Annotated in this window: 110 protein-coding genes, 1 tRNA gene and 1 pseudogene (2 of these 112 running past the window's edge); 86 read left to right on the plus strand and 26 right to left on the minus strand. The window is 72.6% G+C overall.

Annotation, left to right across the window (positions count from 1 at the left end; genetic code table 11):
• Window positions 1-1130 carry the 5' portion of a bifunctional o-acetylhomoserine/o-acetylserine sulfhydrylase gene (locus JOE35_RS07555; protein WP_209560576.1) on the minus strand. Its footprint begins 202 nt before the window's first position, so the window shows 1130 of its 1332 coding nt (coding positions 1-1130); the start codon lies at window positions 1128-1130; the stop codon falls past the left edge of the window.
• Between the two features lie 195 nt (window positions 1131-1325).
• Between JOE35_RS07555 and JOE35_RS07560 the strand changes: the two genes are divergently transcribed.
• Window positions 1326-2102 carry an SDR family NAD(P)-dependent oxidoreductase gene (locus JOE35_RS07560; RefSeq protein ID WP_209560577.1) on the plus strand — a complete coding sequence of 259 codons (777 nt, stop codon included), beginning with the start codon at window positions 1326-1328 and terminating at the stop codon, window positions 2100-2102.
• Here the strand turns inward: JOE35_RS07560 and JOE35_RS07565 are convergent.
• The gene (locus JOE35_RS07565; protein ID WP_209560578.1) at window positions 2089-2724 is read right to left on the minus strand and encodes a hypothetical protein; all 636 of its coding nucleotides are present in this window, start codon (window positions 2722-2724) and stop codon (window positions 2089-2091) included. The genes JOE35_RS07560 and JOE35_RS07565 overlap by 14 nt on opposite strands.
• 118 nt (window positions 2725-2842) lie before the next feature.
• On the opposite strand from JOE35_RS07565, the gene JOE35_RS07570 reads away from it, so the two are divergent.
• The 3 genes from JOE35_RS07570 to JOE35_RS07580 all read left to right on the plus strand — a co-directional run bounded on the left by JOE35_RS07570 (window position 2843) and on the right by JOE35_RS07580 (window position 4468).
• Complete coding sequence (locus JOE35_RS07570) at window positions 2843-3607, plus strand: YqjF family protein (RefSeq protein WP_209560579.1); 765 nt, start codon at window positions 2843-2845, stop codon at window positions 3605-3607.
• Window positions 3600-4088 (plus strand): hypothetical protein, encoded by a 489-nt coding sequence (locus JOE35_RS07575; protein ID WP_209560580.1) that lies wholly within the window; start codon window positions 3600-3602, stop codon window positions 4086-4088. The genes JOE35_RS07570 and JOE35_RS07575 overlap by 8 nt, the downstream gene beginning before the upstream one ends.
• A 71-nt stretch (window positions 4089-4159) precedes the next feature.
• On the plus strand, window positions 4160-4468 hold the full coding sequence (locus JOE35_RS07580) for a hypothetical protein (RefSeq protein WP_209560581.1): 309 nt from the start codon (window positions 4160-4162) through the stop codon (window positions 4466-4468).
• Window positions 4469-4734: 266 nt separating this feature from the next.
• Here JOE35_RS07580 and JOE35_RS07585 read toward each other — a convergent pair whose 3' ends face one another.
• On the minus strand, window positions 4735-5022 hold the full coding sequence (locus tag JOE35_RS07585) for a hypothetical protein (RefSeq protein WP_209560582.1): 288 nt from the start codon (window positions 5020-5022) through the stop codon (window positions 4735-4737).
• An 877-nt stretch (window positions 5023-5899) separates the two neighbouring features.
• On the opposite strand from JOE35_RS07585, the gene JOE35_RS16075 reads away from it, so the two are divergent.
• The gene (locus JOE35_RS16075; protein WP_209560583.1) at window positions 5900-6463 is read left to right on the plus strand and encodes a hypothetical protein; all 564 of its coding nucleotides are present in this window, start codon (window positions 5900-5902) and stop codon (window positions 6461-6463) included.
• A 53-nt stretch (window positions 6464-6516) separates the two neighbouring features.
• Complete coding sequence (locus JOE35_RS16080) at window positions 6517-6804, plus strand: 3-keto-5-aminohexanoate cleavage protein (protein ID WP_209560584.1); 288 nt, start codon at window positions 6517-6519, stop codon at window positions 6802-6804.
• 72 nt (window positions 6805-6876) lie between these two features.
• Here JOE35_RS16080 and JOE35_RS07600 read toward each other — a convergent pair whose 3' ends face one another.
• Together JOE35_RS07600 and JOE35_RS07605 are read right to left on the minus strand one after the other, a co-directional pair.
• A complete protein-coding gene (locus JOE35_RS07600; RefSeq protein WP_307802986.1) occupies window positions 6877-7743 on the minus strand; it encodes a MurR/RpiR family transcriptional regulator in 867 nt (288 codons plus the stop codon).
• Complete coding sequence (locus tag JOE35_RS07605; protein WP_209560585.1) at window positions 7740-9341, minus strand: aromatic amino acid ammonia-lyase; 1602 nt, start codon at window positions 9339-9341, stop codon at window positions 7740-7742. Before JOE35_RS07605 ends, JOE35_RS07600 begins: the two co-directional genes overlap by 4 nt.
• 123 nt (window positions 9342-9464) lie before the next feature.
• On the opposite strand from JOE35_RS07605, the gene hutU reads away from it, so the two are divergent.
• The 5 genes and pseudogenes from hutU (at window position 9465) to JOE35_RS15590 (ending at window position 15801) form a co-directional block, all read left to right on the plus strand.
• Window positions 9465-11219 carry a urocanate hydratase gene (hutU, locus tag JOE35_RS07610; RefSeq protein ID WP_209560586.1) on the plus strand — a complete coding sequence of 585 codons (1755 nt, stop codon included), beginning with the start codon at window positions 9465-9467 and terminating at the stop codon, window positions 11217-11219.
• Window positions 11203-12510: an allantoate amidohydrolase gene (locus JOE35_RS07615; protein ID WP_209560587.1), complete on the plus strand. Its 1308-nt coding sequence runs from the start codon at window positions 11203-11205 to the stop codon at window positions 12508-12510. The genes hutU and JOE35_RS07615 overlap by 17 nt, the downstream gene beginning before the upstream one ends.
• Window positions 12507-14042 (plus strand): formimidoylglutamate deiminase, encoded by a 1536-nt coding sequence (locus JOE35_RS07620; RefSeq protein ID WP_209560588.1) that lies wholly within the window; start codon window positions 12507-12509, stop codon window positions 14040-14042. The genes JOE35_RS07615 and JOE35_RS07620 overlap by 4 nt, the downstream gene beginning before the upstream one ends.
• On the plus strand, window positions 14039-15241 hold the full coding sequence (gene hutI / locus JOE35_RS07625; protein WP_209560589.1) for an imidazolonepropionase: 1203 nt from the start codon (window positions 14039-14041) through the stop codon (window positions 15239-15241). The genes JOE35_RS07620 and hutI overlap by 4 nt, the downstream gene beginning before the upstream one ends.
• Window positions 15241-15801: pseudogene (locus tag JOE35_RS15590) on the plus strand (HutD family protein). Before hutI ends, JOE35_RS15590 begins: the two are co-directional and overlap by 1 nt.
• Before the next feature lie 39 nt (window positions 15802-15840).
• On the opposite strand, the gene JOE35_RS07640 reads toward JOE35_RS15590, so the two are convergent.
• Both JOE35_RS07640 and JOE35_RS07645 read right to left on the minus strand, forming a co-directional pair.
• The gene (locus JOE35_RS07640; protein WP_209560592.1) at window positions 15841-16389 is read right to left on the minus strand and encodes a GNAT family N-acetyltransferase; all 549 of its coding nucleotides are present in this window, start codon (window positions 16387-16389) and stop codon (window positions 15841-15843) included.
• Window positions 16390-16412: 23 nt separating this feature from the next.
• Window positions 16413-17126 carry an aldo/keto reductase gene (locus tag JOE35_RS07645; RefSeq protein ID WP_280869760.1) on the minus strand — a complete coding sequence of 238 codons (714 nt, stop codon included), beginning with the start codon at window positions 17124-17126 and terminating at the stop codon, window positions 16413-16415.
• A gap of 17 nt (window positions 17127-17143) precedes the next feature.
• On the opposite strand from JOE35_RS07645, the gene JOE35_RS07650 reads away from it, so the two are divergent.
• From JOE35_RS07650 to JOE35_RS07680, 7 genes are all read left to right on the plus strand, one after another.
• Entirely contained in the window at window positions 17144-17527 is a 384-nt protein-coding gene (locus JOE35_RS07650) for a MerR family transcriptional regulator (RefSeq protein ID WP_209560593.1), read from the plus strand.
• Window positions 17524-17880 (plus strand): ASCH domain-containing protein, encoded by a 357-nt coding sequence (locus tag JOE35_RS07655; RefSeq protein ID WP_209560594.1) that lies wholly within the window; start codon window positions 17524-17526, stop codon window positions 17878-17880. Before JOE35_RS07650 ends, JOE35_RS07655 begins: the two co-directional genes overlap by 4 nt.
• Window positions 17881-17999: 119 nt before the next feature.
• Complete coding sequence (locus JOE35_RS07660; protein WP_209560595.1) at window positions 18000-18602, plus strand: phosphoribosyltransferase; 603 nt, start codon at window positions 18000-18002, stop codon at window positions 18600-18602.
• A complete protein-coding gene (locus tag JOE35_RS07665) occupies window positions 18599-19342 on the plus strand; it encodes a Type 1 glutamine amidotransferase-like domain-containing protein (protein WP_307802987.1) in 744 nt (247 codons plus the stop codon). Before JOE35_RS07660 ends, JOE35_RS07665 begins: the two co-directional genes overlap by 4 nt.
• Complete coding sequence (locus JOE35_RS07670; RefSeq protein ID WP_209560596.1) at window positions 19339-20025, plus strand: uracil-DNA glycosylase; 687 nt, start codon at window positions 19339-19341, stop codon at window positions 20023-20025. Before JOE35_RS07665 ends, JOE35_RS07670 begins: the two co-directional genes overlap by 4 nt.
• Before the next feature lie 357 nt (window positions 20026-20382).
• Window positions 20383-20994, plus strand: coding sequence for a GNAT family N-acetyltransferase (locus JOE35_RS07675; protein ID WP_209560597.1), 612 nt, complete (start codon window positions 20383-20385; stop codon window positions 20992-20994).
• 9 nt (window positions 20995-21003) lie between these two features.
• The gene (locus tag JOE35_RS07680; RefSeq protein ID WP_209560598.1) at window positions 21004-22452 is read left to right on the plus strand and encodes an amidase; all 1449 of its coding nucleotides are present in this window, start codon (window positions 21004-21006) and stop codon (window positions 22450-22452) included.
• A gap of 9 nt (window positions 22453-22461) precedes the next feature.
• On the opposite strand, the gene JOE35_RS07685 is transcribed toward JOE35_RS07680, so the two are convergent.
• Genes JOE35_RS07685 through JOE35_RS07705 form a run of 5 tightly spaced genes read right to left on the minus strand, consistent with a single transcriptional unit; the run spans window position 22462 to window position 27443 of the window.
• Entirely contained in the window at window positions 22462-23292 is an 831-nt protein-coding gene (locus JOE35_RS07685) for an ATP-binding cassette domain-containing protein (RefSeq protein ID WP_307802988.1), read from the minus strand.
• Window positions 23289-24062, minus strand: coding sequence for an ABC transporter ATP-binding protein (locus JOE35_RS07690; protein WP_209560599.1), 774 nt, complete (start codon window positions 24060-24062; stop codon window positions 23289-23291). The genes JOE35_RS07685 and JOE35_RS07690 overlap by 4 nt, the downstream gene beginning before the upstream one ends.
• A complete protein-coding gene (locus JOE35_RS07695; protein ID WP_209560600.1) occupies window positions 24059-24976 on the minus strand; it encodes an ABC transporter permease in 918 nt (305 codons plus the stop codon). Before JOE35_RS07695 ends, JOE35_RS07690 begins: the two co-directional genes overlap by 4 nt.
• Complete coding sequence (locus tag JOE35_RS07700; protein WP_209560601.1) at window positions 24973-25926, minus strand: ABC transporter permease; 954 nt, start codon at window positions 25924-25926, stop codon at window positions 24973-24975. The genes JOE35_RS07695 and JOE35_RS07700 overlap by 4 nt, the downstream gene beginning before the upstream one ends.
• A complete protein-coding gene (locus JOE35_RS07705) occupies window positions 25923-27443 on the minus strand; it encodes an ABC transporter substrate-binding protein (protein ID WP_209560602.1) in 1521 nt (506 codons plus the stop codon). The genes JOE35_RS07700 and JOE35_RS07705 overlap by 4 nt, the downstream gene beginning before the upstream one ends.
• A gap of 318 nt (window positions 27444-27761) precedes the next feature.
• On the opposite strand from JOE35_RS07705, the gene JOE35_RS07710 reads away from it, so the two are divergent.
• The gene (locus JOE35_RS07710) at window positions 27762-28193 is read left to right on the plus strand and encodes an SIP domain-containing protein (protein WP_209560603.1); all 432 of its coding nucleotides are present in this window, start codon (window positions 27762-27764) and stop codon (window positions 28191-28193) included.
• 132 nt (window positions 28194-28325) lie between these two features.
• Window positions 28326-29291, plus strand: a complete 966-nt coding sequence (locus tag JOE35_RS07715; protein ID WP_307802989.1) for a siderophore-interacting protein — start codon at window positions 28326-28328, stop codon at window positions 29289-29291.
• A 72-nt stretch (window positions 29292-29363) separates the two neighbouring features.
• Here JOE35_RS07715 and JOE35_RS07720 read toward each other — a convergent pair whose 3' ends face one another.
• The 3 genes from JOE35_RS07720 to JOE35_RS07730 are packed head-to-tail and all read right to left on the minus strand — an operon-like array spanning window position 29364 to window position 31935.
• Window positions 29364-30185 carry an SDR family NAD(P)-dependent oxidoreductase gene (locus JOE35_RS07720; RefSeq protein WP_209560604.1) on the minus strand — a complete coding sequence of 274 codons (822 nt, stop codon included), beginning with the start codon at window positions 30183-30185 and terminating at the stop codon, window positions 29364-29366.
• On the minus strand, window positions 30182-30538 hold the full coding sequence (locus JOE35_RS07725) for a Fe-S oxidoreductase (RefSeq protein ID WP_209560605.1): 357 nt from the start codon (window positions 30536-30538) through the stop codon (window positions 30182-30184). The genes JOE35_RS07720 and JOE35_RS07725 overlap by 4 nt, the downstream gene beginning before the upstream one ends.
• The gene (locus tag JOE35_RS07730; RefSeq protein WP_209560606.1) at window positions 30535-31935 is read right to left on the minus strand and encodes an NAD(P)/FAD-dependent oxidoreductase; all 1401 of its coding nucleotides are present in this window, start codon (window positions 31933-31935) and stop codon (window positions 30535-30537) included. Before JOE35_RS07730 ends, JOE35_RS07725 begins: the two co-directional genes overlap by 4 nt.
• A gap of 176 nt (window positions 31936-32111) precedes the next feature.
• Between JOE35_RS07730 and JOE35_RS07735 the strand changes: the two genes are divergently transcribed.
• Window positions 32112-32282, plus strand: a complete 171-nt coding sequence (locus JOE35_RS07735; protein WP_123546355.1) for a CsbD family protein — start codon at window positions 32112-32114, stop codon at window positions 32280-32282.
• 108 nt (window positions 32283-32390) lie between these two features.
• Here JOE35_RS07735 and JOE35_RS07740 read toward each other — a convergent pair whose 3' ends face one another.
• From JOE35_RS07740 to JOE35_RS15600, 6 genes are all read right to left on the minus strand, one after another.
• Entirely contained in the window at window positions 32391-33182 is a 792-nt protein-coding gene (locus JOE35_RS07740; protein ID WP_209560607.1) for a crotonase/enoyl-CoA hydratase family protein, read from the minus strand.
• Window positions 33179-34006: an arginase family protein gene (locus JOE35_RS07745; protein WP_209560608.1), complete on the minus strand. Its 828-nt coding sequence runs from the start codon at window positions 34004-34006 to the stop codon at window positions 33179-33181. The genes JOE35_RS07740 and JOE35_RS07745 overlap by 4 nt, the downstream gene beginning before the upstream one ends.
• Window positions 34007-34069: 63 nt before the next feature.
• Window positions 34070-35146, minus strand: coding sequence for a DUF418 domain-containing protein (locus tag JOE35_RS07750; RefSeq protein ID WP_209560609.1), 1077 nt, complete (start codon window positions 35144-35146; stop codon window positions 34070-34072).
• Window positions 35143-35865, minus strand: a complete 723-nt coding sequence (locus tag JOE35_RS07755; protein WP_209560610.1) for a PspA/IM30 family protein — start codon at window positions 35863-35865, stop codon at window positions 35143-35145. Before JOE35_RS07755 ends, JOE35_RS07750 begins: the two co-directional genes overlap by 4 nt.
• A gap of 118 nt (window positions 35866-35983) precedes the next feature.
• Window positions 35984-38008: a YgcG family protein gene (locus JOE35_RS15845; RefSeq protein WP_209560611.1), complete on the minus strand. Its 2025-nt coding sequence runs from the start codon at window positions 38006-38008 to the stop codon at window positions 35984-35986.
• Window positions 38009-38122: 114 nt separating this feature from the next.
• Window positions 38123-38530: a hypothetical protein gene (locus JOE35_RS15600; protein ID WP_245186070.1), complete on the minus strand. Its 408-nt coding sequence runs from the start codon at window positions 38528-38530 to the stop codon at window positions 38123-38125.
• Window positions 38531-38612: 82 nt separating this feature from the next.
• Here JOE35_RS15600 and JOE35_RS15605 point away from each other — a divergent pair, with 82 nt between their 5' ends.
• Together JOE35_RS15605 and JOE35_RS07775 are read left to right on the plus strand one after the other, a co-directional pair.
• Complete coding sequence (locus JOE35_RS15605; protein ID WP_307802990.1) at window positions 38613-39506, plus strand: EamA family transporter; 894 nt, start codon at window positions 38613-38615, stop codon at window positions 39504-39506.
• A 172-nt stretch (window positions 39507-39678) separates the two neighbouring features.
• The gene (locus JOE35_RS07775) at window positions 39679-39894 is read left to right on the plus strand and encodes a hypothetical protein (RefSeq protein WP_192041912.1); all 216 of its coding nucleotides are present in this window, start codon (window positions 39679-39681) and stop codon (window positions 39892-39894) included.
• Between the two features lie 127 nt (window positions 39895-40021).
• Here JOE35_RS07775 and JOE35_RS07780 read toward each other — a convergent pair.
• Window positions 40022-40096: transfer RNA gene (locus JOE35_RS07780), tRNA-Arg, on the minus strand.
• A 75-nt stretch (window positions 40097-40171) separates the two neighbouring features.
• Between JOE35_RS07780 and JOE35_RS07785 the strand changes: the two genes are divergently transcribed.
• The 23 genes from JOE35_RS07785 to JOE35_RS07895 all read left to right on the plus strand — a co-directional run bounded on the left by JOE35_RS07785 (window position 40172) and on the right by JOE35_RS07895 (window position 64059).
• Window positions 40172-40858 carry a pyridoxal 5'-phosphate synthase gene (locus tag JOE35_RS07785; RefSeq protein WP_209560614.1) on the plus strand — a complete coding sequence of 229 codons (687 nt, stop codon included), beginning with the start codon at window positions 40172-40174 and terminating at the stop codon, window positions 40856-40858.
• Between the two features lie 76 nt (window positions 40859-40934).
• Entirely contained in the window at window positions 40935-41720 is a 786-nt protein-coding gene (locus JOE35_RS07790; RefSeq protein WP_209560615.1) for a gamma-glutamyl-gamma-aminobutyrate hydrolase family protein, read from the plus strand.
• A gap of 81 nt (window positions 41721-41801) precedes the next feature.
• Window positions 41802-43466 (plus strand): arginine--tRNA ligase, encoded by a 1665-nt coding sequence (gene argS, locus JOE35_RS07795; RefSeq protein ID WP_209560616.1) that lies wholly within the window; start codon window positions 41802-41804, stop codon window positions 43464-43466.
• 7 nt (window positions 43467-43473) lie between these two features.
• Window positions 43474-44241 (plus strand): DUF2993 domain-containing protein, encoded by a 768-nt coding sequence (locus JOE35_RS07800; RefSeq protein ID WP_209560617.1) that lies wholly within the window; start codon window positions 43474-43476, stop codon window positions 44239-44241.
• Window positions 44242-44336: 95 nt separating this feature from the next.
• Window positions 44337-45740, plus strand: coding sequence for a diaminopimelate decarboxylase (gene lysA, locus JOE35_RS07805; protein WP_209560618.1), 1404 nt, complete (start codon window positions 44337-44339; stop codon window positions 45738-45740).
• A gap of 82 nt (window positions 45741-45822) precedes the next feature.
• Window positions 45823-47157: a homoserine dehydrogenase gene (locus tag JOE35_RS07810; RefSeq protein WP_209560619.1), complete on the plus strand. Its 1335-nt coding sequence runs from the start codon at window positions 45823-45825 to the stop codon at window positions 47155-47157.
• A complete protein-coding gene (gene thrC / locus JOE35_RS07815) occupies window positions 47157-48239 on the plus strand; it encodes a threonine synthase (protein WP_209560620.1) in 1083 nt (360 codons plus the stop codon). The genes JOE35_RS07810 and thrC overlap by 1 nt, the downstream gene beginning before the upstream one ends.
• 13 nt (window positions 48240-48252) lie before the next feature.
• Window positions 48253-49206 (plus strand): homoserine kinase, encoded by a 954-nt coding sequence (gene thrB / locus JOE35_RS07820; protein WP_209560621.1) that lies wholly within the window; start codon window positions 48253-48255, stop codon window positions 49204-49206.
• A 260-nt stretch (window positions 49207-49466) separates the two neighbouring features.
• Window positions 49467-51716, plus strand: coding sequence for a transcription termination factor Rho (gene rho, locus JOE35_RS07825; protein WP_209560622.1), 2250 nt, complete (start codon window positions 49467-49469; stop codon window positions 51714-51716).
• On the plus strand, window positions 51716-52798 hold the full coding sequence (gene prfA, locus JOE35_RS07830) for a peptide chain release factor 1 (RefSeq protein WP_209560623.1): 1083 nt from the start codon (window positions 51716-51718) through the stop codon (window positions 52796-52798). The genes rho and prfA overlap by 1 nt, the downstream gene beginning before the upstream one ends.
• Entirely contained in the window at window positions 52795-53682 is an 888-nt protein-coding gene (gene prmC / locus JOE35_RS07835; protein ID WP_209560624.1) for a peptide chain release factor N(5)-glutamine methyltransferase, read from the plus strand. Before prfA ends, prmC begins: the two co-directional genes overlap by 4 nt.
• A gap of 38 nt (window positions 53683-53720) precedes the next feature.
• Window positions 53721-54398 carry an L-threonylcarbamoyladenylate synthase gene (locus JOE35_RS07840; protein WP_209560625.1) on the plus strand — a complete coding sequence of 226 codons (678 nt, stop codon included), beginning with the start codon at window positions 53721-53723 and terminating at the stop codon, window positions 54396-54398.
• The gene (locus JOE35_RS07845) at window positions 54395-55675 is read left to right on the plus strand and encodes an MraY family glycosyltransferase (protein ID WP_307802991.1); all 1281 of its coding nucleotides are present in this window, start codon (window positions 54395-54397) and stop codon (window positions 55673-55675) included. The genes JOE35_RS07840 and JOE35_RS07845 overlap by 4 nt, the downstream gene beginning before the upstream one ends.
• Entirely contained in the window at window positions 55672-56097 is a 426-nt protein-coding gene (locus tag JOE35_RS07850; protein ID WP_209560626.1) for a hypothetical protein, read from the plus strand. The genes JOE35_RS07845 and JOE35_RS07850 overlap by 4 nt, the downstream gene beginning before the upstream one ends.
• A gap of 239 nt (window positions 56098-56336) precedes the next feature.
• Entirely contained in the window at window positions 56337-57143 is an 807-nt protein-coding gene (gene atpB / locus JOE35_RS07855) for a F0F1 ATP synthase subunit A (RefSeq protein WP_123546319.1), read from the plus strand.
• Window positions 57144-57214: 71 nt separating this feature from the next.
• Entirely contained in the window at window positions 57215-57448 is a 234-nt protein-coding gene (gene atpE, locus JOE35_RS07860; protein WP_043594505.1) for an ATP synthase F0 subunit C, read from the plus strand.
• Window positions 57449-57468: 20 nt separating this feature from the next.
• Window positions 57469-58029, plus strand: coding sequence for a F0F1 ATP synthase subunit B (locus JOE35_RS07865; RefSeq protein ID WP_209560627.1), 561 nt, complete (start codon window positions 57469-57471; stop codon window positions 58027-58029).
• A gap of 2 nt (window positions 58030-58031) precedes the next feature.
• A complete protein-coding gene (locus tag JOE35_RS07870; RefSeq protein WP_209560628.1) occupies window positions 58032-58826 on the plus strand; it encodes a F0F1 ATP synthase subunit delta in 795 nt (264 codons plus the stop codon).
• Window positions 58827-58884: 58 nt separating this feature from the next.
• The gene (gene atpA, locus JOE35_RS07875) at window positions 58885-60522 is read left to right on the plus strand and encodes a F0F1 ATP synthase subunit alpha (protein ID WP_209560629.1); all 1638 of its coding nucleotides are present in this window, start codon (window positions 58885-58887) and stop codon (window positions 60520-60522) included.
• A gap of 44 nt (window positions 60523-60566) precedes the next feature.
• Window positions 60567-61466: a F0F1 ATP synthase subunit gamma gene (locus JOE35_RS07880; protein ID WP_209560630.1), complete on the plus strand. Its 900-nt coding sequence runs from the start codon at window positions 60567-60569 to the stop codon at window positions 61464-61466.
• Window positions 61467-61505: 39 nt separating this feature from the next.
• Window positions 61506-62966 (plus strand): F0F1 ATP synthase subunit beta, encoded by a 1461-nt coding sequence (gene atpD, locus JOE35_RS07885; protein ID WP_209560631.1) that lies wholly within the window; start codon window positions 61506-61508, stop codon window positions 62964-62966.
• Between the two features lie 2 nt (window positions 62967-62968).
• Window positions 62969-63229 (plus strand): F0F1 ATP synthase subunit epsilon, encoded by a 261-nt coding sequence (locus tag JOE35_RS07890; RefSeq protein WP_123546308.1) that lies wholly within the window; start codon window positions 62969-62971, stop codon window positions 63227-63229.
• A 29-nt stretch (window positions 63230-63258) separates the two neighbouring features.
• A complete protein-coding gene (locus tag JOE35_RS07895) occupies window positions 63259-64059 on the plus strand; it encodes a YaaA family protein (protein WP_209560632.1) in 801 nt (266 codons plus the stop codon).
• On the opposite strand, the gene JOE35_RS07900 is transcribed toward JOE35_RS07895, so the two are convergent.
• Window positions 64029-64589 carry a methylated-DNA--[protein]-cysteine S-methyltransferase gene (locus tag JOE35_RS07900; protein WP_245186072.1) on the minus strand — a complete coding sequence of 187 codons (561 nt, stop codon included), beginning with the start codon at window positions 64587-64589 and terminating at the stop codon, window positions 64029-64031. The genes JOE35_RS07895 and JOE35_RS07900 overlap by 31 nt on opposite strands.
• Before the next feature lie 219 nt (window positions 64590-64808).
• On the opposite strand from JOE35_RS07900, the gene JOE35_RS16085 reads away from it, so the two are divergent.
• The 9 genes from JOE35_RS16085 to JOE35_RS07945 all read left to right on the plus strand — a co-directional run bounded on the left by JOE35_RS16085 (window position 64809) and on the right by JOE35_RS07945 (window position 81601).
• The gene (locus JOE35_RS16085; protein ID WP_209560633.1) at window positions 64809-65402 is read left to right on the plus strand and encodes an FHA domain-containing protein; all 594 of its coding nucleotides are present in this window, start codon (window positions 64809-64811) and stop codon (window positions 65400-65402) included.
• Window positions 65399-66199 carry a PP2C family serine/threonine-protein phosphatase gene (locus JOE35_RS16090; RefSeq protein ID WP_209560634.1) on the plus strand — a complete coding sequence of 267 codons (801 nt, stop codon included), beginning with the start codon at window positions 65399-65401 and terminating at the stop codon, window positions 66197-66199. Before JOE35_RS16085 ends, JOE35_RS16090 begins: the two co-directional genes overlap by 4 nt.
• Window positions 66200-66383: 184 nt before the next feature.
• On the plus strand, window positions 66384-67814 hold the full coding sequence (locus tag JOE35_RS07915; RefSeq protein ID WP_209560635.1) for a serine/threonine-protein kinase: 1431 nt from the start codon (window positions 66384-66386) through the stop codon (window positions 67812-67814).
• A gap of 41 nt (window positions 67815-67855) precedes the next feature.
• A complete protein-coding gene (locus JOE35_RS07920) occupies window positions 67856-73645 on the plus strand; it encodes an Ig-like domain-containing protein (RefSeq protein ID WP_209560636.1) in 5790 nt (1929 codons plus the stop codon).
• A 43-nt stretch (window positions 73646-73688) separates the two neighbouring features.
• Window positions 73689-74660 carry a MoxR family ATPase gene (locus JOE35_RS07925; protein WP_209560637.1) on the plus strand — a complete coding sequence of 324 codons (972 nt, stop codon included), beginning with the start codon at window positions 73689-73691 and terminating at the stop codon, window positions 74658-74660.
• Window positions 74657-76108 (plus strand): DUF58 domain-containing protein, encoded by a 1452-nt coding sequence (locus tag JOE35_RS16095; protein WP_307802992.1) that lies wholly within the window; start codon window positions 74657-74659, stop codon window positions 76106-76108. Before JOE35_RS07925 ends, JOE35_RS16095 begins: the two co-directional genes overlap by 4 nt.
• Window positions 76105-78489, plus strand: coding sequence for a transglutaminase-like domain-containing protein (locus JOE35_RS07935; RefSeq protein ID WP_209560638.1), 2385 nt, complete (start codon window positions 76105-76107; stop codon window positions 78487-78489). Before JOE35_RS16095 ends, JOE35_RS07935 begins: the two co-directional genes overlap by 4 nt.
• Before the next feature lie 8 nt (window positions 78490-78497).
• Window positions 78498-80549: a zinc-ribbon domain-containing protein gene (locus JOE35_RS07940; RefSeq protein WP_209560639.1), complete on the plus strand. Its 2052-nt coding sequence runs from the start codon at window positions 78498-78500 to the stop codon at window positions 80547-80549.
• Window positions 80550-80638: 89 nt separating this feature from the next.
• Window positions 80639-81601 (plus strand): hypothetical protein, encoded by a 963-nt coding sequence (locus JOE35_RS07945; RefSeq protein WP_209560640.1) that lies wholly within the window; start codon window positions 80639-80641, stop codon window positions 81599-81601.
• Here the strand turns inward: JOE35_RS07945 and JOE35_RS07950 are convergent.
• The gene (locus tag JOE35_RS07950) at window positions 81582-82610 is read right to left on the minus strand and encodes an asparaginase (RefSeq protein WP_209560641.1); all 1029 of its coding nucleotides are present in this window, start codon (window positions 82608-82610) and stop codon (window positions 81582-81584) included. The two genes, JOE35_RS07945 and JOE35_RS07950, sit on opposite strands and share 20 nt — an antisense overlap.
• 8 nt (window positions 82611-82618) lie before the next feature.
• Between JOE35_RS07950 and JOE35_RS07955 the strand changes: the two genes are divergently transcribed.
• The 20 genes from JOE35_RS07955 (at window position 82619) to rbfA (ending at window position 104122) form a co-directional block, all read left to right on the plus strand.
• Window positions 82619-83128, plus strand: coding sequence for an OsmC family protein (locus JOE35_RS07955; protein ID WP_209560642.1), 510 nt, complete (start codon window positions 82619-82621; stop codon window positions 83126-83128).
• A gap of 141 nt (window positions 83129-83269) precedes the next feature.
• Window positions 83270-83833, plus strand: a complete 564-nt coding sequence (locus JOE35_RS07960) for an FKBP-type peptidyl-prolyl cis-trans isomerase (protein ID WP_209560643.1) — start codon at window positions 83270-83272, stop codon at window positions 83831-83833.
• 2 nt (window positions 83834-83835) lie between these two features.
• A complete protein-coding gene (locus JOE35_RS16100) occupies window positions 83836-84822 on the plus strand; it encodes an FKBP-type peptidyl-prolyl cis-trans isomerase (RefSeq protein ID WP_209560644.1) in 987 nt (328 codons plus the stop codon).
• Between the two features lie 45 nt (window positions 84823-84867).
• A complete protein-coding gene (gene dxr / locus JOE35_RS07970) occupies window positions 84868-85944 on the plus strand; it encodes a 1-deoxy-D-xylulose-5-phosphate reductoisomerase (RefSeq protein ID WP_209560645.1) in 1077 nt (358 codons plus the stop codon).
• 117 nt (window positions 85945-86061) lie between these two features.
• Entirely contained in the window at window positions 86062-87393 is a 1332-nt protein-coding gene (locus tag JOE35_RS07975) for a site-2 protease family protein (RefSeq protein ID WP_307802993.1), read from the plus strand.
• 101 nt (window positions 87394-87494) lie between these two features.
• Window positions 87495-88643 (plus strand): flavodoxin-dependent (E)-4-hydroxy-3-methylbut-2-enyl-diphosphate synthase, encoded by a 1149-nt coding sequence (gene ispG / locus JOE35_RS07980; RefSeq protein ID WP_191330158.1) that lies wholly within the window; start codon window positions 87495-87497, stop codon window positions 88641-88643.
• Window positions 88644-89129: 486 nt separating this feature from the next.
• Window positions 89130-90047, plus strand: a complete 918-nt coding sequence (locus JOE35_RS07985; RefSeq protein WP_209560647.1) for a MetQ/NlpA family ABC transporter substrate-binding protein — start codon at window positions 89130-89132, stop codon at window positions 90045-90047.
• A gap of 81 nt (window positions 90048-90128) precedes the next feature.
• A complete protein-coding gene (locus tag JOE35_RS07990; RefSeq protein ID WP_209560648.1) occupies window positions 90129-91220 on the plus strand; it encodes a methionine ABC transporter ATP-binding protein in 1092 nt (363 codons plus the stop codon).
• Between the two features lie 2 nt (window positions 91221-91222).
• Window positions 91223-91882, plus strand: a complete 660-nt coding sequence (locus JOE35_RS07995) for a methionine ABC transporter permease (protein WP_123546270.1) — start codon at window positions 91223-91225, stop codon at window positions 91880-91882.
• A 29-nt stretch (window positions 91883-91911) separates the two neighbouring features.
• A complete protein-coding gene (locus JOE35_RS08000; protein ID WP_209560649.1) occupies window positions 91912-92946 on the plus strand; it encodes a MoxR family ATPase in 1035 nt (344 codons plus the stop codon).
• Between the two features lie 26 nt (window positions 92947-92972).
• Window positions 92973-93833, plus strand: a complete 861-nt coding sequence (locus tag JOE35_RS08005; RefSeq protein WP_307802994.1) for a DUF58 domain-containing protein — start codon at window positions 92973-92975, stop codon at window positions 93831-93833.
• A complete protein-coding gene (locus JOE35_RS08010) occupies window positions 93826-94305 on the plus strand; it encodes a hypothetical protein (protein ID WP_209560651.1) in 480 nt (159 codons plus the stop codon). Before JOE35_RS08005 ends, JOE35_RS08010 begins: the two co-directional genes overlap by 8 nt.
• Window positions 94296-95297: a VWA domain-containing protein gene (locus JOE35_RS08015; RefSeq protein ID WP_209560652.1), complete on the plus strand. Its 1002-nt coding sequence runs from the start codon at window positions 94296-94298 to the stop codon at window positions 95295-95297. The genes JOE35_RS08010 and JOE35_RS08015 overlap by 10 nt, the downstream gene beginning before the upstream one ends.
• Entirely contained in the window at window positions 95294-96358 is a 1065-nt protein-coding gene (locus JOE35_RS08020) for a VWA domain-containing protein (protein WP_307802995.1), read from the plus strand. The genes JOE35_RS08015 and JOE35_RS08020 overlap by 4 nt, the downstream gene beginning before the upstream one ends.
• Complete coding sequence (locus JOE35_RS08025) at window positions 96355-97197, plus strand: hypothetical protein (protein WP_209560653.1); 843 nt, start codon at window positions 96355-96357, stop codon at window positions 97195-97197. The genes JOE35_RS08020 and JOE35_RS08025 overlap by 4 nt, the downstream gene beginning before the upstream one ends.
• Window positions 97198-97264: 67 nt before the next feature.
• The gene (locus JOE35_RS08030; RefSeq protein WP_209560654.1) at window positions 97265-99028 is read left to right on the plus strand and encodes a proline--tRNA ligase; all 1764 of its coding nucleotides are present in this window, start codon (window positions 97265-97267) and stop codon (window positions 99026-99028) included.
• 152 nt (window positions 99029-99180) lie between these two features.
• Complete coding sequence (nusA, locus tag JOE35_RS08035; protein WP_209560655.1) at window positions 99181-100170, plus strand: transcription termination factor NusA; 990 nt, start codon at window positions 99181-99183, stop codon at window positions 100168-100170.
• A gap of 80 nt (window positions 100171-100250) precedes the next feature.
• Window positions 100251-100556 (plus strand): YlxR family protein, encoded by a 306-nt coding sequence (locus JOE35_RS08040; RefSeq protein WP_209560656.1) that lies wholly within the window; start codon window positions 100251-100253, stop codon window positions 100554-100556.
• Between the two features lie 95 nt (window positions 100557-100651).
• Window positions 100652-103462: a translation initiation factor IF-2 gene (infB, locus tag JOE35_RS08045; RefSeq protein WP_209560657.1), complete on the plus strand. Its 2811-nt coding sequence runs from the start codon at window positions 100652-100654 to the stop codon at window positions 103460-103462.
• Between the two features lie 96 nt (window positions 103463-103558).
• Complete coding sequence (rbfA, locus tag JOE35_RS08050; protein WP_209560658.1) at window positions 103559-104122, plus strand: 30S ribosome-binding factor RbfA; 564 nt, start codon at window positions 103559-103561, stop codon at window positions 104120-104122.
• 22 nt (window positions 104123-104144) lie between these two features.
• Here the strand turns inward: rbfA and JOE35_RS08055 are convergent, their stop codons facing one another.
• Entirely contained in the window at window positions 104145-105014 is an 870-nt protein-coding gene (locus JOE35_RS08055; protein WP_209560659.1) for an A/G-specific adenine glycosylase, read from the minus strand.
• Between the two features lie 56 nt (window positions 105015-105070).
• Between JOE35_RS08055 and JOE35_RS08060 the strand changes: the two genes are divergently transcribed.
• The 10 genes from JOE35_RS08060 (at window position 105071) to JOE35_RS08105 (ending at window position 113719) form a co-directional block, all read left to right on the plus strand.
• Entirely contained in the window at window positions 105071-105634 is a 564-nt protein-coding gene (locus JOE35_RS08060) for a hypothetical protein (protein ID WP_209560660.1), read from the plus strand.
• Between the two features lie 35 nt (window positions 105635-105669).
• Window positions 105670-106572, plus strand: a complete 903-nt coding sequence (gene truB, locus JOE35_RS08065) for a tRNA pseudouridine(55) synthase TruB (RefSeq protein WP_209560661.1) — start codon at window positions 105670-105672, stop codon at window positions 106570-106572.
• Entirely contained in the window at window positions 106569-106937 is a 369-nt protein-coding gene (locus JOE35_RS08070) for a hypothetical protein (RefSeq protein WP_209560662.1), read from the plus strand. Before truB ends, JOE35_RS08070 begins: the two co-directional genes overlap by 4 nt.
• Before the next feature lie 58 nt (window positions 106938-106995).
• Window positions 106996-107433, plus strand: a complete 438-nt coding sequence (locus tag JOE35_RS08075; protein WP_209560663.1) for a hypothetical protein — start codon at window positions 106996-106998, stop codon at window positions 107431-107433.
• Window positions 107434-107438: 5 nt separating this feature from the next.
• Window positions 107439-108374 (plus strand): bifunctional riboflavin kinase/FAD synthetase, encoded by a 936-nt coding sequence (locus tag JOE35_RS08080; RefSeq protein ID WP_209560664.1) that lies wholly within the window; start codon window positions 107439-107441, stop codon window positions 108372-108374.
• A gap of 24 nt (window positions 108375-108398) precedes the next feature.
• The gene (locus JOE35_RS08085) at window positions 108399-110081 is read left to right on the plus strand and encodes an SDR family oxidoreductase (RefSeq protein WP_209560665.1); all 1683 of its coding nucleotides are present in this window, start codon (window positions 108399-108401) and stop codon (window positions 110079-110081) included.
• Window positions 110078-110287 (plus strand): hypothetical protein, encoded by a 210-nt coding sequence (locus tag JOE35_RS08090; protein WP_209560666.1) that lies wholly within the window; start codon window positions 110078-110080, stop codon window positions 110285-110287. Before JOE35_RS08085 ends, JOE35_RS08090 begins: the two co-directional genes overlap by 4 nt.
• A 598-nt stretch (window positions 110288-110885) precedes the next feature.
• Window positions 110886-111470: a GDSL-type esterase/lipase family protein gene (locus JOE35_RS08095; protein WP_209560667.1), complete on the plus strand. Its 585-nt coding sequence runs from the start codon at window positions 110886-110888 to the stop codon at window positions 111468-111470.
• 101 nt (window positions 111471-111571) lie between these two features.
• Complete coding sequence (locus JOE35_RS08100; protein ID WP_209560668.1) at window positions 111572-111952, plus strand: DUF6804 family protein; 381 nt, start codon at window positions 111572-111574, stop codon at window positions 111950-111952.
• Window positions 111953-112087: 135 nt separating this feature from the next.
• Complete coding sequence (locus JOE35_RS08105; protein ID WP_209560669.1) at window positions 112088-113719, plus strand: stealth conserved region 3 domain-containing protein; 1632 nt, start codon at window positions 112088-112090, stop codon at window positions 113717-113719.
• Here the strand turns inward: JOE35_RS08105 and JOE35_RS08110 are convergent.
• Window positions 113716-114261, minus strand: a complete 546-nt coding sequence (locus tag JOE35_RS08110) for an NUDIX domain-containing protein (protein ID WP_209560670.1) — start codon at window positions 114259-114261, stop codon at window positions 113716-113718. The two genes, JOE35_RS08105 and JOE35_RS08110, sit on opposite strands and share 4 nt — an antisense overlap.
• Window positions 114262-114417: 156 nt before the next feature.
• On the opposite strand from JOE35_RS08110, the gene JOE35_RS08115 reads away from it, so the two are divergent.
• Window positions 114418-115004, plus strand: the 5' portion of a protein-coding gene (locus JOE35_RS08115; protein ID WP_307802996.1) for an oxygenase MpaB family protein. It continues 220 nt past the right edge of the window; 587 of the gene's 807 nt are visible here — the first part of the coding sequence; its start codon is at window positions 114418-114420; the stop codon falls past the right edge of the window.

Genomic DNA, 115004 nt, shown 5'->3' on the forward strand with positions numbered 1-115004 from the left:
CCGATGTTGGCGAGGTGGCTGAAGAGGCGGAGCCCGTCGACGAGAGCGCGGCCGGCGTCGACGCCGCCCTTGAGCTCGAACGACAGCACGGCTCCGACGCCGCGCGGGGCGTACTTGTTCGCCGCGGCGTACCAGGGGCTCGTCGGCAGGCCGGCGTACCAGACCGCGGCGACGTCGTCGCGGGCGTCGAGCCACTCGGCGATCTCCTGGGCGTTCTGCACGTGGCGCTCGATGCGGAGGCTGAGCGTCTCGATGCCCTGGATGAGCGAGAACGCGCTGTCGGCGCTGTTCGACGCTCCCAGGTCGCGGAGCAGCTGCACCCGGGCCTTGATGATGTACGCCAGGCTGTCGCCCACCGCCTGCGTGTACACGGCTCCGTGGTACGAGGGGTCGGGCTGGGTCAGCCCGGGGAACCGCTCGGCGTTGTCGCTCCACGAGAACGTGCCGCCGTCGACGATGAAGCCGCCGATCACGGTGCCGTGCCCGCCGAGGAACTTCGTCGCCGAGTGCACGACGATGTCGGCCCCGTGCTCGAGCGGGCGGATCAGGTACGGCGTCGCGATCGTGTTGTCGACGATCAGGGGCACGCCCTCGGCGTGCGCGACGCCGGCGACCTTCTCGATGTCGAGCACGTTGATCTTCGGGTTGCCGATCGTCTCGGCGAAGAAGAGCTTCGTGTTCGGGCGGACGGCGCGGCGCCACTCGTCGGCGTCGTCCTGGTCCTCGACGAAGGTGGTCTCGATGCCGAGCTTCGCGAGCGTGTAGCGGAACAGGTTGTACGTGCCGCCGTAGATGGACGACGACGACACGATGTGGTCGCCCGCCTCGCCGAGGTTGAGCACGGCGAACGTCGACGCCGCCTGGCCCGAGGCGACGAGCAGGGCCCCGACGCCGCCCTCGAGCGCGGCGATGCGCTGCTCGACGACGTCGTGGGTCGGGTTCATGATGCGCGAGTAGATGTTGCCGTTCTCGGCGAGGGCGAAGAGGTCCTGCGCGTGCTGCGAGTCGCGGAACACGTACGAGGTCGTCTTGTAGATCGGCGTCGCCCTGGCGTGGGTCGTCGGGTCGGGGCGGGCCCCGGCGTGGATCTGCTGGGTCTCGAACTTCCAGTCGGGCGTCTCTGCGCTCATGGTGTGCTCCTCGTCCGGGTCGGGGGTGGTGCGGGTGCGAGCCACGGTACGGAGGCGCGGCGCGGGTGTCCACGGCAGGGGACTCGCGGCGTAACGGGCCGGGGACTCGGGGCGTGACGGGCAGCGCTGCCCGGCCGCGCTAGCGTGGACGGCGGCCGCTGGCGGTCACCACCGACGACGGAAGAAGGACGGCACATGGCGAAGCGGGCACTGGTCACGGGAGCGAGCTCGGGCATCGGCGCGGCGACGGTGAGGCTGTTCCGCGCGCGGGGCTGGGACGTGCTCGCGGTCGCCCGGCGTGAGGACCGCCTCCGTGCGCTCGCCGACGAGACCGGGGCGAACTGGTTCCGGGCCGACGTGACGGACGACGACGACGTCGCCGCGCTGCGCGCGCACGTCGACGAGACCGGCCCGCTGCACGTGCTCGTCAACAACGCCGGCGGCGCGTTCGGCCTCGACTCGGTCGAGCACGGCTCGGTCGACGACTGGCGACGCATGTTCGAGGTCAACGTGCTCGGCACGAAGCGCGCCGTGTCGGCGCTGCTGCCCGCGCTGCGACGAGGTGCCGAGGAGGCGGGCGGCGCGGACGTCGTGACGGTCACCTCCATCGCGGGCCACGTCGCTTACGAGGGCGGCGGCGGGTACAACGCGTCGAAGTTCGCCGAGCACGCGCTCGTCGCCGTGCTGCGGCTCGAGCTCGCGGGGGAGCCGATCCGCGTCGTCGAGATCGCGCCGGGGATGGTGCACACCGAGGAGTTCTCGCTCGTCCGCTTCGGCGGCGACAAAGAGCGAGCCGACGCCGTCTACTCGGCGGTGGAGGCGCCCCTCGTCGCGGAGGACGTCGCGGAGTCGATCGTGCACTCGGTCGAGCTGCCGGCGCACGTGAACCTCGACCTGGTGACGATCAAGCCGGTGGCGCAGGCCGCTCCGCACAAGGTCGCGAAGGGGCCGCTGCGCGTCAGCCGCGACTGAGGTCCTGGCCGGCGCCGGCGCCGGTGCCGTCGTCGGTGCCGTCGTCGGTCGTGTCCTGCTCGGCGCGTCTCGTGCGCAGCAGGTCGGCGAGGTCGCCCTCGACGAGCCCCCTGATGCGCTCGTCCCGCCCGTCGTCGTAGCCGGGCTCTGGCGACGCGGCCCAGCCGAGCCGATCGACCACGGTGCTGCCGACGTCGTCCCAGGCGCGCGACCTGGCCGCCTCGACGACGCCGCCGACGAACGCGTCGTCGTCGCGCCTCCTCGTCAGCTCGGCGGCGAGCGCCTTCGCGGTCGCTTCGCGGAGCTTCAGCGCGCCCGCGTCGTCGGTGCGGTAGTCGAACTGGTGCCGGGACTGCCCGTACGCGCGGCCGGTCTGGCGGCGGAGGCGGCGCACCCGGGCGGCCCCGGCGAGCTGCTGCTCGGCGAGGCGGGCCATGTCCTCGCGGACGACCTGGGTCGCCACGTCCTCGTCGAAGGGCAGCGCCTCCTGCAGCGCTCGCCGGATGACGTGGTTGGTCGCCGAGACCACGAGGGCTGAGCGGACGATCAGGAGCCCCTCGTCGACCGACCGCTCTAGGGCGGACCGCTCGGCGCGGCGGCGCTGGCCGGGACCGTGGGGCACAGGCAGCCTCCTGGGGGACGGGCGCCGCAGGGCGACGGGCGGGGGTGGGCGCGCCCCAGGCTAGCGACGTGTCGCCGAGGCTGTGATCCTGCGCCGGGGACCTGTCTACGGTGGCGTCATGACCGCCTCCCCGCTGGACGCCTCCCCGGTGTCCGCCGCCGCGCCTCCTCTGCTCCGTCGCCCGTTCGTGCGCCAGCACTGGGGCGGGCTGGCGTTCGCGCACTGGCGGGTGGAGCCCGAGCGCGTGGCGCCGCTGCTGCCGCCCGGCACCCGTCCCGACGTGCACGACGGGTCGACCTGGGTCGGGCTCATCCCGTTCCGCCTCTCGGGCAGCGCGTTCGGACCGCTGCCCGCCGTGCCGTGGGCAGGCTCCTTCCTGGAGACGAACGTGCGGCTCTACTCGGTCGACGACCTCGGCCGCCGCGGCGTCGTGTTCCGCACCCTCGAGGCACAGAAGCTGCTGCCGGTGCTGGGTGCGCAGGCCGGCCTCGGCCTGCCCTACCGCTGGGCGTCGATGAGCAGGCGAGAACGAGGAGGTGTCGTCGAGTACGCCTCCCGTCGCCACGGCCCCGGAGCGCGACCGTCCAGCCGGCTCGCCGTCCGCCCCCTCGCCGACGAGGTGGTCGGCGACCCCCTCGCGGACTTCCTCACCGCACGCTGGGGCATGCACGTGGCCCGCGGCGGACAGACCCGGTACTGGCCGAACGAGCACGCGTCGTGGTCGCTGCGCCGCGCCGAGCTGGTCGACCTCGACGACGAGCTGGTGGCCGACTCGGGCCTGCCGGGGATCACCGACCGCGAGCCCGACTCGCTGCTCTGGTCGGACGGGGTCGACACGGTGTTCGCGCCGCCCGGGGGCCGGTGGGAGGCGCCCCGTGACTGAGCGAGGAAGCACGACCGCAGAGCCGATCCGCGTCGAGCTGACCGACGATGAGCGGGAGGTCCTTCTTCAGGGCCTCGGGCAGTGGGGCGGTCCGGCCGACCTCTCGGACCCGATGGCCGTGGCCATGGGCTTCGCGAGCCGAGCTGACTTCTCCGTCGCGGCCAGGAGATTGTCGGCGTTGCTGGGTCGGCCGCGCCGTCGATCGGTGCTTCGCGCAGCCGCTCGGCTGCACCCGGACGCGCGGACTGTGGGCGCCACCGTCAGTCCGGACAACGCGGCCTCCCTCGCGTTCGTCGAGAGCTACGGGTTCTTCGAGAACGGCGGGCAATGGGACGACGAAGACTGCCGGGAGATGATCTTCGAGACGTCGGCCTGGGCAATGGCTACGTTTTTTGTCGCGGTGTGCTGCCGCAGTGACCCGGGGAGAGACGAGTTCAGATGCTTGAACGCACGCGGCCGGTGCTCGGCCTGGCGGTGCTGACGGCATGTGTGCTCGTGTCGGGCTGCGCCGTCCAGCGCGAGGGCCCGGGAGACACGAACTGCGTTCCGCGGATGAGCGTCTCGTCTGGTGAGGTCGTCCGAGGCGAGGTGGTGACGCTCGTCACGGCCGATGTCTGCGAGGTGGAGCTCCCGTCGGGCGGGTGGCGAGTGTCTGCGGGGCACGTGGGCGACGGGACGGCGGTCATCGTCGCCGAGACTGATGAGGCACTCGACGGTTCGTTCGAGGTCTCTCTCGAGCTGCCGGCTGACTTCCCGACGGGTGACGCGTGGATCGGCATCGAGAACTGGGACTACTCGACGTGCGCCGATGCCGGCAGCTGCGCTGGCCCCTCGACCGTCTTCACGGTCGTCGCGGCGTAGCTGTCAGGGAGTGGACGGGCGGGCGTTCCCGCTTGCGCTGCTCTTCTCGCAGCCAGACATCTCAGGGCAGAGCGGCGACGGCTCCCGATAGCCGATGGCTCAGTGGTCGTCTCTGCCGGGCCCCCGTGGGTGACGCGTCGTTCGCCGGCCGCATCATCGTCGCGACGGGGCTCGGGACCATCCTCCGTACCCTCGTGCTCCTCCTTCGAGCACGGAGGCAGTCGCGACGACGACGAGGACCCGAGTCCTGGGCCCGCGACCGTCGATCAGGACGGTGGCCCGTTCACGGTCCACTCGACAGCTTCGACGAGCGTGGCGACGACGTACGCCATGGGGACAGTCAACAGCCCGGTGAGGACGGAGACGACAGCCCAGCGGGAGCGGCTGGGTGCCCGCAGCCCGCGGGATCGCCATGCGACGACCGCACCGATCGCCCCCAGTGCTGGTGACCCCACGAGCACCCAGCCGAAGAAAGCGCCGTCGTCCGCCGTGGCGGAGTAGACGAACGGGAGCGCGACGGCGGCGAGCATGAGCGCGATGGTCCACAGGGGCACGCGTCGCCGAGGTCGGTCGCCGGTCGCGGATCCCGCTCCACTCACCTGGAGTCCTCCTCCCGCGGAGCTGTCGCCTCGTGCCCCGTCCTTCCGCGGACAGCCCGGCGATGTCGACCTGCCCACCTCGCTGAGAGAACGGCACCGACGAGGAAGGCGACGACGAAGCCCACGAGCAACGCCCAGCGCCAGGCGGCCGATCCATCCTCTTGGGCAATTGTGAACAGAAGGATGCTCACACTGACCGCGACGACGGCACAGCCCATGCCCGCGAGGCCCTCCCACCAGAGCGGCTTGGCACCCGTGGGCATCCGGTCGTACATACCTGGACCCTAGGCGTAGTCCTGCGACCCCGCTGCTGTCGGTCAGGCAGCCGGCCGGCAAGGCCCTCCGTGATCGCGCGGCCACGTCGACGGCCACGTCGACCGGTAGCTCGCAGCGTCGGTTCGTCCCGCGATCTTCGTCGAGGTGTTCGTCTGCCCACCCTCGCAGCTCGACGGCTGATCGTGGGTCTCGACGGCCGCGTGTTGACCGCGACGCATCTCGCTGAGATCCTTCTCGCAACCGACGGAGGTCGCCATGTTCGAGGAACGCGGGTGGTTCGCCGAGGCTGACGCCAGAGCGCTCAGGCCCGCCGACACTGTCAACGCCGTCGATCATCGGGGCGATGATCCCCAGGCCGAGCGTCGGCCTGGCCCGCTGCCTCTCGGGCTGTTCGACCGCCTCCTGCGGGGCTTCCCCTGGCACGATGGCGTGCAGCGAGCCCGCCGGTAGCCAGCGACTCAGCGTCGGTTCGTCCTTCGCACGCGTCGGTCTCATGACCGGCCGGACGTCCGATCGCCGACCGGCTGTCGAACGAGGTCGCACCTATGCTGACCGCGTGTCTGCTGCCGAGGTCGTCCAGCTCCTGCGAGAACGACGTGTCGCGCTCGAGAGGGGGCTCTCCGAGCGTGAACTGGCTCGGGCCGAACGACGGTACGGCGTCCGCTTCGCCCAGGACCACGGCGAGCTCCTGCGCCTGGCGCTCCCCGTCGGAGACCGCTGGCCGAACTGGCGGGCACGAGCGGACGAGGGCGTCCGCAGTGCGATCCGAGGGCCTCTCGAGGGCATCCTGTTCGATGTCGAGAACAACGTCTTCTGGCCTGCATCCTGGGGCGAGCGTCCAGACTCCCGCGCGGCGCGGTCCGAGATCGTCGAGCACCAGGTCAGCACATGGCCGCAGCTCGTGCCGTTGTACGCCCACCGCTTCGTCCCGGCAGCCCCGTTCGGCCCAGGAGCCCCGGTCTTCTCGGTGCACCAGACCGACGTCGTCGTCTACGGCGCGAACCTGCTGGACTACGCGGCCCGCGAGTTCGGCACGACGCGGTCGCTCCCTGTGCCAGACCTCGTGACGGACGGGTCGTCGCCGTGGTCGCTCCTTGCCGTCGGAGAGGACGTTCCCTGAAGGCGGAGAGGCCCGGCGCGGCGACGCGTGCCGTCGAGGGGCAGACAAGGCGGGTGCCCCATCTCCAGGCCGCTCCGGCCGGCCCCCTCGCGAACCCGGCCGTGCCCCGCACCCCCGACGAGATCGCCCTCGAGGCGGAGACCGGGATCGGTCTCGAGCAACTGCACCACGGCGTCGGCCCCGCCGCGTGGGCGGTGCTCGGCCGGGCTGCGGCGCGGGGCCACGGAGTGCGGATCGGCCTGGAGGACGTCGACACCCTGCCGGACGGCGCGGTCGCGACCTCGACCGCCGCGCTCGTCGCCGCTGCCCGTGCCCTCCTCACGGAGGCGCGCTGCCGCTGACGCCTCCTCGGCTGCGCGGCCAGCCGCCGAGCGTGCCTGCCGTCGCACTCGTCGCGGACTCGTCACGGCTGCCTAGCGGACCTGGTGCTCCCAGGTGGGGACGAGCTCCTCGTGGGCCTCGAGCCGGGCCTGGGTGCGGCGGGGCTCGCGTCGGGCGAGGGCGTCGAGCAGGGCGATCGAGAGCGTGACGACGGCGGCGTGCGAGTCGAAGACGAGGTCCGTCCCGACCGGGGCGACGAGGGCGACGTCGAGCAGGTCGGCGAAGGGCACGAGGGGAGTGTCGACGATCGCGACGGTGGCCAGGCCGAGGGAGCGGGCGTGGGCGACGGCCTGCACCGTGGCTTCCGGGTGGCGGGGCATGACGATGAAGAGCACCGCGCTCGCGCCGTCGAGGTGCAGCTGGGTCACCGCGTCGATCAACGACGCGCCGTCGTCGAGCACGCGGACGTCGGGCAGCACCTTCTGGGCCAGGTGGCCCAGGTAGTGCGCGAGGGACGCGGAGACCCGCAGGCCGACGATCCCGAGGGGCCGGGTCCCTGCGAGCAGGTCGACCGCCCGCACCATCCGGTCGGAGGCGACGGTCTGCTCGACGGCCAGGAGGTTGTCCCGCTCGCGGGCGAGGGCGACCGCGGGGACGCTGTCGGGGCCGGGCGACGGGCTGTCGGTCGGCGACGCGGAGAGCACGCGCTCGCGGGCGGCGGCGCGGAACTCGGCCCAGCCCGAGAACCCGAACGCCGTCGCCATGCGGGTCACCGTGGGCTGGCTGACCCCGGCCGCCTCGGCGACGTCGACGCTCGAGGCGAAGGCCACGTCCGGCAGCGAGTCGAGCATGTGCTGCGCCACCCGGCGCTGGGTGGGCGAGAGCCGGTGGGCGTGCACCAGGTCGAGCAGCCACGACCGGACACGATCCAGCGACTGGGTGCCGGGGGAGTCGGTCACGAGGTCCCTCCCTGCGGGGACGAGGGGGACGCAGGCGGCGGGGCCTGCCGGGCGGGGAAGTCGGCGAGCACGGCGCCGAGGCCGGGCAGCTCGGCCTCCATCCGCTCTATGTCCGGTCCGAGGGGACGGTCGTCGGTCGACGCGTCGATCAGGCCGACGAGGTGCTCGAAGACCGGAAGGAGGCGCGTGCCGGCCACGCGGTCGGGCGCCATCTGGAGGGCGCGGACGGCCGCGAACAGCTCGACGGCCAGCACGGCGCCGGCCGAGCGCACCAGGCTGGTCAGCAGCCTCGTGCTCTGGATGGCGAAGCTCGCGTGGTCCTCGAGGCCCAGCGAGACGCTCACGCTGGCGTTCGTGACGGGTGCCGAGTCGACGCGCATGTGGGCCAGGGCGTCCTGCGCGACGTACTCGACGATCATGAGGCCGCTGCTGGTGGCGTTGCGCCGGGCGTCGGCGAGGAACGGCGGGAGCCCGGTCATGTCGGCCCTCATCAGCAGCCCGAGCCGGCTCGTCGAGAGGCTGAAGACGGGGTGCAGCCCGATCCTGGCCGCGTCGAGCGTCCAGGCGAGCGTGGCGAGGTGGAACTGGCCGTGGTGTCGGACGCCGTCGTCGACCACGAGCGGGTTCTCCGCCGGGCCGCCGAGTTCCCGGTCGAGGGCGCCGAGCAGCACCGAGAGGGCGGTCCGGGCGGGAGCGTGGACCTGCGGGGCGGCCCTCAGCCCGAAGGGGTCCTGCAGGCGGGCCGCGCCGGCGGGCGGACCCGAGACGCGCTCCGTCAGCCAGCGCAGGCGTGCCGCCTCCTGCACCTGGCCGGGATGCGGCCTGGCCGCGTGGACCTGCTCGTCGAAGGCCTCGGCCGAGCCCCGCAGGGCACGGAAGCTCAGCGCGGCGACCACGGTGGCCGCGTCCAGCTGCCGGGCCGCGACGTCGGCGGCGAGAGCCGTCGTCGCGAGCGTGACGGCACTGGAGCTCATGAACGGCAGGGAGTCGCTGGGGGCGAACACGATCGGCTCGGCCGTCCCCGATCGCCAGGGCAGCTCGCCGATGAGCGTCAGGGCGAGCTCGGCCAGGGCCGTCACGTCGCCGGTGCCGACGGAGCCGGTGCGGTGGAACGTCGGGAGGGCGTCGGCGCGGACGGCGGCGAGGAGCCCGCGCACCACGGCGGGGCTGACCCCGGAGCCGCCGGCGAGCAGCTGGTTGAGCCGGACCACCAGGGCGGCCCTGGTGACGCGGTCGTCCTCGACCTCGCCGATCCCGGTGGCGTGGCTGCGGAGGAGGCGGAGCCCGTGCGCGGTCTGCTCGCGGACGACCTCCTCCTCCGAGAGCTCTTCCCCCTCGTCGACGAGCGCCACGGTGCGGTTGGCCCCCACGCCGGTGTTCGCGCCGTAGACGGTGCCGGCGTCCCGGGCGGCGAGGAAGGTCTCGTGCGAGCGGCGGACACGGTCGAGGGCGGCCTCCGGGACGGTGACCTCGGCGTGCCTGTCGGCGATCGCGACGAGGTCGGCGACGCGCAGGGGCGTCCCGTCGAGCTCGATGCGGTCGATGCGGTCCGTTCGGCTCGTGTGGTCCGCGCGGTCCGCGTCGGTCGTCCCGGTCATGGTCGCCACTGTGCCTCCTCGCTGTTTCGGGCTCGTGAACGAACCGTCGGGGCCATTGACGAAGTATTCATGATCAACTCATGATGAATCAACCCATTCACGACCGGAACGGAAGCAGCACTCGTGACACTCGACGCGAACCTCCCCGCCGCAGACGCCGCAGGCACGTCCCCCGACCCGTCGCCCTCCGGGCCCCGCCCGGTCAGGGCCCCTCGGGGCACCGAGCTCAGCTGTCGCGGCTGGCAGCAGGAGGCCGCCCTGCGCATGCTGATGAACAACCTCGACCCCGAGGTCGCCGAGCACCCCGACGACCTCGTCGTCTACGGCGGCACCGGCAAGGCGGCGCGCTCGTGGGAGGCCTTCGACGCGATGGTCGCGACCCTCCGGACCCTCGGCGACGACGAGACGATGCTCGTGCAGTCGGGCAAGCCGGTCGGCGTCTTCCGCACGAACGAGTGGTCGCCCCGGGTGCTCATCGCCAACTCGAACCTGGTCGGCGACTGGGCCAACTGGGAGGAGTTCCGCAGGCTCGACGCGATGGGCCTCATGATGTACGGCCAGATGACGGCCGGGTCGTGGATCTACATCGGCACGCAGGGCATCCTCCAGGGCACCTACGAGACGTTCTCCGCGGTCGCCGACGCTGACTTCGGCGGCACCCTCGCCGGCACGATCACGCTGACCGCTGGCGTCGGGGGCATGGGAGGCGCGCAGCCCCTGGCCGTGACCATGAACGACGGCGTCGCGATCTGCATCGACGTCGACCGCACCCGCATCGACCGGCGGGTCGAGCACCGGTACCTCGACGTCGCCGCCTCCAGCCTCGACGAGGCCCTCGAGCTGGCGGTCGCCGCCCGCGACGAGAGGCGCCCGCTCTCGATCGGCGTCGTCGGCAACGCCGCCGAGCTGGTGCCCGAGCTGCTCGCCCGCAAGGCGCCGATCGACATCGTCACCGACCAGACCTCGGCCCACGACCCGCTGTCGTACCTGCCGATCGGCACCCGTTTCGAGGACATGGCCGCGGAGGCCGCGGCCGACCCCGCCGGGTTCACCCTGCGCTCGCAGGCCGCGATGCGGGCCCACGTGGAGGCGATGATCGGCTTCATGGACGCCGGCGCGGTGGTGTTCGACTACGGCAACAGCATCCGCGGCGAGGCGCGCACCGCGGGCTACGACCGGGCTTTCGACTTCCCCGGGTTCGTGCCCGCCTACATCCGTCCGCTCTTCGCCGAGGGCAAGGGGCCGTTCCGCTGGGCGGCGCTCTCGGGCGACCCGGCCGACATCGCGGCGACCGACAAGGCGATCCTCGAGCTGTTCCCCGAGAACGAGTCGCTGAGGAAGTGGATCACCATGGCGGGCGAGCGCGTCGCGTTCCAGGGGCTCCCGGCCCGCATCTGCTGGCTCGGCTACGGGGAGCGCCACCTGGCCGGGCTGAAGTTCAACGAGATGGTGGCGTCGGGCGAGCTGTCGGCGCCGATCGTCATCGGCCGCGACCACCTCGACTCCGGCTCCGTCGCGTCGCCGTACCGCGAGACCGAGGCCATGCTCGACGGCTCCGACGCCATCGCCGACTGGCCCCTCCTGAACGCCATGGTCAACGTCGCGTCGGGGGCCACCTGGGTGTCGATCCACCAGGGCGGCGGCGTCGGCATGGGCCGCTCGATCCACGCCGGGCAGGTCATCGTCGCCGACGGCACCGACCTCGCCGCCGAGAAGCTCGGACGCGTGCTCGTCGCCGACCCCGGCATGGGCGTCATCCGCCACGCCGACGCCGGGTACGAGCGAGCCGTCGAGGTCGCCGCCGAGCGCGGCGTGCGCATCCCGATGCGCGAGCAGGGCGCCACCGCCGAGGGTACCGTCGATGGCCCTCGCGCGTAGCGGCGCGACCGTCGAGCGCGACCGGCTGCGCGCCTCCTTCGACGGGGTCTGGGGCGACCTGGAGGGCGTGGGCCGCGACCCGCGCTCCGGCGGCTACGACCGGTTCTCGTGGACGGGCGTCGACCTGGGGCTCCGCGAGTGGTTCGTCGCGGAGGCGACCCGGCGCGGGCTCGAGGTTGAGGTCGACCGCAACGGCAACCAGTGGGCCTGGTGGGGCGCGCCGGCCGACGGTGCCGTCGTCACCGGCAGCCACCTCGACAGCGTGCCCGGCGGGGGCGCCTTCGACGGGCCGCTCGGCGTCGTCAGCGCCCTGCTCGCCGTCGACGCGCTCCGGGAGTCGGGCCTCGTGCCAGAGCGACCGCTCGCCGTCGTCAACTTCGTCGAGGAGGAGGGGGCCAGGTTCGGGCTCGCCTGCCTCGGGTCCCGGCTCATGACCGGCGCCGTCGACCCGGGCCACGCGCTCTCGCTGACGGACGACGACGGCACGAGCCTCGCCGACGCGATGTCCGCCGCGGGTCACGCCCCGGAGCACGTCGGCCTCGACGAGGTGGCCCTGGCTCGCATCGGGGCCTTCGTCGAGCTGCACGTCGAGCAGGGCCGCCACCTGGCCCTCGGCGACGAGTCGGTCGGGGTGGCGAGCTCGATCCTGCCGCACGGCCGGTGGCGGTTCTGCTTCGAGGGCGAGGGCAACCACGCCGGGACCACCCGGCTCGTCGACCGGCACGACCCGATGCTGCCCTTCGCCGAGTCCGTCGTCGCCGCGCGTCGGCTCGCCGCAGAGGTGCAGGCCGTCACGACGTTCGGCCGGGTGCGGGTCGACCCGAACGGCACGAACGCGATCCCGTCGCGCGTCGACGCCTGGCTCGACGCGCGAGGAGCTGACGAGGGCGGCGTCACCCGCCTGGTCGACGACCTGCAGCGGATCGCGGAGGAGGCGGCGGCCGGCCACGGCGTCCGCCTCACCGTGACGAACGACAGCTTCACCCCCGTCGTCGACTTCGACGCGTCCCTGAGCGACCGGCTGCGCTCGTCGCTCGGTGCCGCGTCGATCGCGGCGCCGACCCTGCCGACGGCCGCGGGTCACGACGCCGGCATCCTCGCCTCGCGCGTGCCGACCGCGATGCTCTTCGTGCGGAACCCCACCGGGATCAGCCACAGCCCGCACGAGCAGGCCGACGAGTCCGACTGCGTCGACGGGGTGGAGGCGCTGACCGTCGTGCTGCGCGACCTGCTGGTCGGGCCGCTCGCGGTCGTGTCGGACACGGGCGTCCCGGCCGGGGGCTCCCGGTGACCGGGGACGGCGGCGCCGCGGTCGCCGCGGTCCCTGCGGTCCCGTCGGTCTTCTGGGCCGAGCACCTGTGGACCGGCGAGGGTGCGGTGCGGCACGGCGTCGTCGTCGAGGTCGTGGGCGATCGGGTCGTGAGCGTGGCGGACGACGTCGTCGCGCCTCCTGCAGGGTCGACCCTGCTGTGGGGGCTGACGCTGCCGGGGCTAGTGAACGCCCACTCGCACGCGTTCCACCGGGCGCTGCGCGGGCGGACCCAGGTCGGCAGCGGCAGTTTCTGGACCTGGCGCGAGGTCATGTACTCCGCGGCCGCCCGGCTGACGCCCGAGAACTACGAGGCCCTCGCCACGGCCGCCTTCACCGAGATGGTGCTGGCCGGGATCACGACCGTGGGCGAGTTCCACTACGTGCACCACACCCCTGACGGCACGCCGCACGACGACCCGATCGCGATGTCGCGAGCCCTGGTCCGCGCCGCGGCGACCGCGGGCGTCCGCCTGACCCTGCTCGACACCTGCTACCTGGTCGGCGGGTTCGCGCCCGACGCGGCACGCGAGAGCGGGCCCGACGTCGAGGCCGGGCCCGACGTCGAGCAGGTGCACGTCCCCTTGTCGGCCGCGCAGCTCCGCTTCGGCGACGGCACCGCCGCCGACTGGGCCCGGCGTGCGAGCGCCACGCGCGACGAGCTGAGCGGGCCGACGGTCGTGGTCGGCGCGGCCGTGCACTCGGTGCGGGCCGTGCCCGAGCGCGCACTCGGCACCGTCGCCTCCTGGGCGCACGCACACGACGTGCCGTTGCACGTGCACGTCTCCGAGCAGCCGGCCGAGAACGCGGACTGCGTGCGCCTCCTCGGCTCCACGCCCGTCGCCCTGCTCCGCCGGCACGGAGTCCTCGACCACAGGGCGACCGCCGTCCACGCCACCCACCTGACGCCGGGCGACGTCGCCGACCTCGCCGCGGGCGGCACCTGGGCCTGCTTCTGCGTCACGACCGAGCGCGACCTGGCCGACGGCATCGGACCGGCCGCGGAACTGGTCGAGGCAGGCGTGCAGCTCACCGTCGGAAGCGACAGCCACGCCGTCATCGACATCCTCGAGGAGGTGCGGGGCATCGAGTCCGGACAGCGCCTGGTGAGCGGACGGCGCGGCTGGCTCGGAGCCGCGCAGCTGCTGGCCGCGGCGACCGTCCAGGGCGCCAGGTCGCTCGGCTGGGACGACGGCGGCACGATCGCCCCCGGTGCCCTCGCCGACTTCACGACCGTGTCCCTCGACTCGGTGCGCCTGGCGGACGCCCGCGCCGACTCGCTGCTCGAGTCGGTCGTCTTCTCCGCCACGGCGTCCGACGTGACCTGGGTGGTCGTGGGCGGCGAGGTCGTCGTGCGCGACGGGGAACACGCGCGCGTCTCGTCGCCGGGCAGCGCGCTGCGCGACGCGATCGCGGCCGTGCTCCCGCCCGAGTCGTCGAGCGTGCCCTCGCCCTCGCCCTCGCCCGCGCCATCGCCACGCGCCCGCGCTCCCCGAGAGGACCCGCCCGCATGACCGTCACCGCCCTGACCGGCATCTCGCAGCTCGTCACGAACGACCCGACGCACGAGTACGCCGAGGCGGCGAGCGGTCCGCTCGGCGTGGTGCGCGACGCGGCTGTCCTCTGCGACGACGGTCGTGTGCTCTGGACCGGTCCCGCCGCCGCCCTGCCGTCGTCGATGGCCGACGGCGTGACCGACCTGGGCGGGCGTGCGGTCGTCCCCGGCTTCGTCGACAGCCACGCCCACCTGGCGTTCGCGGGCGACCGGTCCGACGAGTTCGCCGCCCGGATGGCCGGCGAGTCGTACTCCGCCGGCGGCATCCGCAGCACCGTGGCGCACACGCGGGCCGCTAGCGACGTCGACCTCGCCGCGTCGGTGCGGCGGCTCGCCGACGAGGCGCTGCGCCAGGGCACGACCACGCTCGAGAGCAAGTCCGGCTACGGGCTGAGCGTGCACGACGAGCGCCGCAGCCTGGAGGCGGTCAGGGCGGTCACGACGGAGGCGACGTTCCTGGGTGCGCACGTCGTGCCTGCCGAGTTCGCCGGGCGGCCCGACGACTACGTCGCGCTCGTCATCGGCGAGATGCTCGACGCCTGTGCCCCTCTCGCGCGGTGGATCGACGTCTTCTGCGACGTCGGGGCGTTCGACGTCGACCAGACGCGGGCGATCCTCACCGCCGGCATGGCCGCGGGGCTGACGCCGCGCCTCCACGCGGGTCAGCTCGCGCCGGGCGGGGGCATCCAGCTCGGCGTCGAGCTCGGGGCGGCCTCGGTCGACCACGTCACCCACGCGAGCGACGACGACGTGGAGGCGCTGGCCGGGTCGACGACGGTCGCGACGCTCCTCCCGGGGGCCGAGTTCTCGACCCGCGCGGCCTACCCCGACGCGCGGCGGCTGCTCGCAGCCGGTGCGACGGTGGCCCTGGCGGCCGACTGCAACCCGGGGTCGAGCTACACGACGAGCATCCCGTTCTGCATCGCGGTGGCCGTGCGCGACATGCACATGGCGCCGGCCGAGGCGCTGTGGTCGGCCACCGCCGGGGGAGCCGCGGCCCTCAGGCGGACGGACGTCGGCCACCTCGGCGTCGGGGCGGCTGCAGATCTCCTGGTGCTCGACGCGCCGTCGTACGTGCACCTGGCCTACCGGCCGGGGGTGCCGCTGGTCGAGTCGGTCTGGCGCGCCGGGCAGCGCGTCGTCGGTCGCGAGCGCTGATGGCGGAGCGCGTCGTGCTGCGGGCGGCCTCGCGCCCGGTGGTGCCGTGGCGGAACGGCGCCGGGACGACGACGGTCGTGGCGGAGGGGTCAGCGTCCTGCTCGTGGCGTGTCAGCGTCGCGACGATCAGCCGGTCGGCGCCCTTCTCGGACTTCGCCGGGGTCGACCGGCTGCTGATGCCGCTCTCGGAGCAGGGCCTCGACCTCGTGGTCGACGGTCGACCGGTGCGCCGAGAGGCCTTCGAGGTGCTGGCGTTCGCCGGCTAGTCGGTGGTCGAGGCCGTCGACGTCGGGTCCACGGGCCTCGACCTGAACCTCATGACGCGTCGAGGCGCGGCCGAGGGACGACTCGGGATCGTCCCCGTCCCTGCGACGCTCGAGATCGCGGTGCGAGAGACCCTCGTGGCCGTGGTCGTGGCGGGCCAGGTGCGCGTCGGTGAGGACGTTCTCGATCGGCTCGACGGCCTGCAGATCGAGGGCCCGGCCACCGTGAGCGTCTCCGGGCGAGGGCTGCTCGCCGTCGTGCGCGTGTCCGCGATCACGGTCGTCCGTCCACCGTGAGCGTCGTCGTCCCCGTCGGCTCAGTCCGTCGGCTCAGGCCTACGAGACGAAGAGGCGAAGTGCGTCCGCACTGAGCGGGCGGTCGGCGAAGAGGAGTCGTACCGCGTCGGGGTCGGGGTTGCCCGCGTCCGGGCCGCGCCAGACGAGCTCCAGGCCTGCGCGCCGGGCCGCGCGACGTGACCCCTCGTTGTGCTCGAGGAGGGACGCGACCAGCGGCAGGTCGCGCCCCGTCGCGGACACCGCGTCGCGGGCCGCGGCGATGATCTCCTGCGCGTAGCCGCGTCCCCACGCCGATGGTGTCAGCCGGTAGTAGATGTTCCACGCGAGGTCGCCGCGAAGGCTGGGGCCGCCCATGCCGACCAGCGCGCCCGTCGACGTGTCACGGACGACCCAGACGTCGACGCCGTTCGCCTCCCACCCCGCCAGGTACCGCTCGACCAGGTGGCGCGTGTCCTCCAGCTCACGGTGGCGCGCGGAGGGGAGGTGCGTCCAGACCTCTGGGTCGGCGTGGAGGTCGTGGAGCTCCGGGAGGTCCCCCTCGGCAGGGCGGGAGAGCGTCAGTCGTTCCGTCAGCGTCGCCTGGATCATGCCCGCCATTCTTCCGTGCACAGTCACTCGTTCAGTGCTGAGGGCCGCTCGCCACGGGTCAGCCGCGGTCGCGAGCCATCCCTGCCTCGGTGTTGCGCGTGCCGACAGCGACGCCGTGCGGTGAGGCTGAGGCTGTACTCGGACTGGATCGCGGCGATCGGGAACGTCGCGTGCGCCCGTCGCAGGGTCTCCGCTGATGTCTCCGAGACACCGACGTAGCGGGCCTTGCCGGCGGTGACGGCCTCGCTCATCGCGCCGACGGTGTCCTCGATCGGCACGGTCGGGTCGGCGCGGTGCAGGTACCAGAGGTCGACGTGGTCGGTGCCGAGGTGCGTGAGGGACCGGTCGATCGCGCGTCGGGCGTGTTCGGGGGAGCCGTCGAGGCCGATCGGGGTGCCGTCGTCGGTGAAGTCGGTGGCGAACTTCGACGCGACGACCACCCGGTCCCGGTCGGCACCGAGGGTGCGGCCGAGCAGCTTCTCGTTCGCGAACGGCCCGTACGCCTCGGCGGTGTCGAACAGGGTGATCCCGAGGTCGAGAGCGCGGCGGATGGTCTCGACGGAGCCAGCCTCGGTGGCGCCTCCGTAGAAGGCGCTCATGCCCATGCAGCCGAGGCCGAGCGTGGACGTGACGAGGCCCTGGGAGCCGAGTGGGATCTGCTGCAGGGAAGTTCTCCGTTCACCGCCGGGTCGATCCGGACGTCCCGACTCTCGACCCCGGTGCGCACACCATGTCAAGTGGGAGACTCAGACCCGTGCTGCTTCCCGAGGTCCATGTCGACGAGCCCGTCACGATCAGCGCCGCGGCCGCCCTCCTCGGCATCACCGTCGACACGATCCGGTACTACGAGAAGGAGGGCATCGCACCGGCACCAGCGCGAGGCCCTGACGGGTGGCGTCGCTACGACACGGCTGCGCTGAGCTGGCTCGCCGGCACGGTGATGCTCCGCGGCTCGGGGATGAGCGTGCACGAGATGCGTGAGTACGCCGCTGCGTACCGGGCGGGTGCTGACGATGCCGAGCGGCTCGCGCTCCTCGAACAGCACCACGCGGCTGTCCTCGAGCGGCAGGCCGAGGTCCAGCGGCACCTCGCTGCGCTGGAACGGAAGATCGCCGCGTACCGCAGGCTGGTCTCGTGACCGGACAAGACCGACAGATCGTCCACTTCCACCAGAAGCACCACGACGCGATCGTCAGCGGCGAGAAGGCGACCACGGTCCGGTGGGGCGAGTCGATCCAGGTCGGCGCGGCGACGTTCGTGTTCGACGACCATCCCACCGCCTCGCCGCTCGCCGGGCACGTCACCGCGGTGCGGAGGCGCCGCCTCGACGAGCTGACCGCCGAACAGGCGCATCAGCCCGCAGGGACGGACATGACGCGCTTCGCCGAGCAGCTCCGGGAGAACTACTACTCGGACATGCCGGGCGAAGCGGTCGTCGACGTCGCCGAGCTGGTCCTCGCCGGGCGGGCCCCCGCAGAGCCGTCCCGGTAGGGGATCCGCTCCTCCCGGGCCAGGCCACCTGCGCACGGGCCCGCGGGCCCCTCCGCCCGAGGAGGTGCCTGCGCGCGACGGGCGTCGCCGAGTGCGCCCCGGCCCGGTACGGTTGCGGGATGGTCTCCTCACCCGACGCCCCGTCCGACCTCGACCCCTCGTCGGCCGGACCGGCCTCTGTCGTGGTGGAGGACGACGTGGCCGGCGACCCCGACGCAGCTGCTGCGCCCGCCGAGCGAGAGGTCCTCGGCTGGCTCGAGTTCGGCGAGGCCGCGCGGCACCTCGCCCGCGACGTCGTCGCCGCCGACTTCACGCCCGACGTGATCGTCGCCGTGGCCCGCGGCGGCCTCGTGCTCGCCGGCGCCGTCGCGTACGCCCTCGACACGAAGATGTGCGGGTCGATCAACGTCGAGTTCTACACCGGCGTCGACGAGCGCCTGCCCGAGCCCGTCCTGCTGCCCCCGACGCTCGACGCCCCGGCCCTGGCAGACAAGCGCGTGCTCGTCGTCGACGACGTCTCCGACTCGGGCCGCACCCTCTCCCTCGTCCGCGACCTGCTCGCCGAGGTCGCCTCCGAGGTGCGCACCGTCTGCCTCTACAGCAAGCCGCAGACCGTCCTCGAGCCCGACTTCACCTGGAAGCGCACCTCCCAGTGGATCACCTTCCCGTGGAGCGCCCTGCCCCCCGTGACCCGCGACGCCGGACAGGGGGACGCCTCGTGAGCATCCACCTGGTGGGCGGCGGCTGGGCGCCCGACGAGCCCGGGCTCTACGACCTCTTCGTCGCCGAGGCGGCGGTCCGCGGCCGGGCCGTCGGTCGCGACGTCCCGCGCGTCGGCGTCCTGATCGTCGTCGCCGACGACTCGCCCTCAGAAGAGTGGCGCACCGGCTTCCCTGCCCTCATCGCGTCCGGGGGCCGCTGCGAGGTCGTCACGACCGTCGTCGAGGCGGGCGAGGTCTTCGACACGCGAGTGCTCAGCGACGTCGACGGCCTGGTCGTCGGCGGTGGTCTGACGCCGGCCTACCTCGAGGCGGTGGCTCCGCTGGTCGACCAGGTGCGCCTCCTCGTCAGCGACGGCCTGCCCTACGTCGGGTTCTCGGCGGGCGCTGCCATCGCGGCCGACCGGGCCCTGCTCGGCGGCTGGCTGATCGGGGACGTGCCAGTCTGCCCGCAGGACGCCTCGGAGGACCTCGACGAGGTCGAGCTCGGCGAGGGCCTCGGCCTCGTCGACCTCGCCGTCGACGTCCACGCCGCGCAGTGGGGCACGCTCACGCGGCTGGTCGCCGCGACGGAGGCCGGGATGGTCCGAGGAGGCGTCGCGATCGACGAGCACACCGCCCTCGTCGTCGGGGAGGGCGCGCTGACCGTGCTCGGCCGCGGCAGCGTCTGGCGCGTCGAGCCGCAGGTCGACGAGCAGGGCGACGTCGTCGGCGTCTCCGTCGGCTCGCTGGGCGCGGAGTGATCGCGCGCCCGCTGTCCGACCTGGTGCACCCGAGCTGGGCAGAGGCCCTCGAGCCCGTCGCCCCGCTCGTCGCCGACATGGGCGAGTACCTGCGTGCCGAGGTGCGCGCCGGCCGCGGCTACCTGCCGGCGGGCGACGCGGTGCTGCGCGTCTTCACGACGCCGCTCGACGAGGTCAAGGTGCTCGTCGTCGGCCAGGACCCCTACCCGACGCCCGGCCACCCGATCGGGCTGTCGTTCGCCACGGCCCCCGACGTCCGGCCCGTGCCGCGCAGCCTCGCGAACATCTACCGCGAGCTGCACGACGACCTCGGCCACGCGCCCGTCGCCCACGGCGACCTCACCTCGTGGCAGCGCAACGGGGTCATGCTGCTCAACCGCGTGCTGACCGTGAGACCCGGCGAGGCCGGCTCGCATCGCGGCAAGGGCTGGGAACCCGTGACCCAGCGCGCCGTCGAGGTGCTCGCCGCGCGCGGCGGACCGCTCGTGGGGCTGCTCTGGGGGCGCGACGCGGCGTCGCTGGTGCCGATGCTCGGCGACGTCCCGACCGTGCAGTCCGCCCACCCGAGCCCGTTGTCGGCGTCGCGCGGGTTCTTCGGGTCGCGGCCGTTCAGCCGGGTCGACGCACTGCTCGTGCAGCAGGGCGGCACCGCCGTCGACTGGCGCCTGCCCGACCTGCCCTGAGCTGCCCGGAGCCTCGTCCGCAATTCAGGAAGTCACGGGCCGCGCCTCCTGATCCGTGCACGGTTCAGGATCCGCACTCCTGCTGTGGCGCAATCCAGGACTGAGAGTCCTGAATGAGGTGGCACCACACAGGGCTGCCGACTCTGATCCGTGCCCATCCGTCCATCTCACCCGCGCCTCCTCGTGTGTGCCCCTTCGTATTCGCAATTCAGGAGTCGGTGCGCCGTAGCTCCTGAATCGTGCACACATCAGGACTCGGACTCCTGCTGTGGCCCAACTCAGGACTCAGACTCCTGAATCAGGAGGCACCGGCGCGCGGCCGAGGAGGCGGGGGCCGCGACGTGCCAGAGTGGGGACGTGCTCGAGGAGGAATACCAGCAGAGGCGGCAGCTGCCGCACCGGCTGCGTCCTGCGCCGGCACCCGAGCCCGCGTTCTCGTTCGAGATCCGGCCGCTCGAGCCCGCCGACCTGCCGTACGTGCGCGAGATCTACGCCCACTACGTCGCGAACTCGAGCGTGACCTTCGACGAGAAGGCGATGACCCTCGCCGAGTGGCGCCGCAAGGCCGCGGTCGGGCAGAAGCTCGGCATGCCCTTCCTGGTCGCGGTCAGCCCGGCCGGCGAGGTGCTCGGCTACGCCCACGCGGCTCCCTGGGGCGGCAAGGCCGCGTACCGGTACACGGTCGAGACGTCGATCTTCCTGCGGGCGGCGACGACGGGCCGGGGGCTCGGCAGGGCCCTGCTGGAGGCGCTGGTCGAGTCCTGCAGGGAGGCCGGCATCCGCGAGATGATCGCCGTCATCGCCGACGCCAAGGCCGACGCGTCGATCGCCCTGCACTCCAGGCTCGGCTTCGTCGAGGTGGGCCGGATGGGCCGGGTCGGCTTCAAGTTCGGCCGCTGGCTCGGCACGGTCACGATGCAGAAGTCGCTGAAGAAGCGCCGTCGTCGCGACGCGGCGCCGCGCGCCTAGGCTCGGTGCGTGTTCGAACTCCACCACCTCAGCGCCCAGGAGCAGTGGGACTGGCTCCGCCGCGGCGAGGTCACGCCCCGTGAGCTGACCGACCACTACCTGGCCCGCATCGAGCGACTCGACTCGGGCGAGGGCGGCGTCGGCGCGTTCGTCACGGTCGGGGCAGACGCCGCCCGCGACCGCGCGGACGAGCTCGGGCGGGCCGGCCGCAGCACGGCCCCGCTCTGGGGCCTGCCCCTGGCCGACAAGGACCTCACCGACCGCGCGGGCCTGCCGACCGGGCTCGGCTCCCGGCTCTCCCGCGGGCGCGTCGCCGAGCAGGACTCGGAGATCTCCGCGGTGCTGAGCGAGGCCGGCGCGGTCAGCCTGGGCAAGACGGCGACGCCCGAGTTCGGCCTCACCGGGTACACGGAGCCCCTCGTCGGGCCCGTGCCGCGCAACCCCTGGCGGCGCGGCCTCGGCGCCGGCGGCTCGAGCGGGGGAGCGGCGGCCGCGGTGGCCGCCGGACTGCTGCCGTTCGCTCCCGGCTCCGACGGCGGCGGCTCGATCCGCATCCCCGCTGCGATGACCGGGCTCGTCGGGCTGAAGCCCTCGCGCGGCCGGGTGCCGGCGCAGTCGGGCATCACGAGCCTGGGCGGGCTCGCCGTCGGCGGCCCGATCGCCCGCACCGTCGCGGACGCCGCCATGCTGCTCGACGCGATGGTCTCGCCCGACGGCCGGGCGCCGCGTGACCACTTCGCGCTGCGTGCGCCCGGCTCGCCCGACGGGGCGTGGCTCGGCACCGCCGTCCGAGGCGAGGGACGGTTCCAGCTCGGGGTGCTGACGGCCAGCCCGTGGGACGACGCGTACGACGTCCGGGTCGACCCGCGCCTCCTCGGCGTGCTGCGGGACACCGCCGACCAGCTCGACGCGCTCGGGCACGGGGTGGACGACGCCTCGCTGCCCGGCTCCGACCCGCGGTCCCCGAACTACGCGGCCCTGTTCCGCACGATCTGGCAGGCGGGCGCCGCGGGCATCCCGGCCGAGACCGACGACGACTTCGCCCTGCTCGAGCCGATGACGGCCTGGCTGGTGCGGCGCGGCCGCGAGCTCGGTGCCCGCGAGCTGGGTGCCGCCCTCGCCGGTCTCAGCGCCTTCGAGCAGAGCGTGATCGCCGCCTTCGACCGCTTCGACGCGGTGCTGACGCCGTCGCTCGCCCTGCTGCCGCCGGCGCTCGGCTGGCACGAAGCCGACGATCCCGAGCGTGCCTTCGAGCAGCAGTGCCTCGTGTCGCCGTTCACCTCGTTCGTCAACGTCGCGGGGCTGCCGGCGATCACGCTGCCCGTGGCCGAGGTCGACGGGCTGCCCGCGGGCGTCCAGCTGATCGGGCGGCCGGGTCGCGAGGACGTGCTGCTCTCGATCGGCGCCCAGCTCGAGCGACGGCTGCGCTGGCAGCGGCGGCACCCCGACTGCTGGTGAGGAGCGCGGTCAGACGCCGTCGAGCGTCGGCACCGACGCGATGAGCCGCTTCGTGTAGTCGTGCCGCGGTCGCCCCAGCACGTCGGCGGTGGCGCCCTGCTCGACGATGCGCCCGCCCTGCAGCACGGCCACCCGGTCGCTCAGGTGCTGCACGAGTCCCACATCGTGCGAGACGATCAGCAGCGAGAGCCCGAGGTCATCGCGCAGCTCGGCCAGCAGCGCGAGGATCTGCGCCCGCACGGTCACGTCGAGGGCGCTCATCGGCTCGTCCCCGACAAGCAGGTCGGGGCCGTGCACGACGGCGCGGGCGAGGGCGATCCGCTGGCGCTGCCCGCCGCTCAGCTCGTGCGGCCAGAGGTCGACGCCCCGGGGATCGAGTCCGACACGGTCGAGCACCTCGGCGACCATGCGCTCGTGGTCGCCCGGCACGTGCAGCAGGCGCAGCGGCTCGGCCACGACGTCGCCGATCCGCATGCGGGGGTCGAGCGAGCTGTACGGGTCCTGCAGCACGACGCCCGTGCGACGACGCAGCCAGCGGAGGCGCGACGCGCGATCGGGCCGCACCTCCCGCCCGTCGAACGTCACGGTGCCGGCCGTGGGTCGGTCGAGGGCCAGCAGGAGGCGCACCAGGGTCGACTTGCCCGAGCCGGACTCGCCGATCAGCGCGACGCTCTCGCCACGACCGACGTCGAGGTCGGCGTCGACCAGGGCGTGCCGCACCGGCCCTGGCTGGAACGGCGAGTGACGGGGGAGCGTGAAGGTGCGCGAGAGACCGCGGCCGCTGAGCAGCGGCCCGGTGCGAGCGACGTCGTCGCCGTGCTGTGCGTCCGAGTCGGTCACGGTGCCCTCCAGGTCGTCGCGCGGGTCGCCTCCACGAGGCCGCGCGTCACGGGGTGGGCAGGCGAGCCGAGGAGGCGGGCGACCGGCCCGCTCTCGACCACGCGTCCCCGGGACAGCACCGCCGCCTCCTCGGCCACCTGCGCCAGCACCGCGAGGTCGTGGGTCACGAAGAGGAGCGAGGCGCCGCGCTCGTCGACCAGGCGGCGGAACAGCGCCAGCACCTCGGCCTGCGTGGTCACGTCGAGCGCGGTCGTCGGCTCGTCGGCGAGCAGCACGGCCGGGCGGGCGATCAGCGCCGTCGCGATGACGGCGCGTTGCCGCTGGCCGCCCGACAGCTGGTGCGGCCAGGAGTCGGCGACCGACTCGTCGAGCCCGACCTCGGCCAGGGCCTCGACCGCGCGGCGACGCGCCTCGGCCCGCGAGACGCGGCCGTGCAGGCGCAGCGGCTCGGCCACCTGGCGGCCGATGGTCATCACGGGGTCGAGGGCGGTGCGCGGGTCCTGGAACACGGCCGCGATCGTCGCTCCCCGCAGCGGGGCGAGCTCCCGGTCGGAGAGGCCGACGAGCTCTTGGCCGTCGAGGCGGATGCTGCCGGTGACGACGGCCTGGGGCGGCAGCAGCCCGAGCACGGCGAGCGTCGTCATCGACTTGCCCGAGCCGGACTCGCCGATCAGGCCGAGACGGGCGCCGTCGGCGAGGTGCAGCGAGACGCCGTCGACCACGCGGCGGCCGTCGATCGTCACGGTCAGGTCGTGGACGTCGAGGGTCACGAGGTCACTCCGGGGGAGTCGGCGGCGGAGGTGGTCGCGGGCGCGGCGGCGGGTCCGGGCAGGGCGGCAGGTCGCCCGCCGGCGCGGAGCCGCGGGTCGGCCGCGTCGCGCACCGCGTCGCCCAGCAGGTTCAGCGCGAGCACGGTGAGCGTGATCGCGAGCCCCGGCCAGACGATCGTCCACGGGTGCACGCCGAGGAACTTCTGCAGGTCCGCGAGGAGGCGCCCCCACGAGGCCGTCTCGGCCGACGCCCCGTAGCCGAGGAACGACAGCCCCGCCTCCGCGAGGATCGACGTCGCCATCGCGAGCGACAGCTGCACCACGAACACGGGGGCGATGTTCGGCAGCACGTGCCGCAGCAGCACCGTCGCCGTGCCGGCGCCGGACGCGCGGGCGGCGGTGACGTAGTCCTCCCGAGCGACGCGGCGGATCTCGCTCCGCGAGACGCGGGCGATGGTCACGCCGTAGCCGAGACCGGAGGCGACCACGACGACCCCGAGCGACCCGCCGAACGCGGCGGCCAGGGCCATCGCGACGAGGATGGTGGGGAACGCGACGAGCACGTCGATGAGCACGGCGACCGACTCGCGCACGATCCGGGCGGTCAGCGAGCCGAGGGCGGCGAGGCCGAGCCCGACGACGAGGGCGAGCAGGCCGGCGGAGACGGCGACGACCACCGTGGTGCCGCTCGCGGCCATCACGTAGCTGGCGATGTCCCGGCCGACGGCGTCGGTGCCGAACAGGTGCGCGGCCGACGGGGGCAGCCAGGCCGAGTAGGGGTCCGTGCGGAACGGGTCGGACGGGGTCCAGAATCGGCTGACCGCCGCGGCGAGGGCGACGAGGGCCAGCCACGCGACCGCGCCCGCGCCCTGGGGTCGGCGCAGCAGGGCGCGCACGAACGAGCCGCGCCTCATCGCTCGACCTCGCGCAGCCGGGGGTCGAGCCGTCGGTGGGCGACGTCGACCAGCAGCCCGACGAAGAGGACGATCGCCGTGAGCGTCATCAGCTCGCCCTGCACCTTGGTGAGGTCGCGGCGGCCGACGTCGGTGACGAGCATCCGGCCGAGGCCGGGCAGCGTGAAGAGCTGCTCGACGACGACGGCGCCGACGACGAGCCCGACGACCTGCAGCCCGAGCACGCTGACGACGCTGAGCATCACGTTCGGCAGGCCGTGCCGCAGCAGCGCGCGGTCGAGCGTCATGCCCTTGGCGGCGGCGGCGCGGACGTAGTCCTGGTCGAGCGCGCCGATCGCCGCCGACCGGGTGAAGCGCAGCAGCACCGCGCCCTCGATGATGCCGATCGTGAGCGCCGGCAGCACCAGCGAGCGGAGCGCCCGCCCGGGCTCCTGCCAGCCGTCGAGGGGCCAGCCCTGGGTGGGCAGCAAGCCGAGGGTCACCGCGAAGAGGGCGATGAGGAGCATGCCGAGCCAGACGGCGGGCACCGCGGCGAGCACCTGTGAGCCCACGCCGACGACGACGCCGAGGGGGCGGCGGTGCCGGGCCGCGGCCCAGACGCCCGCGGGCACGCCGATCAGCAGGCCGAAGACTAGCGACAGGCCAGCGAGGGGCAGGGTGACGCCGAGCTTCTCGGCGATCTCGCCGGCGACGGGGCTGCCCGTCACGAGCGACTTGCCGAGGTCGAGGCGCAGCAGCCCGCCCGCCCAGTCGAGGTACTGCGCCACGATCGGCCGGTCGAGGCCGAGCTGCTCGCGCAGCGCCGCGACCTGGGCCGGCGAGCCCGTCGTGCCCGCGATCGCCTGCGCCACGTCGCCCGGCAGGAGGCGCAGCGTCGCGAAGATCAGCACGCTCGCGACCACGAGCCCCAGGGCGAAGAGGGCCGTGCGTCCGAGCAGGAAGCGGGTCACTCCGAGACGGCCAGCGCGGACAGGTCGAGGCGGGTGCTGGTGGACGAGGTCGGGAAGCCCGTGACGCCGTCGCGCACAGCCGTCAGCGTCGTCGCGGTGTAGAGCCACTCGGCGGGGGCGTCCTCCGACACGATCCGGGCGGCCTCGGCGAGCTTCGACGCGGCGACGTCGGGGTCGGTCGCGGCCAGCGACTCGGCGTAGAGCTGCTGGACCGGGGCCGAGTCGTAGCCCCAGTAGTAGGTCGGGTCGGCCCAGTTCGAGAAGTCGTGGGTCTCGGCGTGGTTCACCATGCTCAGCTGGAAGTCGCGTGTGCCGCCGTCGGCGGGAGGCGAGAGCACGTCGTTGAGCCAGGTCGTGAAATCGACCTGCTGCACCGTCAGCGTGACGCCGACGTCGGCGAGCTGGGTGGTGAGCACGTCGCCGATCGCGGCGGGGTAGAAGTTCGCGTACTCGAGGGTGAGCTCGAGGTCGTCGGCGTGGCCCGCCTCCGCCAGCAGCTGCTTCGCCTGGTCGGGGTCGTAGGCGTCGACGTCGGTCAGGTCTTCGTAGCCGGGGTCGAGCTCGGGGATCGGACCGCCCTGGTCGACGGCCGAGCCGCCCACGGCCGCGATCAGCGCGTCGTTGTCGACGGCCATCCGGACCGCCTGGCGCACGCGCGGGTCGGTGAACGGGGCGACCGCGTTGTTGAAGGCGAGGGTGTACTTGTCGGTCGTCTGGCCCTTCTCGACCGTGATCCCGTCCACGCCGTCGAACTGCGAGGCGAGGGTCGCGTCGACCGCCGTCTGCACGTCGAGGTCGCCAGAGAGGGTCGCGTTGATCGCGGCCGAGCCGTCCGTCACGTAGCGGAACACGACCCCGGCGACGCCGGCGGCCTCTCCCCAGTAGTCGTCGAAGCGCTCGAGGCGCAGGTTGTCGCCCTGCGTCCACGAGGCGAGCGTGAAGGGGCCCGTGCCGTTGGCCGTGGTCGAGAGGTCGTTCGTCGCCGCCTCCTCGAGCACGAGCCCGGCACGGCCGGTCAGCGCGAAGAGCAGAGCCGAGTCGGGCTGCGACAGCGTGAGGACGACGGTGTCGTCGGCGGGGGAGCTGATGTCGGCGACCGAGGCGAGGTCGGCGTGGCCGGCGAGCGACTCGTCGCCCGCGACCTGCTGCAGCGACCACACGACGTCGGCCGCGGTCATCGCGGCGCCGTCGTGGAACGTCACGCCGTCGTGCAGCGTGAACGTGTAGGTGAGGCCGTCCGCGCTGATCGTGTGCTCGGATGCGAGCACGTCGACGATCTCGTTGTCCTGCGTGCGGCCGACGAGGCCCTGGTAGACGTTGTCGATCAGCACCTGGTCGAGGGCGATGCCGGAGGTGGTGCGGACGTCGAGGTCGGAGGGCTCGAGCACGAGGCCCACCGTCACGGTCGCGTCGGCACCGCCGCGCGGGGCGTCGGAGCCGCCCGCGGTGCACCCGGCGAGCAGGGCGAGGGAGGCGGCGGCGGCGACCACGGGGACGAGGAGGCGGGAGGGGCGCATGGCGGTGGAGGTGCCTTTCGGGAGCGGTTCGGGTCGGCGTGCACCGTCGCTCGTGGCGACCTGCACGCTCCGGTCGAAGGAGGACCGTCGTCGCTTGTGGACGCCGGACCACGGCTGGCACGTCGTCGCTGCCGGACTGACGCGCCGCCCCTCGCCCCCAGGTCGCTGCCGGACCCGTGGACGTCAGAGAATCTACTACACGGGGGTCGACCCGGCACCGGGCCGCGCGTGCGCCCGCGGGGCGGCGCCTGTGCACCTGCCGCGAGGGCAGGCCGCCGAGTGGCGGATGAGGCAAGGCTCACCTACATTGAGCAGGACATGTTCCTCGACTTCGCCGACCCGCCCCTCCCGTACGACGCGATCCGCGTCCTCTTCGCGGGCGACGCCTCCTCGGTCCCCACCCTCCGCGCGATGCTCGCCGCCCTGCCGATCTGTGCGCGGGGCCAGGTGTTCGTCGAGGTCGACACCGCCGCCGAGATCGAGACGCTCCCGTCGCCCGGCCGCGTCACCGTCACCTGGCTGGCCCGCGACCGCCGCTCGGGTGCCCCCGGCAGCGGGCTGTCGTGTGCGCCGGGCGAGGCGGTCGAGCGCGCGGTGCGCGCGTGGCTGGCCGAGATGTACGTCGACGCCGAGGCGCTGGCCGAGGCCGAGCACCTGATCTGGCTCGGCGGCCCCGAGGGTTTCGCGTGGGACCTGCGCCGCGACCTGCACGACGTCTTCACCTCGGACCGCGGCGCGACCGCGGTCTGAGCGCGCGCCTCCTGCGCCCGTGCTCCAGTACCTGTGCTCCTGCGCGCGTCACCGACCCAGCAGACGACACCCGTCGCTCGACGTCGAGACGGCCCCTGTCGACTTAGGTAAGGCATGCCTTAGGCTCGTCCTGTGACGATCACCACTGAGGCCCCGCCCGAGGCCCGCCCGAAGCCCGCCCACCGCCCGTACCGGGTGCGCGTCGCGGCCCTACGGGCCCTGAGCCCGCACTTCGTCCGCGTCACCTTCACGGGCGACGACCTCGGCGACTTCGGGGTCGACGGCCTCGACCAGCGGATCAAGCTCGTGCTGCCCCTCGAGGCGACCGGCTACGACACGTTCCCGACCGACGACTGGTGGCCCTCCTGGCGGGCGCTGCCCGCCCACGAGCAGAACGCCTTCCGCACCTACACCGCGAAGGCCGTCCGACCGCACGCCCGCGAGGTCGACGTCGACTTCGTCAGCCACGGTGATCACGGAGCGGCTGCCTCCTGGCTCGCGCGCACGCGCGTCGGCGACGAGGCCATGCTGATCGGCCCTGACGCGACCAGCGGGGTCACCGGCAGCGGCGTCGAGTGGGCGCCGGGCGGCGCCTCGACCGTGATGATCGCCGGGGACGAGACCGCGGTGCCGGCCATCACCTCCATCGTCGAGTCGCTGCCGGCCGACGCCAGGGGCTGCGTGTTCCTCGAGGTGCCGACCGCCGACGACGTGCTGCCGCTGGTCGCGCCGCCCGGCGTGACCGTGCACTGGCTGCCGCGCTCCGGGGGCGACACCGGGCAGCAGCCGGCCGCCGCCGCCGCCGCCTACGGTGCGCCCCTCCAGGCCGCCGTCCGCGGCTGGACCGCTCGCTACGTGACCGCGTGGCACCGCGGCGTCGACCTCGACGAGGTCGACATCGAGCACGACATCCTGTGGGACGTCCCCCAGGGCGAGGCACAGCACGGCGCGGCCCTGCAGGGCGAGCTCTACGCCTGGCTCGCGGGCGAGGCCGGCGCCATCAAGGCGCTCCGGCGGTTCCTCGTGAGCGAGGTCGGCGTCGACCGCCGCCAGGTCGCCTTCATGGGCTACTGGCGGCTCGGCCGCGCAGAGATGTAGCGCCGCGCCGGCCCCGTCGAGCTGAAGAGCACGCGCAGGCCCTCAGATGGGCAGGCCCGCAGGCCCGCGGGCTCACACCTGCGGATCGACCCCGACGATCTCGCTGGTCCTGTCCCACAGCGCCTCGGCCAGCAGGTCGTCCTTCGCCTGCCGGTGCAGGCGTCCGTACGGCTTCAGCTGCTCGAAGTAGGTGCCGTTCTCGACGCTCACCGAGCTCGGGCCCGACAGCTGGATCAGCGGCACGGCTCCGGCGTGCGCCGAGATGCCGTAGTTGCCGTTCGAGAGCACGTTCGCCATCCGCCACATCGGCGACGACGAGCCGAACGACGTCTTGACGATGCCGGGGTGGAACGAGAACGCCTCGAGGCCGGTGCGGCGGGCGAGCTCGCGGACGAACAGGATCGTCTCGATCTTGCTCGTGCCGTACTGCCGCCAGCCGCCGAGCCAGGGGCGCTTCGCCCAGTTCAGGTCGTCGAGCCGGACGCTGCCGAACAGGTTCGCCACGCTGGCCGTCGAGACGACCCGGCCAGAGCTCTCGAGCAGGCGGGGCAGCAGGAGGCGCGTCAACAGGAAAGGCGCGAGGTGGTTCGACTGCAGGATGCGCTCGTGCCCGTCGTGGCTGAGACCACGCTCGCTCACGAGGCCGCCCGCGTTGTTGGCGAGCACGTCGATGCGCGGGTACTCCTCGAGCAGCTCGTCGGCGAGGCGACGCACGTCGTCGAGCCGGTCGTAGTCCGCCAGGAACGCGCGGCCGCCGACCTGGTCGGCGACGGCGCGGGTGCGCTCGGCGTTGCGGCCGACCACGGCCACCTGCGCGCCTCCGGCCGCGAGCTCGATCGCCGCCTCCCTGCCGATGCCGCTGCTGGCTCCGGTGATGATCACGGTGCGGGTCATCGATAGCCGCCTTCCTCGAGGCCTGCCTCGATCTCGAACCTGTTCGTCAGCGGGTCGCTGCCGGCCAGGAAGTACAGGAACGGCATCAGCATGCCGTACTTCTGCCACTGCCTCACGTGGACGGCCTCGTGCTGCAGCACGCGCGGGCCGTCGTTGTCGCGGGTCAGGTAGACCCGCCCGACGCAGGTGCCGCCGCGCTTGAACGCCCATCGGGGGAGGCCCCGGCAGACGATCAGGTCGCCGACCACGCGCACCCGGCCGACGCTGAGCGGCACCCCGACGGCGAGGCCGACGGCGGTCGCCCACGCACAGCCGAGGCGCGAGACCAGGGAGTCGAGGAGGGGGTTCCTCACGGGCGCCCGTAGGCGTCGAGCAGGCGCAGCCAGATCTCGCTCACCGTCGGGTACGCGGGGACGGCGTGCCACAGGCGCTCGATCGGCACCTCGCCGACCACGGCGATCGTCGCGGCCTGGAGCAGCTCGGCGACGTCGGGCCCGACGAACGTCGCGCCGACGATGACCTTGCGGCCCTCGTCCACGACGATGCGGGCGTGCCCCTCGTAGTCGTCCGAGTGCAGGGCCGAGCCCGCGACGCCGGCGAGGTCGTAGTCGACGACCTTCACGTCGATGCCGCGCTTCTCGGCGGCGTCCGCGGTGAGGCCGACGCTCGCCACCTCGGGGTCGGTGAACGTCACCTGGGGCACGGCCGCGTCGTCGGCGGTGGCGACGTGGGCGCCCCACGGCTCGGTCTTGAGCTCACGGCCGAGCGCGCGGGCCGCGATGACCTCGCCGGCGGCACGGGCCTGGTACTTGCCCTGGTGCGTGAGCAGCGCGCGGTGGTTGACGTCCCCGACGCCGTAGAGCCAGTCGGTGCCGTGCACCAGCAGCGTGTCGTCGACCTGCAGCCAGTCGCCGGGCTCGATGCCGACGTTCTCGAGGCCGAGGTCGGAGGTGCGCGGCACGCGACCCGTCGCGACGAGGATCTCGTCGGCGATGACGACGCTGCCGTCGTCGAGGGTGACCTCGACCGTGTCGTGCTCGGTGCGGAGAACGGAGGCGGGGGACGAGCCGACGCGCACGTCGACGCCGCGCTCGCTCAGGGTCTTGCCGACCAGCTCGCCGGCGAAGGGCTCCTGGCCGCCCAGCAGGCCGCTGCGGGCGATGACCGTCACGGTCGAGCCGAGGCCCTGGTAGGCGGTGGCCATCTCGAGGGCGACGACACCACCTCCGACGATGACGAGGCTCTGGGGCACGGTCTGCGCGCTGGTCGCCTCGCGGCTCGTCCACGGACGCGCCTCGGCCAGGCCGGGGACGTCGGGCAGCAGCGCGGTGGAGCCGGTGGCCGCGACCACGGCGTGACGGGCGGTGTGCACGGTGCCGTCGACCGTCACCTCCTTGACGCCGGTGATGGTCGCGTGGCCGCGGAGCAGGGCGATGCCCGCGCCCTCGACCCAGTCGGCCTGGCCAGAGTCGTCCCAGCCGCTCGTGAACGAGTCGCGGCGACGCAGCACCGCGGCGACGTCGACGTCGCCGGTCACGGCCTGGGCCGCGCCGCCCACGGACTTCGCGGCCCGGATCACCGAGGTCGAGCGCAGCAGGGCCTTGGACGGCATGCAGGCCCAGTACGAGCACTCGCCGCCGATCAGCTCGGCCTCCACCAGGGCCACCTCCAGCCCGCTGCGGGTGGCGTAGTCCGCCACGTTCTCGCCGACCGCGCCGGCTCCGATCACGATGAGGTCAAAAGTCGTCATGGGTCAGACGCTAGTCCCGGGGGCCTGTCGAGCGCCGGAGGGGAGGGTCGCCCTGCGGTCGCATGAACGATCGCTGTACGAATTCTGAGTTCTCCGTGACAGGCGGTGACGCGAGGGGCCCCGGGGCGTACGGTGCTGGAAAAGGCGCAGACAGCGCCACTAGCGAGGAGGTCACCATGGGACTCGACGACAAGATCAAGAACGCCGCTCAGGACATCGCCGGCAAGGCGAAGGAGGCCATCGGAGACCGCAAGGGCGACGACAGCCTCAAGGCCGAAGGTCAGAAGGACCAGGCTGGCGCGTCCGCCAAGAAGGTCGGCGAGGACGTCAAGGACGTCTTCAAGTAGGTCGATCCGCCTCGTTCTCGAGCCCGTCTCCCCTCAGGGGGAGGCGGGCTCCTGCGTGTCAGGGGCGCATCACAGGACGACGCTGACGACAACGACACGAGGAGGCGGTCAGTCGCCCTCGTAGTCCGCCGTCGTCCTCGAGAGGAACGCCTCCATGCCCCGGCGCGCGTCGCCGGTCCGCATGAGCCGCACGAGCTCCGGCTGCAGCTGCGCCTCCGCCGCGGCGTTGCCCTCGCGGACGGCCAGCCGCGCGTTCGCCAGCGTCGCCTGCACGGCCAAGGGGGCCTGCGCGGCGATGCGGCGGGCGAGCTCGAGGCCGCGGGTGCGTGCCTCGCCCTCGGGGACGACTTCCTGCACGAGCCCGATGCGCCGCGCCTCCTCGGCGTCGAGGAGGTCGCCGGTCAGCATCCAGCGCATGGCGTCGCCCCAGCCGACCCGGCGGGGGAGCCGGATCGTGGCCCCGCCGAACGGGAGGATCGCGCGGCTGACCTCGATCTGGCCGAAGCGGGCGCCGACCTCGGCCACCACGACGTCGCTCGCGAGCGCGAGCTCGACCCCGAGCGTCAGGCAGGTGCCCTGCACGGCCGCGACGACGGGCTTCGTGAGCTGTCGCCCCTCGACCTGCCACGGGTGCAGCCCGCCCTCGGGCACGACGTCGAGCCCGTCGTGGCCCACGGCCGGCGCCACGTCGCCGAGGTCGAGTCCCGCCGTGAAGTGGTCGCCGTGGCCGATCAGCAGGCCGACGCGCAGGTCGGGGTCGCGGTCGAGCAGCCCGTAGGCGAGCGACAGCTCGCGGAGCATCCGCAGGTCGGCCGCGTTCCGCTTCTCCGGGCGGTCGAGACCGATGACGAGCACGTGCCCGTCTCGCTCGACCGAGACGCGGGGCCGCTCGTCGCTCATCGGGCGAGGGCCCCGACGACCCGGAGGATGGTGCCCATGTCGTCCGCCGCGGCTGCCGCGTCGACGGGGGCGAACGAGCAGAGGCCGGCCCCCACGAGAGTGAAGCGCTCCTTGAGGGCCGTGATCGTCGTGATCAGGACGGCCGGGTCGAGGCCGAAGGGCACCGGCTCGAGCAGCCCGTCGAGGGTGCCGGGGTCGAGCACGTCGAGGTCGACGTGGACGTACACCTCGGTGGCGCCCGTCGCGGCGACGGCCTCGACCACCTCCTCCGGGGTCAGGTCGAGCGACGAGACGGTGCGGACCCGACGGCTCTCGACCCAGGTGTCCTCGGGGTCGTCGTAGGTGCGGCTGCCGGCCAGGACGATGCGGCCCGGCTCGAGGCGCCTCGCGCCCGGGCCGGCCTCCAGGGCGCCGAGCTCGTCCGTGCCGTCGCCGGTCAGGGCGCGGAGCACCATCCCGCTGAACGCCCCGCTCTCGCTGGTGCGCGGACTGTGCAGGTCGGGGTGCGCGTCGAACCACACCACGGCGGTGTCCGGGCCGAGCGCGTGCTGCACCGCGGCGTACTCGACGCCGCAGTCGCCGCCCACGACGAGCGCGGGGGTCGTGTCTGCCTCGAGCTCACGTCGGAGCGAGGAGGCGACGGCCACGACCGACGAGAACCTGTGCACCCGGGTGCCCAGCGAGTCTCCGGCCCCGACCGGCACCTCCACCACGGTGGTCGACTTCGCGGGGAGGTCGCCCAGGACGGCGTACGCCCCCTCGGCGAGCCGCATCGCCCTCGACGACGGAGAACCCTGCCACTGCGGAACAACGACGAACCTCATGCGCGTGAGTCTGGCACAGCGCTGTCCGTCGAGCGCCAGGCGGTGTCCAGCGCCGGGGCCGGCTCAGCTCCAGGGGGTGCTCACGCGGGCGACCAGGCGCTCGAGCGGGCCGCGCCCGACGAACCGGCGCCAGAGGGCGGCCCAGACGATCGTCAGGACGATCGCCGCCACGAGCCAGCCGAGCGGCAGCCCGTAGCGACCGCCCTCGAGCCTGTAGAGCGTGAAGAGAGGAGCTGTGAGCAGCAGGTGCGCCGTGTAGATGGTCAGCGGCTGGCTGCCGACGGCGGCGAGCGGGGAGAGGCCCGTCGCCAGGGCGCGACCGACCGGCCATTCCGGCCGGGTGGCGAGCAGCAGCAGGCCCACGACGGCCAGGGCGGTGCCGCCGGAGCCGACGATCTCGGCTGGTGCGCCCTCGTGTGCGGCCGGGTCGAGGGCAGGCCACGAGGAGGCGCCCGGCAGCCAGCGGGCACCGTAGCCGACGACCGCCGCCAGCGTCCCCCCGACGAGCAGGACGACGGCCGTGCGCAGGCGGCGCAGGTCGCTCCTGGCGGCCACGAGGCCGACGAGCAGGAACGGCAGCCAGACGAGAGCCGGGTACGAGCCGACCAGCAGGGCGTCCTGGGCGAGGCCGACGATCCCGCCCGCGAGGGGGCTGCCGAGGTTCGTCACGGGCACCTGGTCGGCGAGCCACGGCGCGCCGACGGTCACGACCGCGGCCAGCCCCAGCAGCACGGGACGCGGTGCGAACAAGACGACCGCGAGCAGCGCGAACATCACGCCGTAGTACGGCAGGATCACCAGCACGTACTCGTTCCAGGCCTGCAGGACCAGGCCGAGGAGCACGAGGACGGCGGCCCGGATCAGCACGGAGCCGACGACGCGGGCGCGTCGTCCTCGTGACACGGGCCTCGACCCGCCTGACGACAGCCCCAGCGAGATGCCCGCGAGGGTGGCGAAGAGGATCGCCGACCGGCCGTCGAAGACCCGCTCGTCGAGCTCGACCCGCGGCCACATGTGCGCGGCGAACATGCCGAGCACCGCCAGCCCCCGCGCGACGTCGACGGCGACGACGCGCGACGCCCCGCCACCCGGCCGGCGGACGGCAGGAGGCGGGGCGACGGAGCCGGAGGTCGTGGTCACGCGTCGAGCGCACCCAGCTTCAGGGCGGCGAGTCGTGCATCGACCTCGGTCTGCTGGTCCAGGTCCTCGAGGCCCTCGAACTGGGCGTCGAGGCTCGAGGCGGCGAGCTCCTGCTGGCCGAGGACCTTCGCCTCCTCGCGACGGACCTTGTCCTCGAAGCGGCCGATCTCGCTGGTCGGGTCGAGCACGTCCATGCTGCCGAGGGCGTCCGCGACCTGCGACTGGGCCGCCGCGGTCTTCGAGCGGGCGACGAGCTCGTTCCGCTTCGAGTCGAGCTGGTCGAGCTTCGACCGCATCCCGGTCAGGCCCGACTTCAGCTTGTCGACGACGACGGTCTGGGAGGCGATGGTCGGCTCGGCGTCCTTGGCCTCCTTCTCGGACGAGATCTGCTTGCCCAGGGCGACCTTGGCGAGCGCGTCGAACTTGTCGGCGTCGGCGGCGTTGCCGGAGGTGCGCAGCTGGTCGGCCTTGTTGCTCGCCGCGAGGGCCTTCCGCTCCCAGTCGGCGGCAGCCGCGACGTCCTCGGCGTGGTCCTGCTCGAGCAGTCGCAGGTTGCCGATCGTCTGCGCCACGGCGGACTCGGCCTCGGCGATGCTGTTCGTGTAGTCGCGCACCATCTGGTCGAGCATCAGGGCAGGATCCTCCGCCTGGTCGAGCAGGGCGTTGATGTTGGCGCGGGTCAGCTGTGCGATCCGGCCGAAGATGGACTGCTTCGCCATGGTGGTGTCCTCTCGTGGGTGGTGCGTCGATCCCGCCGGGCGGCGCCCGCCGGGGAGTCTGGTCGTGCTCGTCCTGCTGTTCGTCCTGTGCGTGTGGGCTGCGGGCCTCGGGCCTCGGTCAGAACCGGCCGCCGCCGGAGCGACGTCCGCCGCCGCCCCCGCCGCCGCCTCCGCCGAAGCCGCCGCCGCCGCTGCGCCCGCCGAAGCCGCCGAGGCCGCCGAGGCCGCCGCTGCCGAAGCCCCCGCCTCGCCCGCCGCCGCCGCCGAGCAGCCCGCCGAGGACGATGCCCGTCACGATCCCGCTCAGGTCGGCCCCGCCGCCGCGTCCGCCGCCCCCGCCGAACGGCACGCCCTGCTGGTACGACGAGACCTCGGCCTGTGCCTCCGACGCGGCCGTGCCTGCCAGCTGCACCGCGAGGTGCGCCTCGCCCAGGGCGCGGTCGCGGTCGGACGTCGCGAGCGAGACGGAGGTGGCGAGGTGGCGCTCGGCCTCGGACAGCCGGGTGCGCGGCTGGGGGCCGACCGCACCTCGTCGTGTCTCGATGAAGTCGCGGGCGGCGCTGATCTGGCTGCGCGCCGTGAGGAGCGCCTGGTCGAGTGCGGCCTGGGCCCGACGGTCCTTCTCCGCGGCGTCGCGGAGGGCCACCAGGGCTGCGTCGATGCGCGCGTCGGCGGCGTCGAGACCGGCCAGCACGGCGAGCGGGTCGTCGGTCTGCGTCTCGCCGAGGGCGACCGCGGCACGTGCCGCGGCCACCGAGCCGGCGACGTCGACTCCCTCGGGGACGCGGTCGGCGGGCAGGCCCTCCGCGGCGGTGATGTCGCGCCGCAGGTCGGCCGAGAGCGCGGCGATCGTCGTGCCCGCGGTGCGCAGGGCCTCCGCGGCCTTGTCGACCGAGTCCACGAGCTGGTCGACCTGGCCGAGCGACTGCCGCGCAGCTCTGACGGCGCCGACGGCCTCGCCGGTGTCGCCGCGACCGATCGCCGCGGTCGCGGTGGCGGCGGACTCGTCCGCGAAGTCGAGGAGGCGGTCGGCCTGGTCGGGTGCGTCGGCGACCGTGGCCACTGCCCTGGCCGAGTACGTCTGCTGCAGCTGCGTCACGAGCGACCGGGCTCGCTGTACCTTCTCGCGTCGGCCCGAGACCTCGCCCGGCAGCGCGGCGGCGTCGCGCGGGGCCCGCTCCTCGTCGGCGCGGAGGGCGTCGAACGCCGCCGACTGCTCGTCGAGAGACCGGCCGGCCTCGTCGCAGAGCTGGACGATGCGCTCGGTCCACTCGCGACGCTGCTCCGGCGAGTCGGGCACGGAGTCGTCCAGCCGCTGCTGCAGCTCGAACGCCTCCCGGGCCTGTTTCCTCGCCTCGGTCAGCGCGGCGGCGAACGGCGCGACGGCGTCGTCGCCGAACTGCGCGGCGGCGAAGCCGACCTCCTGTGCCCCGGCGGTCAGCTCGTCGTCGAGCGCGACGAGCAGGGCGGCCGCACGGCGGTCCAGCTGGGCCTGCGCCTCCTCGGCAGACCGGAAGGCCCGGCGGCGGGCACGGGAGCGGACCACGCCGAACACGACGGCGCCGGCGGCCGCCAGCACGACGAGCGCCACGAGCACCCAGAGCAGCCAGGAGAGGTCGGGGCCGGCCGCGTCGTCACGGATGCCGTCGGCGAGGGCCACCGCGGCGCCCGCCCAGTCGGAGTCACGGAGGCGGGGCTCCAGCACGTCCGACTGCAGAGCCTCCTGCTGGGCTGCCGTCACGGTCGAGCTGGACGAGACCGACAGGTCGTAGACCCGGTCGTCGACCGCCACGCTCAGCAGCACGTCGTCGGTGCCGAGCTGGTTGCGCTCGGCCGTCGCGAGGCCCCAGGCCGCGCTGTCGGCGGGGGAGTCGAAGGCGTCGACGTAGACGACGAAGAGGTCGATCCCGGCGTCGGCGGAGAGCTGGTCGAGGCTGTCCGTGACCTGCGACTCCTGAGCGGGAGAGAGGACGCCGGCGTCGTCGAGGACGTAGGCACCCGACAGGTCGACGGGCGCCGTCGCGAGTGCGGGAGACGCCCCCAGTCCGACCGCCGCGGCGACCGCGACCAGGCCGGTGACGCCTGTCGTGAGGGCCCGGCGCGTGCCCTGGCCTCGTCGTCGACCCTTCGCGCTGACGGTCACGGTGCTCCCCTCGGTGTGATGGCTGGAGTCTAGCCACGGGGCCCCTGCCGGAGCCCGGCCCGCAGGCCTCGTCGTGGAGGACCACGTCTGCGCCGTGCCGGGGGAGGGGCCAGCTCAGCCGACGAAGAGGAGGACGACCGAGGCGACGGCGCAGATCGCCCCGACGCCGATCAGGATCCAGCCCACGGTGCGGAGGGCCCTGCCGTCCTCGTGCGGCGGGTCGAGCCGGGGCCTCGACGGCCGCGACGGGTCGTAGTGCACCGCGAGCTCCGTCTCGACCGGGGTGTCGACGGGGTGGTCGTCGAACTCCGTCTCGTGCAGCTCGCCGGAGGAGTCCATCCAGCGCGCGGTCGCGGCGTGGGCCCAGTCGGGCGCGGGGATGACGACGGCGACCGTCTGCTCCCACCGGCGCGACCGTGAGCGCATCACGGTGCCCGCGAGCAGGAACGGGGTGCCGACGACGAAGCCGAACCAGCCGAAGAGCTCCACGACGGGGGAGATCACGGTGAGGGCGTCAGACACTCGTCGATCGTACTGTGGCCGGGACACGCCGTCCTGCCGCCCTAGACTCGTCCCGCCCCGACGACCCCGGAGACCGCCGCCCGTGACACGCCCCGCCGCTCTCGAGCGAGTGCCCGCGCCCCTCCTCGCCGTGGCGGCGATCGTGTCGGTGCAGTTCGGCGCGGCCCTCGCCCGTACCCACTTCGACGCGCTCGGCCCGCTCGGCGCCGCCGCGCTCCGCCTCGGCTTCGGCGCCCTCGTGCTGCTGCTCGTGTTCCGGCCCCGGGTGCGCGGCTGGTCGGGCCGCACCTGGCTCGGCGTCGTCCTGCTCGGCCTCGCCCTCGCGGGGATGAACCTGCTGATCTACCTGGCCATCGACGTCGTCCCCCTCGGAGTCGCGGTCACGCTCGAGTTCCTGGGCCCGCTCACGGTCGCCCTCGTCCAGACCCGCCGGTTCGTCGACGCTGCCTGGGCCCTGCTCGCGTTGACGGGCGTCGTCGTGCTCGGCCTCGACTCGAGCGGGGCCACCCCCCTCCTCGGCGTCCTGCTGGCCCTCGGGGCAGGGGCCTTCTGGGCCGGCTACATCGTCGCCAACGCGAGCCTCGGCCGCGGAGACGACTCGCTCGGCGGCCTCGCCGTGGCGATGACGGTCGCCGCCGTGGTCGTGGTGCCGCTCGGCGCCGGGGACGCGGCCTCGGCCGTCTCGGCCGAACCGAGCCTCCTGCTCGTGTTCCTCGTCGTCGCGGTGCTCACGAGCGCCCTGCCGTACTCGCTCGAGATGGTGGCGCTCCGGCGGCTGCCGACGCGGGTGTTCGGCGTCCTGTCGAGCCTCGGCCCTGCGGTGGCGGCCCTCGCGGGGCTCGTCGTGCTGGGGCAGGCGCTCGGGGTGCGCGAGCTCGTGGCCCTGGCGCTCGTCACGGCGGCGAGCGTCGGCGTCACGGCCACCGCGCGGCGGCCGCGTCGCGACGGGCTGCTCGTCGAGCCGCCGCCCACCTGATGCTGTACCCCTGCGGCACGCGTCCGGCCGACGGGTGGTGCGCGGGCGGTCCTGCGCCCTCGCGGACGTGATCGCGACCGGGTGTACCCCGTTCACGGGGCTGCGGGCGGGTTCGCGGGGTAGTCTCCGGAGACCGGCCTGACCCGAGGCCGGCTGACCCTAGGAGGACATCATGGGTGCTGTTCTTGAGAGGACGTCGCGAGCGGAGGTCGTCCCCCTGGGCGACGGCTTCCACCGGGTGTCCACCCCCACCGCCGGCGTGATCGGCTTCGTCCACGAGACCGAGGGGCGCTTCGAGGTCCTCCGTGGCCGCGTCCGCTCCGCCACCCGCGCCGAGGGCGCCTACCGCACGCTCGACGTCGCCGTCATCGCGCTGACGTACAGCTGAGCTCAGCGGGAGGTCCGGCTGTCGACGACGGAGTCGGCGACCGGCCGCCAGACCGGAACGACGAAGGCCCCGCATCAGCGGGGCCTTCGTCGTTGCCGCCCTCGACGGAGAGGACGTCGGTGCTTCGTGGTGCCCCCAGAAGGATTCGAACCTTCGCCCCTGCCTCCGGAGGGCAGTGCTCTATCCCCTGAGCTATGGGGGCCAGGGTCGTCGACAAGGCTAGCAGCGATTGCACGTGGTCACGGACGTGGCGGCAGGACGGGAGCAGGCTGGGGCGGTGACCCCTCCCGACTCCGCGCCCGCCGCCTCCTCGCCCCCGTCGTTCCGTGATCGTGTGCGGGGGGCGGCGTCGCCGAGCCCCGCCGTCGCCGAGCTCGACCTCGCATCGGCGCCCTCGCATCCGGTCGCGTTGTTCCTGGGGTGGCTCGACGGGGCGGTCGCCGCCGGTGTCGTCCAGCCGCACGCGTTCACGTTGTCGACGAGCTCGACCGCATCGGGCCCGTCGGCGCGCACGCTCCTCCTGAAGGACGTCGACGACGCCTTCTGGTTCACCTCGTCGTCGCTGAGCCCGAAGGGCCGGCAGATCGCCGAGGACGACCGGGTGGCGCTCACCTTCTTCTGGGCGGCGCAGGGGCAGCAGGTCCGCGTCACCGGCTCGGCGGTGCCTGGTCCGCGCGACGTCGCGGAGCAGGACTTCCGCCACCGGCACCCCGACTCACGTGCCGTCGCCGTGGCCGTGCCGCAGAGCACCGAGGTCGACGACGAGGAGGCGGCGGACGAGGCGCTCGATCGCGCCCGTGCCGAGGTGGAGGCCGACGACGACCTCGTGCCCGACGACTGGACCGCGTACCGGGTGCTGCCGGTGTCGGTCGAGTTCTGGCAGGCCACGACGGGCCGCGACCAGGTGCGCGTGCGGTACGACCGTGTGGGCGACGACTGGCGCCGCGCCTCCCTCTGGCCCTGACGCCGCGACCGGACTCTGGCCGTAACGCCGCGACACACAGCTGGCGAGGGCACCGGCCGCCGACGAGCATGGAGCCATGACCTCCTCACACGTCCGCCCCGGGTCCGCTGCCGACGTCGTCGCGGCCCCGATGCTGGCCGTGGTCGAGGTGACGGCGCACCGTCCGCACGCCGCGAGCTACCACGCGTACGTCCAGACCCTCAACGAGCGGATCGTCGAGGCTGCGACCGACTTCGGCTGGGACGCTCGTCGGTTCGCGGCGGGCGACCTCGGCGTCGCCGAGCTGCTGCGCGTCACCGAGGGCGCGTCCGCCGTCGTGATCGCCGGGGGAGAGGACCTCGACCCCACGGTCTGGGGCGGCCGTCGCGGCTACGAGGGCGAGGGCCGTCACGACGAGGAGGCGGACGCCGGCCAGGTGGCCCTCGTGCGTCGTGCCCTCGTCCGGTCCACCCCGCTGCTCGGCATCTGCCGCGGGCACCAGGTGATCGACGTCGCGCTCGGCGGCACACTCGTGCCGCACCTCGACGACGACCACGGCACGCACCGCGGCTCGGGGCCCGTCGAGAGCCTGATGGTCGACCACGACGTCGAGCTCGTCCCCGGCAGCCGTGTCGCGCTGGCACTCGGCGACACGACGGCGCGGGTGCGCAGCGCCCATCACCAGGCGGTCGGCCGGGTCGGCGAGGGCCTGCGCGTCGTCGCCCGCACGGCTGACGGCGGGATCGAGGCCGTGGAGCACGAGACCGCCCCGATCACCGGCGTCCAGTGGCACCCGGAGGACCGCGGCGCCGACCGGACGCAGCTGCCGCTCCTCCTCTCCTTCCTCGCGGAGCAGGCAGCGGCCCTGTCCCGCGTCGCCTGACCACCGCCTCCCTGTCGTCGTGTCGTCCTCCCCGGCACTGCTCTCCGGTCGCCGCCCGCCCAGCCGGTAAGCTCGACGACCGTGACTCCCGCCGAACTCTCCACGTCCCTGCTCGCCGTCGTCGACGGGGTGCTCCAGCGTCGAGGCGTTCCCGCCGACGTCGTCGTGTCGCCCTCCGACGTCGTGCTCGAGCGGCCCCGCAACCGCGACCACGGCGACTGGACGACGAACGTGGCGATGAAGTTCGCCAAGCGCGTCGGCGCCTCGCCCCGCGACCTCGCCGCCGAGATCGCGGCCGAGCTGGCCGAGGTCGACGGCGTGGCCGAGGTCGACGTCGCGGGGCCGGGCTTCGTCAACGTGCGGCTCGACGCCGCCGCAGCGGGCCTGCTCGCGCGGACGATCGTCGAGCAGGGGGCCGAGTTCGGCCGCGGCACGTACTACGACGGCGTCACGATCGACCTCGAGTTCGTCTCGGCGAACCCCACCGGGCCGATCCACCTCGGCGGCGTCCGCTGGGCGGCCGTGGGCGACAGCCTGGCCCGCGTCTTCGAGGCGCAGGGCGCGCTCGTCACCCGCGAGTACTACTTCAACGACCACGGCGGGCAGATCGACCGCTTCGCGCGCAGCCTCGTGGCCCGGGCGCTCGGCGAGCCGACCCCTGAGGACGGCTACGGCGGGCAGTACATCGCCGACATCGCCGACCGTGTCCTCGCGGCGACCGACGTCGACGTGCTCGCGCTGCCCCGCGACGAGGCACAGGAGGCGTTCCGGGCCGCCGGTGTCGACTTCATGTTCGCCGACATCAAGCAGTCGCTGCACGACTTCGGAGTCGACTTCGACGTCTACTTCCACGAGAACGAGCTGCACGAGTCGAAGGCCGTCGAGCGTGCCGTCGCGCGGCTCCGCGAGCTCGGCCACATCTACGAGGCCGACGGCGCGACCTGGCTGCGCACGACGGAGTTCGGCGACGACCGCGACCGCGTCGTCGTCAAGACGGACGGCGAGGCGGCCTACATCGCCGGCGACCTCGCCTACTACCTCGACAAGCGCGAGCGCGGCTTCGAGCGCAACCTGATCATGCTGGGCGCCGACCACCACGGCTACGTCGGCCGCATGATGGCGATGTGCGCCGCGTTCGGCGACGAGCCGGGGGTGAACCTCGAGATCCTCATCGGCCAGATGGTCAACCTGCTGCGCGACGGCGAGCCGATGCGCATGTCGAAGCGTGCCGGCACCGTGGTCACGATGGAGGACCTGGTCGACGCGGTCGGCATCGACGCCGGCCGCTACTCGCTCGTGCGCAGCCCCGTGAACAGCTCGATCGACATCGACCTCGACCTGTGGACCAGGCGCACCAACGACAACCCGGTCTTCTACGTCCAGTACGCACACGCCCGCACCCGGTCCGTGGCGCGCAACGCCGAGGCCGCCGGCGTGACGCGCGACGCGTTCGACGCCTCCCTGCTCGTGCACGAGACCGAGAGCGCCCTGCTCGGCGCCCTGGCCGAGCTGCCGCGCGTCGTCGTCCAGGCCGCCGAGCTCCGCGAGCCGCACCGGGTCGCGCGCTACGTCGAAGAACTCGCCGGTACCTACCACCGCTGGTACGACAGCTGCCGGGTCACCCCGCTCGGCGACGAGGAGGTGACCGACCTGCACCGCACGCGCCTCTGGCTGAACGACGCGGCCGGGCAGGTCATCCGCAACGGCCTCGGCCTGCTGGGCGTCTCCGCCCCCGACCGGATGTGACGAGGGCATGAGCGACGTCGACGACTTCTTCGCCGAGCGGGCCGTCCCGCGCCGTCGAGCGCGGGGCGCGGCCGCGGGGCTCTTCGTCCTGGTCGGCGTCCTCGTCGTGCTCGCGATCCTCGCGGTCGTCGCCGACGTGGTCACCCGCACCCTGGTCGAGCAGCGGGCCGCAGCCGAGATATCGACCGCCACAGGGCTCGACGACCTCTCCGTCGACGTCCACGGCACCTCCGTGCTCTGGCAGATCGCGCACGGCTCGCTCGACGACGTGACGCTGTCGTCTGGCTCAGGGGGCGACCCCCTCTCGTTCCGCGTCGACGTCAGCGACGTGCCCACGGACCTCGAGGGCACCTCCGGCCCGGTCACGGGCACGCTGACCGCCGACTCGGCGACGGTGAGCTCCCTCGACGGCATCTCGTCCGCCGGGGCGACCGTGACCCTCGACCCCGGCGAGGTGACCTACGCCCGCGCCTTCGACGTGCCCCTGCTCGGTCCGGTGCCCGTCGACGTGACCGCCACCCCCTCGATCGCCGACGACGGCCGTGCCCTGGACTTCGCGCCGACGAGGGCGTCGTTCCCCGACACCTCCCTCTCGCTCGACCTCAGCCCGTTCCTCGGCGACTTCGCCCAGCGCGTCTGCGTCGCCGAGCAGCTGCCCCCTGGCGTCGTCCTCACGTCGGTCGACGTCGAGGCAGGCAGGGTGCAGCTCGGCCTCCGGTCGGACGGCTTGCCGCTGACCTCCTCCGGCCTGGCCGCCAAGGGCAGCTGCAGCTGACCCGGCGCCGTCGGCCTCCGCGGCAGGCCGTCACCGACGGTCGCTGTCGCTAGGCTCGTGCTCGTCCCGCCCCTCCCGATCCCCCCGAGGTCTCCGTGTCGCCCAACCCCCTCGCTCCCGACTGGCTGCTCGAGCCCGACGACGTCGACGCGCTCGACCGGTCGGTCTGGTCGCACGGCGCCCTCCGCGGCGACGACGGCGTCGTCTCCGTCGCCGGCGTCCCTGCGACCGAGCTCGTGGCCCGCCACGGCAGCCCGCTCTACGTCGTCGACGAGGACGACTTCCGCGGGCGGGCCCTCGGCGCGAAGGAGGCGTTCGACCGAGAGCTCGGACGCATCGGCACCAGCGCGGTCGTCTACTACGCCGCCAAGGCGTTCCTCTCCGTCGAGGTGGCCCGCTGGGTCGCCGAGGCCGGCCTGCGGGTCGACATCTGCACCGGCGGCGAGTTCGCCGTCGCGGCGGCGGCCGGAGTCGAGCCCTCACGGATGGCGTTCCACGGCAACAACAAGTCGCTCGCCGAGATCGACCGCACCGTCGCTGCGGGCATCGGCAACATCGTCGTCGACAACGCGGAGGAGGTGGTGAGGGTCGCCGAGGCCGCGTCCCGTCACGGCGTGGTCCAGTCCGTCCGCGTGCGCGTCAACAGCGGCGTGCACGCCTCGACCCACGACTACCTCGCCACGGCTCGGGAAGACCAGAAGTTCGGCATCACCCTCGCGGACGCGCCCGGCGTGGTCGCCGAGATCCGCCGTCGTCCCTCCTTGCGGTTCCTCGGCCTGCACTCCCACATCGGCTCCCAGATCTTCGGCTCGGACGGGTTCGGCGAGGCCGCACGCCGCCTCCTCGCCCTGCACGCCGAGCTGCTCGCCGACGGTCCCGTCCCCGAGCTCAACCTCGGCGGCGGCTTCGGCATCGCCTACACGTCGGTCGACGACGCGCGTCCCCTCGACGAGCTGGCCGCGGCGCTGGCCGACATCGTGGCGTCGGAGTGCGCCGACCTGGGCATCCCGCTGCCCGTGGTGGCCGTCGAGCCGGGCCGAGTGATCGCGGGGCCCTCCGGCACGACCCTCTACACGGTGGGCACCGTCAAGGACGTCGCGGTCACGGTCGACGAGCAGACCGGCGAGACCGCCGTCCGTCGCTACGTCAGCGTCGACGGCGGCATGAGCGACAACGCCCGGCCGGCCCTCTACGAGGCCGACTACTCGGCGCGGGTCGTCAGCCGCGCCTCCTCGGCGGGCCCTGCCCTCGTCAGGGTCGCGGGCAAGCACTGCGAGAGCGGCGACCTCGTGGTGCTGGCGGAGTACCTGCCCGCCGACGTCGCACCGGGCGACCTGCTCGGCGTGCCCGCGACGGGCGCGTACTGCTGGAGCCTCGCGAGCAACTACAACCACGTCGGACGGCCACCGGTCGTCGCCGTCCGCGACGGCGCCTCGCGGGTCATCGTCCGCGGCGAGACCGAGGCCGACCTGCTGGCCCGCGACGCCGGCCTCGACTGACCGTCGTCCTGGCCGTCCCCGACCACTCCTGCCCCACAGCTCACGGCGCCCCGACCGGGTCGCCTCCACAGAACGGAACACCATGGACGAATACCGCGACGTGAGGGTCGCCCTGCTGGGCGCCGGATCGGTCGGGTCGCAGGTGGCACGCCTGCTGCTCGAGCACGGCGACGAGCTGGCGGGCCGGGCCGGCGCCGGCCTGCAGCTCGTCGGCATCGGCGTGCGCGACGTCGACGCGCCCCGCGACGTCGACCTGCCGCGCGAGCTGTTCACCACCGACCTCGAGTCGCTGATCCTCGGGGCCGACATCGTCGTCGAGCTCATGGGCGGCCTCGAGCCGGCTCGGCACCACGTGCTGCAGGCGCTCCTCTCGGGGGCCGACGTGGTCACGGGCAACAAGGCGCTGCTGGCCCACCACGGGCCCGAGCTGTTCGCCGCGGCGGAGCAGGTCGGCGCACAGCTCTACTACGAGGCGGCCGTCGCGGGCGCCATCCCGATCATCCGCCCGCTCCGCGACAGCCTCGCCGGTGACCGGATCCGACGCATCATGGGCATCGTCAACGGCACGACGAACTACATCCTCGACCGGATGGACACCGACGGCGACACCCTCGAGGACGCCCTCGCCGCCGCGACCGAGCTGGGCTACGCCGAGGCCGACCCGACGGCCGACATCGAGGGCTTCGACGCCGCCCAGAAGGCGGCCATCCTCGCGAGCCTCGCGTTCCACACGACGGTGCCGCTGTCGGCGGTGCACCGCGAGGGCATCACGTCCGTGACGCACGAGCAGGTGCAGGCCGCCCGCAAGGCCGGCTACGTCGTCAAGATCCTGGCGATCTGCGAGCGGCTCACCGACTCGGACGGCGTCGACGGCGTGAGCGCGCGCGTCTACCCTGCCCTCGTCCCGCTCGACCACCCCCTCGCGGCCGTGCACGGAGCCAAGAACGCGGTCTTCGTCGAGGCAGAGGCGGCGGGAGACCTGATGTTCTACGGCGCCGGCGCCGGGGGAGTGGAGACCGCCTCGGCGGTGCTCGGCGACCTCGTCTCGGCCGCGCGTCGTCACGTGATCGGCGGCCCCGGCGTCGCCGAGTCGACGCAGGCCGACCTGGCCGTGCTGCCCATCGGGCACGTGGTCACGCGCTACCAGATCACCCTCGACGTCGCCGACCAGCCCGGCGTGCTCGCCGAGGTCGCGACGGTGCTCAGCCAGCACGGCGTCAGCGTGCACAGCGTCGAGCAGACCGGGGGCCTCGAGCCCGGCGCGTCACGCGACGAGGAGGCGGCCCCCGCGACCGCTACCCTGATCATCGGCACGCACCGTGCCCGCGAGTCCGACCTCGCCGCCACGGTCGTCGCCCTCCGCAACACCACGGTCGTGAACACCGTCACGAGCGTTCTGAGAGTCGAAGGAGCCTGATGGCCCACCAGTGGCAGGGTGTCCTGCGCGAGTACGCCGATCGTCTCGACGTGACGGAGGCGACCCCGGTCGTCACCCTCGGCGAGGGCGGCACGCCCCTCATCCCGGCGCCGGCGCTGTCCGCCCGCACCGGGGCGAAGGTGTTCGTCAAGTACGAGGGCATGAACCCGACCGGCTCCTTCAAGGACCGCGGCATGACGATGGCCATCTCGAAGGCCGTCGAGCACGGCGCGAAGGCCGTCATCTGCGCGTCGACCGGCAACACCTCCGCCTCGGCAGCCGCCTACGCCGCGCACGCGGGCATCACCGCGGCCGTGCTCGTGCCGGAGGGCAAGATCGCGATGGGCAAGCTCAGCCAGGCCGTCGCGCACGACGGCCAGCTGATCCAGATCCAGGGCAACTTCGACGACTGCCTCGACATCGCGCGCGACCTCGCCGCGAACTACCCGGTGCACCTCGTCAACTCGGTCAACAACGACCGCATCGAGGGCCAGAAGACGGCTGCCTTCGAGGTCGTCGACGTGCTCGGCGACGCCCCCGACTTCCACTTCCTCCCCGTGGGCAACGCCGGCAACTACACGGCCTACACCCGCGGCTACCGCGAGGACGTCGAGGCCGGCCGGTCAACTCGTCTGCCCCGCATGTTCGGCTTCCAGGCCTCCGGCTCGGCACCGATCGTGGCGGGCGAGGTCGTCAAGCACCCCGAGACCATCGCGAGTGCGATCCGCATCGGGAACCCCGCCTCCTGGCAGCTGGCCCTCGAGGCCCGCGACCTCACGAACGGCTGGTTCGGGGCCATCACCGACGAGGCGATCCTCGCCGCCCAGAAGATCCTGGCGGCCGAGGTCGGCGTCTTCGTCGAGCCTGCCTCCGCGATCAGCGTGGCCGGCCTGCTCGAGCGCTCCGACGCGGGCGTCGTCCCGGCGGGCGCGACGGTCGTCCTCACGGTCACGGGCCACGGCCTGAAGGACCCGCAGTGGGCGCTCCGCCGCGCCGACGGCTCCGAGGTCACGCCCACGGTCGTCGAGAGCGACACGTCGCGCGTCGCCGAGGTGCTCGGGCTCGTCCCGGCCTCTGCGTGACCGAGGCTCGGCGATGACCACAGGGCACGACGTCAGGTCGGTGCTCGTCCGGGTGCCCGCGACGTCGGCGAACCTCGGCCCCGGCTTCGACACGCTGGGCCTGGCCGTCTCCCTCTACGACGAGCTCGTGGTCACCGCGACCACGGGCTCGGGCGTCGAGGTGCACGTCGAGGGCGTCGGCGCGGGCGAGGTGCCCACCGACGAGGGCAACCTCGTGGTGCAGGCGATCGCCGCCGCCTACGCGTCGGTGGGGCAGCCGCTGCCGGGCCTCCGGCTCGAGGCGCGCAACGTCATCCCGCACGGGCGCGGCCTCGGCTCGTCGGCCGCCGCCATCGTCTCCGGCGTCGTGGCGGCCAAGGGCCTCCTCGAGGGCGTCGTCGAGTTCTCGTCGGCCGACCTGCTGCGCGTGGCGACCGAGATGGAGGGCCACCCCGACAACGTCGCCCCGGCGCTCTTCGGCGGGCTGACCATCGCGTGGACGACCTCGTCAGGCCCGGCCCACAAGCGCCTCCTCGTGCACCGTGGCGTGTCGCCCGTCGTCTTCGTGCCGGAGTCCACCCTCTCGACGAAGCTCGCCAGGAGCCTCCAGCCCGCGTCGGTGCCGCACGAGGACGCGACGTTCAACGTGTCCCGCTCGGCGCTGCTCGTCGCGGCGTTGATCCAGAGCCCCGAGCTGCTGCTCGCCGCCACGGAGGACAGGCTGCACCAGAGCTACCGCGCCAGCGCGATGCCCGAGACCGACGCGCTGATCACCATGCTGCGCGAAGCAGGCCTGGCCGCCGTCGTGTCCGGTGCGGGGCCCTCTCTCCTGGTGCTCGGGAGCGACCCGGCACAGCGCCTCTTCGCCGCCGATCTGGTGGCCGAGCACTCCGTGTCCGACTGGCGCGCCGTCATGCTCGCCGTCGACCTGCGGGGTGCTACAGTGAAGCCGCACCCGGTAGAGAATTCAGATCCCCTGGGCATCTAGCAGCACCTCCTCGGTTCTCGAGAAGGCGCGTCGAGTCCCCAGGCTCCCCGATTTCCCCGGGCCGCACATCCCGTAGTGCACATCTCGCAGCGTCCGTCCGCCTGTCTGGCGTACGTGCGCCGCACCTCCGTGAGCTCCTCTGCGCATCCCGCGCAGCGCGCATCCGCGCAGGGCCTGCCGACAGGGCAGACCCCAGGCCACGAGGTGTGACCAGCTCAGCCTCGCGGCTCTCGCGGGGGAGCGGAAGGAACCCAACACCAGTGTCAGACGTCGACATCCGCAACTCTGCGGACACCACCGCCGAACTCAGCGCCATGCGCCTCCCGCAGCTCCAGGCTCTCGCCTCCTCGCTCGGCATCAGCGGTCTCTCCAAGCTCCGCAAGGGCGACCTCGTCGCCGCGATCGCCGCCGTCCAGGCTCAGACGGCCCAGGGCGGCGTGGCCCCGGCTGCGGACGCCGAGCCCGTCGTCGCGCAGCCCGTGCTCGACGTGCCCGCCGAGGCGCCCGCGGAGCCTTCCTCCGAGCCGGCAGCCCCCGCGTCGACCGACGCCTCGGGCATCGTCGCCGACGAGGCGCCGGCCGCTCCGACCCGCGCTCGTCGTGGTTCGCGGCGCGCCACCTCCGCCGCCGGGGCTCCGGCCCAGCGCGGTGCGGGCGACCACGTCAACGGCGGCGAGTCGGGCGTCGAGCCCGTCGTCGAGGCACCCGCCACGACTCCGGTCGAGGCCCCTGCCGCCGAGTCGGCCGAGCAGGCCGCTCCCGCCGAGGCCGGTCAGGAGGCACCGGTCGCCCCCGAGCGCACGACGCGCAGCCGCCGTGGCTCGCGCCGCGCCTCCGACGCGACCGTCGCCGAGGCGCAGGCCGCGGCACAGGGCGAGCAGGCGGCCGCTCCGGTCGCCGACGCCGAGACGGTCGCCGACCCCGACGGGTCCGAGCGAGCTCAGGACGACCAGGCGCAGAACGACCAGGGCCAGGGCGACCAGAACGGCCAGCAGGGCGGCGGACGTCGCAGCCGCAGCCGTGGTCGAGGCGACCGCAAGAACGGCCAGGCCGCTCAGCAGGGCGCCGGCGGCGACCAGCAGCAGGGCCAGAAGCCCGACCAGCAGCAGGGTGGCCAGCAGCAGGACCGCCAGCAGCAGGGTGGCCAGCAGCAGGACCGCCAGAAGGCCGACCAGCAGAGCGACCGCCAGCAGCAGGGCGACCGCCAGCAGCAGGACCGCCAGCAGGGCACCGGACCCCAGCAGCAGCAGGACGAGAACGGCCGTCAGGGTCGTGGCCGTCAGCGTGACCGCAAGCGCGGCCGCGGCGTCCAGACCGACGAGTTCGAGCCCGAGATCTCCGAGGACGACGTCCTCATCCCCGTGGCGGGCATCCTCGACGTGCTCGAGAACTACGCCTTCGTCCGCACCACGGGCTACCTGCCCGGTGCCAGCGACGTCTACGTGTCGCTCGGCCAGGTCAAGAAGTACCACCTCCGCAAGGGCGACGCCGTGGTCGGCGCCATCCGCCAGCCGCGCGAGGGCGACCAGGGCCAGGGCCGCCAGAAGTACAACGCGATCGTCCGCGTCGACTCGATCAACGGCCAGCCCGTCGACGAGGCCGCCAAGCGCGTCGAGTTCGGCAAGCTGACTCCTCTCTACCCGCAGGAGCGACTGCGCCTCGAGACCGAGCAGCAGAAGCTCTCGACCCGGATCATCGACCTCGTGTCGCCCATCGGCAAGGGCCAGCGCGGTCTGATCGTCTCGCCCCCCAAGGCAGGCAAGACGCTCGTGCTGCAGGCGATCGCCAACGCCATCGCGGTGAACAACCCCGAGGTGCACCTCATGGTCGTCCTGGTGGACGAGCGTCCCGAAGAGGTCACCGACATGCAGCGCACGGTCAAGGGCGAGGTCATCGCCTCGACCTTCGACCGTCCCGCAGAAGACCACACGACGGTCGCCGAGCTCGCCATCGAGCGGGCGAAGCGCCTCGTCGAGCTGGGCCACGACGTGGTCGTGCTGCTCGACTCGATCACCCGTCTCGGCCGCGCCTACAACCTGTCCGCGCCGGCCTCTGGCCGCGTGCTGTCCGGCGGCGTCGACTCGTCGGCCCTGTACCCGCCGAAGCGCTTCTTCGGCGCGGCGCGCAACATCGAGAACGGCGGCTCGCTGACCATCCTGGCGACCGCCCTGGTCGAGACCGGCTCGAAGATGGACGAGGTGATCTTCGAGGAGTTCAAGGGCACCGGCAACATGGAGCTCCGTCTCTCGCGCCACCTCGCCGACAAGCGCATCTTCCCGGCTGTCGACGTCAACGCGTCCGGCACGCGCCGTGAAGAGATGCTGCTGAGCCCTGACGAGGTCAAGATCACCTGGCGCCTGCGCCGTGCCCTCGCCGGCCTCGAGCAGCAGAAGGCGCTCGAGATCGTCCTCGGCAACCTCAAGGAGACGCAGTCGAACGTCGAGTTCCTCGTGCAGATCCAGAAGTCGATGCCCGCGAACGGCCACGACGCCGGCCACAAAGACCACTGATGTTCGAGTCGGTGTCCGTGCTCCTCGCGGAGCACGACGACCTCCAGACGCAGCTCAGCGACCCCGCGGTCCACGCGGACGCCGCGCGCGCCAAGAAGATCAACCGCCGCTACGCCGAGCTCAGCCGCATCGTGGCTGCGCACTCGGCGTGGCAGCAGGCGGGTGACGATCTCGAGGCCGCACGAGAGCTTGCGAAAGAGGACGAGGCGTTCGCCGACGAGGTGCCCGCGCTCGAGCAGGGCCTCGACGAGTCCCAGGAGAAGCTGCGGCGCCTCCTGATCCCTCGTGACCCCGACGACGGCCGCGACGTGATCATGGAGATCAAGGGAGGCGAAGGAGGCGCGGAGAGCGCCCTCTTCGCCGCCGACCTCCTGCGCATGTACCTGCACTACGCCGAGGGCATGGGCTGGAAGTCCGAGATGATCCAGAGCGACGACAGCGACCTCGGCGGCTACAAGAACGTCCAGGTGGCCATCAAGTCGAACGCCACGGACCCGTCGCAGGGCGTCTGGGCCCACCTGAAGTACGAAGGAGGCGTGCACCGCGTCCAGCGCGTGCCCGCCACCGAGTCCCAGGGCCGGATCCACACCTCCACGACCGGAGTCCTCGTGTTCCCCGAGGTCGACGAGCCGGAAGAGGTCGAGATCAACCAGAACGACCTCAAGATCGACGTCTACCGCTCGTCCGGCCCCGGTGGTCAGTCGGTCAACACGACCGACTCCGCCGTCCGCATCACCCACCTGCCCACGGGCATCGTGGTGGCGATGCAGAACGAGAAGAGCCAGCTGCAGAACCGCGAGGCCGGCATGCGCGTCCTGCGTGCGCGCATCCTCGCGCGTCAGCAGGAGGAGCAGGCGGCGATCGCGTCGGACGCGCGCAAGAGCCAGATCCGGGGGATGGACAGGTCGGAGCGCATCCGCACCTACAACTTCCCCGAGAACCGGATCGCCGACCACCGCACCGGCTACAAGGCCTACAACCTCGACGCCGTGATGGACGGGGCCCTGCAGCCCGTCGTCGAGTCGTGCATCCAGGCCGACGAAGAGGCCCGGCTCGCCGAGATCGGCGACACCGCGTCGTGACCGATGCCGTCGACGCGCTCCGAGGCGCCCGCACGGTCGACTCCGCCCTCGCGGCGGGGTCGGCCGTGCTCTCGTCGTCCGGGGTGCCGACGCCCGACGTCGACGCCGAGCTGCTGCTGGCGCACGTGCTCGACCTCGGGCGCGGCGTCCTCCGCGCCCGAGCCGTGACGCGGTCGGCCCTCGCCGACGACGCCGTCGCCGCGTTCGCGGCCGCGATCGCACGGCGAGCGGCGCGTGAGCCCCTGCAGCACATCACCGGCACGGCGGCTTTCCGGTCGATGCAGCTGCACGTCGGTCCGGGCGTCTTCGTTCCCCGTCCCGAGACGGAGGGCGTCGCCCAGCTGGCGATCGACGCGCTCCGCGCGGCGCCCGGCGAGCGACCCGTCGCGGTCGACCTCGGCACCGGCAGCGGCGCGATCGCCCTCGCCATGGCCACGGAGGTGCCCCGCTCGTCCGTCGTCGCGGTAGAGCTCTCGCCGGACGCCGCCGTCTGGACGCGCCGCAACGTCGACGCGGTCGGCGCCGGGAACGTCAGGCTCGTCGAGGGCGGCCTGGCCGACGCGCTGCCCGAGCTGGACGGGACCGTCTCGGTCGTCGCGTCGAACCCTCCCTACATCCCCGTCGGCATGGTCCCGCGCGATCCCGAGGTGCGCCTGCACGACCCTGCGCTCGCTCTCTACGGGGGAGCCGACGGCCTCGACGTCGTGCGCGACCTCTCGATGACGGCCCTCCGCCTCCTGCGTCCCGGCGGTGTGCTGGTCATCGAGCACGGCGAGGAACAGGGAGGCGCGATCCGCGACCTCCTGGACGCCGACGGCTGGCGGTCGACGGCCACGCACCCCGACCTCACCGGTCGCGATCGCGCGACGACGGCGGTGCGCTGACGCCCCCTCCAGGTCGTCCGCACTATCATCGTCAGGTCATGGCCTCCCTCTACGACCTCTCCGTCGACTCCGAGCTCCTCGCCGGCATGCGACGAGCGCGCGGCGCGATCGGACGCGGCGAACTCGTCGTGCTCCCGACCGACACGGTGTACGGCGTCGCCGCCGACGCCTTCGATCCCGGTGCCGTGCAGAAGCTCCTCGACGCGAAGGGGAGGGGCCGGCAGTCTCCGCCGCCCGTCCTCATCAAGGGCCAGGACACCCTCGCGGCGCTGACCTCCACGGTCCCCGAGGTCGTCAGGCCGCTGCTGGACGAGTTCTGGCCCGGCCCCCTGACGGTCATCTTCCGGGCGCAGGCGTCGCTCAGCTGGGACCTCGGCGAGACCAGGGGCACCGTCGCCCTGCGCGTGCCGAGCCACCCGCTCACCCTCGAGCTGCTCGAGGAGACGGGGCCGCTCGCCGTCTCGAGCGCCAACCTCACCGGCCAGGCCGCGGCCGAGACGGCGCAGGCTGCGCTCGACATGCTCGGCGACTCGGTGTCGGTGTACCTCGACGCCGGCCCGGTGGGCGAAGGGTACGAACGACGCCCCGGCGCCAACACCGGCTCGACGATCGTCGACGCGACGGGTGCGGCCGACGGCGTGCTCCGCATCGTCCGGCACGGGGTCCTGCCTGCCTCCGAGATCACACGCGTCGTCGGGGCCGACGCCGTCGCGTGAGGTACTACCTGCTCGCGATGGTCATCGCGGCAGTCGTCAGCTTCGTGCTGTCCGTCGTCGTCTGGCGCCTCGGCCTGCGGTTCAAGCTCTACCCGGTCATCCGTGAGCGCGACGTCCACCAGACCCCGACGCCGCGGCTCGGGGGAGTGGCCATGTGGGCGGGCGTCGTCGCCGCCCTGCTCGCGGCGTGGTTCGTCTTCCCCCTGATCTCCGGCGTCGACTACTTCCGCCTCGTGTTCGCCGATCCCGGCCCGCCCCTGGCGATCCTCGGCGCGGCGACGATCATCGTCGTGATCGGCGTGGTGGACGACCTCTACGACCTCGACTGGATGACCAAGCTGGCCGGCCAGATCATCGCGGCGGGGGTGCTCGCCTGGCAGGGCGTGCAGCTCGTGTCGCTCCCGATCGGGGGCAGCCTCGCGATCGGCTCCCCGTACATGTCGCTCATCCTCACGATCCTCGCGATCGTGCTGGTGATGAACGCGGTCAACTTCATCGACGGGCTCGACGGACTGGTCGCCGGCGTGACGATCATCGCGAACAGCGTGTTCTTCATCTACAGCTTCGTCATCTCGATCACGATCGGCCAGACCGAGTACTTCAACCTCGCCGCCCTGCTCACCGCGGTGCTCATCGGGGCCTGCCTCGGGTTCCTCCCGCTCAACTGGCACCCCGCCCGGCTCTTCATGGGCGATGCGGGGGCGCTGTTGACGGGCCTGATCATGGCCACGAGCGCGATCTCGGTCACGGGTCAGATCGACCCGGCCACGATCTCCCGTTCCGCCCTGCTGCCGGCCTTCATCCCGATCCTGCTGCCTTTCGCCGTGCTCGTCGTCCCGCTGCTCGACTTCGGCCTCGCCGTGCTGCGCCGGGTGAGCGCCGGCAAGTCGCCGTTCACGGCGGACAGGAAGCACCTGCACCACCGCCTCCTCGACATGGGCCACTCGCACTTCCAGGCCGTCCTGATCTTCTACTCGTGGACGCTCGTCGTCTCCGTCGGCTGCCTGATGTTCCTCTTCGTCAAGCCCTCGTGGCTCGTCGGCCTGTTCCTCGGCGGCGGGCTCGTCGTCTGCGCGGCCCTCACCCTGGCGCCGCTCAGTCGTCGCAAGCGCGTCGAGGTGGCCGTGCAGACCACGCGCAGCGCCGACCTCGCGGCGAGCGAGTCGGGTCGGTTCGACCCCCTCGACGAGGCTGCGGGCGCGCTCGACCCGTCCGACACCGACACGGCCCAGAACGCCGTGGTGCCCGAACTGACACACCCGGAGGAACGCCCATGAACGCCCGCTCGATCTTCACCAAGATCCTCACCTACACGGGCCTCCTGGCCCTCGTCATCGCCGTCGTCGGGGGCGGTCTCGGCTATGCCCTCGCAGGGACTGACGGACTGTGGAGCGCCCTGGTCGGCGTGGCCCTGGCGGTCGTGTTCGCCGGCATCACGGCAGCGAGCATGCTCATCGCGATCCGGTTCCGCCTGGCGGCGTTCTTCGGCATCGTGATGGGCGCCTGGCTGCTCAAGCTCGTCATCTTCGTCGTGCTGCTCGTGCTCGTGAAGGACCAGCCCTTCGTGAACGACGTGGTGCTCTTCCTGGCCCTGGTCGTCTCGATCATCGGCACCCTCGCCATCGACGCGCTGGTCGTCGTCCGCGGTCGACTGGGCAACGTCAGCGACGCCGTCCTCCCTCCGGCGCCCCAGGACTGACGGCCCTCGGCACGCGGTGCGGCGCCCGTCCACGGCCCGCGTGACAGGGCCCGCGGGTCATGTTCCTTGCAGGGCATGAAAAGACCGCCGTCGATTCGTGCCAGCAGCGAATACCTTGATAGAGTCATGACCGTTCCCCGGCCGCGATTCTCTGCGGGTTCGGATGACAACCCCACCAATCGTCGCGACACTTCAGGGTGCTCGCCCCGACACAGGAGATAGCGCTGATAGCGAACGCTGTGAACCTGCTCTCCGCTGCCGAGACCGGCCACGGAGACGGGGGATTCCACGCCCCGACTCTTGACGAGTTCTTCCCGTCCGCGATCTTCTTCGAAGGCACTCCCTTCGAGCTGAACCGCATCATGCTGGTCCGCCTCTTCGCGATCGCCGTCATGTTGCTGCTCTTCTGGCTCGCCCTCCGCAAGGGGCGGCTCGTGCCGTCCCGCGGCCAGAGCATCGCCGAGCTCGGCCTCGACTTCGTCCGCGTCCAGATCGTCGAAGAGATCTTGGGCGAGAAGCTCGGCCGCAAGTACCTGCCCCTGCTGGCCGCGATGTTCTTCGGCATCTTCGCGATGAACATCACCGGCATCGTGCCCGGTCTGAACATCGCGGGCACGTCCGTCGTCGCCATGCCGCTGCTGCTCGGCGTCGTGGCCTACGTCATGTTCATCTACGCGGGCTTCCGCGAGGTGGGCGGAGCGACCTTCTTCCGGAACGCGCTGTTCCCGGCCGGTGTGCCGTGGTACATGTACATCCTGTTGACGCCGATCGAGTTCATCAACATCTTCATCGTGCGGCCGATCTCCCTGGCCCTTCGACTGCTGCTGAACATGATGGTCGGCCACCTCCTCCTCGTGCTCTGCTTCGCCGCGACGCACTTCTTCTTCTTCAGCATGAGCGGTGGGTTCATGGCGTTCGGCGCCTTGACCCTCATCGGCGGGTTCGTCATGACCATCGTCGAGATGGCCGTCGCCGTGCTGCAGGCCTACGTCTTCACGCTCCTCGCCTCGGTCTACATCCAACAGGCCGCGTCGAACGAACACTGAGCGTCGAACGAACACTAAGAACGACGGGGCCCGTCGCCTGACGAGCCCCGCCCAACCGGAAGGAAACACAAGTGGACACCACCACGATCCTCGCTGAGATCAACGGCAACATCGCGACCGTCGGCTACGGCCTCGCAGCGATCGGCCCCGGCATCGGCATCGGCATCGTCGCGGGCAAGACCGTCGAGGCCATGGCACGTCAGCCCGAGCTGGCCGGCCGCCTCCAGGTCACGATGTTCCTCGGCATCGCGTTCACCGAGCTGCTGGGCTTCATCGGCCTCGCTGCCGGCTTCATCTTCTCCTGATCAGTTAGGACGACACACCGATGATCGAGACGATCCTCGCGGCCGAGGGCGGTGCTCCCGAAGGGGCGGCCGTCTTCTTCCCCGCCGGTTACGACATCCTCTGGTCTCTCGTCGTCTTCGTGGTCATCGCCGCGTTCTTCGGGATCTTCGCGATCCCGAGGTTCCGCAAGATCCTCGACGAGCGTGCCGAGCGCATCGAAGGCGGCATCGCCCACGCCGAGGCCGCTCAGGCCGAGGCGGCGAAGGCCCTCGACGAGTACAAGAAGCAGCTGGCCGACGCCCGCGCCGAGGCGGCTCGCATCCGTGAGGCCGCTCGCGCCGAGGGCGCCGAGATCCTCGCGGATCTCAAGCAGCAGGCCCAGGCCGAGGCCGATCGCGTCACCGCGAACGCCCACGTCCAGATCGAGGCCGAGCGTGCAGCTGCCGTCGCGTCGCTCCGTGCCGAGGTGGGCTCGCTGGCCATCGACCTCGCGTCGGGCGTCATCGGCGAGTCGCTGACGGACGACGCCAAGGCGTCCGCCGTCGTCGACCGGTTCCTGGCCGACCTCGAGGCGGACCAGAACTCGAAGGCGGGCCGCTGACGATGGGCTCCATGTCCCGCGAGGCGCTCGGGTCGGCGAGGTCCACCCTCGCCGACCTCGGCGCTGCTGCAGACCTGACCACGGGCCAGCAGGTGCTCGACGCAGGTCGTGTCATCGGCGGCAACGTCCAGCTGCAGGCCTACTTCGCAGACCCCGCCGTCGACGCTGCCACGAAGAAGCAGCTCGTCGACCGCGTCTTCGGCGCGTTCACCGGATCGGCGCGGGCCCTGGTCCTCTCCGTGGTCGGTCGACGCTGGTCCTCGAAGCGCGACCTCCTCGCGGGCATGGAAGAGATCGGCATCCGTGCCGTGGCCTCCACCATGGTCGACGGCACCTCGATCGCGAACGAGCTGTTCGCGTTCGACGCAGCCGTCCGCTCCGACTCGTCCCTCGAGCTCGCCATCGGCACCAAGTTGAGCGACCCCGAGGCCAAGGCCGGACTCGTGCTGCGCCTCCTCTCCGGCCGCGCGAGCGAGCAGACGATCACCATCGTCAGCCACCTCGTCCGTCAGCCGCGCGGCCGACGGATCGGTGAACTCCTGCGCACCGCAGCCGAGATCGTGTCCGACCAGTCGGACCAGCTCGTCGCCACGGTCACTACCGCCCGCGTCCTCGACGACGCCCACGCGGCCCGTCTCGAGCAGGGTCTGTCCCGGCAGTTCGGGCGTAGCCTCCGCATCAACCAGGTCGTCGACCCTGCCGTCATCGGCGGGCTCCGCGTCCAGGTCGGCGACGAGGTCATCGACGGGACCGTCGCCACCAAGCTCAGCGCGCTCCGCCTCCAGCTCGCCGGCTAGGCACGCACCCCACACAGACTCGAGGCATCCTGAAGCCTCGCTACGAATAGGAATCACAATGGCAGACATCAAGATCAGCCCCGATGAGATCCGCGATGCGCTGAAGGACTTCGTGTCGTCGTACGACCCGTCCAAGGCCTCGACGACCGAGGTCGGCTACGTCACGGACGCCGCCGACGGCATCGCGCACGTCCAGGGTCTCCCCGGCGTCATGGCCAACGAGCTCATCCGCTTCGCTGACGGCACACAGGGTCTCGCCCAGAACCTCGACGAGGACGAGATCGGCACGATCGTGCTCGGTGAGTTCTCCGGCATCGAGGAGGGCATGGAGGTGACCCGCACCGGCGAGGTCCTCTCCGTCCCCGTCGGCGACGGCTTCCTCGGCCGTGTCGTCGACCCGCTGGGCGCGCCCATCGACGGTCTCGGCGAGATCGCGAACGAGGGTCGTCGTGCTCTCGAGCTCCAGGCCCCTGGCGTCATGCAGCGCAAGTCGGTGCACGAGCCCATGCAGACCGGCATCAAGGCCATCGACGCCATGATCCCGGTCGGCCGTGGCCAGCGTCAGCTGATCATCGGCGACCGCCAGACCGGCAAGACGGCCATCGCCATCGACACGATCATCAACCAGAAGGCCAACTGGGAGTCGGGCGACGTCGACAAGCAGGTCCGCTGCATCTACGTGGCCATCGGGCAGAAGGGCTCGACGATCGCGTCCGTGAAGGGCGCCCTCGAAGAGTCCGGCGCCATGGAGTACACGACGATCGTCGCTGCTCCGGCCTCCGACCCCGCCGGCTTCAAGTACCTCGCCCCCTACACCGGCTCGGCCATCGGCCAGCACTGGATGTACGGCGGCAAGCACGTCCTCATCATCTTCGACGACCTGTCGAAGCAGGCCGAGGCCTACCGTGCCGTGTCGCTCCTCCTGCGTCGCCCGCCGGGCCGCGAGGCGTACCCCGGCGACGTGTTCTACCTGCACTCGCGTCTGCTCGAGCGCTGCGCGAAGCTGTCCGACGAGCTCGGCGCCGGCTCGATGACCGGTCTGCCGATCATCGAGACCAAGGCGAACGACGTGTCGGCCTACATCCCGACGAACGTGATCTCGATCACCGACGGGCAGATCTTCCTGCAGTCCGACCTCTTCAACGCGAACCAGCGTCCTGCGGTCGACGTCGGCATCTCGGTCTCACGAGTCGGCGGCGACGCACAGCTGAAGTCGATCAAGAAGGTCTCCGGCACGCTCAAGCTCGAGCTGGCCCAGTACCGCTCGCTCGAGGCGTTCGCGATGTTCGCGTCCGACCTCGACGCGGCCAGCCGTCGTCAGCTCGCCCGTGGTGCGCGCCTCACTGAGCTGCTCAAGCAGCCCCAGTACTCGCCGTATCCCGTCGAGGACCAGGTCGTCTCGATCTGGGCCGGCACGAACGGCAAGCTCGACGAGGTCCCCGTGCCCGACGTGCTCCGTTTCGAGCGCGAGCTGCTCGACTACCTCGGCCGCAACACCTCGGTGCTGTCGGACCTCCGTGAGAAGAACGTCCTCTCCGACGACATCGTCTCGGCGCTCGACGCCGGCGTCGACGCCTTCAAGCAGGAGTTCCAGACGGGCGAGGGCAAGCCGCTCGCCTCGGTCGGCACCGAGAAGTTCGAGGCCACCGACGCCGCCGACGTCAACCAGGAGAAGATCGTCAAGGCCAAGCGCTGACGCGCTCGACCGACGATCACGACTGACGAGACAACAGGAGAGTCATGGGAGCCCAACTACGGGTCTACCGCCAGAGGATCCGCTCCGCGCAGACCACGAAGAAGGTCACGCGGGCGATGGAGCTCATCTCCGCCTCGCGCATCCAGAAGGCGCAGGCGAGGATGAAGGCGTCCGGGCCGTACTCGCGAGCCATCACGCGTGCGGTCTCGGCCGTGGCCACGTTCTCGGACGTCGACCACATCCTCACCACCGAGCCGGCCATGGTCGAGCGCGCGGCGGTCGTGGTGTTCACGTCCGACCGGGGCCTGAACGGCGCCTTCAGCTCCAACACGCTGAAGGAGGCCGAGCAGCTCGCGACGCTCCTGCGCGGCCAGGGCAAGGACGTCGTGTTCTACCTCGTCGGTCGCAAGGCGCAGAACTACTTCGCGTTCCGAAAGCGCGACTCGGAGCAGATCTGGACGGGCAACACCGACCAGCCAGAGTTCGCCACGGCGAAGGAGATCGGCGACGCGGTCGTGGCGAAGTTCCTCACGGATGCGTCCGAGGGGGGCGTCGACGAGATCCACATCGTCTACAACCGCTTCGTCAACATGGTCAGCCAGGTGCCCGAGGTCGTCCGGTTGCTGCCTCTCGAGGTCGTGGAGGGCGTCGAGGCACCCGCTGACGACGAGATCCTTCCGCTCTACGACTTCGAGCCCGACGCCACCGAGGTGCTGGACTCGCTCCTGCCGGTCTACATCGAGAGCCGCATCTTCAACGCGATGCTGCAGTCGGCTGCGTCCGAGCACGCTGCTCGCCAGAAGGCCATGAAGGCCGCCAGCGACAACGCGGACACCCTCATCCGGGACTTCACCCGCCTGGCGAACAACGCTCGCCAGGCCGAGATCACGCAGCAGATCTCCGAGATCGTGGGCGGCGCAGACGCCCTCAGCTCGGCCAAGTAGATCTGCCCTCCAGCATCACCATCCGAAGAGAGAGAAGCCATGACTGACACCGCAACCGCGCCGGTCGCGACCGAGTCGGCTCCCGGCGTCGGGCGAGTCGCCCGGGTCACGGGCCCCGTCGTCGACATCGAGTTCCCGCACGACGCCATCCCCGGCGTGTACAACGCCCTCCACACGACGATCACCATCGGCGAGACGACGAGCGAGCTGACCCTCGAGGTCGCGCAGCACCTCGGCGACGACCTGGTCCGTGCCATCGCCCTCAAGCCCACCGACGGTCTCGTCCGTGGCCAGGAGGTCACCGACACCGGTGCGCCGATCTCGGTGCCCGTCGGCGACGTCACCAAGGGCAAGGTCTTCAGCGTCACCGGCGAGATCCTGAACCTCGAGGGCAACGAGCAGGTGGAGATCACCGAGCGCTGGCCGATCCACCGCAAGCCCCCGGCGTTCGACCAGCTCGAGTCGAAGACGCAGCTCTTCGAGACGGGCATCAAGTCGATCGACCTCCTCACGCCCTACGTGCAGGGCGGCAAGATCGGTCTCTTCGGCGGTGCGGGCGTCGGCAAGACGGTCCTCATCCAGGAGATGATCCAGCGCGTCGCGCAGGACCACGGCGGAGTGTCCGTGTTCGCCGGCGTCGGTGAGCGCACCCGTGAGGGCAACGACCTCATCGCCGAGATGGACGAGGCCGGGGTGTTCGACAAGACCGCCCTCGTGTTCGGCCAGATGGACGAGCCGCCGGGGACGCGCCTCCGCGTGGCACTGTCGGCGCTGACGATGGCGGAGTACTTCCGCGACGTGCAGAAGCAGGACGTCCTGCTCTTCATCGACAACATCTTCCGCTTCACGCAGGCCGGTTCCGAGGTCTCGACCCTGCTCGGCCGCATGCCGTCCGCCGTGGGGTACCAGCCGAACCTCGCCGACGAGATGGGCGTGCTCCAGGAGCGCATCACCTCGACGCGTGGCCACTCGATCACCTCGCTGCAGGCGATCTACGTGCCGGCCGACGACTACACCGACCCGGCGCCCGCCACGACGTTCGCGCACCTCGACGCCACCACGGAGCTGTCGCGCGAGATCGCGTCGCAGGGCCTGTACCCGGCGATCGACCCGCTGACCTCGACCAGCCGCATCCTCGACCCCCGTTACCTGGGCGAGGCGCACTACAACACGGCCATCCGGGTCAAGGCGATCCTGCAGAAGAACAAGGAACTGCAGGAGATCATCGCCATCCTCGGTGTCGACGAACTCTCCGAGGAGGACAAGATCACGGTCGCGCGTGCGCGCCGGATCCAGCAGTTCCTGTCGCAGAACACCTACATGGCCAAGAAGTTCACGGGTGTCGAAGGCTCCACGGTCCCCCTCAAGGAGACCATCGAGTCCTTCACGGCCATCGCGGACGGCGAGTTCGACCACGTCGCCACGCAGGCCTTCTTCAACGTCGGCTCGATCTCCGACGTCGAAGAGAAGTGGGCTCAGATCCAGAAGGAGAACGGCTGATCGTGGCTGCTCTCACCGTGAGCGTCGTCTCGGCCGACCACGAGGTGTGGTCGGGCGAGGCGTCGTCCATCGTCGCCCGCACCGCCGAGGGTGAGATCGGGATCCTGCCGGGTCACGAGCCTCTCCTGGCGATCCTGGCCACGGGCAAGGTCCGCGTCCGCCTGACCGACGGCTCGACCGTCGAGGCGACCGCCGACGACGGGTTCCTCTCCGTCGAGAACGACACGGTCACGGTCGTCGCGCGCAACGCGCAGCTGGCCTGATCCTCGTTCGTTCCTCCGCCTGATCCACCGTGCTGTTCCTGCTGCCCCCGTCCGAGACGAAACTCGACGGGGGCAGCGGCACGTCCGGGCTCGATCTGACTGCCCTGTCGTTCTCCCAGCTGGGCGACGTGCGCCGTGACGTGACATCCCGCCTCCTCGCGTTGTCGTCCGACCGGGAGGCGGCCATGTCGGCGCTCAAGCTCGGGCCGCGTCTCGCCGGGGAGGTCGATCGCAACCTGGCCGTCGAGTCGTCACCGACGCTGCCTGCCCTCGCCCGCTACACCGGCGTCCTGTTCGACCCCGTGGGGGTCGCCGAGCTCGACGAGTCGGGCTGGCGTTGGGCCCACCGGCACATCGCCGTCCACTCGGCGTTGTTCGGCCTGGTCCGTGCCGGGGATCCCATCCCGGCGTATCGGCTGTCACACGATTCCCGGCTGCCGGAGGCGTCCCTCAAGTCGACCTGGTCGGCGCCCGTCGCGTCCCTCCTGGCCGAGGTCGTCGACGAGGGGGAGTTCGTCGTCGACCTCCGATCGGAGGGCTACGTCGCGCTCGGTCCGGCGCCGCGTCCCGGATCGGCGTTCGTCCGCGTCGTGTCCGACGCCGCCGGGCGGCGGCGTGCCCTGAACCACTTCAACAAGAAGTCGAAGGGGCTGCTGGTCCGTCGCCTCCTCGAAGATCGCCCTGAGCTCGTCGACCTGGACGACCTGCTCGAATGGGCCAGGTGGGCAGGGATCCTCCTCGAGCCGTCCGTCGGGGGCGAGCTCGCGCTCGTCTCCGAGTCGTTGCTCGGCGTCGCCCGTCAGGTGACCGGTACCGGCCCGACCCTGTAGACGATCCCCTCGTGGCGGAGCAGCCACTGCTTGGTGGGCACGCCACGACCGACCGTGTAGCCCGTCACGCCGCCGGTGCGGCCCAGCACACGATGGCACGGGACCAGCAACGGCAGGGGGTTGGACGCGACCGCGCCGCCCACGGCCCGCCCGGCCTGCGGACTCCCCACGACGCCTCCGAGTCGTCCGTACGTGGTCGTGAGCCCCCAGGGGACCGCCGCCAACGCGGACCAGACGGAGAGCTGGAAGGGCGTGCCGATCGGCCTGATCGGCAGATCGAACTGGCGGCGACGCCCGTCGAAGTAGTCGTGCACCTGGCGTCGGGCAGCCTCGAGCAGGTCGTCCGGGTGCTCGACCCGGCCGTCGTGCGGCAGGCCCTGGCCGTCGTCGACGACGACGCGCTCGACAGCGTCGAGCCTGCTGTGGATCTCGATCCGGCCGACGGGGGAGTGGAGGCGCACGAACCGCACGTCGTCCGGGTCGTCGCGCAGCCCCGGCGGCAACGGGGGAACGAGGGCGAGGTCGGGCATGGGGCCACGGTACGGAGGCCCTTCCTGGACGGGCCCCGCTGCTGGTCGCGCCTGTGGACGGCGACGGAAGCTCTGTGCCGGGGGAGGGAGCACGTCGCGGAACTCCGGGAGTCGAGACGAGACGAGACGACTGGGGGACGGGTGCCGGGGTGCAGGCGACCGGTAGCGTTGCGGTGAGGCGTGCCGCGCCTCCTCGACCACCGCCCCCGGGAGGACCCTGTGACCCGACCCGAGATGGACGACCGGCGGGACGAGCCCGACGGACTGGACGAGCCCGACGGACTGGACGAGACCGACGGACTGGACGAGACCGTCCTGGTGGTGCCCAGGGCCGGGTCGAGGGTCCCGGACGACGACACGATCGTCCGGCCCCGCGCCGTCTCCCGCGTCCCGGCCGCCGGAGCGGCACCCGCGCCGGTGGTGCCTCACGCAGTCGCGTCGCGTCGCGTGCACTCCGTCCGCCTCGGCGTCGGCACCCACCGCCTCGACGCTCCCCTAGTGATCGGCCGGCGTCCGAGTGCCCCGCGCGTCGTCTCGGGGCCCGCCGTCGTCCTCGTCGCCGTGCTCTCGCCGACGGGCGAGGTGTCGGGCAGCCACGTCCGGGTCGAGCAGGTGGGCGCGACCGTCGTGGTCACCGACCTGCGCTCGACGAACGGCACGGTCGTGACGATGCCCGGCCGCCTTCCCGTGACTCTCCGGCAGGGCGAGTCGTCCGTGGCGCTGGCAGGGACCATAGTGGACGTCGGCGACGGCAACCTCATCGAGATCCTCCCGCCTCCCCGACCCGCAGCCCAGGAAGAACCTCGCCCGTGACAGAGCTCGGCCGCCCCACGACAGCCCATCCCCTCGCCTCCGGCACGACCGGCCTCACCATCGACTGGGCCGGCGTCACCGACGTGGGCCTCCGCCGCGCGCACAACGAGGACAGCTACGTCGCCGACGCCCCGGTCTTCGTCGTCGCCGACGGCATGGGCGGGCACAGCGCCGGCGACGTCGCCAGCGACGCGGTCGTCCGGCGGGTCGCGGAGGCGGCGGTCGGGGACCGCCTGAGCACGGACGAGCTCGAGGAGGCGCTGCGACGGGCCACCGCGGACATCGCCGTGGCCGCGGCGGAGACCGAGCTCGGCGTCGGGACGACCGCGACCGGCGTGTTCCTCTCCGTCGGCGAGGCCGAGGGCGAGACCGAGTTCACCGTCTTCAACGTCGGCGACTCGCGCGTGTACCTCGTGGCGGACGGCGCCCTGCGGCAGGTCACCGTCGACCACTCCGTCGTCCAGGAGATGGTCGACGCGGGCCTGCTCCGCGCGGAGGACGCCGAGTCGCACCCTGACAGCAACGTGATCACGAGGGCGGTCGGGTTCGACGTCGACCAGCGTCCCGACTACTGGCGGGTCCCTGCCCGTGCCGGCCTGCGCCTCCTCGTGTGCTCCGACGGGCTGACGAAGGAGCTGTCCGGCGGCGACATCGAGCGGGTGCTCGCCGCTCAGCCGGAGTCGCACGCTGCCGCGTCGGCTCTCGTACGGGCGGCAGTCGAGGCCGGCGGGCGCGACAACGTGACGGCCGTCGTGGTCGACGTCCGGGGTACAGAGGGCGAGCCGGCCGAGGCGTAGCAGGGGCCCTCGTCCACAGGCGTCGGGGCCTGCTTCCTCCCCCGAAGTGGGGGAGTGTCGGACGTCCCCCGTCCGTGCCGAACGGGGCACGGGCCCCGAGGGCCCGACCTACAATGGCCCAAGGCCGACAAGGCGTCGGCGCGCCCTTCGTGGGCGCTTGCCGACGACTGCCGAGGAGGGTGACGTGGCTCGACGACTGCCGTCGCCGCCGCCGGTGCTGCCCGGCTTCTCGCACGTCCACGTGCTCGGGTCCGGCGGGTTCGCCGACGTGTTCCTCTACGAGCAGAACATGCCGAGGCGACAGGTCGCGGTCAAGGTCATGCTGAGCGAGGTCGTCAACGACCAGGTCCGTCAGATGTTCCAGGCCGAGGCCAACCTCATGGCCCAGCTCAGCGCGCATCCCTCGATCCTCACCGTCTACCAGGCGAGCGTCTCCGCCGACGGTCGTCCGTACCTCGTCATGGAGCTCTGCTCGTCGTCCCTCAGCGAGCGCTACCGGCGCGACCGCATCCCCGTCGCGGACGTGCTGCGCATCGGCGTCAAGATCGGCAGCGCCGTCGAGACAGCCCATCGTCAGGGCGTGCTCCACCGGGACGTCAAGCCCTCCAACATCCTCATGACCGCCTACGGGCATCCCGTCCTGTCCGACTTCGGCATCGCCGCCTCCCTCAGCGAGAGCGAGCCGCAGGAGGCCGTGGGCATGTCGATCCCGTGGTCGGCGCCCGAGGTGCTCCTCGACGAGACGAACGGGACGATCGAGTCCGAGGTCTGGTCCCTGGGCGCGACCGTCTACTCGCTCCTCGCCGGCCGCAGTCCGTTCGAGATCCTCGGCAGCGACAAGAACGGCGCCTCCGACCTGATCGGCCGCATCGACAAGGCCAAGCTCGTGCCGACCGGCCGCACCGACGTCCCCGCGAGCCTCGAGCGCATCCTGGCGCGGGCGATGTCACGTCGACCGGAACAGCGGCAGGCGAGCGTCCTCGAGCTCCTCCGGGAGCTCCAGCAGGTCGAGTCCGAGCTCGGCGTGGGGCAGACGCCCATCGAGGTCGCGGTCGACGACTGGGCCCTCGCGACGGTGGCCGACCTCGAGGACAGGACGCGACTGCGCGGCGCCGCGCCTGTGCAGTCGACCCGCCGACGCCGCCGTCGGCGTCGCGTGACGGAGGCCCAGGCCGCCGCCGTCCACGGCTCGGGACTCGGCCACAGCAGGGCTGTTCCCCGCAGCACGGGCACCCGGCCTGCACCCCGCAGCCGCGGGGCCCTCGTGCTCGTGTGGTCCCTGGTCGCCGCGGCCGTCGTCGCCATCGGCCTCGGCGCGACAGCCACCCTCGTCCTCGTCCGGGCCACGTCGACCGAGATCCCGCGTGTCACCGAGATCACGGCCGCGGCCGAGGGGTCGTCGGTCGTGTTCACGTGGAGCGATCCCGGCCTGCGCTCCGGCGACGCGTACATCATCTCGACCGGCTCCGACACGAGCCAGCAGACCTCGAACCGGTTCGTCGCCAGCGCCTCCGAGACGGGCGAGCAGCTCTGCATCACGGTGAGCGTCAACCGTGCCGGCCAGAGCGGCGAGCCCAGCAGAGAGCAGTGCGTCGTGGCCGGGGGCGACGAGTGACGCGCCTCGGCGCCTGGGCTCGGTCTCGACGGTCCGCCGTCGTGACCGGCGTGAGCGCGGTCGTCGTCACGGCGCTCGTCGTCACCGTGGCCGTGGCCAGCTCGGGATACGAGGCACAGCGACTCGATCTCGACGACGGCACGGTCTGGGTCGCGAACGGGTCTCGCACGGCCATCGGACGTGCCAACACCGACGTCGCCGAGCTCAACTCCGCAGTGCGGAGCACCGGGGGCGACCTGTCGGTCGCCCAGTCGCCCGACGCCGTCCTCATGGTCGACCGGAGCAGCGCGACGGTCGGCATCGTCGATCCCGCGACGTCCACCGTCGGCGACAGCGTCCCGCTGCCGCCCGAGTCGCCCGACGTGCTCCTGTCGGGCGACCGCGCCGTCGTCGTGTCGGGCGGCACGGGCGAGCTCTGGAGCCTGCCCGCCTCCGAGCTGTCGTCGTTCAGCGCGGAGGACGACGCCGACCTCAGCCTCGGCGAGGACGCTGTGACGAGCGTCGCGCCCGACGGCACGATCACCGTCTTCTCCGCTTCCAGCGGCGACGTCTCGCGAGTCGAGCCCGGGGACGCCTTCGACGTCGACTCGACCCGCTCCACCTCGCTGACGGGGTCAGGGGAGCACCAGGTCACGAGCGTCGGCACGCACTGGGCCGTGCTCGACGTGGCTGCAGGGCGACTCGTCGTCGACGGCGACGAGGTCGACCTCTCTGGCTCCGCCGCCGGTGGCCTCGCGCTGCAAGAGGCGTCAGATGACGGCGACGGCGTCCTGGTGGCGACGAGCGGTGCGCTCCTGCGGGTCCCTTTCGACGGAGGCGAGCCGAGCGAGGTCGTGACCGGCCAGACGGGGCTGCCTGCGCGGCCGGCGGTCGTCGGCTCGTGCACGTACGCGGCCTGGTCGGGCGGCACGGCGTGGAGCGACTGCTCCCGGGCTCGAGGCGGCGTGATGCAGCTCGACGGCGTCCCGGGGGCGGCTCAGCTCGTCTTCGACGTCAACGGCCGTCGGGCCGTGCTCAGCGACCCCGCCGGAGGCGGCAGCTGGGCCGTGCAGAGCCGTGGCCAGCTCATCGACAACTGGGACGAGCTGCTCGACCGCGACGACGAGCAGCAAGAAGAGGAGAACGACACCACCGACGAGCCGCCGGAGCTGGACCCTGACCAGAAGCCGCCGGTGGCGATCGACGACGACCTCGGCGCGCGCCCAGGCCGGGCCAGCACCCTCTCGGTGCTGCTGAACGACTACGACCCCAACGGCGATCCCCTCGTCGTCGACCAGGTGTCGGACCTCGACCCGGCGACGGGCCGCCTCGACGTCGTGAACGACCGTCAGCAGGTGCTGCTCACGCTCACGGACGAGGCCACCGGGTCGTTCGCGTTCGACTACACGATCAGCGACGGGCGTGGGGGGACGGCGACGGCGACCGTGGCCGTGACCGTGCGTGCGGCCGGCGAGAACAGCCCGCCGGTGCAGGTGCGGCGGACCTCGGCCGACGTGTCGTCGTCCGGGCGCGTCACGACCTCCGTGCTGGGCGACTGGGTGGATCCCGACGGCGACGCGTTCTACCTGACCAGCGCCGTCGGGGGCGACGGCGTCTCGTACAAGCCGTCCGGCGACGTCGTCTACCAGGACGCCGGCGCCGGCGCGACCACGCTCGACGTCGGCCTCGTCGTCTCGGACGGGCAGGCCGAGGGGCGCGGCAGCATGACGATCCGCGTCGCGGGGTCGTCGCCGCTCACCGCCGACTCGTTCTCCGTGCAGGCCTACGCCGGCCAGCAGCTCACCGTGAGGCCGCTGCCCTACTCCAGCGGGGGCTCGGGCTCCATCCGGCTGAACAGCGTGCCGGCCAAGAACGGCTCGACCGTCACGCCGAGCTACGAGGCAGGCACGTTCCGCTTCGTCAGCGACGAGGTGAGGACCCACAACCTCGAGTACTCGGTGACCGACGGCGACCAGACCGCGACCGGCACCATCCGGGTCGACGTCCAGTCGCCGCCCGATCCGTCGAGCCCCCCGATCACCACGCCCAAGACGGTGTTCGTCGAGACCCTGAGCAGCCAGACCCTCGACGTGGTGGCGACCGACCACGATCCCGCAGGCAACGTGCTGATGGTGACGTCCACCTCCGACGTGCCCCTCTCGTCCGGCGTCCGCGTCGAGACGCTCGACCAGCGCTACCTGCGACTCACGCTCGCCGCACCGTTGGACGACGGGCCGGTGACCTTCACCTACACCGTCACGAACGGCCTGGCGTCGGCCGAGGGGACGGTCACGGTCATCGAGACGCCGCGCCGTGCGCAGACGCAGCCACCCGTCGCGACCGACGACCAGGTCACCGTCCGCGTCGGCGACGCGATCGACATCGACGCCCTGGCCAACGACGAGCAGCCCGACGGCGACGAGATCACGCTCGTGCCCGATCTCGTCCAGGACGTCCCGGCCGACGGGGGGCTGCTCTTCGCGTCCGGCTCGATCCTGCGGTACCTCGCTCCGACCACCCCGGGCAACGTCACCGCCGTCTACGCGGTGGAGGGGCGCGACGGACAGCGCGACACCGCTCAGGTCACCATCGCGGTGCGCGAGGCGGACGCGGCGACGAACAACCCGCCCGTGCCCCAGACCGTCACCGCTCGTGTCGTCGCGGGCGAGTCGGTCCGCGTGACCGTGCCCCTGGACGGCATCGACCCCGACGGCGACAGCGTCGCGCTGCTCGGCGTGGGGACCAACCCGGAGAAGGGCAGCGTCACCAGCGTCGGCGCGGACTCGATCGAGTACCAGGCCAACGGGACGAGCGCGGGCACCGACACCTTCACGTACACCGTGGTCGACGGGCTCGGGGCCAGGGCCAGCGGCAAGGTGCGGATCGGCATCTCGGCACGCGCCGACGGCTCGCGCAACCCCATAGCCGTGGCCGACGACGTCACCATGCGTCCCGGCGGCACGATCACCGTGCGGGTGCTCGACAACGACAGCGACCCCGACGGGGGTTCCCTGTCGGTGACCGGCGTCGAGGCCAACGACGAGGGCACGACGGCGGAGGTGGTCGACGGCACCATGATCGCGGTGCGGCCGCCCGCGGCCGAGGGGCAGTACGGCCTCGTCTACACGGTCGAGAACGAGCAGGGCGGCTCGAGCTCGAGCTTCGTCACGGTCGACGTCGACGCCGACGCCCCGCTGAACCACCCCGTCGTCGACGACACCGTGCTCGACCTCAGCGACATCGCGGGGCGGCAGTCGGTCGACGTCAACGTCCTCACGAACGTCTTCTTCGCCGACGGTCCCGTCTCCTCGCTCGGCCTCCAGATCGAGCCGGGCTACGACGGCACGTCACAGGTCACTGCCGATCGCCGGATCCGGGTCACGATCACCGACTCCAGCCAGATCATCCCGTTCTCCGTGTCGCATCCCGACGACCCCGCCGTCCGCACCTACGCGTTCGTGCGCGTCCCCGGCTTCGACGACGCGCTTCCCCAGCTGGACAAGACCGCGCGCCCGCTCACGGTGGTCAGCGGAGACCGGCTGACGATCGACCTCACCCGGTACGTCATCGCCGCCGGCGGCAAGAGCATCAGGCTCACCGGCGAGGGCTCCGTGCGGGCGACCCACGCCGACGGCAGCGATCTCGTGGTCGGCCCGACGACTCTCGCGTACACCTCAGAAGAGCTCTACTTCGGCACGGCATCCGTCTCGTTCGAGGTGACCGACGGCTCGTCGGCCGACGACCCGGCGGGCCGCACCGCGACGTTGGTGCTGCCCATCACGGTGACCCCGCGCGAGAACCAGCCGCCGACGTTCACCGGGACCTCGATCGACCTCGAGCCGGGGGAGTCGCGGACCCTCGACCTGCAGCGGCTCACGTCGTACCCGTACCCGGACGACGTGTCGGAACTCCGCTGGAGCGCCGACGCCCAGTCCGTGCCCGGCTTCGCCGTGGACGTCTCAGGTCGTGAGATCACGATCACGGCCGACTCGGCCACGCCGAGGGGCACGTCCCGCGCTCTGCCCGTGACGGTGGCCGACGCCGTCACGACGGGCCAGGCAGGAGCCATCCGCCTGGCGGTGGTCGGGTCGACCAGGCCCCTGGCCCAGCCCGCGGCCGACACCCAGGCCGTGCGACGCGGCACCTCGGCGACGATCGACGTGCTCGCGAACGACCAGGCGACGAACCCGTTCCCGGGCCAGCCCCTGCAGGTCGTCGACATCCGCGGGCTCTCAGGAGGCGGGCTGCCGGCAGGAGTCAGCGTCACCCCGAGCGCGGACAAGCGCACCCTCGCCGTCTCCGTCGGGCAGTCCGCGCAGCCCGGCGACACCAACCTGCAGTACCGCGTGGCCGACGTCACGGGCGACCCCGAGCGCTACGTCTACGGCAACGTGACGATATCCGTGCAGGACGTCCCCGACGCGCCGGCCGCCCCGGTCCGCACGGGCACGTTCACAGGAGGCCAGCTGACGCTGAGCTACGCGGCGCCCCAGGCCAACAACTCGCCCCTGACGCGCTTCCGCCTGACGGGCACGGGCAGCGCGGGCGGTTCGTACTCGAAGGACTGCGGGCTCTCGACGGTCTGCACGCTCACCGACCTCGACCCGGAGCAGACGTTCCGGTTCACGGTCGTCGCCACGAACGGCCTCGGCGACTCGGCACCCAGCGCCGCGAGCCCGGCCTACAGCGCCGACTTCGTCCCGGCCGCGCCGACCGGCGTCACGGTGACGCCGTCCTCCACGACGCCGGGCGAGCTCGTCGTGTCGTGGCCCGCGGTCCCGAAGCCCGCCCGGGGCACGGCAGTGACGGGCTACACCGTCGATGTGAGCGGCACGAACGCCCCCGCGGCCCAGAACACCTCGGCGACTTCGCTCACGATCTCTGGTCTCGTGCCCAAGGAGTCGTACACGGTCAGCGTGTTCGCGCGGAACAGGGCTCAGGTGAGCAGCGACGCGGACTGGGCCCGGCGCTCGGCGGCACCCGTGGCCGCGGTCGGCGGCCTGCAGGCCCCGTCGGTCACGGCGCTCACGACGGAGCGTCAGGTCGCGGTCTCCTGGACCGCCGTCGACCCGAACGGTGCAGCCGGGGTCAGCTATCGCGTGTACCGCAACGCGACGCCGGCCGGGTGCTCGACGACCGGCACGGAGATCACGCCCCGCGGGGGGACGACGACGCTGAGCGTCGCGGACGTCGTCCCCACCGACGCGCGCTGGACGTACGTGGTGGTCGCCGACAACGGGCTCTTCTGTGCTGCCGGAGCCGGCAGCACGGAGGCCGTGTCCACCCCGCCGATCCCGGCAGACGCGTCCGTGGCCCTGGCACAGTTCGGCGACGACGGCCTCTACAAGGCGAGGGTCACCGGCGCCGGCTCGAACGGCCGCGTCGTCGTGCAGTACTCGACCGGCGGCACGTGGACCGACTCTCCCTCGGGGGACTTCTTCATCGAGACGGACAACGGGAACGGCGTCCCGCTCGACGTCCGGTTCCGCGCGTGCCGACAGGGCGACACGAAGACGGTGTGCAGCGCGGCGGGCCAGGTCTCCAGGGTCACCCCGGTCTCGGCCAAGGCCGACGTGACCAGCTGCGCCGTCGACCAGGTGCTGGGGCTCGCGATCCCCTCGAACGCCGGGACGAGACTCGAGTCGGTCGACATCCAGTTCCGCACGCTCACCGGCTGGGAGCCCGTGCGGGCCAAGGTGAGCGCCTACGACGACGTGGTGGTGCCCTCCGACACACTCGGAGTCCGGGTCCACGGCTACGCGACGTCCGGCGGCCAGACTGTCGAGGACGCGGCGGAGTGGCGCCCGCGTGCACTCCTGGACCTGGGATTCTCCTGCGACCCGGCGGCGTGACGCCCGCGTGCCCGACCACCACCACGAGAGAGACGAACACCGCATGAGCATGACCCCCGAGCAGGCGACCTGGTTCTCCGAGATCTTCGGGCGCCTCGTCGCGAACGTCGACCAGGTGCTCCTGGGCAAGACGTTCGTCGTGCGCCTGTCGTTCACAGCGCTGCTCAGCGAGGGCCACCTCCTGCTCGAGGACTTCCCGGGCACCGGCAAGACGTCGCTCGCCCGCGCCATCGCGCAGAGCGTGCAGGGCACGAGCAACCGCGTCCAGTTCACCCCCGACCTGCTCCCGGGCGACATCACCGGCGTCAGCATCTACGACCAGAAGGCGGGGGAGTTCGAGTTCCACCGCGGGCCGATCTTCTCCAACATCGTCCTGGCCGACGAGATCAACCGGGCGAGCCCGAAGACCCAGTCGGCGCTGCTCGAGGTCATGGAGGAGAACCGGGTCACGGTCGACGGCGTAAGCCACGACGTGGGGACCCCGTTCATGGTGATCGCCACGCAGAACCCCGTCGAGCAGGCCGGCACGTACCGACTGCCCGAGGCCCAGCTCGACCGTTTCATCATGAAGACGTCGATCGGCTACCCGGACCACGCCGCGACCGTCCGCATCCTCGAGGGCTCGGCCACGCGCGTCCACGAGGGCAGCCTCAGCCCCATCGTCCAGGCCGGCGTCGTCACCGAGATGGCGCAGCTCGCCCGCACGGTGCACGTCGAGTCGACCATCAGCGACTACGTCGCCCGGCTCGTCGAGGCGACCCGGACCGCCGAGGAGGTGCGGCTGGGAGTGAGCGTGCGCGGCGCCCTCGCGCTCGTCCGCACCGCCAAGACCTACGCCGCCTCCCAGGGGCGCCACTACGTGGTGCCGGACGACGTCAAGGCCCTCGCCGAGCCCGTGCTCGCGCACCGCCTGGTGCTCGACCCCGAGGCGGAGTTCGACGGCGTGACGCCCTCGAGCATCGTGAGCCAGCTGCTGATCGAGACGCCGCCGCCCTCCGAGCGGATCGCCGTGTGAGCGACGCCGGACCAGGCAGCACCGACAGCCGAGCCCGTCGCGACCGTGACTCGTCGCGGGGCCGGACGAACACCCGCGGCGGACGCACGCAGTCCCGTACGGGCTTCGACGGCGGGTTCGCGACGGGGACCCAGGGACTCACGAACGCGCGCACGCGCATCGTGGGCGACCGCTCAGGGCCCGTCGCCGACGCGCTCGTCCTCGCCGTGCGCCTCCTCCGCTCCGCCAGGACGTGGCTCGGCCGTGCGTTCCGGACGGTGTCGGGCGTCGTCACCCCCGTGGGCTGGGCCGTGCTAGTCGTGGTCCCCGTCGGCTTCGTCGTGGGCTACCTGCTGGGCTGGCTCGAGCTCGTCGTGGTGGCCTGGGCCGCGCTCGTCGTGCTCGTCGTGGCCGGGCTGAGCCTGATCGGCCGCAACGCGTTCCGGGTGGCACTCGACATCCCGCACGAGCGCGTCACCGTCGGGGAGCCCGCCTCGGGCAGCGTCGTCGTCGAGAACCCGACCCGTCGGCGCATCCTCGGCGTCTCCGTCGAGATCCCGGTCGGCGCCGGGCTCGCGGAGATCAGCCTGCCGGGCCTCCGCGGGGGCGACACCGTCACGGAGTCCTTCTCCGTGTCCACTGCGCGACGCGGCGTCATCCGGGTCGGGCCCGTGCGCACGGTCCGCGGCGACGCGGTCGGGCTGGTCCGACGCGAGCTCGAGTGGACCGGCGTCACGGAGATGTTCGTGCACCCCCGCACCATCGGGATCCCGAGCACCAGCACCGGCCTCATCCGCGACCTCGAGGGCAACCCGACCCGGGACCTCTCGCCGAGCGACATCTCGTTCCACGCGCTCCGCGAGTACCAGCCGGGCGACGAACGGCGGAACATCCACTGGAAGTCGACCGCGAAGACCGGCACGTACATGGTCCGTCAGTTCGAGGAGAGCCGTCGGAGCCACATCGTCATCGCGCTCAGCCTCGCCACCGCGGACTTCGCCACCGACGACGAGTTCGAGCTGGCCGTCAGCGTCGCCGGATCGCTCGGCGCCCGCGCCGTGCGCGACGCCCGCGAGGTGAGCGTCGTCGTGAGCGAGCGCACGCCCGAGTTCGCCAAGCGCAAGACCCTCGAGATCAGGTCGCTCAGCACCCTGACCCGCACGCGCCTCCTCGACGACCTCGCGGTCGTGGAGCACGCGGAGTCCGCCCTCGGGATCGTCGACGTCGCCCGCGTGGCCGGCGACCGCGTCGCCGGCGTCTCGGTCGCGTTCCTCGTGGTGGGCAGCACCGCCACGCTCACGCAGCTGCGCTCGGCCGGGCTGCACTTCCCGGTCGGCGTCGAGGCCGTCGCCATCGTCTGCGACCCCGAGGCCGTCCCGGGCATGACGCGCATCAGCGACCTGACCGTCCTGACCATCGGATACCTCGAGGACCTCCAGAAGTCGCTCGCACGGGCGGCCGCGACATGAGCGGCGCACAGGCTCCCGTCGCGGCGCGACCTGGCGACCTGCGGAAGCGGGTCCGTCGCCCTCGCCTCCGCGCCTCCTTCGTCCTGCTCGCGAGCGGGCTGCACGTCGTCTCGCTGCTCGCGGCGGCGGCGGTCTTCTGGCCCGTCTACCAGAGCGCGGAGTTCGTCGTGCTCGCCCTGGTCACGGTCGCGGCAGGCAGCGTGATCGCCGTCGCGGGGGCCGTGCTGCGGCTCTCGAGCTCCTGGGTGATGCTGCTCACCGTCGCCGCGTACCTGCTGCTCGGCGTGCCGCTCGCCGTCCCGTCGCAGGCCCTGTGGGGCGTGGTGCCCACGCTCGGCGGCCTCGGCCAGCTCGTCGGCGGCACGGCCCTCGCGTGGAAGCAGCTCGTCACGATCACCCTCCCGGTCGGCAGCTACGAGTCCCTGCTCGTTCCGGTGTTCGTCCTCCTGCTGCTCGCGTCGGTCGTGGGGCTGACGACGGCGCTGCGGTCGCGTCGGGCTGAGCTCGCGGCCCTCGGCCCGGTCGTCGTCTGGCTGGTCGGCATCGTCCTCGGCCCCGCCCAGGCTTTCCTGCCCGTCGTCTCGGGGCTCACGATCTCGGTCGTCTCGGTGGCGTGGGTGGTCTGGTGGCGTCTGCGCCGCCGTCGGCTCGCCGTGGATGCTCTGGGCGGCAGCGTCAGCGGCAGCGGCAGCACCGGCGGCGCCGCGCGCGCGCACGGTCACGGGTCCGTCGCCGGCCGGGCCGTCGCGGGGACCGTGGTCACCCTCGTCGTCGCCGGCGTCGCCGCCGCAGGTGCCGCCGCGGTCCTGCCGCCCTCGGCGGAGCGCACGGTCGCGCGGACCGTGGTCGCGCAGCCGTTCGACCCGCGGGACGTGGTCAGCCCGTTGACCCGGTTCCGCGTCTACGAGCAGGACCCGACGGTGGACGAGGCTCTCTTCGAGGTCCAGGGCCTCGCGCCCGGACGGCTCCTCCGCCTCGCGACGCTCGACACCTACGACGGCGTCGCCTACACGGTGGGCAGCGACCAGGTGACGAGCGAGTCCGGCTCGTTCGACCGGGTCCCGTCGGACTTCGACCAGTCGGCGGTGCCCGGCCGTCAGACCACGATCGCCGTCACCGTCGACGGGTACCGCGGGGTCTGGCTGCCGACCGTCGGCAAGTTCGAGTCGATCGACTTCGGCGGCGCGACGGCCACCGATCGGCGCGACTCCTTCTTCTACAACGACACGAGCGGGACCGCCGCCGTCGTCGGCGGGCTCGAGGCGGGCGACAGCTACCGGCTGGAGGCCGTGTTGCCCGACCAGCCCGCAGAGGGCGCGCTCGAGCGCCTCACGCCCGGCTCGGCCCGGGTCCCCACGCCGCGCGCGGTCCCCGACGAGCTGACCAACGCCGTGCAGGAGGCGGCGGAGGGCGTGCAGGGACCGGGCGCCCGCCTGCAGGCTGCCTTGGACATGCTCGCCGAGGACGGCTACATCAGCCACGGTGTCGGGCCGGACGAGCCCGTCAGCTTGTCGGGCCACGGCTCGGCGCGCATCGCCCAGCTCTTCACCGATCCCGTGATGGTGGGCGACGCAGAGCAGTACGCGACGGCTGCGGCCCTCATGGCCGACGAGCTCGGCTTCCCCTCACGAGTGGTCATGGGCTTCGTTCCCGACGCGGACGAGCTCGCGGACGCGACGGGTCCCGTGCCGGTGCGCGGGGGAGACGTCACGGCGTGGATCGAGGTCGACACCGCCCAGGCGGGCTGGGTCGCCCTGGATCCCGTCCCGGTCGAGCGTCCCATCCCCGAGGACGTCGTGCAGGACCCGAGCCAGGTGTCGCGCCCCGAGTCGGTGGTGCAGCCGCCGCCCCAGGAGCCGCAGGTGCGGGACGACCAGACGCCGCCGCAGTCCGAGCAGGAGGACCCCGACACGTCGCCCGCGTGGTTGGCGGTGTTGCTCGTCGTCGCGCGGGTGGCCGGCTGGACGGCGCTCGTCGCGGGCCTGGTCGCGGCGCCGTTCCTCGCCGTCGTGGCGCTCAAGGTGCGGCGACGTCGTGCGCGTCGTCGCGCGCCCGACGCCGCCTCGCGCATCACGGGCGGCTGGCGCGAGTTCGAGGACGCCGTCGTCGACCACGGCATCGAGACCCCGCGGTCGGGCACGCGGAGCGAGGTCGCGCAGGCGGTCGGCGGAGCACGGCCGGCCGTGCTGGCACGCGTCGCCGACCGGGCCGTCTTCGCCCCGACGCCGCCCCCCGTCGAGGACGCCGACCGCGTCTGGGCGGCCGTGGCGGAGATGCGCCGGTCGCTCGACGCCGACCTGACACGGTGGCAGCGAGCCAGGGCCGCGGTCTCGCTGCGCTCGCTCCGTGGATACCATGGCGGGACACGTCCCGAGCGTTAGAGGTCCCGATGCACTGCCCCACCTGCGACAGTCCGCTGCCCGTCGGCGCCATGTTCTGCGGAGAGTGCGGCCGCGCCGTCACGAGCGCGGACGTCGCCGCGGCGGCCGCCCGTCGGGACGAGGGCGTGGGCACGGGCGTCGACACGAGCACGTCGGCAGAGCCGCCGGCGTGGCGACTGCGCCAGCCGCCTCGGCCCACGACCTCGGGCGACGCGCCCTGGTGGGTCCGCGACCGCCGCGTCGAGCAGGAGCCGGTCGAGCAGCGCCCGGTCGAGCAGCGCCCGGTCGAGGCGAACCCGGCCGAGCAGCATCCGGTCGAGCAGCGTCCGGCCGAGCAGCGTCCAGCTGAGCAGAGTCCGGTCGAGCAGGTGGCCGAGGACACGCCTCCTGCGTGGGTCGTCCCCGCCCGGCCGGTCGACGCGACCGGCCCTGACGAGCTGGTGCACGATCGCGAGGCCGCGGCTCGGGAGCACCAGGACCAGTCGCCCTCCGCCGAGGTCGCGGGCGAGCCTGAGCTGCCGTCGACGGCCGTGGGGGCCGGCGACACGGCGGCTGCGTCGGCGACTCCGCCCGCCCGGGTGGCTCCGGCCGCCTCCGCGCCCGCCCCGGTGCCGCTGCGCGCACCGGCGCCGCATCCCGACAACGGACCGCGTCCGACGTCGGCCCCGTTGTGGACGGCGTCGCTCACGCCGCGGCCGTCCGAGGACGAGGCCCCGGCAGCGCACGACGAGACGGTCGCCGAGGTCCGGGCTCCCGAGGTCGTCGACGCGGGTGCGTCCGTCGACGAGCCGAACGCCCCCCGGGGCGACACCGCGCGTCCAGAAGGCGAACAGGGCGGCGCGTCCCGGGGAACGACCGAGGGCGACGCCGCCGGGGACGAGCCGGATCGATCTGCGGAGGGCCCGGCTGAGTCTTCTTCGCCGGAGGACGAGACGGCCGCACGGATCGATCGCGTGGAGTCCGCACCGACGCCAGACGACGAGGGCGTCCCGGACCTCGAGCCCGCGTCTGCATCTGCGTCTGCGTCTGAGCCTGCGCCTGCCGCGGTGGAGCCGCCTGGAGGGACGGCGGCCGGTCCTTCGTCGCCGGTGCGCCTCCGAGTGCCTGCTCCCGACAGCACGGTCGGCGACACGGCCCCGGTGGTCCCTGTGCCCCGGGCCGTCCCCGGCGTGTCCCCGGCGGTCGCTCCGGTGTCGGACGACGGCCCGGTGCCGCTGGTCGAGCCAGGTCAGCAGAAGGTCGTCGAGCACTGCACTCACTGCGGCGCGCTCCTCGACGAGGACGACATCTTCTGCCCCGAGTGCGGTGCGGTCGTGCAGTCGGTGGCGCTGTCGTTCACCGGACCGGTTGCGCCGCTCCCGCCGGGGTGGCGCCCCGGTGCGACGGCCCCGGCCCCGGCCCCGGCTGCGGCGCCCGAGTCCGAGCCCGAGTCCGCACCTGCACCCACGCCCGAGCGCGTCGTCGACGAGCGAGCGTCGTGGGCACGTCCCGTCGACGAGCAGTCCGTCGAGCCCCCGGCCGCGGCGCCGGTCGAGCCGGTCCGTCGAGGTGCGGTCCCGGGACGCCCCGCGGACACGACCGGCCGCGACGACTCCGCCGGACTGCCCGAGCTGCCACCCATGCCGGCCGCTCCGGCGACCTCGGCGCTGTCGGGCCTCCTCGACGACACGCGCTCCCGGCTGGTCTCGGACGACGACGTCGACGAGACCCGTCTCGTCAGGAGGGGCCCGGTCGGCACCGAGTACCTCCTGCAGTTCAGCACGGGCGAGAGCGTCACGGTCGACGGCTCCGGCCTGCTCGGGCGTGCACCGTCGCCGCAGCCGGGGGAGCGGTTCGACCACCTCGTGCGCATCGCCGACCCGGGCAAGTCGGTCTCGAAGACCCATCTCGAGTTCGGGCAGGAGCTCGGCGCCCTCTGGGTCAGCGACCGCTGGTCCGGCAACGGCACCGTGGTGCGTCCTCACGAGCAACCCGCCCGACGCGTCGAGCCCGGCACGCGCGTGCGCGTCGCCCGTGGCACGAGGGTCGAGATCGGCGAGCAGTTCTTCATCGTGAGCTGATCCCTCCCCAGGGGGCTCGACCGTTCGCGGCCGGGCTCCGGCCTGTGCACGGGTGCCTCGCCCGTCCCTCGTCGTGGTGGGCTGGCCCCGTGACCCCACTCGTCCCCGACAGCACCGCCTCCGTGAGCGGGCCGATCGTGGTCCCTGCCCCGTCGCCGGCACGATCGCCGTGGGTCCTGTCCGTCGTCGCCGCGGCGGGGGCCGGCGCGGCGGTCGCCGCGGCCGGAGCGGCGCGGGGCCAGCTCGACCCGGTCGCCGTCCTCCTGTCAGCAGCTGCGGTCCTGCTCGGCCAGGCTCTCGCAGGCCTCGTGGCGCGGCATGCCGACCGGGCCGCCCGTGACCGGTGGCTCGCGGCCCTCGACGAGATCGGGACGGTCTGCGACGCCCGGCTCGAGTCTCGTCGCCGGTCCCTGCGCCGGCTCTGGCCGACGTCGGCCGATCTCGTCGAGCAGCTGCGTCGAGGTGAGCCCCCGCCCGTCGTCGGCCTCTCCTCACTCGTCGTGCTCGGCACCGGACCTGTCGACAGCGGCATCGTCCTCGTGGGCGACGGTGCCTCCTCCGTCGCCCCGCACGTCCGGGCCCAGGCGCTCCGAGACCGCGTCGCCGACGTGCCCGACGGGCCGCTGTGCGTCGACGCGGCCGGGGGAGTGCACGTGCGCGGCCCGGCCCTGCTGGCCCGTTCGCTGGCGGGCGGCTACCGAGCCCAGCTGCGGCACCGCGGGGCTCCCGAGGGCCTCGTGACCTGGCAGCAGGCCTGGCCCGCCGAGCCCTCGGCCGACCCGACCTCGGGCGACGGGACCAGGTCGAGCGCCGTCGCAGGAGGCGGGGCCCCCGACGTCGCTGTGGCCTGTGTCGTCGAGATCTCGAGCCACGGCGTCGCCACCGTCGTCCGTCGCGACGGCTCGGCCTGCTCTGTGCCGGTCGTCCCGGCCTGGACGTCGCTCGTGGACGCGCCCGAGGCTCCCGGGGCACACGGCGCCCCCGACGCTCCCTGCGGCAGCGACGCCCCCGACGTCCTCCGTCGTCAGCCGGTCAGGCCCGAGCGCCCGTGAGCTCGTCGCTGAGGCGCAGCGAACCGACCGGGACGCCGCCGCCGAGCACCTTCTCGAGCGTGGCCGAGGTCACGCGGTCGGCAGCCGCCTGCTCCACGACGCCCTGCTCGACCAGCAGGTGCAGGGCGACCAGGGTGCCGGCCCGGACGTTGCCGTCGAGGATCTTGACGGCGACGCCGACGCCGCTGGTGGTGCCCATCACCATGACGCCCTCGGCCCCGAGCTTGGCGAAGACGCCGAGCTCGTCGATCGTGACCGTGTTGTCCCGTCCAGGGCCGTCGATCGCCCACGCGTCGGCGAGCACCGAGCGGACGAGGTGCGCCGCGTCGGGGTCACGGTCGTCGCGGACGTCGCCGGCGGACCCGGCCACCCGTGCGACGGCCCGTGCGAGCCCCGTGACGGTCGTGGCGAACACGGGCGCGCCGCAGCCGTCGGTGCCGGCATGGTCGACGACCTCGCCGGTGAACTCGGCGACGGTCTCGCGCACGGCGGCCTGGAGCGGGTGGTCGATCGCGGTGTAGGTCGCCGTGTCCCAGCCCTGCTGGTCGCACGCGAGGAGGAAGGCGGCGTGCTTGCCCGAGCAGTTCATCGCTGCGCGACGGGGCTCGTCCAGCGACCGGGCGCTGCGGCGGTCGCCGGGCCAGTCGACGGGGCAGAGCAGGTCGTGCTCGTGGTGGTCGCCGCGGGCGAGCAGCGCCTCGACGACCTCGAGGTGTGCAGGCGTGCCCGCGTGGCTGGCGGTGGACAGCACCGCCTGGGGCCCCTGCAGGTCGACCCCGGCGCGCAGCACCGTGAGCGCCTGCAGCGGCTTGAGGCACGACCGGGGGTAGATGGAGGCGCCGACGTCGCCGACCGAGCGCAGCACGGCGCCGTCGGGCCCGACGACGACCCCGGCGCCGAGGTGCCGGCTCTCCTCCAGGCCCGAGCGGACGAGGACGGCCAGCTCGACGCTGCCGTCGGCGGTGAGGGGACGGCGCGTGCCGGCCGCGGAGCTGCTCAGGTGGGTCATGATGGGGAGTGTATCGACGCCCCGCCGAGGAGGATCCCGTACTCGACCACCACTACGCAGTCGACCTCGCCTGGACCGGCGACCGAGGCGTCGGCACGACGTCGTACCGCAGCTACGGGCGCGACGCGACCGTGTCCGCAGCCGGCAAGCTGCACGACATCCAGGGGTCCGCCGACCGCACGTTCCACGGCGACGCCGACCGCTGGAACCCGGAAGAGCTGCTGCTGGCCGCCCTGGCCGAGTGCCACCTCCTCAGCTACCTGCACGTCGCCGCGTCCGCGGGCGTGGTCGTGGTCGCCTACCGCGACTCGGCCGAGGGCTCGATGACGCAGACCGCCGACGGGGGAGGCCGCTTCACGTCGGCCACGCTGCGGCCGGTCGTCACGGTCGCGGACGCGTCCATGGTCGAGCTCGCGGGGACGCTGCACGCCGAGGCCGCCCGCAAGTGCTTCATCGCGGCGTCCGTCGCGTTCCCGGTCGGCCACGAGCCCACGACGCTGGTGGCCGCCACGTCCTGACGCGGTGACGCGGCTGCGCGGTGACGCGTGCCGTCGTCGTTCAGCGGCCCCTCCGACGGCGTGGGGCAGAATGGCCGGACCCGGTGCCCAGTGCGCCGCCCCGGCCTCGTGCCCTCCCTGCCCCTCGATCGAGAGACCCCCATGCGCCGCTCCCTCTCCCTGCTCGCCGTCCCCGTCCTCGTGCTGGGGCTCGCCTCCTGCGCCTCCGAGGCCAGCACCGGCGACACCGCGACCACCGCGCCGTCCTCGTCGTCGAGCGCCCCCTCCGACGTGCCCACGCGCGCCAGCGGCGAGGCACAGGAGCCGCAGGCGGGCTTCCCGACCGTCGAGCTCGACTCCGACGGCCGCCCCACCGTCACACTGCCCGGCACCGAGGCGCCGACCGAGCTCCAGGTCGAGACGCTCATCAAGGGCGACGGTCCCGTCGTCGAGGACGGCGCCCAGGTCACCGTCCAGTACCAGGGGTCGCTCTGGAAGGACGGCACGGTCTTCGACGAGAGCTGGAAGCGCGGCGAGCCGACCACCTTCGGCACCGGCCAGGTCATCCCCGGCTTCGCCGCCGGCATCGTCGGCCAGACCGTCGGCTCCCAGACGCTGGTCGTCATCCCGCCGGCTGAGGGCTACGGCGAGGCGGGCGCGCCCCAGGCCGGCATCGCGGGCGACGACACGCTCGTCTTCGTGATCGACATCCTGGCCGCGAACTGACCGTGGCGACTGCCGGTCGCCGCGCGCGCCTCCTCTGCCTGGTCGGGGTGCCGCTGCTCGCGGCGGCCCTCGTCGGCTGCACGGACGACGCGGCGCCCGGGCCGTCGGCCACCACCCCCGGCGCGAGCCCGGCCGCGACCGCCTGCCTCGGCGGAGGCGCCGAGGCGGACTCGGTCGAGGTGTCGGGCGAGGTGGGGCAGGAGCCGACCGTCACGCTGCCCGGCCCCCTCGGCGCGGCGACGAGCCAGCGGGCCGTGGTCTCTCAGGGCACCGGGCCCGAGACGAAGTCCGGCGACGTCGTCCAGGTGGCCGTGACGGTCTTCGACGCGACGACCGGCGCCGAGCTGAGCTCCGCCGGCTACGAGCGGGGCAGCGGCGAGCAGCTCACCATCAGCGCCGACTACTACGTGCCCGGCCTCGAGGCCGCCCTGCTCTGCAACCAGGCGGGCTCCCGCTCCGTCACGGTGGCCAGCGCCGCCGACATGCAGCCGGCCCAGACGGGCACCGCGCCGCCCAACGCGGCCGCCGTGATCGTCGTCGACACGTTCTCGATCGTGCCGACGCGCGCCACCGGCGTGGACCAGCCCGCGCAGCCAGGACTCCCCGAGGTGACGCTCGCCGACGACGGCCGTCCGACCGTGACGATCCCCGACGCCGACCCGCCCTCCGAGCTGCAGATCGCGGTGCTCAAGAAGGGCGACGGCGAGGTCGTCCCCGACCCCGCGAACGTGACCGTCCAGTACCAGGGCGTCAACTGGCGCGACGGGAAGGTCTTCGACGAGAGCTGGGGCAAGGGGACTCCCACCCCGTTCTCGACCGCGCAGGTCGTCCCGGGCTTCGCCGCGGCGATGATCGGGCAGACCGTCGGCTCGCAGGTGCTCGTCGTCGTGCCGCCCGCCGAGGGCTACGGCGACGGCGGGCAGCCGAGCGCCGGCATCGAGGGCGGCGACACCCTCGTGTTCGTCATCGACGTCCTCGCCGTGGCCTGAGCGGCACCTCCGTGCCGTGTCGGCGGCCGCCCCTAGGCTGACCGCATGCGTCGCGTCATCCTCCTCGGCTCCACCGGCTCCATCGGCGTGCAGGCGCTCGACGTCGTCGCCGCCAATCCCGACCTGTTCACCGTCGTCGGGCTGTCGGCCGGCACGAACGCCGCCCTGCTGGCCGAGCAGGCCGCCCGTTTCGGGGTCGAGCACACCGCACTCGGCACCGACGAGTCTGTCGCGCTCGTCCGCGACGTCGAGGCCGACGTCGTCGTCAACGGCATCACCGGCAGCGTCGGCCTGGCCCCGACGCTCGCGGTGCTCGACTCGGGCGCCACGCTGGCCCTGGCCAACAAGGAGAGCCTGATCGTCGGCGGCGACCTCGTGCGCGAGCGCGCCGCCCCGGGGCAGATCGTGCCCGTCGACTCCGAGCACTCGGCCATCGCGCAGGCGCTCCGGTCCGGCGACCGGGGCGAGGTCCGTCGTCTCGTGCTCACCGCCTCCGGCGGGCCGTTCCGAGGTCGGACGCGCGCCTCCCTCGCCGACGTGACCCCCGCCGAGGCCCTCGCGCACCCCACGTGGGACATGGGCCGCGTCGTCACGACGAACTCGTCGACCCTCGTGAACAAGGGGCTCGAGGTCATCGAGGCGCACCTGCTGTTCGACGTCGACTACGACCACATCGACGTCACCGTGCACCCGCAGTCGATCGTGCACTCCATGGTCGAGTTCGTCGACGGCTCGACGATCGCGCAGGCGTCACCGCCCGACATGCGGCTGCCGATCTCGCTCGGCATGGCGTGGCCCGACCGCGTGCCCGGCGTGGGCGTGCCCCTCGACTGGACGACAGCCTCCACCTGGACCTTCGAGCCGCTCGACGACGAGGCGTTCCCGTCGGTGCTGCTGGCGAAGCAGGTCGGCCGGGCGGGCGCCACCTGGCCGGCCGTCTTCAACGCGGCGAACGAGCAGGCGGTCCACGCGTTCCACGACGGCCGGGTCGGCTACCTCGGCATCCTCGACACCGTGCGCGAGGTCGTCGACCGGCACACGGCCGGGCCGAGCACCCTCGAGGGCGTGCTCGAGGCCGAGCGCTGGGCCCGCGAGGCGGCCGACGCGCTGCTCGCCCGGTAGGGACCGGCCCGCGGCTCCTGGGCACGGCGAGCCGAGGAGGCGCGAGCCCGTATGCTCACAGCGCCGTCATGGCCGGTGCGGGGCCGGCTCCCCGTCTCGGACGGCTACCCTTGCCCGGTGGAAACCGTCCTGCTCTACCTGCTCGGCATCGTCGTGATCGTCATCGGGCTCGCCGTGTCGATCGCCCTGCACGAGATCGGGCACCTCGTGCCGGCCAAGAAGTTCGGCGTGAAGGTCGGGCAGTACATGATCGGCTTCGGGCCGACGATCTTCTCCCGCCGCCGGGGCGAGACCGAGTACGGCGTCAAGGCGCTGCCGCTCGGCGGATACATCTCGATGTCGGGCATGTACCCGCCTGCCCGCGACGGCCAGGAGGGGCGGACGGCGAGCACGGGCTTCTTCCAGACCCTCGTGCAGGACGCCCGCACCGCCAGCGCCGACACGGTCGACCAGGGCGACGAGCACCGCACCTTCTACCGTCTGCCCGTCTACAAGCGGATCATCATCATGCTCGGCGGCCCGACGATGAACCTGCTGATCGCGATCGTGCTCTTCACGATCCTGCTGTGCGGCTTCGGCACGGCCCAGTCGAGCACGACCGTGGGCCTCGTCAACCAGTGCGTGCTGCCCGCCGGGTCGACCGAGACCGAGTGCCCGGCCGACGCCACCGCTGCGCCCGCCTTCGCCGCCGGCATGCAGAACGGCGACCGCATCGTGTCGATCGACGGCGTCGCCATGAACGACGGCGACCAGGTGACGAGCGCGTTCCGTGCTGCTCCCGACCAGGCGCTGAGCGTGGTCGTCGAGCGCGACGGCAGCGAGCAGACGCTCGAGGTCACGCCGGCTCTCTCGGCTCGTCAGGTGCTCGACTCGGCAGGAGTGCCCGTCGTCGGCGACGACGGCGCACCCGTGACGCAGGAGGTCGGCTTCGTCGGCATCGGCTTCGCCACGGTGACTGTGCAGCAGCCGATCACTGCCGTGCTGCCGACCGTCGGCACGAACATCGGACACGTCGCCAACGTCATCGTGCACCTGCCGCAGCGCATGGTCGCCGTCGCCCAGGCCGCCTTCGGCGGAGGAGAACGCGACGCGAACGGCCCCGTCAGCGTCGTCGGCGTCGGACGGATGGCGGGCGAGGTGGTCAGCCTCGACACCGTGCCGATCGTCGACCGGGCCGCGTTCCTCGTGAGCCTGCTCGCCAGCCTCAACGTCGCCCTCTTCGTCTTCAACCTCGTGCCGCTGATGCCCCTCGACGGCGGCCACGTGGCCGGCGCGCTGATCGAGGCTGTCCGCCGCGGCTTCGCGAAGTTGTTCCGCCGCCCCGACCCCGGGCCCGTCGACACGGCGAAGGTCATCCCGTTGACCTTCGCGGTCGTGATCGTCCTCGGCGGGATGGGGCTGCTGCTCGCCTACGCCGACATCGTCAACCCGATCTCGCTGATCCGCTGATCCGCCGATCTGGTCGCCGGCTGGCCGGCTCGTCCGCTGATCTGCTGGGCGTCCTCGCCACCGACATCGCGCGTCCAGCGCACGGGGCTACGATCGGGTACGTGCCTGCAGTCAATCTCGGAATGCCGAAGGTCCCCGAAACCCTTGCCCCGCGACGCAAGTCGCGGCAGATCAAGGTCGGCAAGGTCCTCGTCGGAGGCGACGCTCCCGTCAGCGTCCAGTCGATGACCACCACGCCCACCACGAACATCAACGCGACCCTCCAGCAGATCGCCGAGCTCACCGCCTCGGGCTGCGACATCGTGCGCGTCGCCGTGCCCAGTCGCGACGATGCGGAGACGCTGCCGATCATCGCCAAGAAGAGCCAGATCCCGGTGATCGCCGACATCCACTTCCAGCCGAACTACGTGTTCCAGGCGATCGACGCCGGCTGCGCCGCGGTGCGCGTCAACCCCGGCAACATCCGCAAGTTCGACGACCAGGTCGGCAAGATCGCCGCCGCGGCCAAGGCCGCCGGCGTCTCGATCCGCATCGGCGTCAACGCCGGGTCGCTCGAGCCCAGCCTGCTGCAGAAGTACGGCAAGGCGACTCCCGAGGCGCTCGTCGAGTCCGCGGTCTGGGAGGCGTCGCTCTTCGAGGAGCACGACTTCCACGACTTCAAGATCTCGGTCAAGCACAACGACCCGGTCATCATGGTCAAGGCCTACCGTCAGCTCGCCGAGCGCGGCGACTGGCCGCTGCACCTCGGCGTCACCGAGGCGGGCCCCGAGTTCCAGGGAACGATCAAGTCGGCCACGGCCTTCGGCATCCTGCTCGGCGAGGGCATCGGCGACACCATCCGCGTGAGCCTCAGCGCGCCTCCTGCCCAGGAGGTCAAGGTGGGCCTGCAGATCCTCCAGTCGCTCAACCTGCGCGAGCGCAAGCTCGAGATCGTCAGCTGCCCCAGCTGCGGCCGTGCCCAGGTCGACGTCTACAAGCTCGCGAACGACGTCACCGACGGCCTCGAGGGCATGACCGTCCCGCTGCGCGTCGCGGTCATGGGCTGCGTCGTGAACGGCCCGGGCGAGGCCCGCGAGGCCGACCTCGGCGTCGCCTCCGGCAACGGCAAGGGCCAGATCTTCGTCAAGGGAGAGGTCATCAAGACCGTGCCCGAGTCCGAGATCGTCCAGACCCTGATCGACGAGGCCAACCGCCTCGCGGCAGAGATGCCCCCTGGCGAGGTCGGCTCACCCCAGGTCCTGACGGTCTAGTCGCCTCCGCCTGGCCCGCGGCTCACTGCACCGGGTCCCGTGCACTGCACCCCGTCCCGCGCACTGCACCGCGTCTGGACCCGATGCAGTGCACGAGACGCGGTGCGTTGCGGCGTCGTCGGTCGGTCGGTCGGTGACGGCGAGTCGGCGTCGGCGAGGTGTCGCGAGTCGGCGGCCAGGGCCACGAGGGCTGCCGACGGTCTGCGCCACGTCGCGTGCACCCCAGGCCCGCAACGCACCTCCTCGAATTCAGGAGGTGCGGGTCGAGTACTCCTGATCCGTGCACGACTCAGGAGCCCGAGTCCTGCACAACCGCAACTCAGGACTCGGAGTCCTGAACACGGCGGTCGGACCACGCCGGTGTGTCGCCGTGTGACGCGCCGATTGTGACCTCGCCCGCCCCTCCGGTCACGATGGAGGGACGCACGGTCGTGGTGCCGGCAGCAGCAGCCGGCGACGTGCGTCGCACCGTCTGAGAGGAACGTCATGTCCGAGGCAACACCCCTGATCGAGGCCCCGAAGAAGAAGCGCGGTCGCCTGATCGCGATCGTCGTGGCGGTCGTCGTCGTGCTCGCCGCCGTCGGCGTCGGCATCGCCGTCGCGAACCGCGGCGGAGACGCCGTGCGCATCGGGGTCGTCGGCGCCAGCGACCCGTACTGGGCCACCTTCACTCAGGCCGCCGCGGACGAGGGCATCGACGTCGAGATCGTCGACTTCGCGAACTACGAGCAGCCGAACCCGGCGCTGACCGAGGACGAGCTCGACCTGAACCAGTTCCAGCACATCGTCTACCTGGCGCAGTACGACGTCTCGGCCGACGCCGACCTCGTGCCGATCGGCTCGACGGCGATCTACCCGCTTCCCCTGTACTCGCAGGAGCACACCTCGCTCGACCAGTTCAGCAAGGGCGACACCGTCGCCGTGCCCGACGACGCGAGCAACCTCGCCCGCTCGCTCCTCGTGCTGCAGTCGAACGGCCTGATCGAGCTGAAGGACGGCGGGAACATCTTCTCCGGCCTCGACGACATCGACACCGACGCCTCGACGGTCACGGTCTCGCCCGTCGCCGCCGACCTCGCCGCGACCTCGCTGCCCGACTTCGACGGCGCGATCATCAACAACGAGTACGCCACCAAGGCGGGCCTCTCGCCCGACTCGATCATCGCCCAGGACGACCCGGCCGACCCGGCCTCGCTGCCCTACGTCAACGTGTTCGCGGCTCGCGAGGGCGACGCGGACGACGAGACCTACAAGAAGCTCGTCGAGATCTACCAGGACACGAAGGCCGTCACCGACGGCGTCGTCGAGAACTCGGGCGGCACGGCACTCACCACGAAGGTGCCCGTCGCCGACCTGCGCGAGTCGCTCGAGCAGACGAAGGAGCTCGTGGAGCAGAACGGCTGACGCCGCCTGCCCCCGCCCGGGCCCGCCCCGCCCGCCACGACGGCGCGCGGGTCGGGCCCTTCCGACCGTGACGAGGAGACCATGCCCGCCATCACCCTGACCGACGTCGTCAAGACCTATCCGCCCCGCGAGAAGGGCGCCGCCCCGCTGACGGCCGTCGACGGCGTCAGCCTCGAGATCGCCGACGGCGAGATCTTCGGGATCATCGGCTACTCCGGCGCCGGCAAGAGCACGCTGGTCCGACTGATCAACGCCCTCGAGCCGACCACGAGCGGCCGGATCGAGATCGACGGCCGACCCGTGACCGGGCTGCGCGAACGCGAGCTGCGGGGCGTGCGGGCCGGCATCGGCATGATCTTCCAGCAGTTCAACCTGTTCTCGTCGAAGACGGTCTGGGGCAACGTCGAGTTCCCGCTCAAGGCCGCCGGCGTGCCGAAGGCCGACCACCAGCGGCGGATCAGCGAGCTGCTGCACTTCGTCGGGCTGGCCGACAAGGCGCACGCCCGCCCCGACCAGCTGTCGGGCGGCCAGAAGCAGCGCGTCGGCATCGCCCGCGCCCTCGCGACGTCCCCGGGCGTGCTGCTCGCCGACGAGGCGACGAGCGCGCTCGATCCCGAGACCACGCAGGAGGTGCTGGCCCTGCTCCGGCGGGTCAACGCCGAGCTGGGCATCACCATCGTCGTCATCACGCACGAGATGGACGTCATCAAGTCGATCGCCGACCGCGTGGCCGTGATGGACCGGGGACGGGTCGTCGAGATCGGGCGCACCTTCGAGGTGTTCTCGGCCCCGCGCGAAGCGTCGACACGGCGCTTCGTCTCCACCGTCGTCGCCGGCTCGCCGGCTGGCGACGACCTCGCCGCGCTCCGTCGACGCCACGAGGGCCGTCTCGTGACGGTCCGCGTGTCCGAGGGCGGCGTCGACCAGCAACAGGTCTTCGGCGTGCTCGCCCGCCACGGAGTCCGCTTCGAGATCGTCTTCGGCGGCATCGACGAGATCGGCGGCCGCACCTTCGGGACCCTGACGCTCGCCCTCACGGGCGCCGACGGCGACGTCTCCGCCGCCGTCGCCGAGCTCGGGGCCGCCGCGACCGAGCTCCCGGCCTCGCTCGCGACCGAGGCCACGACCGAGGCCGCGCCCGACCGGCCGACCCACGACGAGGAGGCACGCTGACCATGGACTCCCTGATCGACCTGCAGCCCCAGCTCTGGAAGGCGGCCTACGAGACCGTCTACATCGTCGCGCTGACCTTGCTCTTCGGCGGGCTCGGCGGACTCCTCCTCGGGCTGGCGCTCTACCTCACCCGCGAGGGCGCGCTCTTCGCGAACCGCGTCGTCTTCGGCGTGCTCAACGTGGTCGTCAACGTGTTCCGGCCGATCCCGTTCATCATCTTCCTCGCGGCGGCGCAGCCCCTGGCCCGGGCGGTCGTGGGCACCGGGGTCGGCAACACCGCGATCATCTTCACGCTCTCCCTGGCGGCCTCGTTCGCGATCTCGCGCATCGTCGAGCAGAACCTGCTCACCGTCCAGCCGGGAGTCGTCGAGGCGGCCAGGGCGGCGGGGGCAGGGCCGTTCCGGATCATCGGCAGCATCGTGCTGCCCGAGGCGCTCGGACCGCTGATCCTCGGCTACACGTTCATCTTCGTGGCGCTCGTGGACATGTCGGCGGTCGCCGGCTACGTCGGCGGCGGGGGACTCGGCGCGTTCGCCCTGCTCTACGGCTACCGGCAGTTCGACCCCGTGGTCACGTGGGGCGCGGTGCTGCTCATCATCGTGCTGGTGCAGCTGGTCCAGTTCCTGGGCAACCACCTCGCGAGGAGGGCGCTCCGGCGGTGACGTCGGAGGCCTCGGTTACAGTGGGCCGGGTGACCGACACCTCGACGACGCCCCCGCCTCCCGCCGCGGTCGGCACCCCCATCAGCCCTGCGGACCTCGAGCGCGCGGCCCGTGTCGTCGGTGCCGTGTCCCACGCGTTCTCCCGCAAGGTGGTGGGCCAGACGGGCCTGCGCGACACCCTGCTGATCGCGCTCATCACCGGCGGGCACGTGCTGCTCGAGAGCGTCCCCGGGCTGGCCAAGACGACCGCGGCGGCGACGCTCGCGCAGTCCGTCGAGGCGAGCTTCACCCGCATCCAGTGCACCCCCGACCTGCTGCCGAGCGACATCACGGGCACGCAGATCTACGACGCCCAGAAGTCGACCTTCGTGACACAGCTCGGTCCCGTGCACTCGAACTTCGTTCTGCTCGACGAGATCAACCGCTCGAGCGCGAAGACCCAGAGCGCCATGCTCGAGGCGATGCAGGAGCGGCAGACGAGCATCGGCGGCACTGTGTACCCGCTGCCCCGGCCGTTCCTCGTGCTGGCCACGCAGAACCCCATCGAGCAGGAGGGCACCTACCAGCTGCCCGAGGCGCAGCTCGACAGGTTCCTCCTCAAAGAGGTGCTCGACTACCCGTCGCCCGCAGAAGAGGCCGAGGTCATCCGGCGCATCGAGGCCGGCGTCTACGACGAGCAGCAGGTCGACGCGCCGACCGGCGTCTCGCTCGAGGACGTCGTGTGGCTGCAAGACCTGGCCAAGCGCGTCTACGTCGACGCGTCGATCGTCAACTACATCGTGCAGCTGATCTACGTGACGCGGCACCCGCAGCAGTACATCCCCGGCAGCCTCGCCGACTACGTCCAGTTCGGCGCGAGCCCGCGCGCGAGCATCGCCTTCATGCAGGCCGCTCGCGCCCTGGCTCTGCTGCACGGCCGCGACTACGTCATCCCCGAAGACGTGAAGCACCTGCGGCACGGCGTCCTGCGGCACCGCGTCATCCTCGGCTACGAGGCCACGGCCGACGACGTGGCGCCCGAGACGATCATCGACGCTGTCTTCGCCTCCGTGCAGACGCCCTGACGACCGTGGCGAGCCTCCTCCTCCGGGTGCGCACGAAGATGTCCCTGTTCGCGCACCGTCGCACCCTCGACCTGCTCGAGGGCGGCTGGGCGTCGGTCCACCACGGCCGCAGCCACGACTTCGACGACCTCAGGGCCTACGTGCCGGGCGACGAGGTGAAGGACATCGACTGGAAGGCCACCGCGCGTCACGGTGAGCCGCTGGTCAAGCGCTACGTCGCCAGCAGGAGGCGCTCGCTGGTCCTCGTCGTCGACACCGGTCGCAACATGGCCGCGACCGCCGCCAGCGGCGAGACGAAGAAGGAGATCGCGATCATGGCGGCCGGCGCCCTGGGCTACATCGCGTCACGGCACGGCGACGTCGTCTCGCTGGTCGCCGGCGACGAGGGCGGCACCGTCGCCCTGCCTGCCGGTGCGACCGAGGCCCATCTCGAGCGCCTCCTCCGCCAGGTCGACGGCCGTGTGTCGCTGGACGCGCCCAGGAGCGACCTCCGGGGCGTGCTCGACTGGGTCGCCAGGGGCGTCCGCCGCCGATCGATCCTCGTGGTGGTGACCGACGACGTCGTCGTCGACGCTGAGCTGGTGCGGCTCCTCAGACGGCTGCGCGCGCAGCACGAGATCGTCTGGGTCACGGTCGGCGACGCCGACCTGATGACGCGGTCGGGCCACGCGAGAGACGTCTACGACGTGCAGGAGGTGACGGCCCTGCCGGCCTACCTGCGCGAGAACGCCGCGCTGCGGCAGGCCTTCGACGAGTCGTCGGAGCGCCGTGCCGACGACGCGGGCCGGCAGCTGCAGGCCCTGGGCATCAGCAGCCAGAGGCTGTCGAGCCAGGCGGCGGTCGTGCCGGGGCTCTTCACCCTGATGGAGAAGCACCGCCGTGCTTGACGACAAGGGCTTCTTCGGCCCGTACCAGTACCAGCACTGGGTGCTGTGGCTGGTGCTCGGGCTGCTCCTCCTCGCCCTCGTCGCGGCGTGGATCGTCTTCGTCCTGCGCTTCTCCGCCCGGCGCTTGCCGCCGTCCGAGCGTCGTGCCGCCGAGGCGGCCGTCGTCGACCTGCCGTCCGTCCGGCTCCGCTACCTGGGCCTGATCGACGAGGTGCAGGCGGCCTCGCGCGACGGCCGCCTCGGCGAGCGGGCCGTGCACAGCCGGCTCAGCCTCCTCCTCCGTTTCTTCGTCCACGAGACCGCGGGTGCCGACACGCACGTGATGACCCTGGCCGACCTGCGCGAGGCCGACCTGCCCCGCGTGGCCGACGCGGTCGAGCAGTGGTACCCGCCGGCCTTCGCCCAGCAGCACCCCGGCGACCCGGAGCAGGCCGCCGAGACTGCTCGCGAGGTGGTGCGCTCGTGGTCCTGATCTGGTGGTGGGCGCTCCTGGCCGCACTCGTCGTGGTCGGCCTCGGCGCGTGGCTCTGGCTCGTGCTGCGCCGCCGTGAGCGCGCCCGGCTGCGACGGGCCGGCACGCCCGTCGCCCACAGCGAGCGCCTGACCGAGCTGCCCGTGTACCGCCGGCTCGTCGCGCGCTACCGCACGGCGCTCGTGGGCGCGCTCGTCCTCGTGATCGCCCTGGCCGGGCTCGGGGCCCTGCTGATCGCGCGGCCGGGCACGGTCCAGGTCGTCGAGCCGCCCTCCTACAAGCGCGACATCGTGCTGTGCCTCGACGTCTCGGGGTCGATGACCGAGGTCGACTCCCAGATCGTCGCGACCTTCGCCGAGCTCGCCTCCGGCCTCGACGGCGAGCGGATCGGGCTGACCCTGTTCGACAGCTCGTCCGTCCAGGCGTTCCCCCTGACCGACGACTACGACTTCGTGGCCGAGCAGCTGAGCCAGTACCGGGACTCGTTCGACAGCGCGGGAGAAGACGGCAGGCGCTACTGGACGGGCACGGACCTCGGACAGGGCGCCTCCCTGATCGGGGACGGCCTGGCCTCCTGCGCCCTCAGCTTCGACGGGGGCAGCGAGAGCACGCGGCCGAAGTCGATCGTGCTCGCCACCGACAACTACGTCAACGGCGCGGCCCTGCTGACGCTCGACGAGGCGGGGCAGCTGGCGACCGACCGCGGCATCAGGGTCTACGCGCTGAACCCCGCGGACTACTCGGACGACGCGGTCGCGGACCAGGTGGCCGGCGAGCTGCGCACCGTCGCCGAGTCGACCGGTGGCGCCTACTACGCGCTCGACGGCGCGACGACCGTGGGCGAGATCATCCAGCGGATCGACGACCAGGAGGCGGGCCTCTTCACCGGGACGCGCCGCCTCGTCACGACGGACGCACCGCAGGCCGCCGTGATCGTCGCGCTCCTGCTGGCCGCGGCCTCGTTCGTCCTGCTCTGGCGGGTGCGGCTGTGACGGCCGCCACGGCGCCGCTGCCCGCCGCGATCGTGCTGCAGCCCGTGCTCCCGTGGTGGCTGCTCGCCGTCGTCGGCGTCGCCCTGCTCGGCTTCGTCGGGTGGCGGGTCGTCGCCGAGCGGGGCGACCGCCGCCTCCTCCGCAGCTGGGCACGCCGGCTCGTGATCGTGGTGCTGCTGCTCGTCGTGGCCGTGCGTCCGGGCGTGCCGGGCGGCAGCGCGCAGGCGTCCACGGCGGCGCTCAACGTGTTCTTCGTCGTCGACACCACTTCCAGCATCGCGGCGGAGGACTGGGACGGCGACCGCCCGCGGCTCGAGGGCGTCCGGGCCGACGTCGACGCGATCGCGAGCGAGCTGGCGGGCGCACGCTTCTCGCTCATCTCGTTCGACAGCACCGCAGTGCTCCGCACGCCGCTCACGGACGACGCCGCGGCCGTCGTGACGGCCGCCTCCGTCATGAACCAGGAGATCACCTACTACTCGAGCGGCAGCAGCATCAGCGAGGCCTCGGACCTGTTGGCCGAACGGCTGCAGGAGGCGCGTGACGCGGACCCCGAGAGGGCGAACGTCGTCTACTACCTCGGCGACGGAGAACAGACGGCCGACGAGCCGCCTGGCTCGTTCGCGGCCGCCGCGGGCGACGTCGACGGGGGAGCGGTGCTCGGCTACGGCACCGCTGCGGGCGGGCGCATGAAGGTCTTCGACGGCTACGGCGACGCCTACAGCAGCACCGAGTACATCAAGGACCGCAGCCAGCCGGGCGAGCCGGACGCGCTGTCCGTCGTCGACGAGGACGCGCTCCGCGCGATCGCCTCGCAGCTGGGGGTCGACTACGTGCACCGGGACGCCGGCACCGGGGTCGACGCGGTCGTGGCCGATGCGCGCGACGGCGCTGTCGCCTCCGACGAGGGACGCGCCGAGGCCGTCGTCGACCTCTACTGGATCGCGGCCGTGCCGTTGTTCCTGCTCGCCCTCGTCGAGGTGTCCGTCGTCGCGCGGGCCCTCGCCGAGATCCGCGTGCGGCCACGGCCCGACCGGTCGTCAGGAAGGACGTCGTCGTGACCGACACCCTCGCCCCCGCACCCGTCGACCCGCCGCCCGTCGACGGTCGTGCCCGAGACGCGGCCCCCGCCGAGCTGACCGTCGACCAGTACCGCCGGCGCCTCCGCCGCCGCCTGTTCCTCTGGTCGGCACCGGTCGTGCTCGTCGTGCTCGTCGTGGCGCTGAAGCTGCTCAGCCTCCCGCTCTTCGCGGCCCTCGCCCAGCAGGCCTACGACGGTCGTGCCTTCGAGCGCGCCGCCTCCCTGACCGCCCCCCTCGGCGTCGCGAACGTCGTCGAGCCGTGGGTGCACCACTTCGACCGGGGCACCGCCTGGGCGCAGGTCGGCGTGCTCGACGTCGCGCGCGACGAGTTCGTCACCGCGCTCGACCTCGCTCCCGAGGGCGACGAGACCGTCTCGTGCGTCATCCGCACCGACCTCGTGCTCGTCATCGAGGCGCAGGGCGACGCGGCGCTGCTCGAGCTCCGGTACGCCGACGCCGAGCAGCTGTACGAGCTCGGGCAGTCGACGATCGCCGAGGCGCCGGAGGGCTGCTTCCAGCCCCCGGAGGACCCGCAGCAGCCCGACACGTCGCAGCCGCTCGACGACGCCCAGGGGAGACTCGGCGACAAGCAGCAGCAGGCCGAGGGCGGCGACCAGGGCGACCCCTCGGGAGGCGACGGCTCGGATCCCGGGCAGGGCGGCGGCCAGGACGAGGGCGAGTCCGGCCAGGGCGGATCCGACCCGCTCGACCAGCTGCAGCAGCAGGGCGACCGGAGCCAGCAGGAACGCCAGCAGGACACCGACCGCGAGCGGTACTACGAGCAGGCCCCTGGGGAGTACGACGGCAAGCCCTGGTGACCGTGACCGACGGGGTCCTCCGGCCCCGGGGCCTCGGCCCGTCCGGGCACGCCCCTATGCTGGGCGGGTGTCCACGCGCCTCTCCCAGCTCTTCGTCCGCACCCTCCGTGAAGATCCCTCCGACGCGGAGGTGACCAGCCACCGCCTCCTCGTGCGGGCCGGCTACATCCGTCGCCAGGCACCGGGCGTGTTCGCCTGGCTGCCCCTCGGCCTGCGGGTCAAGGCCAAGATCGAGGCCGTCGTCCGCGAGGAGATGACCGCCGCGGGCGCCCAGGAGGTGCACTTCCCGGCCCTGCTGCCGCGTGAGCCCTACGAGGCGACCGGCCGCTGGACCGAGTACGGCGAGGGCATGTTCCGCCTGAAGGACCGCAAGGACGCCGACTACCTGCTCGCGCCCACGCACGAGGAGGCCTTCACCCTCCTGGTGAAGGACCTGTACTCGTCCTACAAGGACCTGCCGCTGACGCTGTTCCAGATCCAGGACAAGTACCGCGACGAGGCACGGCCCCGCGCGGGCCTGCTGCGCGGCCGCGAGTTCACCATGAAGGACGCCTACTCGTTCGACGCCACCGACGCCGGCCTCGAGGCGAGCTACCAGCTGCAGCGCGACGCCTACGAGCGCATCTTCACGCGCCTGGGCCTCGAGTACGTCATCGTCCAGGCCGACGCCGGCGCCATGGGCGGCTCGCGCTCCGAGGAGTTCCTGCACCCCACCGAGGTGGGCGAGGACACCTTCGTCCGCACGGCCGGCGGCTACGCCGCGAACGTCGAGGCCTTCACGACGATCGTGCCCGAGTCGATCCCGCTCGAGGGCCTCGCCGACGCCGTCGCCCTCGAGCCCGCGGACACCCCGACGATCGCCACGCTCGTCGACCAGCTCAACGAGTCGCACCCGCGGGCCGACGGTCGTCCGTGGACCGCCGCCGACACGCTCAAGAACGTCGTCGTCGCGCTCACCCACCTCGACGGCACCCGCGAGGTCGTCGTCGTGGGGCTGCCCGGCGACCGCGACGTCGACATGAAGCGCCTCGAGGTCGCCTTCGCGCCGGCCGAGGTCGAGGCCGCGGGCGACGCCGACTTCGCGGGGCACCCCGCGCTCGTCAAGGGGTACCTCGGGCCGCAGGTGCTCGGCAGCGAGTCGGACTCGGGCATCCGGTACGTCGTCGACCCGCGGGTCGTCGAGGGCTCGGCGTGGGTCACCGGCGCGAACGCGCCCCGCCTGCACGTGTCGGGCCTCGTCGCCGGCCGCGACTTCACCGCCGACGCCGTCATCGAGGCGGCCCAGGTCCGCGAGGGCGACCCGGCCCCCGACGGCTCCGGCCCGATCGAGACCGCCCGCGGCATGGAGATCGGCCACGTGTTCCAGCTCGGCCGCAAGTACGCCGAGGCCCTGGGCCTCAAGGTCCTCGACGAGAACGGCAAGCAGGTCACCGTCACGATGGGCTCGTACGGCATCGGCGTGACCCGCATCCTCGCCGTGATCGCCGAGGCGAACAACGACGCCAAGGGCCTCGTCTGGCCTGCGGACGTCGCGCCGTTCGACGTGCACGTCGTCGCGACGGGCAAGGACCCCGTCGTCTTCGAGGTCGCCGAGGCGCTGACGGCCGAGCTCGAGGCGCACCGCCTCGACGTGCTCTACGACGACCGCCCGAAGGTCTCTCCCGGGGTCAAGTTCGGCGATGCCGAGCTGCTCGGCGTCCCGCAGATCGTCGTCGTCGGGCGCTCCGCCGGCGAGGGGATCGTCGAGCTGTGGGACCGCCGCACGGGCGTGCGCACGCCCGTCCCGGTCGCCGAGGCCGTCGCGGCCCTGTCGGCTCCGCGCGCCTCCTGACGTCGTCGGCCCGCGCCTCCTCGTGTCCCCACGGACGCAGGAGGCGCGGGCCGCGTCCGGTGCTCCGCCCCCGCCGCACTCGGGTACCGTAGGGGGATGCTGTGCGCGCCACCGTGTGCGCAGCCTGAAGATCTGAACAGTGGAGGCCCTCAGTGGACATCGACCTGAGCGTGCTGCGTCTCATGGAACGCGAGCGCGAGATCCCCTTCGAGGAACTCGTGGGCATCATCGAGCAGGCCATCCTCACGGCCTACCTCAAGCACACCGACCAGCCAGAGAGCCGCGTGCCGACGGCACGGGTCGAGCTCGACCGCAAGACCGGGCACGTGTCCGTGTTCGCCATCGAACGCGACGAAGAAGGCGAGGTCGTCGGCGAGTCCGTCGACAGCCCCAGCGACTTCGGCCGCATCGCCGCCTTCGCGGCGAAGCAGGTGATCAACCAGCGCCTGCGCGACATCGGCGACGACAAGGTGCTCGGCCAGTTCAAGGGCCGCGAGGGCGACATCGTCGCCGGCGTCATCCAGCAAGGGCCGAACCCCCGCATGGTGCACGTCGATCTGGGCACGATCGAGGCCATCCTGCCTCCCGAAGAACAGGTGCCCGGCGAGAAGTACGACCACGGCACGCGCATCCGCGTCTACGTGACCGGCGTCAGCAAGGGCACGAAGGGGCCGCAGATCACCGTCTCGCGGACGCACCCCTCGCTCGTCCGCAAGCTCTTCGCGCTCGAGGTCCCCGAGATCGCCAGCGGCGTCGTCGAGATCGTCTCCCTGGCCCGCGAGGCCGGGCACCGCACCAAGATCGCGGTGCGCGCGACCGAGCCCGGCGTCAACGCCAAGGGCGCGTGCATCGGCGAGATGGGCGCGCGCGTCCGCGCCGTCCAGACCGAGCTGGGCGACGAGAAGATCGACATCGTCGACTACTCGAGCGACCTGCCCGTATTCGTGGCCAGTGCGCTGTCGCCGGCCAAGGTGTCGTCGGCCTTCGTCATCGACCAGGCGACCAAGGCCGTCCGTGCCCTGGTGCCCGACTACCAGCTGTCGCTCGCGATCGGCAAGGAGGGGCAGAACGCCCGTCTCGCCGCCAAGCTCACGGGCGCGCGCATCGACATCCAGCCGGACTCGATCCTCGAGGACGACTGACCGACCCCGACGCCGGGGACAGGCGGCGCACCACGCCGTTCGCCCCCGGCGTCTCCCGTCCGCCGACCCGAGGGGGTAGAGTGGTCCCCGTAAGAACGTGCATCGGTACTCGAGCGCGCGCTCCGCGGTCCTCACTCGTGAGGGTCGTCGCCCGTGACGGACGCCTGGTGGTCGACGAGACCGCCACGCTGCCCGGGCGAGGCGCGTGGTTGACGCCTTCGATGGACGCGTTCGAGTCGGCAGTGAAACGCAGGGCATTCCGCCGTGCGCTCCGCCTCGACTCCGAGCCCGACCCCGAGCAGCTCCGCGACCACCTGATGCGGCTGCAGACCGATGTGCACACCCCGAGTCCCACCACGACCACTGGCCACGACAGAACAGGCTGACAGGCACATGGACAACTAATGAGCGGCTCGAAATGAGACCCGTCCAGAACTGACGGCTCCCTCCTGACCGGGAAGGGGCCCGAGACAGGAGAACTGTGGCTAAACCACGCGTACACGAGATCGCCAGCGAGCTGGGGATCGACAGCAAGACAGCACTAGAGAAGCTCAAGGAGATGGGCGAGTTCGTCAAGGGACCGTCCTCCAGCGTCGAGCCCCCCGTGGCCCGCAAGCTGCGCCAGGCGTTCGCCGGCGCTGCAGCGGCTGCTCCCAAGGCAGGCACCGCACCTGCCGCGAGCCCGAAGGCGTCGCCTCCCGCCGCCTCCTCGGCCCCCAAGCCCGGCGGACCCCGTCCTGCCGCGCCCAAGCCCCCCGTCGCCGAGCAGCCCGCTGCTCCCGTCGAGGCCCCGGCCGCCGCTGACGACACGGAGGCGGCACCCGCTCCCGTGGCGCCGCTGACGGTCGCCGAGCGCCAGGCCAAGGCCGAGGCCGAGCGCGCCGCTGCCGCGGCCGCCAAGGAGTCGGGCACGGCACCCGCCGAGTCCGACGCTCCCGCCGAGGCCGGCGCCTCCGCGCCGAAGCCCGGCGGCCCCCGTCCCGGTGCCCCGCGCCCCGGCAACAACCCCTTCGCCAGCAACCAGGGCATGGGTCGCCCGAGCGCGCCCCGTCCCGGCGGCTCCGGCGCCGCGACCAGCATGCCCCGCCCCGGCGGAGCGGCAGGACCGCGCCCGATGGCTCCGCGTCCCGGTGCTCCTCGTCCGGGCGCTCCGCGTCCCGGCGTCGGCGCCAGCCCCCGCCCCAACGGCTTCGGCCAGCGCCCCGCGGGTGCCGGCGGTCGTCCCGGCGGTGCCGGCGGCGGCTTCCAGCGTCCCGGCGGCGGCGCTCCCGGCGCGGCCGGCGGCTTCCGTCCCGGCTTCGGCGCTCCTCGTCCTGCGGGCGGCGGCGGCGGTGGCCGTGGTCGTGGCCCCGGCGGCGGCACGGCCGGCGCGTTCGGTCGCGGCGGCGGCAAGAGCAAGGCACGCAAGTCGAAGCGGACCAAGAGGGCCGAGTTCGAGATGCGCTCCGCCCCGTCGCTGGGCGGCGTCAGCGTCCCCCGCGGCGACGGCAGCACGATCGTCCGTCTGCGTCGCGGCGCGTCCATCAGCGACTTCGCCGACAAGATCGACGCCAGCCCCGGCAACCTGGTGACCGTCCTCTTCCACCTGGGAGAGATGGCGACCGCCACGGAGTCGCTCGACGACGCCACGTTCCAGGTGCTCGGCGAAGAGCTCGGCTACCGCATCCTCGTCGTCTCTCCCGAGGACGAGGACAAGGAGCTCCTCGAGGGCTTCGACATCGACCTCGAACAGGAGCTCGAGGACGAGGACGAGGACGTGCTGCAGGTCCGCCCGCCCGTCGTCACGGTCATGGGCCACGTCGACCACGGAAAGACCCGTCTGCTCGACGCGATCCGCAACGCCAACGTCGTCGCCGGCGAGGCAGGCGGCATCACGCAGCACATCGGTGCCTACCAGGTCTGGGCGCCTCACGAGGGCGTCGAGCGTGCCATCACCTTCATCGACACCCCTGGCCACGAGGCGTTCACCGCCATGCGTGCCCGTGGTGCGCAGGTGACCGACATCGCGATCCTCGTGGTCGCGGCGGACGACGGCATCATGCCGCAGACCGTCGAGGCGCTGAACCACGCCCAGGCGGCCAACGTGCCGATCGTGGTCGCGGTCAACAAGATCGACAAGGAGGGTGCGAACCCGGCCAAGGTGCGTCAGCAGCTGACCGAGTACGGCCTCGTCGCCGAGGAGTACGGCGGAGACGTGATGTTCGTAGACGTGTCCGCACGCGACAACAAGAACATCGACGCGCTGCTCGAGGCGGTCCTGCTCACCGCGGACGCCGGTCTCGACCTGCGGGCGAACCCCGACAAGGACGCTCGTGGTGTCGCCATCGAGGCACGCCTCGACAAGGGCCGCGGCGCCGTCGCGACCGTGCTCATCCAGTCGGGCACCCTGCGGGTGGGCGACGCGATCGTGGCGGGAACGGCCTACGGCCGGGTCCGCGCGATGATGGACGAGAACGGCGACACCGTCGACGAGGCCTTCCCGAGCCGTCCCGTGCTCGTGCAGGGTCTCTCGAGCGTGCCCCGTGCCGGCGACACCTTCCTCGTCACCGAGGAGGACCGCACGGCTCGTCAGATCGCCGAGAAGCGCGAGGCCGTCGAGCGCAACGCGTCGCTGGCCAAGGCCCGCAAGCGCATCTCGCTCGAGGACTTCACCCGTGCTCTCGAAGAGGGCAAGGTCGAGGCGCTCAACATCATCATCAAGGGCGACGTGTCGGGTGCCGTCGAGGCGCTCGAGGAATCGCTGCTCAAGATCGAGGTGGACGACAGCGTGCAGCTGCGCATCATCCACCGCGGCGTGGGCGCCGTCACCGAGAGCGACGTCAACCTCGCCACGGTCGACAACGCTGTCATCATCGGGTTCAACGTCCGACCGGACACGAAGGCACGCGAACGTGCTGCCCGAGAGGGCGTCGACGTGCGCTTCTACTCGGTCATCTACGCCGCCCTCGAGGACATCGAGAACTCGCTCACGGGCATGCTCAAGCCCGAGTTCGAGGAGAAGCAGTCCGGTGTCGCCGAGATCCGCGAGATCTTCCGCTCGTCGAAGGTCGGCAACATCGCCGGTGTCATCGTGCGATCGGGAACGATCACGCGGAACGCCCGTGCCCGTGTCATCCGCGAAGGCGTGGTGGTCGGCGACAACCTCGCCATCGACTCGCTGCGTCGCTTCAAGGACGACGTCACCGAGGTCCGTACGGACTTCGAGGCCGGCATCGGCCTCGGCAAGTTCAACGACATCCAGATCGGCGACGAGATCGAGACCATCGAGATGGTCGAGAAGCCGCGGGGCTGACGCCCGGCGACGCATCGTCAGAGGCCCCGCCACGACTACGGTCGGGGCGGGGCCTCACCCCTCTCGCCCCCGGGCGAACAGCAGAAGGAGCAACGAATGGTCGACGCACAGCGCGCCCGCAAGATGGCCGACCGCATCCACGAGATCGTGGCGCGGCGACTGGAGCGCGGCATCAAGGACCCGCGCCTCGGGTTCGTCACCATCACCGACGTCAAGGTGACCGGCGACCTGCAGCACGCGTCCGTGTTCTACACGGTCTACGGCACCGACGAGGAGCGCGCCGACACCGGCGCCGCCCTCAAGTCCGCCACGGGCATGCTGCGGAGCGAGGTCGGCAAGAACATCACGGCACGGCTGACCCCGAGCCTCGAGTTCATCCTCGACGCCCTGCCCGAGAACGCGGCGTCCATCGACCGCCTCCTGCAGGAGGCGCGTCAGCGCGACCAGGACAGCCAGACCGTCGCTGCCACGGCCGAGTACGCAGGCGACGCCGATCCCTACGTCAAGCCGCGCGACGAGGACGACTACGACGACGACGATCTCGGTGAGGACGAGGACGACGACGCGTCGGACGAGGTCGTGCCCGTGGTCGACGAGGCCGACGTCGAGTCGGGCGCCGTCGACGACGGCATGGTGGAGCCGGACGGCTCCACGCGCTGACCCAGCTCGGCTGCCCGGGCGCCTAGCTCGGCAGCGACCAGCCCTCGTCGGCCGATCCCGTGACCAGCCCGTCACGGAGGAGGCCGGCGAGGGCTCTGTCGCGCTGCTCGGCGTCGGGCCACACGCGGGCGACCTCGTCGCTCGTGACGGGCACGTCACTGGCCCGCAGCTCGGCCATGACCAGGCCGCGCACCTGACGGTCCGAGCCGGCGAAGGCGGCCTGACGACGCAGGGGAGGCCCCGCGTGCTCGGGGCGCCCGGCCAGCACCCACGCGCACTGCGCGACCAGCGGGCACTCGTCGCAGCGTGGCGACCGCGCCGTGCAGACGAGCGCGCCGAGCTCCATCACCGCGGCGCTGGCCACCCTGGCGTCGTCGACGTCGGCCGGGAGCTGCGACTCCATCGCCGGCAGGTCGCGGCGCGCCTTCGGCGCCCAGGGCTCGGCCAGGCCCTCGACCGCTCGAGCGAGCACCCGGCGCACGTTCGTGTCGACGACCGGGTGCCGGTGCCCGTAGGCGAAGACCGCGACCGCCCGTGCCGTGTAGTCGCCGACACCCGGCAGGGCCAGCAGCTCCGGGACGGTCTCGGGCACGACGCCGCCGTGCCGCTCGGTGATGACGACGGAGGCGGCGTGCAGGGCGAGCGCCCGGCGTGGGTACCCGAGGCGGTCCCACGCGCGCACCGCCTCCGAGGCCGGCGACGCGGCGAGGTCGGAGGGCGTCGGCCAGCGCTCGAGCCACTGCTCGAGCCGTGGCACGACGCGCACGACCGGCGTCTGCTGCAGCATCACCTCGCTGACGAGGGTGCCCCAGGCGGTGAAGCCGGGGCGGCGCCACGGCAGGTCTCGCCCGTGCTCGCGGAACCACGACGAGACGGCGGGGGCGATGGTCACCGGACCATCCTACGGGCGCTCGGACCGCTGTCGGCGGCCCGGCCTAGGGTGACCGCATGACCACTCGTTGGGCCCCCGCCAAGAAAGACACGCTGCGCGCTCTCGCGACCGAGATCCTGCACAACTACTCGAGGGGCCGGGCGTTCGTCGCCGTCGACGGCCCGTCCGGCGCCGGGCAGTCGGCCTTCGCCGACGACCTCGCGGCTGCCCTCGTCGAGGCCGGCCACGCGGCCTTCCGCGCCTCGGTCTCCGACTTCGGCAGGCCCCGCGGCGAAGGAGGCGCGGGGGCGGACGGCGAGCCTGCCCCGGTCGACGGGGCCGTCCTGCGCCGCGTCCTCGTCGAGCCGTTCAGGCTCGGCGGCAGCACCGCGTGGGTGCCGGCCGCGTTCGACGCCGCCTCGCAGCGCGAGGTCGAGCCGCGGTGGGTCACCGGCCCCGACGACGCCCTGCTCGTGGTCGACGGCGAGGCGCTCGGCCGCCCCGAGCTCGTCGGCCTCTGGAACTACACGGTCTGGGTCACGCCGGGCGGCGGTCGCGGCGGCCTGCGCGCGGTCGCGACGGCGGTCGTCGACGTCTCCGACCCCGAGCACCCGCGTCGGGTCTTCGACGACGCGTGCTGAGCGTCCGTCCCGGCACGGTGCGGTAGCGTCGTCTCGTGAACAGCGGCATCCTCCTCGTCGACAAGCCGCAGGGCATCACCAGCCACGACGTCGTCGCACGTGTCCGCAAGGCGGCGGGCACCCGCAAGGTCGGCCACGCCGGCACCCTCGACCCGCTCGCGACGGGGCTCCTCGTGCTGGGGCTCAACTCCTCGACCCGGCTGCTGACGTTCCTGGTGGGGCTGGACAAGACGTACGAGGCGACCATCCGGCTGGGCGTCTCGACCACCTCCGACGACTCCGAGGGCGAGGTCACGGCCACCGCCGACGCGTCGGGCGTGGCCGATGCCGCGGTCGACTCGGGCATCGCCGACCTGACCGGGCCGATCAGCCAGGTGCCGACCACGGTCAGCGCCATCAAGGTCGGCGGTCGTCGTGCCTACGACCTCGCGCGCGAGGGCGTCGAAGTCGAGCTCAAGGCCCGCGACGTCGTCGTCTCCGAGTTCGTCGTCCTCGATCGACGTGAGGCCGTCAGCGACGACGGCGTCGCCGTCCGCGACCTCGACGTGCGGGTCAGCTGCTCGTCGGGCACCTACGTCCGGGCGCTCGCCCGCGACCTCGGCGCGGCACTGGGCGTCGGCGGCCACCTCACGGCGCTGCGGCGCACGCGGGTCGGCTCGTTCGACGTGGCCGACGCCGCGGTGCTCGAGGGCATCGAGGTCGAGCCGGCCCTCCTGGCGCCCGCAGCCGTCGCCTCCTCGTTGTTCCCCGTCTGGTCGATGACGTCCGACGAGGCGACCGACCTCGGCCACGGCAAGCGACCCGCGGTCGGCCTGGCCGACACCGAGGGCCCCGTGGCGGCCGTGACCGCATCGGGCGACCTCGCCGGGCTGGTCTCCGTGCGTGGCGGCCGTGCGGTGCCGATCGTCAACTTCCCGACCGACGAGGTGCGCGCGTGATCGAGTGGTTCACCTGGGCCCAGGTGATCGTGGCCTGCGTGGCGGGCCTCGTCTGCCTGGTGGCCGGCTTCTCGGGCAAGCTGCCGAACGACATCACGGTCGGCGCCACGGCGCTCGTGCTGCTGCTGCTGCTGGTGCAGCTGGTGGTCGCCATCATCGCCCCGTTCGCGGGCAACCCGCCGACGGGCAACGTCGTCGAGTTCTACATCTACCTCGTCTCGGCGATCCTGCTGCCGCCGCTCGCCGTCGTCTGGGCTCTCGTCGACCGCACCCGGTGGAGCAACCTCGTGCTCGCGGCGGCCGTCTTCGCGGTCGCGGTCATGGTCTACCGCATGCTGCAGATCTGGACGGTCCAGGTCGCGTGACGAGCGCCTCCTCGGCCCTGGCGCCGGTGCACAGCCACGCGCCATATCCTTGTCGGTGATGGTCACTCAGAAGTCTTCTCGTGCGGTCGGCGTCGGCCGGGTCCTCATCGCGGTCTACGCGGTGCTCGCCCTGGCGGCGACCGGCCGATCCGTGTTCCAGATCCTCGAGCAGTTCGACGAGGCGCCGCTCGCGTACACGCTGAGCGCCCTCGCGGCCGTGGTCTACATCGTCGCCACGGTGTCGCTGATCCGTCGCGGCCGCACCTCGTACGCCGTCGCCTGGGCGACCATCTCGTTCGAGCTCGCCGGCGTGCTGATCGTCGGGCTGGTCACCGTGCTCGATCCCGAGCTGTTCCCCGACGACACCGTCTGGTCGTGGTTCGGCCGTGGCTACGGCTTCGTCCCGCTCGTGCTGCCCGTCCTGGGCATCCTGTGGCTGCTCCGTTCCCGGCCCGCCGTCGCCGCGGAGGCGCACGCCGCCGACCGGACGGAGTAGCTCCCGTGCAGTTCTGGGACGCCCTCGCCGACGTGCCCGCCGACGTCGGCCCGACCGCGGTGACCATCGGCAAGTTCGACGGCGTGCACGTCGGGCACCGCGCCGTCATCGACCTGCTCGAGGAGGTCGCGGCCGAGCGCGGCCTGACCTCCGCCGTCGTCACCTTCGACCGACACCCCCTCGCCGTTCTGCGGCCCGGCTCGGTGCCGCGCTCGCTCGTGAGCAACCGACAGAAGCGCGAGCTGCTGGAGGCGGCCGGGGTCGCGGCGACCCTCATGCTCACCTTCGACGACGAGCTGCGCAACCTCGCGCCCGCCGAGTTCGTCGACCGCATCCTCGTCGGCGCGCTGCACGCCCGTGTCGTGTTCGTCGGCGACGACTTCCGCTTCGGGGTCAGGGGCAGCGGCACGGTCGACACGCTGCGCGCGCTCGGTGCCGAGCGCGGGCTCGAGGTCGTGTCGATCGACGACGTCCGTCTCGGGGGCGGGCGCCGCGCCTCCTCGACCTGGATCCGGGAGCTTCTCGAGGCCGGCGACGTCCGACGGGCCGGAGAGCTGCTCGGCCGGGAGCCGGCCGTCCGCGGCGTCGTCGTGCACGGCGAGCAGCGCGGTCGCGAGCTCGGCTTCCCGACGGCCAACCTCGCGCCCGACAGCGAGGGGTACGTCCCGGCCGACGGCGTCTACGCGGCCTGGGTGACGGTCGGCGGCACGACCTACCCCGCCGCCGTGTCCGTGGGGCACAACCCGACCTTCGAGGGCGTGCCCGAGAAGCAGGTGGAGGCGCACCTGCTCGACGTGTCGATCGACCTCTACGGCCAGGAGCTGACGGTGATGTTCGTCGACTGGGTCCGCGGCAACGTCGCCTTCGAGGGGATCGACGCGCTGATCGAGCACATCCGGGCCGACGTCGTCCGCACGCGCGAGGTCCTCGGCCTGTCGTGAGACCGGCGGCGTACCGTCGTGCTCATGCCTCCTGAGAACGACCCGACGACGACCACGCCGCCCGAGACGTCGGCGGAGACCGACGTCACGCGCGACACCGACCCGGCCGTGACCCGCCGGCGCATCCTCGTCACCGGGGCCACCGGCTACATCGGCGGCCGCCTCACCCCGCGCCTCGTCGAGGCGGGAGCAGACGTCCGCGTGCTCGTGCGGTCGCCCGAGAAGCTCGTCGAGGTGCCGTGGGCCGGCGACGTCGAGGTCGTGCAGGGCGACCTGACCGATCCCGAGTCCGTTCGTCTCGCCCTCGACGGCGTCGAGGTGGCCTACTACCTCGCCCACGCCATGGGCAGCAAGGGCGACTTCGAGCGGGCCGAGGCAGAGGCCGCGCACGTCTTCGCCGACGCCGCCCGCGACGCGGGGGTGAGCCGCATCGTCTACCTCGGGGGGCTGCACCCCGACGGAGAACTGTCGAAGCACCTCCGGAGCCGTCGCGACGTCGGCGACGTGCTGCTGGCGAGCGGCGTGCCCACCGTGGCGCTGCAGGCCGGGGTCGTCATCGGGTCCGGCTCGGCGTCGTTCGAGATGATCCGCCACCTCACCGACGTGCTGCCGTACATGCCCGCGCCGAAGTGGGTCCGCAACCACATCCAGCCGATCGCCGTGCGCGACGTGCTGCACTACCTGATCGGCTCGGCCGACGTGCCCGCCGACGTGAACCGCACCTTCGACATCGGCGGCCCTGACGTGCTCCGCTACGGCCAGATGATGAACGGCTACGCGCTGGAGGCGGGCCTCGCGCAGCGCCCGATCGCCTCCCTGCCCGTCTTCACGCCCTGGCTCGCGTCGCAGTGGGTGAACCTGGTCACGCCGATCCCGCGCGCCCTCGCGATCCCGATCATCGCCTCCCTGCAGTACGACTGCGTGGTGAGCGAGAACGACATCGACGACGTCGTCCCGCCGCCCGCCGAGGGGCTGCTGCGCTACCGGGCGGCCGTCCGGCTGGCCCTGCAGCGCGAGAAGGACGGGGAGGTCGAGACCAGCTGGCAGGACTCGTCCGTCGCCGGTGCGCCGAGCGACCTGTTGCCGAGCGACCCCGACTGGTCGGGGCACACCGTCTACACCGACGACCGCGAGACGGACTCGAGCGCGTCGCCGGAGGCGCTCTGGCGTGTCGTCGAGGGCATCGGCGGCGAGAACGGCTGGTACTCGTTCCCGCTCGCCTGGGCCGCGCGCGGCTGGATGGACCGGCTCGTCGGGGGAGTGGGACTCCGCCGCGGACGCCGCAGCGCGACGTCCCTCAGGGTGGGCGACGCGCTCGACTGGTGGCGCGTCGAGACCCTGGAGCGCGGCAGGCTGCTGCGGCTGCGCGCCGAGATGAAGGCCCCGGGTGGCGCATGGCTCGAGATGCGCGTCACCCCGCGTGAGGGCGGCGGCTCGCACTACCGCCAGCGCGCCGTGTTCTTCCCGCACGGGCTCGGCGGCCGGCTGTACTGGTTCGCGATCCTCCCGTTCCACGGCGTGATCTTCAGCGGCATGCTGCGCAGGATCACGGCGACGGCGGCGCGGGACGCGTCGGGCGCTGGTGCTGGTGCTGGTGCTGGTGCTGGTGCTGGTGCTGGTGCTGGTGCTGGTGCTGCCGGTCCCGACGCTGGTTCTGCCGGTGCCGGTGCCGGTGAACTCGCCTCGACCGGCGCTTCTGGGTCGTGACCCTCGGGGCCGTCCTGGCCGTCCTGGCCGTGACGCCGACGCCGCTCTACCCGGTGGAGGCGGGCGCAGGTTCGCCCGTGCCGCTGTGGCTCGGCGTCGCGTTCGGCGTGCTCGTCGTCGTGGTGTCGTTCGTCGTGCTGCTGCCGAGCGTGCGGCACGCGCTCGACCGCGTGGCCGCGAAGCGCCCCCGCCGCTTCCGCCGCTGACCCGCCGCTCGTGCCGCTGACCCGCCTTTCGTGCCGCCGACCCGCTGCGCCTCCTGCACCACCGCCTCCTGCGCCCTCTGAGTTCGTGCGAGGCGGCTCCCTGTGGGAGTCGGCGGGTTCCCGTACCCCTCGGCGGGTTCCCGAGTCCCGCGGCGGGTGGGCGCTGACCCGCCGGGGGCGACGCGAACCCGCCGTACGGTGAACGTGCCCGCTACGGGAGGCGCGAACCCGCCGCACCCGCCCGGGACCACCTGAGCAGGCTCAGTCCATGTCGGCGGGTTCCTGCATCCCTGGGCGGGTGGGCGCTGACCCGCCGGGGGCGACGGGAACCCGCCGCAGCCTGCACCTGCCCGCCGGGGGAGGCGGGAACCCGCCGCAGGCCGCACCTGCCCGCCGGGGGCGACGGGAACCCGCCGCAGGCCGCACCTGCCCGCCGGGGGCGACGGGAACCCGCCGCAGGCCGCACCTGCCCGCCGCGGGCGACGGGTGAACGCGGGCCGCCCGGGTCGTGCGCAGCCGGGCAGCGGTACGCTTCCCCGAGACGACACGCCGGGGGCCGTCCGGCCCCTCGGCACATCGACACCACCCGGAGGTACGCATGGCGCACGGCGAGAAACTGGTCTTCGTCGGAGACAGCACGACGGCAGGCGGCGACTGGTCGGCCTGGTTCCCGGACGACGACGTCGTCGCGCTGGGCCGTGACGGCGACACCACCGCGAGCCTCACGGAACGCCTCGACGAGGTCGTCGCGGCACGACCCGACTCCGTGGTGCTCCTCATCGGCAACGAGGACTTCACCGCACGCCGCACCGTCGAGCAGGTCGTCCGCGGCGTCGAGTCGCTGATGGTCACGATGCGTCGCGAGCTCCCCGGCACCCGACTGCTGCTGCAGTCGATCCTGCCGCGCACCGCCGACCAGGCACCCCGCATCCAGGACGCCAACCGACACCTCCGTCAGTTCTCGTCGACGGTCAGGGCACAGTGGCTCGACCTGTGGCCGGCCCTGGCCGACGAGTCTGGCGAGGCCCTCCGGCCCGAGTTCAGCACCGACGGGGTGCACCTGAGCGACGAGGGCTACCGGGCCTGGGTCGCCGAGCTCGTGCCCGGCCTCGAACGACTCCGCGGCGAGCCGCCGATGAGCCGTCCGCTCACGGTGCTGCACGTTCCCTACGACATCGACTGAGGCTGCCCCGCGCGCCTGCCGGGCGTCCAGCAGGCGCCCCGTCGCTCGTCGCTAGGCTCTCCGGGGCACGAACGTGCCCGACGACGACGAGAGGCGGCCCCGTGCCCACGCCCCAGGCCCCCGATTTCCTCCGCCCGGCCCTCGCGCCCGGCCTGCTCGGCGCCGTCGTGCTCACGGTGGGGGCGTTCCTGCTCGACTCCGGCACCTTCACGGTCGTGCGCTACGTGGTCGCCATCCTCGCCCTCATCATGGCGGTCTTCGCCTGGCGCGGCCGGGCCTGGTGGGCGGTCACGCTGCTCGGTGCGATCGCGGTCCTCTGGAACCCGGTCGTCGTCGTGCCCCTCAGCGGTCAGCCCTGGGCCGCGATGCAGTTCGCGGCCGCGGTCGTGTTCATCGTCGCGGGCGTCCGCACCAAGGTGCCGAACGCCGAGGCAGGCCGAGGCGCAGGAGGCGGTCGTCCCGCCCCTGGACGCCGCCGCTGACCGCCTGACGCACGGGCTGCACGGGCCCGCTCCGCGGACCGCCAGTGCCTCTGCACGGGCCCGCTCCGCGGACCCGCTAAATTGGACTCGACGTGCACGAGCCTGCCCGAGGCGAGCACAGGGAGTTGAGCCTAGATGGTCACCGAGATCACCGGAACGACGGAGAGTCCGCTCCTGACGCCCCGTCCGCGAGCCGGTGGTCTGGACCGCGACGACGTCGTGGTCCGCAAGGGCCAGTTCACGCTCCTCAACGGCCACCTCACGCCCCAGCAGTCGATGATCGAGGATCTCCTGTTCATCCGGCGGGTGCTCGACGAGGCCGAGGTGCCCTTCCTCCTGGTGCGCGGCAACGACGTCCGACCGGTGATCGCCGTCGACACCGTCCACCGCGACGCGTTCGCGGAGGCCATGGCCGCCGCGGCCGCGACCGAGCCGTTCTACGCCAAGCCCCCCAAGGGCCAGGCGGTCCTCGTCTCCGAGGGCGGGCTGCTCGACGACGACGAGCGCATCTTCCGTCTCTACCGCCCGCGCGTCGAGCCCATCGGGCGGCTCCGCTACGGCGCCGGCACCGCGGTGCAGGTCGAGTTCTGGATCCTCACCGACGACCAGGTGCTCGTCCCCGTCGAGAACGCGTTGATGCGCACCGACCTCCCTCGTTCCGAGGCCGTCGAGGAGACCGTCGAGCGCTACGGCATGCAGTGGCCGACCCTGGCCCACATGTTCGACGACCACGCCACGGACATCACCTTCGACGTCGACATCGTCTTCTCCTGGGTCGACGGCAACTCCGTCGAGTACCAGCGTGCCCGCGCGGCGCGTGCCAACGGCCACGTGGTCGGCGAGGGCGACGACGCCCCCGCGCGGTTCCGCCAGATCGACGAGCTCAAGTACGCGCTGCGCTCGGTCTACATGTTCGCGCCGTGGGTGCGGAACATCTACATCGCGACCGACTCGCCCGTCCCCGAGTGGCTGGGCGACCACCCTCGTGTCCGCGTCGTCCGCAGCGAGGAGTTCTTCTCGGACCTCTCGTGGCTGCCGACGCACAACTCGCAGGCCGTCGAGTCGCAGCTGCACCACATCGAGGGCCTCAGCGAGCACTTCCTCTACTCGAACGACGACATGTTCTTCGGCCGTCCCGTCGCGCCGTCGATGTTCTTCTCGCCTGGTTCGGTGTCGAAGTTCATCGAGGCCGACACCCGCATCGGCCTCGGGCTGAACAACCCGGAGCGCAGCGGCTTCGAGAACGCCGCCCGGGTCAACCGTCGCCTCCTGCAGCAGCGCTTCGGACGGGTGACGACCCGTCACCTCGAGCACACGGCCGCGCCGCTCCGTCGCAGCGTCCTGTTCGAGATGGAGCACGAGTTCGCCGACGACTTCGCCGCCACGGGCGCCAGCCCGTTCCGTGCGAAGGAGAACATCTCGGTCACGAACTCGCTGTACCACTACTACACGCTGATGACCGGTCGCGCGATCGTGCAGGAGAACGCGAAGGTGAGCTACGTCGACACCACGATGGTGTCGGGCCTCGCGTCGCTGTCCGAGGTGCTCAAGAAGCGCTCGTTCGACTTCTTCTGCCTGAACGACGGCAGCTTCCCCGAGGTCAGCGACGAGGAGCGCACCGACACGGTGACCGACTTCCTCGAGCGCTACTTCCCGTTCGCCGCCCCGTGGGAACAGGCCGAGATGGACCGGGTCGCTCGCGAGGCCGCCGAGCAGGAGCGCCGCACCCTCCGTGCCGGCGGCTCGCAGGGCAGCATCGAGTCCTAGGAGGCGGTCGTCCCGTCGGCGGGACCGTCGCCGACGGCGGCGTCCCCGCGACGATCCCCGCCCCTGAGCTCGCCCGCGGCGGTGAACCGTGCGCCTGGCTCGTCCGCGAGGCCGGCGTCGATCCTGCCGCGCATCTCGTCGCTGATCGGCGGCAGGGCGTCCCGGGGGAACCACCGCGCCTCCGTGTTCTCGCCGTCGGCCGGGGCCGGCTCGCCCGAGACCCAGCGCAGGGCGAAGGTGTGGTCGAGGTAGCTCGCCTGGTCGCCGTTCGGGTAGGTGACGACCCCGGTGACCCCGACGGCCGCGAGACGGACGGGCTCGGCCGTCACGTCCGCCTCCTCGAGGACCTCGCGGGCGGCCGCGTCGGCAGGGTGCTCGCCCGGGTCGACGATCCCGGTGACCGGCGTCCAGGCACCGGTGTCCGAGCGGCGGACCATGAGGACGTCGTCGCCCTTGGTCACGACGGCGGTGACGCCGGACAGCCAGAGCGGGGCGGTGCCGACGGCCTCGCGGAGGGACAGGACGAAGTCGGGGGTGGCCATGCCGCGAGCCTACCGAGGCGCCCGGCGCCCTCCCCGGGCGACCTGCTCCTCGAGGGCGGGTCGCCTGTGCCGAGGGCGGGTCCGCCCCGACCCGCCCTCGAGGCAGGCGACCCGCCCTCGACAGGTTCGAACGGGAGGCCGTCCTAGGCTGGCCCGGTGCACGAGGACCAGGTGAGGCGGGGCCGCGACGTCCGCGGCATCCGCGACATGGCGGGGGAGGCCCTGCTGCTCGGCGCGGGCGGACGCGCCATCCTGCTCCAGCTGGCGTGCCAGGGCGTCGGACACGGCGTCGCCGAGCACAGCGACTTCGTCGACCGGCCCCTGCAGCGCCTGCACGGCACCATGACCTACCTCTACGCGATCGTCTACGGCACCGCCGAGGAGTCGGCCGCCGTGCGCCGTCTCGTCGACAGGGCGCACGCGCCGGTCCGGAGCGACGCCTCCTCGCCGGTCGGCTACGACGCGCACGACCCGCAGCTGCAGCTCTGGGTGGCCGCGACGCTCTACGACTCCGCCGTCGACCTGTACGAACGCGTCTACGGCCCGATCGGCGCCTCCGAGGCCGTCTACCGCGACTACGAGCTCGTCGGGACCGCCCTGCAGCTGCCACCGGGTGCCTGGCCCGCCGACCGGACGACCTTCCGTGCCTGGTGGGACGCGCGGCTCGACGAGCTCGTCGTCGACGACGTGACCCGCGACGTGGCCCACCAGCTGCTGCACCCGCGGGCCGTGCCCGTGGCCCT

It is taken from the genome of Frigoribacterium sp. PvP032, from assembly GCF_017833035.1.
Classification (GTDB): domain Bacteria; phylum Actinomycetota; class Actinomycetes; order Actinomycetales; family Microbacteriaceae; genus Frigoribacterium.

What these genes read in the sequence shown, in the direction of transcription:
- rbfA (WP_209560658.1), top strand. Translation starts at nt 103,559, where the DNA reads ATGGTCGACGCACAGCGCGCCCGCAAGATGGCCGACCGCATCCACGAG.
- JOE35_RS08095 (WP_209560667.1), top strand. Translation starts at nt 110,886, where the DNA reads ATGGCGCACGGCGAGAAACTGGTCTTCGTCGGAGACAGCACGACGGCA.
- JOE35_RS07960 (WP_209560643.1), top strand. Translation starts at nt 83,270, where the DNA reads ATGCGCCGCTCCCTCTCCCTGCTCGCCGTCCCCGTCCTCGTGCTGGGG.
- JOE35_RS08085 (WP_209560665.1), top strand. Translation starts at nt 108,399, where the DNA reads ATGCCTCCTGAGAACGACCCGACGACGACCACGCCGCCCGAGACGTCG.
- prfA (WP_209560623.1), top strand. Translation starts at nt 51,716, where the DNA reads ATGTTCGAGTCGGTGTCCGTGCTCCTCGCGGAGCACGACGACCTCCAG.
- JOE35_RS07800 (WP_209560617.1), top strand. Translation starts at nt 43,474, where the DNA reads ATGAGCGACGTCGACGACTTCTTCGCCGAGCGGGCCGTCCCGCGCCGT.
- JOE35_RS07710 (WP_209560603.1), top strand. Translation starts at nt 27,762, where the DNA reads ATGTTCCTCGACTTCGCCGACCCGCCCCTCCCGTACGACGCGATCCGC.
- JOE35_RS07705 (WP_209560602.1), bottom strand. Translation starts at nt 27,443, where the DNA reads ATGCGCCCCTCCCGCCTCCTCGTCCCCGTGGTCGCCGCCGCCGCCTCC.
- JOE35_RS07755 (WP_209560610.1), bottom strand. Translation starts at nt 35,865, where the DNA reads ATGGCGAAGCAGTCCATCTTCGGCCGGATCGCACAGCTGACCCGCGCC.
- JOE35_RS07995 (WP_123546270.1), top strand. Translation starts at nt 91,223, where the DNA reads ATGGACTCCCTGATCGACCTGCAGCCCCAGCTCTGGAAGGCGGCCTAC.
- JOE35_RS07925 (WP_209560637.1), top strand. Translation starts at nt 73,689, where the DNA reads ATGAGCATGACCCCCGAGCAGGCGACCTGGTTCTCCGAGATCTTCGGG.
- JOE35_RS07605 (WP_209560585.1), bottom strand. Translation starts at nt 9,341, where the DNA reads ATGACCGGGACGACCGACGCGGACCGCGCGGACCACACGAGCCGAACG.
- JOE35_RS07940 (WP_209560639.1), top strand. Translation starts at nt 78,498, where the DNA reads ATGCACTGCCCCACCTGCGACAGTCCGCTGCCCGTCGGCGCCATGTTC.
- atpD (WP_209560631.1), top strand. Translation starts at nt 61,506, where the DNA reads ATGACTGACACCGCAACCGCGCCGGTCGCGACCGAGTCGGCTCCCGGC.
- JOE35_RS07865 (WP_209560627.1), top strand. Translation starts at nt 57,469, where the DNA reads ATGATCGAGACGATCCTCGCGGCCGAGGGCGGTGCTCCCGAAGGGGCG.
- JOE35_RS07880 (WP_209560630.1), top strand. Translation starts at nt 60,567, where the DNA reads ATGGGAGCCCAACTACGGGTCTACCGCCAGAGGATCCGCTCCGCGCAG.
- JOE35_RS07870 (WP_209560628.1), top strand. Translation starts at nt 58,032, where the DNA reads ATGGGCTCCATGTCCCGCGAGGCGCTCGGGTCGGCGAGGTCCACCCTC.
- JOE35_RS08105 (WP_209560669.1), top strand. Translation starts at nt 112,088, where the DNA reads ATGGTCACCGAGATCACCGGAACGACGGAGAGTCCGCTCCTGACGCCC.
- JOE35_RS08110 (WP_209560670.1), bottom strand. Translation starts at nt 114,261, where the DNA reads ATGGCCACCCCCGACTTCGTCCTGTCCCTCCGCGAGGCCGTCGGCACC.
- JOE35_RS08060 (WP_209560660.1), top strand. Translation starts at nt 105,071, where the DNA reads ATGACCACTCGTTGGGCCCCCGCCAAGAAAGACACGCTGCGCGCTCTC.
- JOE35_RS07790 (WP_209560615.1), top strand. Translation starts at nt 40,935, where the DNA reads ATGACCTCCTCACACGTCCGCCCCGGGTCCGCTGCCGACGTCGTCGCG.
- JOE35_RS07735 (WP_123546355.1), top strand. Translation starts at nt 32,112, where the DNA reads ATGGGACTCGACGACAAGATCAAGAACGCCGCTCAGGACATCGCCGGC.
- JOE35_RS07935 (WP_209560638.1), top strand. Translation starts at nt 76,105, where the DNA reads ATGAGCGGCGCACAGGCTCCCGTCGCGGCGCGACCTGGCGACCTGCGG.
- JOE35_RS07660 (WP_209560595.1), top strand. Translation starts at nt 18,000, where the DNA reads ATGGTCTCCTCACCCGACGCCCCGTCCGACCTCGACCCCTCGTCGGCC.
- JOE35_RS07730 (WP_209560606.1), bottom strand. Translation starts at nt 31,935, where the DNA reads ATGACGACTTTTGACCTCATCGTGATCGGAGCCGGCGCGGTCGGCGAG.
- thrC (WP_209560620.1), top strand. Translation starts at nt 47,157, where the DNA reads ATGGCCCACCAGTGGCAGGGTGTCCTGCGCGAGTACGCCGATCGTCTC.
- JOE35_RS07850 (WP_209560626.1), top strand. Translation starts at nt 55,672, where the DNA reads ATGAACGCCCGCTCGATCTTCACCAAGATCCTCACCTACACGGGCCTC.
- dxr (WP_209560645.1), top strand. Translation starts at nt 84,868, where the DNA reads ATGCGTCGCGTCATCCTCCTCGGCTCCACCGGCTCCATCGGCGTGCAG.
- atpA (WP_209560629.1), top strand. Translation starts at nt 58,885, where the DNA reads ATGGCAGACATCAAGATCAGCCCCGATGAGATCCGCGATGCGCTGAAG.
- JOE35_RS07570 (WP_209560579.1), top strand. Translation starts at nt 2,843, where the DNA reads ATGACCGCCTCCCCGCTGGACGCCTCCCCGGTGTCCGCCGCCGCGCCT.
- JOE35_RS07900 (WP_245186072.1), bottom strand. Translation starts at nt 64,589, where the DNA reads ATGCCCGACCTCGCCCTCGTTCCCCCGTTGCCGCCGGGGCTGCGCGAC.
- JOE35_RS07720 (WP_209560604.1), bottom strand. Translation starts at nt 30,185, where the DNA reads ATGACCCGCACCGTGATCATCACCGGAGCCAGCAGCGGCATCGGCAGG.
- thrB (WP_209560621.1), top strand. Translation starts at nt 48,253, where the DNA reads ATGACCACAGGGCACGACGTCAGGTCGGTGCTCGTCCGGGTGCCCGCG.
- JOE35_RS07810 (WP_209560619.1), top strand. Translation starts at nt 45,823, where the DNA reads ATGGACGAATACCGCGACGTGAGGGTCGCCCTGCTGGGCGCCGGATCG.
- JOE35_RS07745 (WP_209560608.1), bottom strand. Translation starts at nt 34,006, where the DNA reads ATGAGGTTCGTCGTTGTTCCGCAGTGGCAGGGTTCTCCGTCGTCGAGG.
- JOE35_RS07580 (WP_209560581.1), top strand. Translation starts at nt 4,160, where the DNA reads ATGAGCGTCTCGTCTGGTGAGGTCGTCCGAGGCGAGGTGGTGACGCTC.
- JOE35_RS07775 (WP_192041912.1), top strand. Translation starts at nt 39,679, where the DNA reads ATGGGTGCTGTTCTTGAGAGGACGTCGCGAGCGGAGGTCGTCCCCCTG.
- JOE35_RS07560 (WP_209560577.1), top strand. Translation starts at nt 1,326, where the DNA reads ATGGCGAAGCGGGCACTGGTCACGGGAGCGAGCTCGGGCATCGGCGCG.
- hutI (WP_209560589.1), top strand. Translation starts at nt 14,039, where the DNA reads ATGACCGTCACCGCCCTGACCGGCATCTCGCAGCTCGTCACGAACGAC.
- JOE35_RS07990 (WP_209560648.1), top strand. Translation starts at nt 90,129, where the DNA reads ATGCCCGCCATCACCCTGACCGACGTCGTCAAGACCTATCCGCCCCGC.
- JOE35_RS07740 (WP_209560607.1), bottom strand. Translation starts at nt 33,182, where the DNA reads ATGAGCGACGAGCGGCCCCGCGTCTCGGTCGAGCGAGACGGGCACGTG.
- JOE35_RS07950 (WP_209560641.1), bottom strand. Translation starts at nt 82,610, where the DNA reads ATGACCCACCTGAGCAGCTCCGCGGCCGGCACGCGCCGTCCCCTCACC.
- JOE35_RS07640 (WP_209560592.1), bottom strand. Translation starts at nt 16,389, where the DNA reads ATGATCCAGGCGACGCTGACGGAACGACTGACGCTCTCCCGCCCTGCC.
- JOE35_RS08075 (WP_209560663.1), top strand. Translation starts at nt 106,996, where the DNA reads ATGGTCACTCAGAAGTCTTCTCGTGCGGTCGGCGTCGGCCGGGTCCTC.
- JOE35_RS07615 (WP_209560587.1), top strand. Translation starts at nt 11,203, where the DNA reads ATGGCCCTCGCGCGTAGCGGCGCGACCGTCGAGCGCGACCGGCTGCGC.
- JOE35_RS07695 (WP_209560600.1), bottom strand. Translation starts at nt 24,976, where the DNA reads ATGAGGCGCGGCTCGTTCGTGCGCGCCCTGCTGCGCCGACCCCAGGGC.
- JOE35_RS07840 (WP_209560625.1), top strand. Translation starts at nt 53,721, where the DNA reads ATGGCCTCCCTCTACGACCTCTCCGTCGACTCCGAGCTCCTCGCCGGC.
- JOE35_RS07985 (WP_209560647.1), top strand. Translation starts at nt 89,130, where the DNA reads ATGTCCGAGGCAACACCCCTGATCGAGGCCCCGAAGAAGAAGCGCGGT.